This is a genomic window from Kitasatospora sp. NPDC101108 (assembly GCF_055584725.1).
Window position 1 is genome coordinate 566,647 of record NZ_JBVJLM010000003.1, and the last position, 98,126, is coordinate 664,772.

General features: G+C 73.0%; 94 protein-coding genes, 1 pseudogene and 1 riboswitch. Of the genes and pseudogenes, 45 read left to right on the forward strand and 50 right to left on the reverse strand.

Annotation, left to right across the window (positions count from 1 at the left end; all coding sequences use genetic code 11):
- Positions 1-80: 80 nt before the first annotated feature.
- Together ACZ6Z8_RS10840 and ACZ6Z8_RS10845 are read left to right on the forward strand one after the other, a co-directional pair.
- Entirely contained in the window at positions 81-986 is a 906-nt protein-coding gene (locus ACZ6Z8_RS10840; RefSeq protein ID WP_465608260.1) for a DUF4231 domain-containing protein, read from the forward strand.
- Between the two features lie 22 nt (positions 987-1,008).
- Positions 1,009-1,863, forward strand: a complete 855-nt coding sequence (locus ACZ6Z8_RS10845; RefSeq protein WP_465608449.1) for an alpha/beta fold hydrolase — start codon at positions 1,009-1,011, stop codon at positions 1,861-1,863.
- 8 nt (positions 1,864-1,871) lie between these two features.
- Here ACZ6Z8_RS10845 and ACZ6Z8_RS10850 read toward each other — a convergent pair whose 3' ends face one another.
- From ACZ6Z8_RS10850 to ACZ6Z8_RS10860, 3 genes are read right to left on the reverse strand one after another with little or no spacing between them, the layout of a single operon-like run.
- Positions 1,872-2,834, reverse strand: coding sequence for a 2-hydroxyacid dehydrogenase (locus ACZ6Z8_RS10850; RefSeq protein WP_465608262.1), 963 nt, complete (start codon positions 2,832-2,834; stop codon positions 1,872-1,874).
- A gap of 30 nt (positions 2,835-2,864) precedes the next feature.
- Positions 2,865-6,863 (reverse strand): FxSxx-COOH system tetratricopeptide repeat protein, encoded by a 3,999-nt coding sequence (fxsT, locus tag ACZ6Z8_RS10855; protein WP_465608264.1) that lies wholly within the window; start codon positions 6,861-6,863, stop codon positions 2,865-2,867.
- Positions 6,860-8,440: a TIR-like protein FxsC gene (locus ACZ6Z8_RS10860; RefSeq protein WP_465608266.1), complete on the reverse strand. Its 1,581-nt coding sequence runs from the start codon at positions 8,438-8,440 to the stop codon at positions 6,860-6,862. Before ACZ6Z8_RS10860 ends, fxsT (ACZ6Z8_RS10855) begins: the two co-directional genes overlap by 4 nt.
- Before the next feature lie 198 nt (positions 8,441-8,638).
- On the opposite strand from ACZ6Z8_RS10860, the gene ACZ6Z8_RS10865 reads away from it, so the two are divergent.
- Positions 8,639-8,836 (forward strand): DUF397 domain-containing protein, encoded by a 198-nt coding sequence (locus ACZ6Z8_RS10865; RefSeq protein ID WP_465608268.1) that lies wholly within the window; start codon positions 8,639-8,641, stop codon positions 8,834-8,836.
- A 2-nt stretch (positions 8,837-8,838) separates the two neighbouring features.
- Here ACZ6Z8_RS10865 and ACZ6Z8_RS10870 read toward each other — a convergent pair whose 3' ends face one another.
- A complete protein-coding gene (locus ACZ6Z8_RS10870) occupies positions 8,839-9,768 on the reverse strand; it encodes a helix-turn-helix transcriptional regulator (protein WP_465608270.1) in 930 nt (309 codons plus the stop codon).
- Positions 9,769-9,823: 55 nt separating this feature from the next.
- On the opposite strand from ACZ6Z8_RS10870, the gene ACZ6Z8_RS10875 reads away from it, so the two are divergent.
- The 4 genes from ACZ6Z8_RS10875 (at position 9,824) to ACZ6Z8_RS10890 (ending at position 12,015) form a co-directional block, all read left to right on the forward strand.
- Positions 9,824-10,300, forward strand: a complete 477-nt coding sequence (locus ACZ6Z8_RS10875; protein WP_465608272.1) for a hypothetical protein — start codon at positions 9,824-9,826, stop codon at positions 10,298-10,300.
- Entirely contained in the window at positions 10,297-10,851 is a 555-nt protein-coding gene (locus ACZ6Z8_RS10880; protein WP_465608273.1) for an NIPSNAP family protein, read from the forward strand. Before ACZ6Z8_RS10875 ends, ACZ6Z8_RS10880 begins: the two co-directional genes overlap by 4 nt.
- 529 nt (positions 10,852-11,380) lie before the next feature.
- Positions 11,381-11,635: a hypothetical protein gene (locus tag ACZ6Z8_RS10885; RefSeq protein WP_465608274.1), complete on the forward strand. Its 255-nt coding sequence runs from the start codon at positions 11,381-11,383 to the stop codon at positions 11,633-11,635.
- A gap of 194 nt (positions 11,636-11,829) precedes the next feature.
- Positions 11,830-12,015 (forward strand): hypothetical protein, encoded by a 186-nt coding sequence (locus ACZ6Z8_RS10890; protein ID WP_465608276.1) that lies wholly within the window; start codon positions 11,830-11,832, stop codon positions 12,013-12,015.
- A 13-nt stretch (positions 12,016-12,028) separates the two neighbouring features.
- Here the strand turns inward: ACZ6Z8_RS10890 and ACZ6Z8_RS10895 are convergent, their stop codons facing one another.
- From ACZ6Z8_RS10895 to ACZ6Z8_RS10905, 3 genes are all read right to left on the reverse strand, one after another.
- Complete coding sequence (locus ACZ6Z8_RS10895; protein ID WP_465608278.1) at positions 12,029-12,556, reverse strand: hypothetical protein; 528 nt, start codon at positions 12,554-12,556, stop codon at positions 12,029-12,031.
- A gap of 161 nt (positions 12,557-12,717) precedes the next feature.
- Complete coding sequence (locus tag ACZ6Z8_RS10900; RefSeq protein WP_465608280.1) at positions 12,718-12,969, reverse strand: hypothetical protein; 252 nt, start codon at positions 12,967-12,969, stop codon at positions 12,718-12,720.
- Positions 12,966-13,337, reverse strand: coding sequence for an ATP-binding protein (locus ACZ6Z8_RS10905; protein WP_465608282.1), 372 nt, complete (start codon positions 13,335-13,337; stop codon positions 12,966-12,968). Before ACZ6Z8_RS10905 ends, ACZ6Z8_RS10900 begins: the two co-directional genes overlap by 4 nt.
- A gap of 165 nt (positions 13,338-13,502) precedes the next feature.
- Here ACZ6Z8_RS10905 and ACZ6Z8_RS10910 point away from each other — a divergent pair, with 165 nt between their 5' ends.
- The 5 genes and pseudogenes from ACZ6Z8_RS10910 to ACZ6Z8_RS10930 all read left to right on the forward strand — a co-directional run bounded on the left by ACZ6Z8_RS10910 (position 13,503) and on the right by ACZ6Z8_RS10930 (position 16,189).
- Positions 13,503-14,372 carry a helix-turn-helix domain-containing protein gene (locus ACZ6Z8_RS10910; protein WP_465608284.1) on the forward strand — a complete coding sequence of 290 codons (870 nt, stop codon included), beginning with the start codon at positions 13,503-13,505 and terminating at the stop codon, positions 14,370-14,372.
- A 2-nt stretch (positions 14,373-14,374) separates the two neighbouring features.
- A complete protein-coding gene (locus tag ACZ6Z8_RS10915; protein ID WP_465608285.1) occupies positions 14,375-14,569 on the forward strand; it encodes a DUF397 domain-containing protein in 195 nt (64 codons plus the stop codon).
- An 87-nt stretch (positions 14,570-14,656) separates the two neighbouring features.
- Positions 14,657-15,216, forward strand: a pseudogene (locus ACZ6Z8_RS10920) (GNAT family N-acetyltransferase).
- A gap of 59 nt (positions 15,217-15,275) precedes the next feature.
- Complete coding sequence (locus ACZ6Z8_RS10925) at positions 15,276-15,713, forward strand: DUF3574 domain-containing protein (protein ID WP_402811622.1); 438 nt, start codon at positions 15,276-15,278, stop codon at positions 15,711-15,713.
- Between the two features lie 62 nt (positions 15,714-15,775).
- The gene (locus tag ACZ6Z8_RS10930) at positions 15,776-16,189 is read left to right on the forward strand and encodes a hypothetical protein (protein WP_465608287.1); all 414 of its coding nucleotides are present in this window, start codon (positions 15,776-15,778) and stop codon (positions 16,187-16,189) included.
- Positions 16,190-16,350: 161 nt separating this feature from the next.
- Here the strand turns inward: ACZ6Z8_RS10930 and ACZ6Z8_RS10935 are convergent, their stop codons facing one another.
- The 11 genes from ACZ6Z8_RS10935 to pdxH form a co-directional block, all read right to left on the reverse strand.
- Complete coding sequence (locus ACZ6Z8_RS10935) at positions 16,351-17,448, reverse strand: serine hydrolase domain-containing protein (RefSeq protein ID WP_465608289.1); 1,098 nt, start codon at positions 17,446-17,448, stop codon at positions 16,351-16,353.
- An 87-nt stretch (positions 17,449-17,535) separates the two neighbouring features.
- Positions 17,536-18,204: a DUF4097 family beta strand repeat-containing protein gene (locus ACZ6Z8_RS10940; protein WP_465608451.1), complete on the reverse strand. Its 669-nt coding sequence runs from the start codon at positions 18,202-18,204 to the stop codon at positions 17,536-17,538.
- A 241-nt stretch (positions 18,205-18,445) separates the two neighbouring features.
- Entirely contained in the window at positions 18,446-19,219 is a 774-nt protein-coding gene (locus tag ACZ6Z8_RS10945; protein WP_465608291.1) for an AAC(3) family N-acetyltransferase, read from the reverse strand.
- A gap of 125 nt (positions 19,220-19,344) precedes the next feature.
- On the reverse strand, positions 19,345-21,753 hold the full coding sequence (locus tag ACZ6Z8_RS10950) for an FxsB family cyclophane-forming radical SAM/SPASM peptide maturase (RefSeq protein ID WP_465608453.1): 2,409 nt from the start codon (positions 21,751-21,753) through the stop codon (positions 19,345-19,347).
- A gap of 56 nt (positions 21,754-21,809) precedes the next feature.
- Positions 21,810-21,995 carry an FxSxx-COOH cyclophane-containing RiPP peptide gene (gene fxsA / locus ACZ6Z8_RS10955; protein WP_033347760.1) on the reverse strand — a complete coding sequence of 62 codons (186 nt, stop codon included), beginning with the start codon at positions 21,993-21,995 and terminating at the stop codon, positions 21,810-21,812.
- A gap of 339 nt (positions 21,996-22,334) precedes the next feature.
- The gene (locus tag ACZ6Z8_RS10960; protein WP_465608293.1) at positions 22,335-23,417 is read right to left on the reverse strand and encodes an aKG-HExxH-type peptide beta-hydroxylase; all 1,083 of its coding nucleotides are present in this window, start codon (positions 23,415-23,417) and stop codon (positions 22,335-22,337) included.
- 239 nt (positions 23,418-23,656) lie between these two features.
- Complete coding sequence (locus ACZ6Z8_RS10965; protein WP_465608295.1) at positions 23,657-24,835, reverse strand: FxsB family cyclophane-forming radical SAM/SPASM peptide maturase; 1,179 nt, start codon at positions 24,833-24,835, stop codon at positions 23,657-23,659.
- A gap of 43 nt (positions 24,836-24,878) precedes the next feature.
- Positions 24,879-28,892, reverse strand: coding sequence for an FxSxx-COOH system tetratricopeptide repeat protein (gene fxsT, locus ACZ6Z8_RS10970; protein WP_465608297.1), 4,014 nt, complete (start codon positions 28,890-28,892; stop codon positions 24,879-24,881).
- Positions 28,889-30,283 (reverse strand): TIR-like protein FxsC, encoded by a 1,395-nt coding sequence (locus tag ACZ6Z8_RS10975; protein ID WP_465608299.1) that lies wholly within the window; start codon positions 30,281-30,283, stop codon positions 28,889-28,891. The genes fxsT (ACZ6Z8_RS10970) and ACZ6Z8_RS10975 overlap by 4 nt, the downstream gene beginning before the upstream one ends.
- A gap of 145 nt (positions 30,284-30,428) precedes the next feature.
- A complete protein-coding gene (fxsA, locus tag ACZ6Z8_RS10980; protein WP_465608300.1) occupies positions 30,429-30,623 on the reverse strand; it encodes an FxSxx-COOH cyclophane-containing RiPP peptide in 195 nt (64 codons plus the stop codon).
- 169 nt (positions 30,624-30,792) lie between these two features.
- Positions 30,793-31,425: a pyridoxamine 5'-phosphate oxidase gene (pdxH, locus tag ACZ6Z8_RS10985; RefSeq protein ID WP_465608455.1), complete on the reverse strand. Its 633-nt coding sequence runs from the start codon at positions 31,423-31,425 to the stop codon at positions 30,793-30,795.
- A gap of 418 nt (positions 31,426-31,843) precedes the next feature.
- Here pdxH and ACZ6Z8_RS10990 point away from each other — a divergent pair, with 418 nt between their 5' ends.
- Positions 31,844-32,944, forward strand: a complete 1,101-nt coding sequence (locus ACZ6Z8_RS10990) for a citrate synthase 2 (RefSeq protein WP_030287104.1) — start codon at positions 31,844-31,846, stop codon at positions 32,942-32,944.
- 160 nt (positions 32,945-33,104) lie between these two features.
- Positions 33,105-34,223, forward strand: coding sequence for a phosphoserine transaminase (gene serC / locus ACZ6Z8_RS10995; protein ID WP_465608302.1), 1,119 nt, complete (start codon positions 33,105-33,107; stop codon positions 34,221-34,223).
- A gap of 261 nt (positions 34,224-34,484) precedes the next feature.
- On the opposite strand, the gene thpR is transcribed toward serC, so the two are convergent.
- Complete coding sequence (gene thpR / locus ACZ6Z8_RS11000) at positions 34,485-35,072, reverse strand: RNA 2',3'-cyclic phosphodiesterase (protein WP_465608304.1); 588 nt, start codon at positions 35,070-35,072, stop codon at positions 34,485-34,487.
- Between the two features lie 46 nt (positions 35,073-35,118).
- On the opposite strand from thpR, the gene ACZ6Z8_RS11005 reads away from it, so the two are divergent.
- Positions 35,119-35,637: a GNAT family N-acetyltransferase gene (locus ACZ6Z8_RS11005; protein WP_465608306.1), complete on the forward strand. Its 519-nt coding sequence runs from the start codon at positions 35,119-35,121 to the stop codon at positions 35,635-35,637.
- A 122-nt stretch (positions 35,638-35,759) separates the two neighbouring features.
- Here the strand turns inward: ACZ6Z8_RS11005 and ACZ6Z8_RS11010 are convergent, their stop codons facing one another.
- Positions 35,760-37,049 (reverse strand): MFS transporter, encoded by a 1,290-nt coding sequence (locus ACZ6Z8_RS11010; protein ID WP_465608457.1) that lies wholly within the window; start codon positions 37,047-37,049, stop codon positions 35,760-35,762.
- A gap of 350 nt (positions 37,050-37,399) precedes the next feature.
- Positions 37,400-37,834, reverse strand: coding sequence for a MarR family winged helix-turn-helix transcriptional regulator (locus tag ACZ6Z8_RS11015; protein WP_465608308.1), 435 nt, complete (start codon positions 37,832-37,834; stop codon positions 37,400-37,402).
- A 140-nt stretch (positions 37,835-37,974) separates the two neighbouring features.
- On the opposite strand from ACZ6Z8_RS11015, the gene ACZ6Z8_RS11020 reads away from it, so the two are divergent.
- Together ACZ6Z8_RS11020 and ACZ6Z8_RS11025 are read left to right on the forward strand one after the other, a co-directional pair.
- Complete coding sequence (locus ACZ6Z8_RS11020; RefSeq protein WP_465608310.1) at positions 37,975-38,388, forward strand: VOC family protein; 414 nt, start codon at positions 37,975-37,977, stop codon at positions 38,386-38,388.
- Positions 38,389-38,674: 286 nt separating this feature from the next.
- Positions 38,675-39,505 carry an MHYT domain-containing protein gene (locus ACZ6Z8_RS11025; protein WP_465608311.1) on the forward strand — a complete coding sequence of 277 codons (831 nt, stop codon included), beginning with the start codon at positions 38,675-38,677 and terminating at the stop codon, positions 39,503-39,505.
- A gap of 148 nt (positions 39,506-39,653) precedes the next feature.
- Here ACZ6Z8_RS11025 and ACZ6Z8_RS11030 read toward each other — a convergent pair whose 3' ends face one another.
- Both ACZ6Z8_RS11030 and ACZ6Z8_RS11035 read right to left on the reverse strand, forming a co-directional pair.
- Entirely contained in the window at positions 39,654-41,366 is a 1,713-nt protein-coding gene (locus tag ACZ6Z8_RS11030) for a hydrogenase maturation protein (RefSeq protein ID WP_465608313.1), read from the reverse strand.
- 190 nt (positions 41,367-41,556) lie between these two features.
- Positions 41,557-42,480: a DUF4231 domain-containing protein gene (locus ACZ6Z8_RS11035; RefSeq protein ID WP_465608314.1), complete on the reverse strand. Its 924-nt coding sequence runs from the start codon at positions 42,478-42,480 to the stop codon at positions 41,557-41,559.
- Positions 42,481-42,610: 130 nt separating this feature from the next.
- Between ACZ6Z8_RS11035 and ACZ6Z8_RS11040 the strand changes: the two genes are divergently transcribed.
- The gene (locus tag ACZ6Z8_RS11040; protein ID WP_465608316.1) at positions 42,611-43,063 is read left to right on the forward strand and encodes a VOC family protein; all 453 of its coding nucleotides are present in this window, start codon (positions 42,611-42,613) and stop codon (positions 43,061-43,063) included.
- 206 nt (positions 43,064-43,269) lie between these two features.
- On the opposite strand, the gene ACZ6Z8_RS11045 is transcribed toward ACZ6Z8_RS11040, so the two are convergent.
- Entirely contained in the window at positions 43,270-44,730 is a 1,461-nt protein-coding gene (locus ACZ6Z8_RS11045; RefSeq protein ID WP_465608318.1) for an NCS2 family permease, read from the reverse strand.
- 183 nt (positions 44,731-44,913) lie between these two features.
- Here ACZ6Z8_RS11045 and ACZ6Z8_RS11050 point away from each other — a divergent pair, with 183 nt between their 5' ends.
- Genes ACZ6Z8_RS11050 through ACZ6Z8_RS11060 form a run of 3 tightly spaced genes read left to right on the forward strand, consistent with a single transcriptional unit; the run spans position 44,914 to position 47,963 of the window.
- Complete coding sequence (locus ACZ6Z8_RS11050; RefSeq protein WP_465608320.1) at positions 44,914-45,216, forward strand: DUF2530 domain-containing protein; 303 nt, start codon at positions 44,914-44,916, stop codon at positions 45,214-45,216.
- Positions 45,217-45,268: 52 nt separating this feature from the next.
- The gene (locus ACZ6Z8_RS11055; RefSeq protein ID WP_465608322.1) at positions 45,269-47,719 is read left to right on the forward strand and encodes an HAD-IC family P-type ATPase; all 2,451 of its coding nucleotides are present in this window, start codon (positions 45,269-45,271) and stop codon (positions 47,717-47,719) included.
- Between the two features lie 34 nt (positions 47,720-47,753).
- Complete coding sequence (locus tag ACZ6Z8_RS11060; RefSeq protein ID WP_465608324.1) at positions 47,754-47,963, forward strand: hypothetical protein; 210 nt, start codon at positions 47,754-47,756, stop codon at positions 47,961-47,963.
- A gap of 6 nt (positions 47,964-47,969) precedes the next feature.
- On the opposite strand, the gene ACZ6Z8_RS11065 is transcribed toward ACZ6Z8_RS11060, so the two are convergent.
- Positions 47,970-51,266, reverse strand: a complete 3,297-nt coding sequence (locus ACZ6Z8_RS11065; protein WP_465608325.1) for a sacsin N-terminal ATP-binding-like domain-containing protein — start codon at positions 51,264-51,266, stop codon at positions 47,970-47,972.
- 332 nt (positions 51,267-51,598) lie between these two features.
- Positions 51,599-52,480, reverse strand: coding sequence for a DUF3027 domain-containing protein (locus ACZ6Z8_RS11070; RefSeq protein WP_465608459.1), 882 nt, complete (start codon positions 52,478-52,480; stop codon positions 51,599-51,601).
- Positions 52,481-53,044: 564 nt separating this feature from the next.
- Here ACZ6Z8_RS11070 and ACZ6Z8_RS11075 point away from each other — a divergent pair.
- The 4 genes from ACZ6Z8_RS11075 (at position 53,045) to ACZ6Z8_RS11090 (ending at position 56,704) form a co-directional block, all read left to right on the forward strand.
- Positions 53,045-54,439, forward strand: coding sequence for an MFS transporter (locus tag ACZ6Z8_RS11075; protein WP_465608461.1), 1,395 nt, complete (start codon positions 53,045-53,047; stop codon positions 54,437-54,439).
- 94 nt (positions 54,440-54,533) lie between these two features.
- Entirely contained in the window at positions 54,534-55,082 is a 549-nt protein-coding gene (locus ACZ6Z8_RS11080) for a hypothetical protein (protein WP_465608327.1), read from the forward strand.
- Between the two features lie 10 nt (positions 55,083-55,092).
- Positions 55,093-55,854 (forward strand): futalosine hydrolase, encoded by a 762-nt coding sequence (locus tag ACZ6Z8_RS11085; RefSeq protein ID WP_465608328.1) that lies wholly within the window; start codon positions 55,093-55,095, stop codon positions 55,852-55,854.
- The gene (locus ACZ6Z8_RS11090; protein ID WP_465608330.1) at positions 55,847-56,704 is read left to right on the forward strand and encodes a 1,4-dihydroxy-6-naphthoate synthase; all 858 of its coding nucleotides are present in this window, start codon (positions 55,847-55,849) and stop codon (positions 56,702-56,704) included. Before ACZ6Z8_RS11085 ends, ACZ6Z8_RS11090 begins: the two co-directional genes overlap by 8 nt.
- A 16-nt stretch (positions 56,705-56,720) precedes the next feature.
- Here ACZ6Z8_RS11090 and ACZ6Z8_RS11095 read toward each other — a convergent pair whose 3' ends face one another.
- On the reverse strand, positions 56,721-57,104 hold the full coding sequence (locus ACZ6Z8_RS11095; RefSeq protein ID WP_030289703.1) for a cold-shock protein: 384 nt from the start codon (positions 57,102-57,104) through the stop codon (positions 56,721-56,723).
- Between the two features lie 499 nt (positions 57,105-57,603).
- On the opposite strand from ACZ6Z8_RS11095, the gene ACZ6Z8_RS11100 reads away from it, so the two are divergent.
- On the forward strand, positions 57,604-57,843 hold the full coding sequence (locus ACZ6Z8_RS11100) for a hypothetical protein (RefSeq protein ID WP_402811552.1): 240 nt from the start codon (positions 57,604-57,606) through the stop codon (positions 57,841-57,843).
- An 18-nt stretch (positions 57,844-57,861) separates the two neighbouring features.
- Here the strand turns inward: ACZ6Z8_RS11100 and ACZ6Z8_RS11105 are convergent, their stop codons facing one another.
- Positions 57,862-58,494, reverse strand: coding sequence for an HAD family hydrolase (locus ACZ6Z8_RS11105; RefSeq protein WP_465608332.1), 633 nt, complete (start codon positions 58,492-58,494; stop codon positions 57,862-57,864).
- Between the two features lie 90 nt (positions 58,495-58,584).
- On the opposite strand from ACZ6Z8_RS11105, the gene ACZ6Z8_RS11110 reads away from it, so the two are divergent.
- The 5 genes from ACZ6Z8_RS11110 (at position 58,585) to ACZ6Z8_RS11130 (ending at position 63,361) form a co-directional block, all read left to right on the forward strand.
- The gene (locus ACZ6Z8_RS11110; RefSeq protein WP_465608334.1) at positions 58,585-59,616 is read left to right on the forward strand and encodes a FecCD family ABC transporter permease; all 1,032 of its coding nucleotides are present in this window, start codon (positions 58,585-58,587) and stop codon (positions 59,614-59,616) included.
- On the forward strand, positions 59,613-60,659 hold the full coding sequence (locus tag ACZ6Z8_RS11115; protein ID WP_465608336.1) for a FecCD family ABC transporter permease: 1,047 nt from the start codon (positions 59,613-59,615) through the stop codon (positions 60,657-60,659). Before ACZ6Z8_RS11110 ends, ACZ6Z8_RS11115 begins: the two co-directional genes overlap by 4 nt.
- Positions 60,659-61,510, forward strand: a complete 852-nt coding sequence (locus ACZ6Z8_RS11120) for an ABC transporter ATP-binding protein (protein ID WP_465608338.1) — start codon at positions 60,659-60,661, stop codon at positions 61,508-61,510. Before ACZ6Z8_RS11115 ends, ACZ6Z8_RS11120 begins: the two co-directional genes overlap by 1 nt.
- A 68-nt stretch (positions 61,511-61,578) precedes the next feature.
- Positions 61,579-62,562 carry an ABC transporter substrate-binding protein gene (locus ACZ6Z8_RS11125; protein WP_465608340.1) on the forward strand — a complete coding sequence of 328 codons (984 nt, stop codon included), beginning with the start codon at positions 61,579-61,581 and terminating at the stop codon, positions 62,560-62,562.
- Positions 62,563-62,668: 106 nt separating this feature from the next.
- A complete protein-coding gene (locus tag ACZ6Z8_RS11130; protein WP_465608341.1) occupies positions 62,669-63,361 on the forward strand; it encodes a VC0807 family protein in 693 nt (230 codons plus the stop codon).
- Position 63,362: 1 nt separating this feature from the next.
- Here the strand turns inward: ACZ6Z8_RS11130 and ACZ6Z8_RS11135 are convergent, their stop codons facing one another.
- The gene (locus tag ACZ6Z8_RS11135; protein ID WP_465608343.1) at positions 63,363-64,151 is read right to left on the reverse strand and encodes an AraC family transcriptional regulator; all 789 of its coding nucleotides are present in this window, start codon (positions 64,149-64,151) and stop codon (positions 63,363-63,365) included.
- 108 nt (positions 64,152-64,259) lie between these two features.
- On the opposite strand from ACZ6Z8_RS11135, the gene ACZ6Z8_RS11140 reads away from it, so the two are divergent.
- Both ACZ6Z8_RS11140 and ACZ6Z8_RS11145 read left to right on the forward strand, forming a co-directional pair.
- Positions 64,260-64,847: a TIGR03086 family metal-binding protein gene (locus ACZ6Z8_RS11140; RefSeq protein ID WP_465608345.1), complete on the forward strand. Its 588-nt coding sequence runs from the start codon at positions 64,260-64,262 to the stop codon at positions 64,845-64,847.
- Positions 64,848-64,943: 96 nt separating this feature from the next.
- A complete protein-coding gene (locus ACZ6Z8_RS11145) occupies positions 64,944-65,954 on the forward strand; it encodes an aldo/keto reductase (protein WP_465608347.1) in 1,011 nt (336 codons plus the stop codon).
- Between the two features lie 71 nt (positions 65,955-66,025).
- Here ACZ6Z8_RS11145 and ACZ6Z8_RS11150 read toward each other — a convergent pair whose 3' ends face one another.
- The 3 genes from ACZ6Z8_RS11150 to ACZ6Z8_RS11160 are packed head-to-tail and all read right to left on the reverse strand — an operon-like array spanning position 66,026 to position 67,977.
- Complete coding sequence (locus ACZ6Z8_RS11150; protein WP_465608349.1) at positions 66,026-66,907, reverse strand: LysR family transcriptional regulator; 882 nt, start codon at positions 66,905-66,907, stop codon at positions 66,026-66,028.
- A 30-nt stretch (positions 66,908-66,937) separates the two neighbouring features.
- Entirely contained in the window at positions 66,938-67,066 is a 129-nt protein-coding gene (locus tag ACZ6Z8_RS11155) for a hypothetical protein (protein WP_465608350.1), read from the reverse strand.
- On the reverse strand, positions 67,063-67,977 hold the full coding sequence (locus tag ACZ6Z8_RS11160) for a PRC and DUF2382 domain-containing protein (RefSeq protein ID WP_465608463.1): 915 nt from the start codon (positions 67,975-67,977) through the stop codon (positions 67,063-67,065). The genes ACZ6Z8_RS11155 and ACZ6Z8_RS11160 overlap by 4 nt, the downstream gene beginning before the upstream one ends.
- 222 nt (positions 67,978-68,199) lie before the next feature.
- On the opposite strand from ACZ6Z8_RS11160, the gene ACZ6Z8_RS11165 reads away from it, so the two are divergent.
- Positions 68,200-68,565 carry a nuclear transport factor 2 family protein gene (locus ACZ6Z8_RS11165; RefSeq protein WP_465608352.1) on the forward strand — a complete coding sequence of 122 codons (366 nt, stop codon included), beginning with the start codon at positions 68,200-68,202 and terminating at the stop codon, positions 68,563-68,565.
- Between the two features lie 177 nt (positions 68,566-68,742).
- Here ACZ6Z8_RS11165 and ACZ6Z8_RS11170 read toward each other — a convergent pair whose 3' ends face one another.
- Complete coding sequence (locus ACZ6Z8_RS11170) at positions 68,743-69,000, reverse strand: SAM domain-containing protein (RefSeq protein WP_465608353.1); 258 nt, start codon at positions 68,998-69,000, stop codon at positions 68,743-68,745.
- The gene (locus ACZ6Z8_RS11175) at positions 68,997-69,362 is read right to left on the reverse strand and encodes an ATP-binding protein (protein ID WP_465608355.1); all 366 of its coding nucleotides are present in this window, start codon (positions 69,360-69,362) and stop codon (positions 68,997-68,999) included. The genes ACZ6Z8_RS11170 and ACZ6Z8_RS11175 overlap by 4 nt, the downstream gene beginning before the upstream one ends.
- A gap of 233 nt (positions 69,363-69,595) precedes the next feature.
- On the opposite strand from ACZ6Z8_RS11175, the gene ACZ6Z8_RS11180 reads away from it, so the two are divergent.
- The 3 genes from ACZ6Z8_RS11180 (at position 69,596) to ACZ6Z8_RS11190 (ending at position 71,416) form a co-directional block, all read left to right on the forward strand.
- Entirely contained in the window at positions 69,596-70,459 is an 864-nt protein-coding gene (locus ACZ6Z8_RS11180; protein ID WP_465608357.1) for a helix-turn-helix domain-containing protein, read from the forward strand.
- The gene (locus ACZ6Z8_RS11185; RefSeq protein WP_465608359.1) at positions 70,452-70,643 is read left to right on the forward strand and encodes a DUF397 domain-containing protein; all 192 of its coding nucleotides are present in this window, start codon (positions 70,452-70,454) and stop codon (positions 70,641-70,643) included. The genes ACZ6Z8_RS11180 and ACZ6Z8_RS11185 overlap by 8 nt, the downstream gene beginning before the upstream one ends.
- 65 nt (positions 70,644-70,708) lie before the next feature.
- Entirely contained in the window at positions 70,709-71,416 is a 708-nt protein-coding gene (locus ACZ6Z8_RS11190; RefSeq protein WP_465608361.1) for a carbon-nitrogen hydrolase family protein, read from the forward strand.
- A 263-nt stretch (positions 71,417-71,679) separates the two neighbouring features.
- Here the strand turns inward: ACZ6Z8_RS11190 and ACZ6Z8_RS11195 are convergent, their stop codons facing one another.
- From ACZ6Z8_RS11195 to ACZ6Z8_RS11205, 3 genes are all read right to left on the reverse strand, one after another.
- Complete coding sequence (locus tag ACZ6Z8_RS11195) at positions 71,680-72,186, reverse strand: SRPBCC family protein (protein WP_465608363.1); 507 nt, start codon at positions 72,184-72,186, stop codon at positions 71,680-71,682.
- Between the two features lie 276 nt (positions 72,187-72,462).
- Positions 72,463-73,512 (reverse strand): fatty acid desaturase family protein, encoded by a 1,050-nt coding sequence (locus tag ACZ6Z8_RS11200; RefSeq protein ID WP_465608365.1) that lies wholly within the window; start codon positions 73,510-73,512, stop codon positions 72,463-72,465.
- Positions 73,513-73,645: 133 nt separating this feature from the next.
- A complete protein-coding gene (locus tag ACZ6Z8_RS11205; protein ID WP_465608366.1) occupies positions 73,646-74,239 on the reverse strand; it encodes a TetR/AcrR family transcriptional regulator in 594 nt (197 codons plus the stop codon).
- Between the two features lie 66 nt (positions 74,240-74,305).
- Between ACZ6Z8_RS11205 and ACZ6Z8_RS11210 the strand changes: the two genes are divergently transcribed.
- Positions 74,306-75,178 (forward strand): alpha/beta fold hydrolase, encoded by an 873-nt coding sequence (locus tag ACZ6Z8_RS11210; protein ID WP_465608369.1) that lies wholly within the window; start codon positions 74,306-74,308, stop codon positions 75,176-75,178.
- A 19-nt stretch (positions 75,179-75,197) separates the two neighbouring features.
- Here the strand turns inward: ACZ6Z8_RS11210 and ACZ6Z8_RS11215 are convergent, their stop codons facing one another.
- Positions 75,198-75,728: a hypothetical protein gene (locus ACZ6Z8_RS11215; protein ID WP_465608370.1), complete on the reverse strand. Its 531-nt coding sequence runs from the start codon at positions 75,726-75,728 to the stop codon at positions 75,198-75,200.
- 212 nt (positions 75,729-75,940) lie between these two features.
- On the opposite strand from ACZ6Z8_RS11215, the gene ACZ6Z8_RS11220 reads away from it, so the two are divergent.
- Positions 75,941-78,400, forward strand: a complete 2,460-nt coding sequence (locus ACZ6Z8_RS11220; RefSeq protein WP_465608372.1) for an LPXTG cell wall anchor domain-containing protein — start codon at positions 75,941-75,943, stop codon at positions 78,398-78,400.
- Between the two features lie 84 nt (positions 78,401-78,484).
- Here the strand turns inward: ACZ6Z8_RS11220 and ACZ6Z8_RS11225 are convergent, their stop codons facing one another.
- Positions 78,485-79,342 (reverse strand): hypothetical protein, encoded by an 858-nt coding sequence (locus ACZ6Z8_RS11225; RefSeq protein ID WP_465608374.1) that lies wholly within the window; start codon positions 79,340-79,342, stop codon positions 78,485-78,487.
- A gap of 184 nt (positions 79,343-79,526) precedes the next feature.
- On the opposite strand from ACZ6Z8_RS11225, the gene ACZ6Z8_RS11230 reads away from it, so the two are divergent.
- Positions 79,527-82,028: a helicase-associated domain-containing protein gene (locus tag ACZ6Z8_RS11230; protein ID WP_465608376.1), complete on the forward strand. Its 2,502-nt coding sequence runs from the start codon at positions 79,527-79,529 to the stop codon at positions 82,026-82,028.
- Between the two features lie 17 nt (positions 82,029-82,045).
- On the opposite strand, the gene ACZ6Z8_RS11235 is transcribed toward ACZ6Z8_RS11230, so the two are convergent.
- Complete coding sequence (locus tag ACZ6Z8_RS11235; RefSeq protein WP_465608378.1) at positions 82,046-82,297, reverse strand: hypothetical protein; 252 nt, start codon at positions 82,295-82,297, stop codon at positions 82,046-82,048.
- Positions 82,298-82,448: 151 nt separating this feature from the next.
- On the opposite strand from ACZ6Z8_RS11235, the gene ACZ6Z8_RS11240 reads away from it, so the two are divergent.
- On the forward strand, positions 82,449-84,086 hold the full coding sequence (locus ACZ6Z8_RS11240) for a DNA repair helicase XPB (RefSeq protein WP_465608380.1): 1,638 nt from the start codon (positions 82,449-82,451) through the stop codon (positions 84,084-84,086).
- Between the two features lie 6 nt (positions 84,087-84,092).
- Here ACZ6Z8_RS11240 and ACZ6Z8_RS11245 read toward each other — a convergent pair whose 3' ends face one another.
- The gene (locus ACZ6Z8_RS11245) at positions 84,093-84,251 is read right to left on the reverse strand and encodes a hypothetical protein (RefSeq protein WP_465608382.1); all 159 of its coding nucleotides are present in this window, start codon (positions 84,249-84,251) and stop codon (positions 84,093-84,095) included.
- A 291-nt stretch (positions 84,252-84,542) separates the two neighbouring features.
- Here ACZ6Z8_RS11245 and ACZ6Z8_RS11250 point away from each other — a divergent pair, with 291 nt between their 5' ends.
- Positions 84,543-86,588: a HelD family protein gene (locus tag ACZ6Z8_RS11250; protein WP_465608383.1), complete on the forward strand. Its 2,046-nt coding sequence runs from the start codon at positions 84,543-84,545 to the stop codon at positions 86,586-86,588.
- Positions 86,589-86,630: 42 nt separating this feature from the next.
- On the opposite strand, the gene ACZ6Z8_RS11255 is transcribed toward ACZ6Z8_RS11250, so the two are convergent.
- Genes ACZ6Z8_RS11255 through ACZ6Z8_RS11265 form a run of 3 tightly spaced genes read right to left on the reverse strand, consistent with a single transcriptional unit; the run spans position 86,631 to position 88,662 of the window.
- Positions 86,631-87,317, reverse strand: coding sequence for a copper homeostasis protein CutC (locus tag ACZ6Z8_RS11255; protein ID WP_465608385.1), 687 nt, complete (start codon positions 87,315-87,317; stop codon positions 86,631-86,633).
- Between the two features lie 56 nt (positions 87,318-87,373).
- A complete protein-coding gene (locus ACZ6Z8_RS11260; protein WP_465608387.1) occupies positions 87,374-88,312 on the reverse strand; it encodes a hypothetical protein in 939 nt (312 codons plus the stop codon).
- Positions 88,309-88,662 (reverse strand): PadR family transcriptional regulator, encoded by a 354-nt coding sequence (locus ACZ6Z8_RS11265; protein ID WP_465608389.1) that lies wholly within the window; start codon positions 88,660-88,662, stop codon positions 88,309-88,311. The genes ACZ6Z8_RS11260 and ACZ6Z8_RS11265 overlap by 4 nt, the downstream gene beginning before the upstream one ends.
- A 63-nt stretch (positions 88,663-88,725) precedes the next feature.
- Here ACZ6Z8_RS11265 and ACZ6Z8_RS11270 point away from each other — a divergent pair, with 63 nt between their 5' ends.
- Positions 88,726-89,352, forward strand: coding sequence for an HD domain-containing protein (locus ACZ6Z8_RS11270; RefSeq protein WP_465608391.1), 627 nt, complete (start codon positions 88,726-88,728; stop codon positions 89,350-89,352).
- Positions 89,353-89,382: 30 nt separating this feature from the next.
- Here the strand turns inward: ACZ6Z8_RS11270 and ACZ6Z8_RS11275 are convergent, their stop codons facing one another.
- From ACZ6Z8_RS11275 to thrC, 5 genes are all read right to left on the reverse strand, one after another.
- Entirely contained in the window at positions 89,383-89,739 is a 357-nt protein-coding gene (locus ACZ6Z8_RS11275) for a hypothetical protein (RefSeq protein WP_402811454.1), read from the reverse strand.
- Positions 89,740-89,852: 113 nt separating this feature from the next.
- The gene (gene groL / locus ACZ6Z8_RS11280) at positions 89,853-91,475 is read right to left on the reverse strand and encodes a chaperonin GroEL (RefSeq protein ID WP_270144962.1); all 1,623 of its coding nucleotides are present in this window, start codon (positions 91,473-91,475) and stop codon (positions 89,853-89,855) included.
- Between the two features lie 343 nt (positions 91,476-91,818).
- The gene (locus ACZ6Z8_RS11285) at positions 91,819-92,022 is read right to left on the reverse strand and encodes a cold-shock protein (protein WP_030289665.1); all 204 of its coding nucleotides are present in this window, start codon (positions 92,020-92,022) and stop codon (positions 91,819-91,821) included.
- A 550-nt stretch (positions 92,023-92,572) separates the two neighbouring features.
- Complete coding sequence (locus tag ACZ6Z8_RS11290) at positions 92,573-92,851, reverse strand: ubiquitin-like small modifier protein 1 (protein ID WP_465608393.1); 279 nt, start codon at positions 92,849-92,851, stop codon at positions 92,573-92,575.
- A 26-nt stretch (positions 92,852-92,877) separates the two neighbouring features.
- Complete coding sequence (gene thrC / locus ACZ6Z8_RS11295; protein ID WP_465608395.1) at positions 92,878-94,158, reverse strand: threonine synthase; 1,281 nt, start codon at positions 94,156-94,158, stop codon at positions 92,878-92,880.
- 17 nt (positions 94,159-94,175) lie between these two features.
- Positions 94,176-94,311, reverse strand: a riboswitch (SAM riboswitch).
- 143 nt (positions 94,312-94,454) lie between these two features.
- Between thrC and ACZ6Z8_RS11300 the strand changes: the two genes are divergently transcribed.
- On the forward strand, positions 94,455-95,483 hold the full coding sequence (locus ACZ6Z8_RS11300) for a glucosyl-3-phosphoglycerate synthase (RefSeq protein WP_465608397.1): 1,029 nt from the start codon (positions 94,455-94,457) through the stop codon (positions 95,481-95,483).
- A 38-nt stretch (positions 95,484-95,521) separates the two neighbouring features.
- The gene (locus ACZ6Z8_RS11305; protein WP_465608399.1) at positions 95,522-97,015 is read left to right on the forward strand and encodes an alpha,alpha-trehalose-phosphate synthase (UDP-forming); all 1,494 of its coding nucleotides are present in this window, start codon (positions 95,522-95,524) and stop codon (positions 97,013-97,015) included.
- Here the strand turns inward: ACZ6Z8_RS11305 and otsB are convergent.
- Positions 97,002-97,826 (reverse strand): trehalose-phosphatase, encoded by an 825-nt coding sequence (gene otsB / locus ACZ6Z8_RS11310; RefSeq protein WP_465608465.1) that lies wholly within the window; start codon positions 97,824-97,826, stop codon positions 97,002-97,004. The two genes, ACZ6Z8_RS11305 and otsB, sit on opposite strands and share 14 nt — an antisense overlap.
- Positions 97,827-98,126 lie beyond the last annotated feature (300 nt).

Here is a 98,126-nt window from a genome sequence, read left to right on the forward strand (position 1 = left end):
CGCCCGGGGCAGGAGAGCGGAGGGACCGGAGCGACGGGTGGGGGCCGAGCATGGCGTCTGGTGCGGCACGGACCGGGTGGGTGCGCGAGCGGGAACTGCTGCCCGAGTTCTTCTGGGCCGCCGACGCGGCCTCGCTGCGCGGCCAGCGCCGCGCGGTGCTGCTCTCGGCCTGGGAACTGGCACTGCTGCTGGTCGCCGCGGCGGCCGGCTCGGCCGACGGCGAGCCGTGGGCCTGGCCGGCCGCCGCCGGCTACCTGGGCGCGATGGCGCTGGCGGTGGTGATCAGCCGGCAGAACCCGCAGGGCCTGTGGTACGAGGGCCGGGCGGCCGCCGAGTCGGTGAAGACGCTGGCCTGGAAGTTCGCCGTCCGGGCGGACGCCTACCAGCCGCCGCCGCACAGCCTGCCGGACGCCGAGGGGTTGTACCGCTTCCAACTCACCCGGGTGCTGAGCGCCTTCCGCGACAGCCCGGTGGGGGTGGCCGTCCCGGCGGACGGGGTCGAGATCACCGAGGCCATGCGCGACCTGCGCGGGCAGCCGCTCGCGGTGCGCCGCGAGGTGTACCTGAACGAGCGGATCCGGGTGCAGCACGACTGGTACCGCAGCAAGGCCCGCTACTGCGCCCGCGCCGGGTACTGGACCGGCGTGCTGGGCGTGCTGTTGCCGGCGCTGGGCCTGGCGCTGGCGGTGCTGCGGGCGCTCGGCGCGTTCACCTACGACGCGCTGGGCACGGTCTCGGCGGTGGCCGCCTCGGTGACGGCCTGGGCGCAGCTGCGCCAGTACCGCCCGCTGGCCGCCGCGTACGGCCTGGCGGCCGAGGAGCTGGAGCTGATCCGCCTCCAACTCGCCCGGCTGGACCTGGAGTCGACGGACGCCGAGGAGATCTGGGCCCGGCTGGCCCGGGACGCCGAGGACGCGGTGTCCCGCGAGCACACCACCTGGCAGGCCCGCCGGGAGGTGCGCACCACCACCGACCGGGAGCACTGAGGAGGAACGCGTGGCGTTACGGATGGTCAAGACGTCGGACGGCCGGGCCCTGGCCGTCGAGTCCCTCGGCGACCCGCGCGGCCGTCCGGTGTTCCTGCTGCACGGCATGCCCGGCAGCCGGGTCGGCCCGCACCCGCGCAGCACCGTGCTGTACCGGCTGGGGGTGCGGCTGATCTCCTACGACCGGCCCGGCTACGGCGACTCGACCCGGCTGTTCGGCCGCCGGGTGTCGCACGCGGCGGCCGACGTGCGCACCATCGCGGACGAGTTGGGCCTGGAGGGCTTCGCGGTGCTGGGCCGTTCCGGTGGCGGCCCGCACGCGCTGGCCTGCGCCGCGCTGCTGCCGGAGCGGGTCAGCCGGGTGGCGGTGCTGGTGGGGCTGGCGCCGCGGAACGCGACCGGTCTGGACTGGTACGCGGGGATGACCCCGTCCAACGTCCGCGCCTACCGGGAGGCCGAGCGCGGGCACGGCCGGATCGCCGACGCGATGGAGTTCCGCTCCCGGCAGATCAAGGACGACCCGGTCCGGCTGCTGAACGGGCTGCGCACCGAACTCACCGGTACCGACCGGGAGGTGGTGGCGGACAGCGGGCTGCGGCGGATGCTGCAGAGCAACTACCGGGAGGCCTTCCGGCACGGCGCCGACGGCTGGATCGACGACGTGCTGGCCTTCACCGCCGACTGGGGTTTCGAGCTCGGGTCGATCAGGGTGCCGACCTGGCTGTGGCACGGCGCCGACGACCAGTTCTCGCCGGTCGACCACTCCCGCTGGCTGGCCGACCACATCCCGGGCGCCGAACTCTTCGTGGAGCCCGGCGCCGCGCACTTCGGGGCGTTCCGGGTGATGACCACGGCCCTGGCCTGGGCGGCCGGTTAGGGCGGCCCCTACGGCCTCACCGGCGTCAGGGGCTCGGAACCGTCCAGCACCGCGAGGATGTTGTCCACCGCCAGGCCGCCCATCGCCTGCCGGGTGCGGACGGTGGCGCTGCCCAGGTGCGGGACCAGCACCGCGCGCTCCTGGGCGAGCAGCGCGGACGGGACGTCGGGCTCGTGCTCGAAGTTGTCCACGGCGGCGGCGAACAGCGCCCCGGACTCCAGCGCGGCGGCCAGCGCCTCCTCGTCCACCACGCCGGCGGTCATGCTGACCACCACCGCCCCGGGCGGCAGCATGGCCAGCCGGCGGGCGTCCAGCAGGTGCCGGGTCTCCTCGGTGCACGGGCAGGTGACGACCAGCACGGTGGAGGTGGCGAGCAGTTCCTCCAGCGGCTTCCACTCGGCGCCGTGGGCCTGCTCGGGCGGCAGTTCGCGGCGGTTGTGGTAGCTGACCGGCATGTCGAAGGCCTCGGCCCGGCGGGCGACCGACCGGCCGATCCGGCCCATGCCGAGCACGCCGAGCGGGGTACCGGCCAGTTCCAGGCCGAGCAGGAAGTTGGGGCCCCAGGTCCAGGGCGTGCCGGAGCGCAGCAGCCGCTCGCCCTCGCCGAGCCGGCGGGTGGCGGCCAGCAGCAGCGCCCAGGCGGTCTCGGCGGTGGCGTTGGTGAGCACGCCGGGGGTGTTGGTGACCACCACGCCGCGTTCGGCGCAGGCCGCGAGGTCGATGTTGTGGTAGCCGACCGCGTGGTTGGCGACGATCTCCAGCTGCGGGCCGGCCGCGTCCAGGAACTCGGCGTCGACCCGGGTGTTCAGGGTGGTGAGCACGGCCCGGCGGCCGCGGACGGCGTCGAGCAGTTCGGCCCGCTCCAGCTCCCGGTCGCTCTCACGGCAGGTGGCGGCGTACCGGGCGGTGAGCCGTTCGAGGACGCCGGGAGCGGGGCGCCGGGTGACCAGGACGGGGGGCGGGGTATCCATGGTTGCGCAGGCTACCCCGCCCCTCCCCGGTCACACCGGCTGCGGCTCCAGGTCGCGGTTGATCCGCTTCCAGCCGCGCGCGGACACCGTGTTGGGGTGCTCCTCGCCGAACTGCCGGATCAGCTCGGAGATCGCCCGGGCGCGCAGTTCGGCGGCCTGGGTGTGCCGGCCCGCCGCCCGCAGGGTGATCGCCAGGTTGGCCTCGCAGGCCACCGCGTCCGGGTGCTGCGGGGAGTAGCGGGCGCACAGTCCCGCGTACGCGGCCCGACCGAGTTCCTCGGCGAGTTCGGTCTGCCCGTCGTCGCCGTAGGCGTTGGCCAGGTTGATCATCGCGTTGAGGGTGTACGGGTGGTCCGGCCCGGCCGAGCGGGTCAGGCCCTCGACGGTGGCCCGGCCGGTTTCGATGGCGCCCTGGACGTCGCCGCTGCCGCGCAGGTAGATGCCGAGGTTGTTGGCGCAGGCCAGGGTGAAGGGGTGGTCGTCGCCGAACAGCCGCCGGTGGCCGTCGTAGACGGTGGCGCACAGGTCGCGGGCGGCCTCCTTGTCGCCGAAGGCGCTGTGGTCGGCGGCCAGGTTGAGCGCGCAGGCCAGCGCGTCGGGGGCGTCGGCGCCGTAGCGCTCCAGGTAGCGCTCGTAGGTCTCCTTGGTGATCCGGCGGGCCTCGGCGAGCTGGCCCATCCGACGCAGCGAGACGGCCAGGGACTTGGCGTTGCGCAGGCTCTCGGGCAGGCCCGGGTCCAGTCCGTCGCCGAAGTCCGCGGTGACCTCCTGGAGCAGCTCGGCCGAGCCGCGGTAGTCGCCGAGTTCGCGCAGGTCCCGGGCGAGGGCGGACTTGGTGATGAGGGTGTACGGGTGCTTGGGCCCGAGCACGGCGGTGCGCCGGTCCAGGGTCTCCTGGTCGAGTTCGCGGGCGGCCTCGCTCTCGCCGACGAGGCGGTAGTCGATCGCCAGGTTGTTCGCCATGGAGAGCGTGCGCGGGTTGTCGTCCCCGAACAGCTCGCGGAACTGGTCGAGGATCTCCCGGTCGAGGTCGAGCGCGGCCTGGAAGCGGCCGAGCGCCCGGCGGTCGGCGCCGAGTGAGCCGGCCGTCATCAGCGTGTACGGGTGGTGCTCGCCGAGCAGCGCCCGCTGGCGCTCCAGGGTGGCTTCGTCCAACGCCAGCGCCTCGGCGTAACTCCCCTGGGAGCGCAGCACGTTGGCGAGCTGGAAGCGCAGCAGCAGGGTCTGCCGGTCGTCCTCGCCGAGCTTGCTGGTCCACTCGGCGTCCAGGGCGTGGCCGAGGTCCCGGGCGCGGTCGAGTTCGCCGCGCTTCCACAGGTAGCGGACGCGGTCGATGAGCAGCTGGCGGGTGTCGGCCTCGTCGCAGTTGTGGGCCTTGGAGGGCGACAGGTGGGGCCAGATCTCGTCGAAGGCGGGCCAGTTGGCCGGGTCGTCGGTGTCGCCGAGGACGGGCCGGGCGCCGGTGAGGATGCGGTGCACCTCGTGGACGGCGGTCTCCTGCTCCTCGTCGCTCATCCCGGCCCGGATCACCGCCTGGACGAGCCGGTGCACCTGGAAGCTGTTGCTGCCGGCGTCGACCTTGGCCAGGGCGTAGCGGCCGATCGCCTGGATGACCTTGCCGAGCATGAACTTGTCGCTGAGGTCGGCGTCGTACTTCACCAGCGCGCGGATCATCTGGTCGCTGTAGAAGAGGTTCATGGAGATCGGCTCGGGCGCGAAGAAGGCGCACAGCTGGAGCAGCCGCACGGCGGCCGGGGACTGCTGGCGCAGCCGTCCGATCGAGACGTTCCAGGTCGCGGCGACCGGGGTGGGGTAGTCGGTGGGGTGGTCGACGGCGAGGGCGCGGGCCGCCTCGGCGTGCAGCTGGTTGACGTAGGTGTCCACGGGGGTGCCGGTGGTGTCCAGCCAGGCGGCGGCCACCTCGACGGCCAGCGGCAGGTCGCCGACGGCCTCGGCGACCCGGTCGGCGTCCGCCCGGGAGAGGCTGCGGGCGCGCCGGCACAGGTGCTCGACGCTCTCGCCGCGGGTGAAGACGTCGACCTCCAGCGCCTCGGCGTGCCCGGTCCAGGCCTGGTTGCGGGAGGTGACCAGGATGTGGCCGGAGCCGCCGGGGAAGAAGCGGCGGATCTCGCTGGGCTCGTCGGCGTTGTCGAAGATCAGCAGCCAGCGGGAGGTGGGCACGCCGCGGCGCAGCGCCTCCCGGGCGGCCTCGGCGGCCTCGGTGACGGAGTCGCCGACCCGCAGGCCGAGGCGACGGGCGAGTTCGGCGAGCGCGGGGGCGACCAGCTCGGTCTGCTCGGCGTCGATCCACCAGACCAGGTCGTAGTCGGACATGAAGCGGTGGGCGTACTCCAGGGCGACCTGGGTCTTGCCGACGCCGCCGAGCCCGTACAGGGTCTGCGGGGTGGGCAGGACGGCCGCCATGCCGCCGCGCAGCTGGTTGCGCAGCTGCTCCAGGACGGCGGCGCGGCCGGTGAAGGAGGGGTTGCGCGGCGGCACGTCCCACACCGAGGGCTTGCTGCCGGGGAAGCGCGGGCCGCCGCTGGGGGCGTCGCCGAGCGGGGCGTCGCCGCGGCCCAGCGCCCGCAGCAGGCTCTGCACGGACTGCGCCTCGTCGCGGCCGACCAGGTCGACCGGGTTGCGGTTGCTGAACGGCGCGGTGAGCCGGACGTCGCCGACGCGCACCGGCAGCAGCTGGCGCCGGGTGCCGGAGGGGTCGGAGTTGACCACCGACTCCCACAGCGCCCGGGCCTGCGGGGAGCGCTGGTAGGCGGGCGAGAGCACGGCGACGGTGCGGTAGGCGGAGTCGATGCCGCGCTCGGTCTCCTCGCGCGGGTCGGTGCCGGCGCTGAGGTCGCGCGGCAGCACCCGGAAGCCGGCCCGGGTCAGCACCGACTCGATCCAGTCCGCCCACATCCGGTCCTCGGGCACGTAGGACAGGTAGAGGTCGGCGGGGACGGACGGGCGGCGGCGGGTGAAGGCGTCGACGTAGCGCAGCCGCACCTCCTCGTCGATCGGCGGCAGGCCGGTGACCCGCCCCTCGGTGATCACGGAGGTGAGCCGCTCGCAGGCGGCCAGCATCGAGGTGGGGGTGCCGGTCTGGTCGCCGAAGGTGGCGAGGATCTCCTCGTAGGCGTAGAACGGCCGGTACGGGATCTCCACCGAGCCCCAGTAGCCGGCGAGTTCCTCGCCGCTCAGGCCGGCGGGCAGGCCGTCGAAGCGCACCCGGGCGAGGGCGCGGCCGGCGTCGGCCTTCTCCTTCTCGCCCTCGTCGATGCGCATCGGGACGGGCAGGATGCGGATGCCGCGGTCGCGGTAGCGGTCGTGGATGTGCTGGGCGATCCGGGAGGCGCCGTCGATGGACTGGTCGCTGAGGGTGAAGCAGACGACCAGGTCGTCGGGCATCTGGACGGTGCAGATCTCGGCGATGTCGGACAGGCCGGTGCGGGAGTCGATCAGCACGTAGTCGTAGCGCTTGGACATGTCGGCCTTGAGCGCGTCGAAGAACTGCCCGCCGTCGAAGCGGTCGTAGAAGATGTCCCAGTCGAGGTGGGTGACGGCCTCGGAGTAGTCGCGGTTGAACTGGCCCGCGGAGAGGAAGTCCAGGCTGCCGCCGGACGGGAAGTGCGGCCAGGACAGCGACAGCGCGTGCGGGTGCACCCGGGCAAAGTCCAGATGCCAGCCCTCGGCGTGCTCGACCGGGCGCAGCGCCTCCTCGCGGTACTCGGCGATGAGGTCCATCATCCCGGTGGTGCCGGCCAGGGAGGCCGGGTCGAGGAAGGGGTGGAAGAACTTGGCGAGGCCGGGGGCCTCCAGGTCCCAGTCCACGGTGAGCACCCGGAAGCCGTTGGCGGCGAGGATCCAGGCGGTGTTGGCGAGGGCCATGGTGCGGCCGGTGCCGCCCTTGTAGGAGTAGAAGGTGATGATCCGGCCCTGGCGGTCCTGCTCCGCGGCCCGCCGGGCGGCGTCGCGCGCGGCGGCGAGTTCGGCGGCGCCGATGCGGAAGTTCCTGGTGGTGTTGTCACTCATCGGTACGGTCCTCCCAAGGGCGCCATCCCAGCATCGGGGTCATCGCCGTCGTCACGGTCGTCGCGGGTGTCGCGGTGGTCGTTGTTACGGGCGTTGCGGTGGCTGCGGTCGTCGCGGCTCCGGTCGTCGCGGCCCCGGTCCTCGCGGCCCCGGTCGTCGCGGCCCCGGTCGTCGCGGCCCCGGTCGTCGCGGCTCCGGTCCTCACGGGCCCGGTCGTCGCGGCTTCCTTCGTCGGGATCGGGATCGGGATCGGGGTCGCGGTCGAAGGGCTCCGGGCCGTACTGGTCCGGCCGGTGTCCGCCGAAGCCGTCCGGCCCGTAGGCCCCCGGTCCTCGTCGGAAGGCCTCCCGCAGGCTCGGCCGGGGCGTCGGCGGTTCCTCGGGTTCGGCTCTGGTGCGGCCCTCGAAGGCGTACTTGGCCTTCATCGCCGCCCGGGGCAGCGCGTCGTCGAAGTCGTCCAGGGTGTTCAGGCCGGTCGGGCCGGTCACCCCGAGGAAGCTCGGGCGGCCGGCCCGCCGGGTGATCCGCAGGGTCTGGTCGCTGAGCTCGACCAGTTCGCGGCCGCCGCCGTCGCACTCGGGGTCGTCGCTGTTCCACGGCTCCAGCACGCTCACCCAGGTGGCGTCGCAGCGGTCGAAGCGGCGGACCAGCTCGCGCCGGTGCGGGTCGCGCAGCGCCCACCGGTCCAGCAGCAGCAGCCCGGGGGCCTCGGCGTTGCCCTCGATGATCGACTCCACCTCGTCGTCGAACTCGTGCACGGTCGGCTGGAAACCCAACTGCCGCGCCAGGCGCACCGCGTGCTGGGCGATCGGCGACCCGGCCGGACGGTAGGGGTGCCAGTCGGTGCGCCGGACACCGTAGAAGTCGGGGTTGCGGTCGGGCGGCAACTCGCCCTGGTGGTAACTGAGTACGGAGATCCGCAGCTGCTTGGTCGGGGAGGTCACGTTGAAGGCGCTGGGCAGCGTGTTGAAGTCCAGCCGGCGCCCGACGGGGATCACCGTCTCCTCCGCCACCTGGACGATCCGTGCGGCCAGCCGGTGCACGGCCAGCTCGTAGGCGGCGCGGAAGTAGCTGAGCTTCATCAGGGCGTACAGGCCCTCGGTGGCGTAGTCGGGCCCGAACCCGGCGTGGTTGAACTGGAGTTCGCTGGCCACCTTGGGCAGCCGGTAGCGGCTCATCGGCGCCCACAGCACCGGGACGATGCCGCTGGTGCGCTCGGCGTCGATGGTCGCCGGGTACACCGGGCGGCGGGTGAAGGCGTGCCATTCCTGGCCGCACGGAACGCTGTTGAAGTAGCGGGGCGAGTACAGCGGCACGAACACCCGGCAGCTCGCCAGCTCCTCGGACAGCCGCTCGGCCCACAACTCGCCCTGGTGCATGGACTCGTCCATGAATCCGACCGGCACCCCGGCCGGGACGGTGGTGAGTTGCAGCACCGCCTCGCAGAGGTCCCGGTACAGCTGCCGGACCCAGTGGTTCGGATCACCGGCACCGCGCGCACCGGACTTGGGGGTGTGCGCGTAGGAGAGGAAGAAGTACGGCCGGGCCTCGTCCTCGTCCCAGCCACGGTCGTTCACACGCGCCTCCCCCGGGCCCGTCGGCAACCTGGTTCCCGCAGCCCCCGTGCGGCGGGGTCTCAGTGTAGGAACGACTGACGCCCCAATGGAATAGCACAACGACCCGCACGAATTGACATGACCGAAACGATGCCGCTGTGTTCTTTCGTGGAGCAGTACCCTCGTTGCGGCCGCCGTGAACGATCAGGAGGGGTACGCATGGAGCAGCTCAACTGGCAGAGGTCGAGTTTCAGCACCGACCAGAGCAACTGGCTGGAGATCGCCTCCAAGGGCGAGTTCGTCTACATCCGCGAGTCCGACAATCCCGAGCTGGTCGTCACCACCACCCGCACCAAGCTCAACGCCTGGATCCTGGGCGCCAAGGACGGCGAGTTCGACCACTTCGTCGGCCTCTGAGCTCACCCCCGGTAACGGGCGGCGAGCGCCCGGACCGTCTCCGCGATGCGGTCGCGGAGTTCGGCGGGCTCCAGGACCTCGACCTCGGCGCCGAGCCGCAGGAACTCCCCGTGGGCGTGGTCGACCGACTCGATCGGCACCCGGGCCCGCGTCCAGCCCTCCTCCACCAGCGTCACCCCGAGGCGGCGGGCGCCCTCGGCCGTCAGCCGCACCAGCGCCTCACCGGTGTGCAGCCGGGCGCGGAACTCCGCCAGGTAGCGCTGCCAGTAGGCGGCCAGATCGAAGCCGTCCGGCACGGCGAACTCCCCGTCCTGACCGCCCAGTCCGATGATCTGGTCGACCCGGTAGGTGCGCGTCCCGGACGGCCCGCCGGCGACCAGGTACCAGCGGCCCGCCTTGAGCACCAGCCCGTACGGCTCCACCCGCCGCTCGATCTCCTCCGGCACCCGCCAGCGCCGGTACCGCAGCACCACCGCCCGCCGCGCCCACACCGCGGCGGCGACGGCCGCCAGGTGCGGGGTCTCGTCCGCGTCGCCGTACCAGCCGGGGGCGTCCAGCAGGAAGCGCTCCTGGATCCGTCCGGCGTGCTCGCGCAGCTCGGCCGGGAGAGCAGCCCTCAGCTTGAGCTGGGCGGTGGCGAGCGCCTCGCCGAGGCCCAGTTCGGCGGCGGCGCCCGGGAGCGCGGCCAGGAAGGCGGCCTGCGCCTCGGCGGCCGTCAGCCCGGTGAGGCGGGTCCGGTAGCCGTCGACCAGCCGGTAACCGCCCGCGTGCCCGGCCTCGCCGTACAGCGGGATCCCGGCGGCGGCGAGCGCCTCGACGTCCCGGTACACCGTGCGGACCGAGACCTCCAGCTCCCCGGCCAGCTGCTGGGCGGTCATCCGGCCCCGGTTCTGGAGCAGCAGGAGCAGGTTGACCAGTCGGCTCGCGCGCATGCCGCCAGTATCCACTGACACCGGTTGTCAGTGGAGGGCCCCTAGCCTGCGGCGCATGAACGACTTCGACTTCCTTCACGGCTCGTGGGACGTGGCCAACCGCCGCCTCACCGCGCCGCTCAGCGGCGGTGGCACCTGGGAGGAGTTCCCCGGCCGGTCGGTGATCCGGCCGCTGTTCGGCGGCGGCGGCAACATCGACGAGATCGACTTCCCGACCCTCGGCCGCCGGGGCGTCACCCTGCGGCTGTTCGACCGCGCGACCGAGCAGTGGTCGATCCACTGGTCCGACAGCCGGACCGGCCGGCTGGACCCCCCGGTGATCGGCGGCTTCACCGGCGACCGCGGCGACTTCCACGGCGAGGACACCCTCGACGGCCGGCCGATCCGGGTGCACTTCACCTGGTACCGGCTCGGCCCGGACACCGCCCGCTGGGAGCAGGAGTTCTCCGCCGACGGCGGCCTCAGCTGGGAGCACAACTGGACCATGGACCTCACCCGCACCGGTCCGGCCCTGGGCGGGCTCGGCGCATGAACCTCGTCGTCGAACTGCGCCGGTACACCCTGCACCCCGGCGCCCGCGAGACCCTGATCGAATTGTTCGAGCGGGAGTTCGTGACCGGCCAGGAGGCGGTCGGCATCACCGTCGGCGGCCGCTTCCGTGACCTGGACGACCCGGACCGCTTCGTCTGGCTCCGCGCCTTCCCATCCATGGCCGAGCGCCGCCGCGCCCTGGAGGCGTTCTACTACGGCCCGGTCTGGCGGGAGCACCGCGACGCGGCCAACGCGACCATGGTCGACAGCGACGACGTCCTGCTGCTGCGCGGCCCCGGCTTCGCGCTGCCGACGGACGGCCGCGAACTGCGCGCCACCATCTGCCACCCCGCCGACCCGGCCGCCTTCGACACCTGGGCCGCCCGGCACCTGCGCCCCGAGCACGCCCTCCACCGCACCGAACACGCCGAGAACGACTTCCCCCAACTCCCTGTCCGCACCGGCGAAGACGCCCGCCTCTGGTTCGGCCCGACCGAGGAGCCCCCACCCTGGCCCCACCAGCACCTCCACCTGGAGCCCGTGAAGGGTTAGGGAGGCGTTGCGCAGGAAGTCAGCCCGGCCGACTTCCTACGCAGCCACCCCCACGCGCCCACCAACACCGCGCCGGCACCCACCCCCTGGGCGCCTTGCGTAGGAAGTCGACCAGTCCGACTTCCTACGCGATCAGCCCCACGCGCCCACCAACCCCGACACCCACCAACCCCGACACCCACCAACAACAACCCGACACCCCCGGCATCCACCCCCCGGGCGCCCACACAGGAAGTCGACCGGACCGACTTCTTACGCAAACCGGCCCTGTCATGCTGGACCGGTCTCGGAGGGGGGCGGGCTGGGGCCGAGCCCATCGGCGGCTGGGTCAACAACCGCAATCTGCGCGAGTGTCCGATCACCGGCGCCCACTTCCCCGAACTCCGGCTCCGGGTCGACGCCCTGCTCGCCGCCTGCGCGGTCCTCTGATCCCGCACACAGGAGAAGTCGGCCAGGCAGACTTCCTGTGCAGGGGGCGGCATACGCTCGGGCCTGTCCGTGGGAGGGGTCAGGCACCGGGGAGGTCGGGATGGGCGAGCTGGAGCGGGTTGATCTGGGCGAGGTGCCGTACACCGAGGCCGTCGAGCGGATGAGTGGCTGGGTCCGGCAGCGGCAGGAAGGGTCGATCAAGGATCGGCTGGTGCTGCTCACCCACCCTCCGGTGATCACATACAGCGCCCGAACGCCACCCGATGAGCTGCCCACGGACGGCCGGATACCCCTGGTCGGGGTGGACCGGGACGGTCAGGCGACGTACCACGGCCCCGGGCAGCCGATCGGCTAGCTGGTGATCAACCTCCGCGAGGTCGGCCCCGGCGACATCGTGCGCTGGCTGGAGAACGGCCTGATCAGCGCCCTGGTGTCGCTGGGCCTGAGACCGTTCGGCGCGCCACCCCGCCCAAGCCGCAGAGTCTGGTGGGCTTCTGGACGCCGGAGCACCGGAAGGTCGCCTCAATCGGCATGAGAATTCGCGGCGGCGTGACCAGCCACGGGTTCGCGCTGAACGTCGCACCGCACCTGGCGGAGTTCTCCGCCTTCACCGCCTGCGGGCTGCCCGAGGTCGCCATGACCTCGCTCGCGGAGATGGCCGCCGCCACGGGTCGCCCCGCCCTCACCGAAGCAGCGGTGCGAGCGGCCGTGGCCGAGGCGCTCGGTGCGACCTGACAGCCCGAGGGCTTCAGGCCCCGACGAGCTCCGCCAGCTCGTCGGCCGACTCCGGGGTCAGCCGGTAGAACCCCTGGAGGCTGACGAACCGTTCGAGGCGTCCGTCCACCACGTACTTCAGCCCCCGGGTCTGGTTGCGGCGGTTGCGCCAGGTCAGGCGCGGCAGGAGGTCGCCCGGTATCCGCTGGTCGAAGCGGATCGGCGTGGCGTCCACGTGGACGGCATCGGCTCCGCAGCCGCCGGCACCGAGCATCCACCAGTCGGTGTGCCCGGGGAACGCCGGGTGCTGCCAGGTCTTCGGCTCGGCGCCGCAGCAGTCGCCGCCTTCCCGGTCGACGATCCGCATCCGGCTCACCACGAACACCTCGCACTGCTTGACGTGCAGCGCGTACACCTCGTCCCCCGCGCGGGCGCCCGACCAGGCGGGCAGCGACTGGTGCACCCCGCTGAAGGCGACGGGCGGCCGCTGACCCACGCGGCCCTCCTTGCGCAGCGCGCGGCAGGTGTCCTGGGTCCACAACACGGTGTAGGCATCTGGCATGCCACTGAGCTTAGGAACGGGGACCGACATCGGTGCGGGCCCCGCTTGCGAACGGGGCCCGCGCGCCCATCACCCCGTGTGACACTCCCGGAACCGCTGGGACCAAACTTGGCACCATCCGCCGAGCACGGCTGCCACGAGGACGAGGAACAGCGGCCCGGTCACACTCGACGCCGAGTCCGCTTGAACTCGCGCAGCAACGCGAGGAGGTTGATCACGGTACTGGCCGGGACATTGCCGAGATTGACGAGCACCCGGCCGTTGATGATCTGCTCGCCCGGCTTCGCGGACGGCCAGAGGAGGCCGAACTCGCGTCCCTCGGTGCGGAGCTCCACGATCAGCTCGGTGAGCTGCGGGCCCGTGAGGTGGTGGATCGCCGGATCGGCCGGGTGGATGGGGTGGAGGGCGTTCACGCGAGCAGGCCGTCCACCTCGAACCAGACCCGCTTGCCGAGCTTCAGCGGTTCGGCACCCCAGCGATGGGTGAGCCCCTCAACCAGCTGCAACCCCCGTCCGGACTCCGAGAGTTCGGTGAACGCTCGGCGCCGGGGCAGCTCGGAGCTGCGGTCGGCGACGACCACGCGGACGGTGCCACCCTCGGCGCTGATGGCGACGGCGGGCGAGGGGGTGCGGCCGTGCCGCCAGGCGTTCGAGATCAGCTCGACGAGCGCGAGTTCGGCGTCGGCGATGGAGGAGCGGAGGTACCCGGCGCGCTCCATGACGTCGCGCAACAGCTCGCGCGAGACGGTGAGGGAGGGGGAGTTGAGGTTGGGGTCACACATGGGGAGTCTCCCATCAGCTCAAATGAGCTACGCGCAGACCGGCATGACGCCACGTCTGGCGAGCAGTGCACTAAGACTTTAGTGGACTAGCCATGAAAGCTGCAACACGCTCCGCACATGGCTCTACACTTTCCGTAGGCAAGGATCTGGAGGAGGGGTACATCCATGGGACTCAGGCCTGGGATCAGCGAACGCCAGCGACGTCTTGGTGAGGAGCTTCGTCGAGTGCGCGATGCCGCCGGACGCTCAGCGGTGGAGATCGGACAAGCGATCGGCGTGAAGGGCCCGGCCGTCAGCCATATCGAGTCGGGCAGGATGGGTCTAAACATTGAACGAATGACCACCTGGCTCGACCTGTGCGATGTCTCAGATCCCGCGTACCGGTCCGGCCTCGGCGCCCTGTGCGAGAGCTCGGGTAAAGGGTGGTGGACCGACTACAAGCACGATGTGATTCCTCACGCTCTCGATCTGGCCGAGGCGGAGGCCGGCGCAATCGCCCTGGACTGCTACGAAACTCTCCTCGTCCCTGGCCTGCTGCAGACCAAGGCCTACAGCGAGGTCATCCATGGATACAACGAGAGGAAGGTCGAGTTCCGTCACCAACGCCAGAAGCTACTGACCGGTGAAAGAGCGCCCCACGTCCGCGCGGTGATCCATGAGGCAGCCCTGCACATGATGTACGGCGGCCCGACCGTCATGCGGGACCAGCTGAATCACCTCATCGAGATGAGTCAGCTGCCGAACGTGACGATCCAGATCCTCCCGTTCGACTGCACGACCTATGCGGCAAGCGAGACACCGTTCATGCTCATCCGCGCGACGCACAGCCGACTTCACACGCTCTTTCTCGAACAGCCTCATGGCGTCGCATTCATTGGCGATCCTGAGTCCATCGCAACGTTCGACCAGAAGTTCGACCGACTCAGGGGCTTGTCTCTTCCGCCCCTGTCCGCTTCCACGCCGACGCCCTCCGCCACCTATCGTGACTCACTGGGCTTGATCCAACACGTCAGATACAAAATCCAAGGACGATGACCATGCGCCAGCTCACGTGGCAGAAGTCGAGTTTCAGTACCGACCAGGCCAACTGCGTCGAAATCGCCTCCGCCGGCGACCACGTCTACATCCGCGAGTCCGACGATCCCACCACCGTCGTCACCACCACCCGCGCCAAGCTCCACGCCTGGATCAACGGTGCCAAGGCCGGCGAGTTCGACCACTTCGTCGCCTGACCGCTCCCCCGCGCCCCGGCCCGTCGCCGGGGCGCGGATAGCGGATATCCGGTGGCACGCCCCTCACCGGGCAGCCAGGATCACCACATGCACGTCTTCCTTGAGACCGCACGGCTCACCCTGCGCCCGTTCACCGAAGCGGACACCGATCACCTCCACGCGCTGGACAACGATCCGGAGGTCATGCGCTTCATCAACGGCGGTGAGCCGACCAGCCGGGAGACCGTCGAGACCCGGGTGCTGCCGCGTCTCCTCCACGACACCCCTGCTTCGGCACCCGGGGCTTCTGGGCCGCCGAGGAGAGGGCCACCGGCCACTTCCTCGGCTGGTTCGAGTTCCGCCCCCTCGACGACGACACCCCCGCCGTCGTCGAACTCGGCTACCGGCTGAACCGGACGGCCTGGGGCAAGGGTTACGCCACCGAGGGCTCGCGCGCGCTGATCGACAAGGGCTTCACCGACCTCGGCGTCGAGCGGGTCACCGCCAACACCATGACCGTCAACTCCCGTTCCCGGCGGGTGATGGAGAAGTCCGGCCTGTCGTTCCTCCGGAACTTCACCGGCGACTGGCCGGACGCCATCCCCGGCTCCGAACACGGCGAGGTCGAGTACCAGCTCACCCGCGCCGACTGGCGGCGGCGCCGGTAGCCGTCACCCGTGCGGCCGAAGCAGTGCATCCCCCGGCCCGTCCGGCCGTTGATCCCGTCATGGAAACGAGAACCTGGGCCGGACTGCTCGCCGGCGCCGCCGTGCTGATGACGGGCGCGGCACTCGCCCCGGTCGCCGGTGCGGCGGGCACCCCGACCGCGCCGCACGACCCGTACACCCGGACCGAGTTGTTCTTCGGCACCGAGCGGCCCGACGGCGGCCCCGCCGTCACCGACCAGGAGTTCCAGGACTTCGTCGACTCGGTGATCACCCCGCGCTTCCCCGACGGCCTCACCGTCGAACAGGCGCGCGGCCAGTACCGGGACCGCTTCGGCGTCATCGAGCACGAACGCTCCTACCTGGTCACGTTGTTGTACCCGACCCCCCAGGCGAAGCCGGCGGGCGCAGCCGTCGAGGAGATCCGCCGCAGCTACGACCAGCGCTTCCAGCAGGAGGCCGTCGGCCGGGTGGACGAAGCGGTCAAGGCATCGTTCTAGCCAGGGCCTGCTTGGTGAGCGTCCCGAGGTGGAGTCGTGCGCGGCCCGGGGCGTCGGGAAGGATGCCGGACATGGAAGGAAGCTACAAGCTGCTCCGTCAGACCAGCCGATGGGCGAGCTTCGCCCACGTCACGATGCGCGGAGAGGCGTCGGCCGAGCCCGCTGTCCGGATGGGCGCGGACGTGTTCGGGTGGCGCGTCCGGTCGTACGGGCCCACCGTCGGTGCCGTCCAGGGCGACGATGAGCAGTTTCGGGCGGAGGCGCTGGAGGGCGCCCGGTATGCGCTGGCGCAGCTTCCCGAGGAGAGTCGCGGGCTGTCCGTGTCGGTCGTCGAGATCGTGACATCGCCGGTGGACACGGGCCCTGGCGACGTGAAGTTCGCGGCGGCGCACGCCGTATGGGCGATGGTCGGCCGGCAGCCGGACCGGGACCGGCAGCCGTGGATCGATGACAACGGCGCCCCCGTCTTCCCGTAGCAGGCCCGGGAGCCCGGCCGCCACGGCTCGGCCGCGCGGCCCATCCCTCCGGAGACTCTGCGCACCCGCCGCGGCTCCCGCCGCGCAGGAAGTCGGCCCCGTCGACTTCCTGCGCATTTCTCGCTCCGGTGATCCCCGGCGGCCGGGCGAGGCAGGGGGAGTCAGCGGCGGAAGACCGCGTTGATCAGCCCGTTGAGCGCCTTCGGGAACTCCTGCGCCGGGTCCGCGTCCGAATCGCCGGTGGTCAGCCCGGCGGTGAGGGTCCGGCTCCCGTCCGGGGAGCTGATCATCAGCGCACCGTAGCCACCGGGGGCGCCGCCGTTGTGGTGGACGATGGTGACGCCTCCGCTCTCCGGGCCCAGGTCCTGGACGAACAGCCCGAGTCCGTAGCCGAGCGGGCCGTGCGGCGTCCGCATCTCGTCCAGCAGTGCGGCCGGCAGGAGCCTGCCGCCGAGCAGCGCGGCGAAGAAGACGTGCAGGTCGCGGGTGGTGGAGATCATGTCGCCCGAGCCGGTCAGCAGCGAGGAGTTCTGCCGGGAGACGTCGACGACCTTCCACTCCTCGCCGTCCTGGTAGCGGTAGTAGCCGTGGGCGTGCGGGCCGGGGATGTCCGGCGAGTCGCCCGGCACCAGGGTGCCCCGCAGTCCGAGCGGCCGCAGGATCCGCCGCTGCATCTCCTCGGCGTGCGAGCGGCCGCTGAGCGCCTCGACCAGCAGCGCGGCCAGGGTGTAGTTGGTGTTGGAGTAGCTCTGGCCGGTGCCCGGTTCGAACCGTGCCGGCTTCGACAGCGCGAACCGCACCAGCTCGTCCGGCCGGTAGCTGTGGAACCGGTTCTCCACCCACGGCTTGCCGGTCGACGGCAGCCCGGGCACGAACGTGCCCTTCTCGTCGAGCTCGCCGGTGCAGTTGTAGAGGCCGCTGGTGTGCTGGAGCAGCATCCGCACGGTGATCCGTTCGTCCAGGCCGAACCGGGGCAGGTGTTCGGCCACTCGGGAGTCCAGCTCGATCATGCCGTCGGCGACCAGGTGCAGCACCAGGGCCGCCACGAAGGACTTGGTGCTGCTGCCGATCCAGAACTGCCCTTCGGTGGACGGCTTCGCGCTCTCGCCCAGCTTGCTCACCCCCGCGCTGCCGACCCACTCCCGGTGCTCGCCGCTCCCGTCGTGCACCCGCATCTGTATGCCGGCGAAGCCGACGTCCACGACGTCCTGGAGGGCCTTCTGGAGGTCGGGGCGGTCCTGGGCGGTGCTGTCACTCATGGTCGGTCCTTCTTCCTTACGCTGGGGATTCGGCTCGGAGACTTCGGGCGGTTCAGGGACGCGGACGGTTCAGGGACCGCGGACGGTTCAGAGGCTGCGGGCGGCGATGTCGCCGTAGCCGGTGGTGGCGTGGATGGTCAGGCCGGGGATGCCGTCGGCGTTCTTCAGGGCGTTGTGGATCCGGCCGTGGCCGGACCCGGCGTCGAGGGCGGCGGAGACCCCACGGGCGGCGCCGACCTCGATCTGCCCGTACTCGGTGCGCAGGGTGACGGTGCCGCCGACGGCCTCGGCGATCCGGAGGTCACCCTTCCCGGTGCGGATCTCGGCGGCTCCGCCGAGCCGGCCGACGGTGATGTCCCCGGCCTGGAGGACGAGATCGGTGCCGGCGGTCTCGTCGAGCTTGACGGTGCCCTGGGCGGCCCGGAGGGTGACGTCCCCGAGCCGGCCGACACCCCGGAACTCGCCGAGCGCGGCCTTGGCGTCGACCCGGGAGCCGGCGGGCAGCTGGACGGTCACCTCGGCGGTGCCGGAGTTGCCGAGGACCCGGTTCTCCGCCTCCGGGGCGTGGATCCGCAGCACGCCGTCGGCGTACGCGACCTCGATCCGCTCGGCGGCCTTCACGTCCCGGCTCCTGCCGGCGTCGGCGGGCCGGACCTCGACCACGGTGTCGGTGCGGTCCCCGGCGATGAACCGGATGTGGCCGGCGGGGATGTCCAGGACGGCCGAGACCGGGGCGGGGGTGGCGAACTTCTGCATCGTGCGCTCCTTCTCTTCCACGGCGTCGGCTCCTTCGGCCCCGCCGCTTTCTGATGAAGGAAACGCTACGTTGCGTTCGATGATCAGGCAACAGCCTCGTTGCGCAAAACAGCTATTACTGCAGGCAGACGGCATGAATTCATTGCAACGATCCTGCCAGGAATGCAACGAAGCCCAGTCCATTCATTGCAATGGACTGGGCGTGAACGCTATGACGGGGCGTCAGTGGGGCTATCGGCGGTCAGCCCCGGGCCCGACGCAGGAACCCGTCGGCGAGGTCGACGGCCTCCCGGACGGGCACGAGCCGGCAGTCGGCCGTCCCGATCCGCGCGCTGGAGATCCCGGTCGCCGCGCCGAGCACCCGCTCCCCCAGCTCGGCGAAGTGCAGGTCGTCCAGTTCGGGTGCCCGGAAGGCCGTCCAGCCGTCCGGGGCCACGCACCGGTACTCGCGCAGCCGGACCCCTGGCTGGCGCAGGTCGGCCAGGTGGAAGGCGGTGAACCGGGCCATCCCGACGCCGAGCATCAGCACCCGGGCGTCCAGCTCGTAGAGCCGCCCGAGCGGGGACTCCGGACCCAGGTGGGAGGTGAGCGGGTGACCGGCGGTGATCTCCTCCGCCCGGGGGCCCAGGGCCGCCCAGGAGGTCTGCGGATGGCCGCTGCGCAGGGCGCCGGGCCGGGTGCGGACGGCCTCCGACAGCACCCCCATGGTCGGGGACGCCGGAGTGACCGCCGGATCGAAGCGCGGCATCCGCGCCCGGTGGGCCTCGGCCTCGGCCGGGGTGAGCCCGGCGACGGCCTCCTGGTGGATCCGCGAGGTCGAGGAGTTCTCGGGCGTTGCGGTGTACGCCACCAACGTCCCTGCCGGTCCCAGGACTTCGCACAGGGCGTCGACCACGCCCCCCGCCCCGCCCTCGACCGGCCCGAGCGCCCGCAGCGAGGCCTGGACGTGCAGCACCATGCCCGGCCGGACGCCCAACCGGACGAACCCCTCGACGAGCGAGGCAGTGGAGATCACCGGCGACCCTCCCCATTCCCCGTCAGGCCGCGACACTTCGCGTCAGACGTCGAGACTTCCTGTCAGACCTCGGCACTTCCTCGTCAGACCTCGGCACTTCCTCGTCGGACCCCGGCACTTCCTCGTCAGACCCCGACCGACCGCGGTTGCCCGCCCTCGTCGCGTTCCCGCCGCAACCGCTCGGCGTCCCGCTCGGCCGCCGCCGGCAGCGGCACCGCGAGCCACGGGTCGACGCTCTCCCGCATTCCCTCCGCGAACCGCACCCCGAGCCCGGTCAGCGCGCCCGACTCGGCCAGCCGCTCGACCGCCTCCGCCGTGTACCGCCGCCAGAGCGCGAACTGCGCCCGCGCCCGACCGGCGGCCTCCCCCGCCAGGCCGTCGTACGCGGCCGTCCGGGTGCCCCAGTACTCGGTCACCGCGAGGTGCGCGTACGTGCCCTGCAACAGCCCCTCCAGCGGACGCGGATCGGGCCGCCAGGGAGCGAAGTACAGCCGGTCGTCGGCCCGGTCGTGGAGGTCGAACAGATCGAGCACCGCCCCCAGCTTCACGTGCTGGAACTCGTGCGCGAGCAGCAGCGCCAGGGTCGGCGCCGTGGCCGGCCGGGCGATGCCGACCGCCCCGTACGCCTGCCGCGCCGCCGAGCTGACGTCCCGGCCCGCCGGTCCCGGCCGCAGCGGGGTCACCGTCCCCAGCCCGGCCCGGATGCCCTCCGCGTAGCCGGGCAGGTCGCGTCCGAGCAGCTCCCAGGCCTCCCGCAACGCTCCCGTCCAGCCCAGCAGTTCGGCCTCCGGCAGCCGCTCGGCCACCGGGTGGTCGTGGCTGTCCCGCAGCGGGTCGAGGTCCTCCAGCGCGACCGTCCAGCCCCCGGCCAGCCGGACCCGCCGCAGCGGCTGGTCCAGGGCCGTGCGCACCGAGCCGTCGGCGGCCCGCACCTCCAAGCCGTCCGCCCGCCCGGTGACCACCGCCTCGCCGTCCGGCACCGCGACCCGCCCCAGCGTCGGCAGGTGCAGCCACCCGTCCCGCACCGGCACCGCGACCGCGTCCCCGCGCCCGGCCCGCACCGCCGCCGCGGCGGCCAGCGCGGCCAGCGGCCCGAGCCCGACCGCCAGGTCCCCGGCCAGCCGCCGCGCGGCCCAGGCCCGGGCGTACGGGTGCGCCAGCACCGCGTCCACGGCCGCGGGCGCCACCCCGTCGAGCTCCGACAGCAGCTCCCAGGCCTCCGCCCGGCCCTGCCCGGAGGCGTCCCAGGCGGCGGCCAGCATGGCGCGGGTCAGCGCGAGTTGGGAGCGCCCGAGGGCGGCGACGGTGTCAGCACTCCCGTACCCACGGGCGAGCTCGTCGAGCTGGGCGGGGGCGAGCGCCGCCGACAGCTGCGGCTCCCCGCCCTGGGCCGGAACGGTGGTCGACTCCGAGGGCGAACCACCGCTGCCCGCAATGCCGTTGATGAGCGTCATGAGGTCACCGCAGTAGACGGAGGGATTGTCGAAGCCAGTGTCCGCCCGGTAGCGGTGGGCGTACAACCCGCCCCCGCAGGAGCGCACCACCGCGCAGGCCCGGCAGGCCGCGCTCAGCCCGGCCAGACCGGACTGCCGGGCGGCGATCCCGGGGTGCCGGGCGAGGTCGTCGAGACTGTGTGCGAAAACGTTCATCCCGGTGGCGGGCGCCCCGTCGTACGCGGTCTTCAGGCTGTCCGCCTGCTCGAACGTCCCGTCCGTCTCCAGCACCGCCAGATCCGAGGGCTCCAGCCCCAGCGACTCGGTCAGGCTGGACAGCCCCCGCAGCGTCCGGTGCACGGATTCGAAGGTCCGCACGGCGAACGGCCGCCCGTCCGCCTCCCACAGCCGGTGGACGGCCAGCAGCCAGTCCGCGTACGGCGCCTCCCCGCCCCCCGGGAGCCGCTTCGGCGGCTCCTCCCAGGTCGCGTGCGGCAGCAGGAAGTCCACCGCCGGCGGCCGCAGTCCGGCCAGCGCCCGGTACACGGCCACCGGGTCGTTCTCGATGTCGACGGTGCACAGCAACCCGGCGAACAGGTGCCGGTACTCGGGCTCGTTCAGCAGCCCCACCGCCCGCAGCACCTGCGGATGGCTGCTCCGCCCGTCGGCGAACCGCCGGTGCCGGTCGTTGGCGGCCCTGTCGCCGTCCAGCGAGACGCCGACCTTGACGTCCAGCTCCGCGAACAACGCGCAGAAGGCGCGGCTGAGCAGCACGCCGTTGGTGTGGATGCGCAGGTCGAGGGCGCACTCGGGCGGCAGCGCGGCCCGCAGTGCCTCGGCGGCGCGGCGCAACCGGTCCGGGCCGGCGAGCAGGGGCTCTCCCCCGTGCAGGACGACCCGGACGGCGGACAGCCGGTGGGCGACCGCATGCTCGCCGATCCGCTCGGCGGCCTTGGCCAGGATCCCGTCCCCGATGACCTTGGGACGGGAGCGCCAGCTGCTGTCCGCGTGCTCGTAGACGTAGCAGTGGTCGCAGGCGAGGTCGCACCGGCTGTGCATCTTGACCACGAATTGCGTCAGTGGCACCGGAATTCGCGTCATCATGGGTGTGGCAGGTTCAGCTCGGCCTGGGGTCCGTTTCGGTGTTCCGGTCCGGTTCAGATCGAGGAGTTGAAGGCCGCCACCGGCACGCGGCCGGATTCCGCGCCGGGGAGGGCGCGCTGCAGCCGGGAGGCGAGTTCCTCCGCACCCAGGGCGGCGAGCTCGGCGAGGGACGGGCGTTCCGGCGTCTCCTGAGTGTCAGTGAGGTTGCCGGCCGGCCTGGTGCTGGTTACCGGAGTCATATTCGTTTCCTTAGGCGCGGTTAGGACCTGCCGAGTGCGGGTAGGCCACCCGGTTGCGACCAATGTAGTGCCCGCGAGGACTCCGCGCGGCACCTTGCCTCCCCAAGTTGGTCTGCCCAGCGGGCGGACGCCGTACCACGGCGCGTGGAGGGCCCAGAATTCACCCGTTCAGCGGTCGCGCACTTCGCCATGGCGCACGCCGAAGCGCGTTGACCGGAGCAGGCGTTCGAGCCCCTCGGCCGGTTCTCCCACGGGCTCCGCACCACGGGAGCAAAAGCGCTCCCGAAACCGCCGCGCCGATACCCGACCGACGGAACTCCCGGGCCCGGGCGAGCCGCCTCAACCGCCCAGCTCGCGGATCGAACGTGCCAGCTCTTCGGTGAACTCCCTCCCCGCCGCCGTGAGTTCACCGCATTCCAGCAGAGTCCCGGCCGCCGTCAGGGCGTGCGCCCGCCAGTGGGCGAACTCCCTTGCCGCACGTGCCGGTTCACTCACCCTCGCAGCCGCCTCGGCGCACCAGAAGGATGCCACGCCCAGGTGCGCGTACGTCCCCTGGAGCAGCGCACCGACCGGGCGGAGATCGGGCCGCCAGGGGGCGTGGTAGACCGCCGGACCGTTGGGCCGGTGCAGCGGCACGAGGTCCAGCAGAGCACCGAGTTGGACGTGCAGGAACTCGTGCACCAGCGCCAGCGCCAGCAGTGTCGGATCACCTGGCAGCGAGGTGGCCACCGCCCCGTACGCCCGGCGGGCGGCGGCACTGACGGCCTCACCGCCCGGGGCGGGGTGCAGCGGCACCACGACGGCGACGCAGGCCGCCACCGCCTCCGCATGCCGGCGGTGGCGTCGGACCAGGATCTCCCACGCGGCCGCCAACTGCGCCTCCCATCGCTGGAGTTCGTCCGCCGACAGCGGGCCGGCCGGCGGCCGGCCGAAGTCCACCCGGCGCGGGCCGAGGTGGTCGACCACCGGCGTCCATCGCAGGCCGTCGCACTCCAGATCGAGCACCGGCCCGACGCCTGGCCGCAGGAACCCGTCCAGCCCGCCCAGCCCATCCGACGACACCGCCGCGCCGAGCGACAGCGCCCGCAGACGGCCGGCCGCCCAGGCGTCCAACTCCGGCCGCAGCAGTACCTCTTCCCAGCGCGTCCGGTCGGTCCGCCGGAGCGCGCACAGCTCGTCGTACGCCTCCCGGTAGCCCCCGTCCTGCGGGGCCGCCCGGCGCAGCGCCAGCAGCAGCAGTGCGCGCTTGCTCAACTGTCCGGCGCGCAAAAGCCGGACGGCATCCGAACCGCCGCGCGCGCCCGCGACCGCCCGGAACGTGGCCCGGTCCATGACGTGTCGGGGCAGGCCGTCCCCGCCGCTCCCCCACGCCCCGCGCGCACCCGGCACCCCGGCCGCCACCGCCTCGCCCGTACCCGTCACCGGTCCGTCCTCTCCCGAAATCCCGAAATCCCGAACGCCCCAACGCCGTGGAGGCCCCCAACGCCGTGGAGGCCCCGAACGCCCTGGCGGCCCTGGAGGCCCTGAGCGGCCGGACGGACCACCCGTCCGGCCCGCCCGCAGTCTCCCCGCGCCGTGCCGACTCAGCCGGTCCGGGCCCACGCATGACCCGGACGGGCGAACGCCACCCGCGGGGCACGCGCCGGGCCCGCCCGGGCTCCCTACCGCCGCTGCCCCGCCCCGGCCAGCTCCGCCACCCCGGCCCGCAGCCGCCCCGCGATGTGCCGGATCAGCCGGTCCATGTCCGCGCAGTACACCGACGGGTGGCCGAAGCCGTCCCCCGCCCAGCGGTGGGCGTACAGCCCCCCGCCGCAAACCCGGACCAGCGGGCAGGCCGCGCACACCGGCCCGAGCCCGGCCAGGCCGCGTTGGCGGGCCCGGAACGCCGGGTGCGCGGCCGCCTCCGCGAAGCCGTGCCGCCACACGTCCAGGCCCGTCCCGGCGGCCCCCTCGTACGCCACCTTGAGGCTGTCGGCCTGCTCGATCGTGCCGTCCGCCTCGACCACCACCAGGTCCACCGGCGCCAGCCCCACCGCCTCGCTGGCCGCCCGTCCGCCGAGCAGCAGCACGGACAACTCCTCGAACAGCCGCACTCCGGTCTCCCGGTAGGGCGCGTCGTACCAGCGGTCGAAGGCGGCGATCAGCCACTCCCCGTACGGCGCGGGGTCGGCACCGGAGGGCACCGAGCACGGCACGGACCGCCGGACGCCCGCCGGCGGCTCCCGCCAGGTGGCGTGCGGCAGCAGGAGGTCCAGCCGGGGCGGCGCGAACTCCAGCAGCGCCTCGTAGGTGGCGACCGGGTCCGCGGCCAGGTCGACGACGCACAGCAGGCCGGCGAACAGCTCCCGGTGCCGGTCCGACCCGAGCAGCCGCACCGCCGCCGCGGTGCGCTCCCAGCTGCCCGCGCCGGAGGGCAGCCGCCGGTGCCGGTCGTGGTCGACCCGGGCGCCGTCCAGCGAGACCGCCACGCCGACCCGGTAGCGGTGCAGCACGTCGAGCAGCACGGGCTGGTCCAACAGCCGCAGCCCGTTGGTCTGCAGGCTGAACCGTACCCGCGGCCCGGCGTCGGCGATCCGGGCCAACTCGGCCAGCAGCGCTTCCAGATGGGCCGGCCCGACGAGCAGCGGCTCGCCGCCGTGCAGCACCACGGAGACCTCGTCCAGCCCCTGCTCTGCCGCGTGCTCCGCGATCCGCCGGGCGGTGCGGCGCACGGTCGCCGCCTCCATCCGCCGGGGCCGCTCGCGCCAGCTCTGGTCGGCGCCCTCGTACATGTAGCAGTAGTCGCAGGCCAGGTTGCAACGGCTGTGGATCTTCAGCAGGAACTGCCGGAACGGCACCATGCGCGTGAACCTAGCACCGCCCGGCGGGATCGCTGACCGCCCGTCACACGTGCGGGGGCTCCACGTCCGAGTCGAGCCGCGTCCCCGCCTTCACCGCGACCGTGGTCGGGTGCTCCTCCCCCAGCGTCACCCGGGCCCGCCGGATGCAGTCCGCCCGCAGGTCGGCGGCCCGCTCGCCCTCCCCGACCGCCGCCAGGCTCAGTGACAGGTTGGAGTTGATGCCGATGGAGTCGTAGTGGTCCGGGCCGAGCGCCTCGCTCATCAGCGGCGCCGCCTCCAGTTCCAGGGCGAGCGCGGCCCGGATCTCGCCGCCCACCGCCAGGTCGTTCGCGTGGTTCATCATCGCGATCGGGATGTAGAGGTGGTGGGCGCCGAGGACGGTCCGGAACTGCGTCAGCGTGCGCCCGGACAGCTCCCGGGCCTCCGCGAGCCGCCCTGCCAGCCGCAGGTACACCGAGAGGTTGTTGGCCCCGGCCAGCGTGACCGGGTGGTCCTCGCCCAGGTAGTCGCGGTAGCGGGCGAGCGCCCGTTCGGCCAGCGGGATGGCCCGGTCGGTGTCGCCGAGCGCGTTGAGGTCGCTGGCCAGGTTGGTGGCGGCGGCCAGGGTGTCCGGGTGCTCCGCGCCGTTGATGTCCAGGTAGCGCTGGTAGATGTCCTCGTCGATCTCCAGGGCCTCGTGGTAGCGCCCGGCCCGGCGCAGCGCCACGGCCAGGTTCTTGCGGGCGCGCAGGGTGTCGGTGTGGTTGTCACCGATCGTCTGCTGGTAGATCCGGACGGTCTCCTCCAGCAGGTCCAGCGCCTCCCGCAGCCGCCCGGTCTCGCGCAGGTCGCGGGCGTAGTTGGAGGCGGAGGACAGCGCGTACAGGCTGTGCGCGCCGAGTGCGTCGCGCTGCTGGAGGTAGTTGCTGCGGTGCCGTTCCAGGGCGGCGCGGCGATCCCCGGCCAGGTAGTCGGAGACGGCGAGGTTGTTGGTGATCATCAGGGTGCGCGGGTGGTCCGGGCCCAGGGTGCGCCGGGCCGCGTCCAAGGTCCTGCGGTCGAGCGCGCGGGCCTCGTCGTAGCGGCCGAGGAAGCGCAGGTCGGCGCCGAGGCTGTTGGCGACGGCGAGCGTGTGCGAGTGCTCCGGTCCCAGGGTGGCGGTGAACCGCTCCAGGATGTCCCGGTCCATCTCGTACGCCTCCTGGAGCGCGCCCTGGGAGCGGCGGATGTTGCTCAACTGGGTGCGCAGCATCAGCGTCTGGGCGTCGTTGTCGACGTCGAAGCCGGGACCGCCGTAGCCGTCCTCACGCCAGTGCTCCAGGGTCCGTTCGGCCAGTTCCCGGCCGGACTCGTGGAGGCTGCGCTTCCACTGGTAGCGGACCGAGTCGATGATCCACTGCCGGACGTCCTCGTCCGAGCTGTCGAGCGCACCGGACGGCCAGAGGTGGGGCAGGAGTTCGGCGTACTCGGCCCAGTTGGCGGGGATGTCCGGGTCGCCGGGGTTGGCGGTGGCCAGGGCCGCGTGCACGACACCGCTCAGCTCGGCCCGGCGCCCCTCCTCGACCTGGTCCCGGAGCACGGCCTGGACCAGCCGGTGCACGGTGATGGTCTCGCTGCCCTGGTCGGTGCGGGCGAGCCCGAACCGGTTGATGGCGCGCAGGAACTCGCCGATCGCGAGCTTGTCGCGGGGCGCGCGCGGGGGCAGCCGCAGGGCGCGGGTGACGGCCCGGCTGTAGAGCAGCCGCATCGGGATGGCGTCCGGGCCGAAGAAGGCGCAGATCTCCAGGATCTGGGCGGCGGGAGCGTTCATCCGGCGCAGTTCCTCGACCGAGATGCGCCAGGTGGCCGCAGCGGAGTGGGGGTACTCGGCCGGGCGCAGCCGGGTGCGCTCCAGCATCTCGGTGAGCTCGCCGTCGAGGAGTTCGAGGTAGGTGGCGATCGGCATCGACGTCTCCTGCAGCCAGACGGCGGCCTGGCCGACGGCGAGCGGGAGGTCGCCGAGGCGGTGGGCGACCTGGTCCGCGTCCTCCGCGGAGAGGCCGCCGTTGAAGCGGCGCAGCAGCCGGATGCTCTCCTCCCGCAGGAAGACGTCGACCTCGACCAGGCCCGCGTGCCGGGCCCAGCCCTGGTTGCGCGAGGTGATCAGCACGTGCCCGCCGGAGGAGCCGCCGGGCTGCCAGGGGGCGAGCTCCTCGGGGGTGCCGGCGTTGTCGAAGACCAGCAGCCAGCGGCGGTACGGGTGGCCGCGGCGCAGCGCGTCGAGGACGGCGGCGGCGGTGTGGGCGACGTCGTCGCTGGTGGGCACGCCGAGCCGGGGGGCGAGTTCGGCGAGCTTCTGGGGGATGTTGGCGGGCTCCTCCGCGGGCACCCACCAGATGACGTCGTAGGCGGACTTGAAGCGGTGCGCGTACTCGGCGGCGATCTGGGACTTACCGGCGCCGCCGAAGCCGTAGAGGACCTGGCTGAGGACGGCGGCCGGTCCGCCGGTGAAGCGGTTGCGGAGCAGTTCGAGCAGCTTGCCGCGGCCGATGAAGGCGGCGTTGCGCGAGGGCGCCTCCTGCACCTGCGGGGCGGTGCCGGGGAAGCGCGCCGGGGCGAGGAACTCGCCGCTGTCGGAGTCGAACTGGCGGCTGCTGCCGGGCGGCGGGCCGAGTTCGCCGTACAGCTGGGCCTCGGCGCCGGTCGCGGAGGAGCGGATCAGGTCGGGCACCGCCTGGCCGACGAACGTGCGGGGCACCGGTTCGTCCGAGTCCTGGAGCCGGAAGGCGACCAGCGCCGAGGCTCCGGAGGGGAGTTCGCGCCCCTGGAGGAGCTGCCAGACCTCGGCGGCGCGGGGCAGGGCGGTGTACTCGGGCGAGAGCAGCGCGAGCAGTCGGCCCTGGCCGTCGAGCGGCCCGGTGACCTCGGGCGGCCGCTGGCCGCCGTGCGGCTCGGCGGCGTTGTGCAGGGAGGTCTGGTAGCCGAAGCGGGTGAGGGTGCCGGCCGCCCACTCGGCCCACATCCGGTCCTCGGGCGCGTAGCTGACGAAGACCTGGCGGGGCACTGCCCGGGCGGAGCGCAGGTAGGCGCCGTAGAGCCGGCGGCGGGCCTCGGAACTGAGCGGGCGCAGCGAGCGGACCCGCCCGTCGGTGATCCATTCGGCGAGCCGCTCGAAGGCGTTGAGCAGGCTGCGCGCCTCCTGCGGCCGGTCGGCGACGGTGGCCGGCACCTCCTCGTACGCGTAGAACGGCTTGTACGGCACCTCGACGTCGGCCCAGTAGGCGGCCCGCCGGTCCCCGGGCAGCCAGCGGCCGAGGTAGGGGGCGAAGGCCTCCCGGGCGAAGTCCCGGCCGGCTTCGAGGCGTTCCTGCTCGGCGTCCTCGACCCGCATCGGCACCGGCAGGACGCGGATGACCCTTTCCTCGGCCTCGGCGATGGCCCGGGCCGCGTCGACGCCGCCGCGGATGTTCTGGGCGCTGAAGGTGAAGCAGTCGACCACGGTGTCGGGCATCAGCACGGTGCAGATGCCCGAGGTGTCGCTGACGCCGGTGCGGCTGTCGATGAGCACGTAGTCGTAGCTGCGGGCCCAGCGTTCGCGCAGTTCGCGCAGGAACTCGCCGCCGCGGATGTCCCGACCGTGGTAGAAGCTGCGCCAGTTGAAGCTGGTGACGGCGGCCGCGTAGGCGGCGTTCTGCCGCCCGGCGGGCAGGAAGTCGAGCCGGCCGCCGGCGGGCAGGTCGAGGGCGAGGCCGCAGAGGTAGCCGTCGAGGCGTCCCGGTTCGTCCAGCCAGGCGGCCGGGGGACGGCCGGTCGGCCCGGCGGCGGAGGGCAGCGCCTGCTTGACGTAGGAGCGCAGCAGGTCGATCAGCCCGTCGGTGGAGTGGAGTTCGGGGTCGACCAGGAGCGGGTGGTAGTAGCGGTGGAGGCCCGGCGCCTCCAGGTCCCAGTCGACCACCAGGACGCGCAGGCCCCGGCTGGCGAGGATCCAGCCGACGTTGGCGAGCGCCATGGTCCGGCCGGTGCCGCCCTTGAACGAGTAGAACGTGACGACCGAACCCGGTCCGCCGCGTCCCGGCTCCGCGCCGGGCTCAGTGTTCATCGTCCGTCTCCCCTCAACGGGACAGAGCCGTCGTGGCTGCCCGGGCGCTGGCCCGGCATGTCGTTCGGTGTCGGGCCCGGGCCGCGGCCCGCGGACGGGCTGCGCGGCGGACCGGAGGGACCGGGCGGGCCGGCCGGGATGGTCAGCCCGGGCATGTCAGGGCCGCCGCCGGGGCCGAAGCCGAAGGCGTCGCCGCCATCGTCCCCCCAATCCAAGTTGTCGTCCATGAGCTTGTTCTGAGCAACCGTCACCATGATGGCGAGGTCGTTGTCGAAGCTCTCCCGGCTCACTTTCACCCGGAACAACTGCTCCGGATCACGCCGGCGCAACCAGTTGCGGCGGAACACTCCGCGCACGCCCACCCACGGCGCTTCGCGCTCCCCGTCCGGGTCGCTGCCGCCGATCGGCACCACGACGCCGGTGACCGGGTGGTTCTGGTCGTCGTACTCGCGCAAGGCGGCCCGGTAGCGCTCGCTCCCGGCCGCCCAGGGGTCCACCAGCAACACGCTGACCTGACTGTCCTCGCGGGCCTGGTCGAGCTTCTCGCCGAGGCCGGCGCCGATCTCCTCCAGCGTGGTGGTGTGCCCGGCGTTGGTGATCACCTGCTGGGCCCGGGAGGCCAGCGACGGCTGGGCGGGCGGGAAGAACGGCGCCCAGTGCCAGGGCTTGGCCCCGTACCAGCCGCCCGCGTACGAGCCGCCCTCGGCGGCGGCCTCCGAGGCCCGGCCCGCGGCGATGAACAGCCGCACCATGCCGGGCTCGGTGGCGGGCACCGGCGCGGCCGGTCCGGGGAAGTAGCCGCGGACGGCGTCGAGGTCGAACTCGGGCAGTTCGGCGAGCCGCCGCACGGCCGCCTCCCGGATCCGCCCGGCGACCACCCGGACGACCTGCCGGTAGGCGTCCTGCTGGGCGGTGCGCAGCAGGGCGCGCAGGCCGTGCCGGGCGTAGGCGTCCCCCATGTCCGGCTGGGCCCACTGGATCTTGGTGACCTCGGTGACCAGTTCGCCGGGTGCGACCGGTTCCCAGAGCACCGGGATCAGCGCCGAGACCAGCTCCGCGGTCTCCTCGTGGTGGCGCCGGACCCTGCCGCGGAACGCCGTCCACTCCTTGCCGCAGTACAGGCTGGAGAAGTAGGCCGGGGAGTAGAGCGCGACCATGGTACGGCTGCGGCCGAGCATCAGCGCCAGCTTCTCGGCCCACTCGTCGCCCAGGCGCAGCCGTTCGGTGTCCCGGAAGGCGAGTTCGTCGGCGTGGACGGCCGGTCCGAGGATGCGCCCGAGTTCGTCCCTCAGGTCGTTGAAGAACTGGTCGACGAAGGCGTCCCCCGCCTCGAAGTCCCGACGCGCGTAGCTGAAGAAGAAGTACGGCCGCTGCTGTTCCCGTTCACTCACCTGTTTCCCCCCGACCCCGACGGTGCCGTGACGGCGCTGGTCTATTACCCAGCATGTCGCGAACTGCACCAGCAGTTAAGGGAGTTGGCGATTTTACCGGCCGTCGGTGGTTTAACCGGCGGTCAGCGGCCCCATCGGCGGCGGGTCAGCGGAGTTCGAGCGCCGACTGGAAGGCGGCGAGCGGCTCCGCCCCGGGGGTCAGGGCGTCCGCCACGACCCGGCGCAGCAGGTCGCCGAGGACGGTGTCGGGAAGGGCGTCGAGCTCGTCGATCGGCAGGGCGGCGACGTCGACCAGGTCGGAGCCGAGCCCCGCGGCGGTTTCCGCACCGGTGACGCTCATCAGTCCCTTAGTCCCTCGCTCGATCACGCCGACACGGCGGGCCGGTGGCCGAAATGGAATCGACCCCGGTCCACGACGCGCACATCCTACACAAATCGGTGACGGAGCGTCAGTTCCCGTGCGCCCGCCGCGTCCGGATGTGATACGAACGGCCGCCGACGCCCCGTGGTCACGGGCAGAGGCGCTCCACCCGCCAGCCCGTCGGGGCGGTCGGGTCGGCGAGGTAGCGGAGGCGGTCGTGCAGGCGGTTCTCGCGGCCCTGCCAGAACTCGACGCTCTCCGGGACGACCCGGTAGCCGCCCCAGAACGGCGGGACGGGCACGCCCTCGCCCTCGGGGTAGCGGCGCTCCAGGTCGGCGTAGCGCTGTTCGAGGACGTCGCGGCCGCTGACCGGGCTGGACTGCTCGCTGGCCCAGGCGCCGAGCTGGGAGCCGTGCGGGCGGGTGCGGAAGTAGGCGGCGGTCTCGTCGCGGCCGACCTTCTCGACCCGGCCCTGGACGATGACCTGGCGGGCCAGCGCGATCCAGGGGAAGAGCAGCCCGGCGTACGGGTTGGCGGCGAGCTCGGAGCCCTTGCGGGATCCGTAGTTGGTGAAGAACACGAAGCCACGCGCGTCGTAGCCCTTGAGCAGCACGGTCCGCGAGCTGGGCCGGCCCTGGGCGTCGGCGGTGGAGAGCACCATGGCGTTGGGCTCCACCACCCCGGCGCCGTCCGCCTCCAGGAACCAGCGGGTGAACTGGGCGATCGGCTCGGGCGCGAGCTGCCCCTCGGCCAGGCCCTCGTGGGTGTAGTGCTTGCGCATCACGGTGAGGTCCGGGCCGGGGCTGGCCACCTCGGCCAGGGTCCGGGTGGCGGGGCTCAGGGGCGTCGACTGGGCGCGTTCCGGGGTCTGCACGCCAACATCATCCCGTACGACAAGCAACCGGCACCGCTACCTCCGGACAAACCCCGGTCGGAGATATGGTGACTCGCCACCGCTTGGCCGCCCGCCATACGGGGAATTGTCCGGAACCGGGCGTTTGGTTCCGGGAATCCCCCGGGCACGACCGACCCCTCGGCGGAGAAGTCAAACGGTCCCGCGGGAAACATCACCGCGGTGGTGTATGGCGCAATGCACCCCGTGCCTGTCACTCTGGCACCGAGTGCCAACCACGATTCGGTCACTGGCGAGCCGCCCCACCACGGCGGACCGCCGATCGCAGAACTGAAGGAGCCGTCGCATGTCCGATTTCGTACCCGGGCTTGAGGGAGTCGTCGCGTTCGAGAGCGAGATCGCCGAACCCGACCGTGAAGGCGGCGCCCTGCGGTACCGCGGTGTCGACATCGACGACCTGGTCGGCCACGTCTCCTTCGGCCACGTCTGGGGCCTGCTCGTGGACGGCAAGTTCAACCCCGGCCTGCCGGCCGCCGAGCCGTTCCCGATCCCGGTCCACTCCGGCGACATCCGGGTCGACGTCCAGTCCGCGCTCGCCATGCTCGCCCCGGTCTGGGGCCTCAAGCCGCTGCTCGACATCTCCGCCGAGCAGGCCCGCGACGACCTCGCCCGCGCCGCCGTGATGGCGCTGTCGTACGTCGCCCAGTCCGCCCGCGGCCAGGGCCTGCCGATGGTCCCGCAGAGCGAGATCGACAAGGCCGAGACGGTCGTCGAGCGCTTCATGATCCGCTGGCGCGGCGAGCCGGACCCGAAGCACGTCAAGGCCGTCGACGCCTACTGGACCTCGGCCGCCGAGCACGGCATGAACGCCTCCACCTTCACCGCCCGGGTCATCGCCTCCACCGGCGCCGACGTCGCGGCCGCGCTCTCCGGCGCGGTCGGCGCGATGTCCGGCCCGCTGCACGGCGGCGCCCCCTCCCGTGTGCTCGGCATGATCGAGGAGATCGAGCGCACCGGCGACGCCGTCAAGTGGGTCAAGAACGCGCTGGACAAGGGCGAGCGCCTGATGGGCTTCGGCCACCGCGTCTACCGCGCCGAGGACCCGCGCGCCCGCGTGCTGCGCCGCACCGCCAAGGAGCTCGGCGCGCCGCGCTTCGAGGTCGCCGAGGCGCTGGAGAAGGCCGCGCTGGAGGAGCTGCACGCCCGCCGCCCCGACCGGGTGCTCGCCACCAACGTCGAGTTCTGGGCCGCGATCATGCTGGACTTCGCCGAGGTCCCGGCGCACATGTTCACCTCGATGTTCACCTGCGCGCGCACCGCGGGCTGGTCGGCGCACATCCTGGAGCAGAAGCGCACCGGTCGCCTCGTGCGCCCCTCCGCGCGCTACATCGGCCCCGGCCCGCGCCGCCCCGAGGAGATCGAGGGCTGGGACGCCATCGCCCACTGAAAGCGCTGAGCACGCCGGGCATCCGGCCGCGAAAGCACCCCTGACCAGCGGGTCCGGCTCCGGCCGGGCCCGCTGTCGCACCCCCGCGCGCTGTCAAGATCACAGTCTCAGCGGGCGGACGACCGTACCCCGCGGGGCCCCCGGCCGGTAGGCTGCGCGCGTGGCTCAGATCCAGATCCCCGCTGACATCAAGCCCGCAGACGGCCGTTTCGGCTGCGGACCGTCCAAGGTGCGCCCCGAGGCCCTGAGTGCCCTCGCCGCCACCCAGACCTCACTGCTCGGCACCTCGCACCGCCAGGCCCCGGTCAAGAACCTGGTCAAGCGCGTGCGCGAGGGCGTGAGCAGCCTCTTCTCGCTGCCGGAGGGCTACGAAGTCGTCCTCGGCAACGGCGGCTCCACCGCCTTCTGGGACATCGCCGCCTTCGGCCTGGTGCGGGAGAAGTCCCAGCACCTGGACTTCGGCGAGTTCTCCTCGAAGTTCGCCTCCTCGGTCAAGGCCGCCCCGTGGCTGGCCGAGCCGACGGTGATCAAGACCGCCCCGGGCACCCACCCGCTGCCGGTCGCCGAGGCGGGCGTGGACGTCTACGGCCTCACCCACAACGAGACCTCGACCGGCGTCGCGATGCCGATCCGGCGCCCGGCCGGCGCCGACGAGGGCTCGCTGGTGCTGGTGGACGCCACCTCGGGCGCCGGCGGCCTGCCGGTCGACATCACCGAGACCGACGTCTACTACTTCGCCCCGCAGAAGTCCTTCGCCTCCGAGGGCGGCCTGTGGCTGGCCACCTTCTCCCCGGCCGCCCTGGAGCGCGCCGCCGAGATCGCCGGCTCCGGCCGGTACGTCCCGCCGTTCTTCTCGCTGCCGACGGCCATCGACAACTCGTCGAAGGACCAGACGTACAACACCCCGTCGATCGCCACCCTGTTCCTGCTGGCCGACCAGCTGGAGTGGCTGAACGGCAACGGCGGGCTGGACTGGGCCGTCGCCCGTACGGCTGATTCCTCGTCCCGGCTGTACGCCTGGGCCGAGAAGTCCTCCTTCGCCAGCCCGTTCGTGGCGAACCCGGCCGAGCGCTCCCAGGTGGTCGGCACCATCGACTTCGACGAGTCGGTGGACGCCGCCGCGGTCGCCAAGGCACTGCGTGCCAACGGCATCGTGGACACCGAGCCGTACCGCAAGCTGGGCCGCAACCAGCTGCGCATCGCGATGTTCCCGGCGATCGACCCGGCGGACGTCGAGGCGCTCACCCACTGCATCGACTACGTGGTCGAGCAGCTCTGACCGCCCGCGAACACGGCTGAGGGCCACCGCCTGCGGGCGGTGGCCCTCAGCCGTTCCCGGCCTGCTCGCCGGCCCTCGGCCGTTGCCGGCCTACTTGCCGACCAGTGAGCTGATCAGCACGACGACCAGCAGCAGCACCAGGGTGCCGGAGACGATGCGCATACGAGTCTTGGGATCCACGGTCAACGAGCGTACCTCCGGCTCACACCCGCACGAATCCGAGCCCCTCGGCTCGCACCACGCCGGGCGGATCCGGGAGCCTCAGCTCCAGTCGGCCAGCGGCCAGGAGCGCAGCGACTCGTAGTGGGCGAAACCGCCGTCCAGGTCGCTCTTCACCAGGTGCAGCTCGGCGGCCTCCCACTCCGGCCCCCGGTAGTCCGCCAGCGCCGCCGCCAGGACGTCCAGCTCGGCCGCCGCGACCCGCTGGACGGCCCGCCGGTGGCCGCGCGAGGAGCCGGCCCGGGCCAGCGTGAGGTGCGGGTGGAAGGCGAAGGCGTCGGTCTCCCCGGTCAGCTCGGCGGTGGCCCCGGTGACGGCCTCGGCGAGCCTGCGCAGCGCCCAGGTCTGCCCCTCGACCCCGGCCCACAGCACCCGGTCGCCGAACCGCCCCGCGCCCGCGATCCGCAGCCGGTGCACCGGGTGCACCTCGGCGACGGCCGCCAGGCCGGCCTCCAGCTCGGGCAGCCGCTCGGCCTGCACCTGGCCGAGGAAGGCCAGGGTGAGGTGCCAGCCCTCGACGGTGGTCCAGCGCAGCCGGTCCGCCCCGGGCAGCCCGCGCACCGGCGCGACCGCGTCCGCGAGCCCCTGCAACGCCACGACCGGCGGGAGTACCGCCACGAACAGCCTCATGGACCAATCTTCCCGCGATCCGCCGGTTGGGGTAGAACGGTTGTCCATGAAGATCCGCACCGGGGGTCCCGAGGACGTCCCCGACATCCTGTCCCTGCTCGACGGCGCCGTCTCCTGGCTGGCCGCCCAGGACCGCACCGGGCAGTGGGGCGACCAGCCGTTCTCCACCAACCCGGCCCGGGTGGAGCACATCGAGCAGTACGCCGCCGAGCCGTTCCTGATCCGCCTCGCGGTGGACGACGAGGGCCGTACGGTCGGCTGCTGCGTGCTGTCCGAGGAGCGCGGCACATACATCCCCGCCGTGGACGAGCGCGAGCTCTACGTCCGCAACCTGGTCACCGACCGCAGCCGCAAGGGCTCCGGCATCGGCGCCGCGCTGATCGCCGACGCGATCGAGGAGGCGCGCCGGCGCGGCATCGGCCTGCTGCGGGTGGACTGCTACGCCGGCGCCGACCGCAAGCTGGTCGGCCAGTACCGGGCACTCGGCTTCACCGAGACCGTGGGCTTCGAGGTCGAGCAGCCCACCGGCACCTGGCCCGGCCAGGTGCTCGAAATCCGCCTCTGACCTCGCAGTCCGCCTCTGGCCTCGAAGTCCGGCTCCGAGATCGAAGTCCGGCTCCTGCACGGTATTTGACGGAACATCAGGAAACCCCGGAAGCGCACTTCCGGGGTTTCCGGGCGCAGTCGTCAGCAGGCGGGGACCAGCTCGCCCTTGCCCGCCGCGGCGGTGCGCGGCACGAAGGCGACCACCCGACCGCCGCGACCGGGGCGCAGCTCGAACCGCACCCGCAGGTCCGCGCTGCGGGCCAGCACCAGGCCGACCGCGCCGGCCGCCAGCGCGGACACCACGCCGCAGGCCAGCAGGCCGAGCCGGGGCCCGTACGAGGCGGTGACCCAGCCGACTATCGGGGCGCCGATCGGCGTGCCGCCGGTGAAGACGAGGACCAGCAGGCCCATCACCCGACCGCGCATCTCCGGGTCGGTGGCCAGCTGCAGGGTGGAGTTGACCGAGGTGTTGAAGCTCAGCCCGAACACCCCGGTCAGCGTCAGCAGCAGCGCGAAGGTCCAGTAGTCGGGCGCGAAGGCCGCGACGACCTCCAGGGTGCCGAAGGCCAGCGCCGCACCGACCAGCCGGCGCAGCCGGGGCGCGCCCCGGCGGGCGGCGAGCAGCGCGCCGGCCAGCGAGCCGACCGCCATCGCGGTGTTCAGCAGGCCGTACTGCCCGGCGCCCACCTTGAAGGTGTCGTACGCGAAGCCGGACAGCAGCGTCGGGAAGTTGAACCCGAAGGTGCCGATGAACCCGGCCAGCACCATCGGCCAGAGCAGCTCGGGCCGCTCCTTCACGTAGCGCAGGCCCTCGCGCAGCTGGCCCTTCTCGCGGGCGATCGGCTCGGTCGGGCGCAGTTCGCCCTCCCGCATCGCGAGCAGCCCGCCGATCACGGCGGCGAAGGACAGCGCGTTGACGGCGAACGCCCAGCCGCTGCCGACCGCGGCGATCAGCAGGCCCGCGACGGCGGGGCCGACCAGGCGGGCGGTCTGGAAGTTGGCGGCGTTCAGGCTGACGGCGTTGGCGAGGTCCTTGGGCCCGACCATCTCGGAGACGAAGGCCTGCCGGGTCGGGTTGTCGACCACGGTGACCAGGCCGAGCAGCAGTGCGAAGGCGTACACGTAGTACGGCGTCACGAGGTCGCCGATGGTCAGTACGGCCAGGCCCGCGGCGAGCAGGCCCATGGTGCCCTGGGTGTAGATCAGCAGCCGGCGCTTGGGCATCCGGTCGGCGAGCACGCCGCCGAACAGGCCGAGCAGCAGCATCGGCAGGAACTGCATGGCGGTGGTGATGCCGACCGCGAGCGGGCTGCCGGTCAGGCTCAGGACCAGCCAGTCCTGGGCGATCCGCTGCATCCAGGTGCCGGTGTTGGACACCACCTGGCCGGCGAAGTAGTAGCGGTAGTTGCGAACGCGCAGGGAGGAGAACATCCCCCTGGGCCGGGTGAACTCGGCTCCGGTGGGGGACGCGGCCGAATGGGCTCGGCGCTGAGCGGCGGGGTCCGCCGCGGTGCGTTCGTCGGGGTCGTCGTCGCCGTTGCCGGGCAGTCCGCTGGGGGCGGAGGCCTGGGCGTCGGCAGCCGCGGTGCTGTCCGCGGCGGGGTCGGTGGTCGGGTCGTCGGTACGGATGGCGGCGCTGGCTGCGGCCGGCGGTGTCACGGTGGTCTCCCCTCGCGGCGCGACGGCCCTGGCGGGGGCCGTCGCGCTCCTGGTCACGGTGGTCTGTCCTGCGGTGATGCGAACTCCTTCGTCTCCCGGCGGCTGGGCCGGGCTCGGTGTGCCTAGAGGTGTGCGAGCTTGTAGAGCACGGGAGCGGCTTCCCGGAGGACGGCCCACTCCTCATCGTCGAGCCCCTGGGCGAGCTCGGCGAGCCAGGCGTTCCTGCGCCGACGACTCTCCGTGAGGATCGCCTCGGCCTGCTCGGTGCTGCTGACGACCACCTGGCGGCGGTCCTCGGGGTGCGGTTCGCGCCGCACCAGCCCCTTCTCCTCCAGCATCGCGACGATCCTGGTCATCGAAGGAGGCTGCACGTGCTCCTTCCGGGCGAGCTCACCCGGCGTCGCCTTCCCGCACCGGGCGAGGGTGCCCAGCACTCCCATCTCGGTAGGGCTGAGCGACTCCTCCACCCGCTGGTGTTTGAGTCGTCGGGAGAGGCGCATCGTGGACGACCGCAGCTGTGAGATCGCTGCGAGGTCCTGCTCGGACATCTCGGGCATCTCTTTAGCTTACGTCATTACTCTCGCTAAGAAAAAACGGGTTCCACCGTGCCGGAAGATCGGCCCGGTGCCATATTGGTCATGGGGCCACCGCTCCCCTTGGGGCCACCGCTCCCAACTCCCGGAAGGGCCGACCAGCCATGTCCGACGTCGCCGCCGAACAACCGCCGCAGTCCCCGCAGGGCGACACCGGCTTCGCCCGGCTCGCCATGGTCACCATCGACTGCGCCGACCCGGTCGCGCTGGCCTCGTTCTACGGCGAGCTGCTCGGCTGGGAGACCCGGCACGTGGACGAGCACTTCGCGATCCTGGACAACCCGGAGGGCGGCAGCCCGCTGGGCTTCGGACGGGTGAACGGCTACCGGCCGGAGCCGTGGACCGAGCCGGACGGCAGCAAGCACTTCCACCTCGACTTCTACGTGGACGACCTGGAGGAGTCCACCGCGAAGGCCCTCGCGCTCGGCGCCACCGAGCCCGGCTACCAGCACGGCCGCACCCTCAAGGTGCTGATCGACCCGGCCGGCCACCCGTTCGGGCTCGCCCCGCTGGAGTAACCGACGAAGCGGTCCGGGGGCGGTGCGCAGGCGGTGTCAGGGCTTGGTGCCAAGATCATGCAGACCGCGTAAAGATCCGCCCTGACCTGGGGCTTTACCAAAACCGCGAACCTTGTGCGACTGGCGGGTAGTGGCTACTGTCCCCGCTGTCAGGTGCACCACACGCCAGGGCCTCTCTCGGCGGAACCCGTCCCGTGCCCGTTTCCCGCACGCTCTCCCCGGCCGTTCCGGCCTGCTGCTTCCGTCCCCGCCCTGGCGTCCGCAACCCCATGACCAGGGAGCTCAATTGGGTGAGATCCACCATGCCGACCACGGCTGGGTGACACCGGCGGCCTCGTACTTCGTCGCCTGCCTCGGTGCCTTCGTCGCCCTGCGCAGCGCCCGCTGGGCACTCGTCTCTCAGGGCCGCAGCCGGATCGCCTGGCTGCTCTTCGCCTCGACCTCGCTCGGGGCCGGCATCTGGTCCATGCACTTCATCGCGATGCTCGGCTTCTCGGTCAGCGGTGCCGACATCACCTACCAGCCCGGGCTGACCGTGGTCAGCCTGCTGGTCGCCGTCGCCGTCGTCGGCATCGGCCTGTTCACCGTCGGGTACTGGCGCCGCCACCCCCTGCTGGCCCTGCTGATCGGCGGCCTCACCACCGGGCTCGGCGTCGCGGCGATGCACTACCTGGGCATGGCCGCGATGGTCCTGCCCGGCTACCTCGGCTACGACCACGTCACGGTGGGACTGTCGGTCGCCATCGCGGTGTTCGCGGCGACGGCCGCGCTCTGGGCCGCGCTGAACATCCGGGGCACCCTCGCCGTACTGGCGGCGGCGCCGGTGATGGGCGTGGCCGTCTGCGCCATGCACTACACCGGGATGGCGGCGCTCTCCGTCCATCTGGACCACTCGCACTCCACCCAGGGCGGCGTGATGGCCCTGGAGTTCATCTTCCCGCTCGGGGTCGGCCTGGGCTGCTACGTCTTCTTCGGCTCCCTGGCCTTCGCCGTCTCGCCGAGCAAGGCGACCACGAAGCCGCTGCTGGCCGGTCCGGCGGCGCCGCTGCCGCCGCGCCCGCCCCGGGTCCCCCCGCAGCAGCGGCGGGCGATGACCGAGGCGCGCGCCCGGCGCTGAGCCCCGGCGCCGAACCCCGCCACTGGGACCCCGACGCCGGACCCAGACGCTGGACCCAGACGCCGAACCCCGAAGCGACGACGCCCGGCCGGGCCCCCCACCCCGGCCGGGCGTCGTCGCGTCGCGTCGCGTCGGGACGGACCCGGGGCTACTCCGGCTTCCCGAGCAGCCCCGTCAGGTGCTCCGGCGTGGCCACCGGGCAGACCTTGCGCACGAAGTCCCGTCGCAGCGCGTGGTACGGCTCGCCCGAGCGGTAGAAGTTGGCGTGCATCCGGCGCAGTTCCTCCGCCCGGTACTCGGCCAGCGGCTTGACCGCCTCGTCCTCGGCGCGGCGGCGCTTCTTGTCCACCAGCCGCCCGGTGAGGTCCGGCGAGTCGGCCAGCCGGGCGGCCTCCCGGGCCACCCAGCGGCGGAAGTCGGCCGCGTCCCCGCCGGCTGTACGGTCCACCAGGCCGATCCGGCGGGCGTGTTGGGCGCCGACCGGCAGCGCCTCGGTGGTCAGCCGCTCGGCCTGCTCGGCGCCGACCCGGGCCGGCAGGGTGTACGTCCAGTACTCGGAGCCGTACAGCCCCATCAGCCGGTAGTGCGGGTTGAGCACCGCCGAGTCCCGGCACCACACCTCGTCGGCGGCGAGCGCCAGCATCAGCCCGCCGGCCGCCGCGTTCCCGGCCAGCGCGGCGACGGTCAGTTTGTCGCTGGTGGTCAGGATCGCCTCGACCAGGTCGTCCATCGCGTTGATGTTCTCCCAGGACTCCAGCGCCGGGAAGGCCGCGCCCTCGATGACGTTGAGGTGGATCCCGTTGGAGTAGAAGTCCCGGGGCGCGCCCAGCACCAGCACCGAGGTCGGCCGGTCGGCGGCCTCGCGGTAGGCGGCCAGCAGCCGGCGGCACTGCTCGGTGCTCATCGCCCCGCCGGCGTAGGCGAATTCGAGGAAGCCGACGTCGCCCTCCTCGCGGTAGCGCAGCTCCGACCAGGTGTCGCGGCGGGCGGCCTGCGCCGGGGTCACCGGCACCTCGCGGACCCGGTGCAGCTCGTCGGCCAGCACCGTGGCGGCCGGCAGCTTGAAGGTGACCGGCCCGCCGGGGGTGCGGCGCGGGCGCAGCTGCGGGATCCAGACCGCGCCGTCCACGGTGGCCCGGCAGATCGCGCCGTCCCGGGTGGCCAGGACGGCGCCGGGCTCCGGGCCGCGCAGCACGTCCTCGGGGTGGCCGCCGTGGAGGAAGAACTCGCGCCCGTACAGCTCGTCCAGCACGCCGGGCTGGGAGTCGGCGGCGCGCAGCTTGCGCAGCACGGTGGCGGTGTCGTCCCGCTGCCAGTCGATCCGGCGCACCTCCTGCCGCAGGAACGGCCGCAGTTCGCCGCGCACGTCGGGGCGGGTGTAGTCGAGCGGTTCGGGGGTGAACAGCCCGCCCTCGTAGCGCTGGACGGCCAGCAGGACGGCCTCGACGGCGGCGTCGGCGACCTCGCCCCGGTACAGCTCGCTCTTGCCGCAGTCCGGGACGGCGAACTCGACGGACGCCCAGATGTCACCGGCGTCCATCTCCTCGACGGCCTGCAGCACGGTGACGCCCCAGCGCCGGGCGTCCTCGGTGATCGCCCAGTCGAGCGAGGAGGGGCCGCGGTCGCCCTTGGGGCCCGGGTGCACGATCAGGACCGTGCGGCTGGACCAGATGTCCGCCGGGACGGCCCTGGTGAGCATCGGGCAGATGATCAGCTCCGGGTCGACGCGGGCCACCGCCTCCCTCATCTGCTCGTCGCCGAGAGCGAGCTGGACGGCGACCTGGTGGCCGCGCTCGCGCAGCTCGGTGTGGACGCGCTGGGTCAGGCTGTTGAACGCGGTGGCGATCAGGAGAATGCGCACAGGGGGCCTCCGGGCAGGGACTGCGGGTCGCGCGGAGGCGATGAAACCAGGGCATGGACACGTAATGGTCACGTTCCGTGCCTCGGCGCCCTACTCTCACGCACCCCGCACACCTGTGCCCTCTGCTTCGCGGTATCTCCCCAAGCCCCTCCCCCGAGTGTCTCCCGCGGGTGTCCGGGAGGACCCGGACCTAGCGCGGGAACGCCCGGCGGGCCCGCCAGGTGGTGTGCTCCCGGGAGACCGCGTCCTCCGCCTCGGCGGCCAGCCGGGCCCAGCGCAGTTCGGCGTCCGGCGCCTTGAGGTCGAGGTCGGAGAGCTGGTTGCCGACGTTCTCCAGCTCTCGCGCGGCCAGCTGGTAGGCGGCGGCCAGCGGGCGCAGCTGCTTGAGCTGGGTCCAGGCGATGATCGCGGCGGCCGCGGCCGAGCTGGCGCCGAAGATGTGCACCTCCAGGGCGCCGGTGGCCTGGGCGATCGCCGCCGCGGCACCGATGATGATCAGCGTCGCTATGCCGAGCCCCCAGGAGACCGCCTGGGACTCGCAGGACTCGGCCCGGGAGCGGTACCAGGTGCGCTGGCCCTCGACCCGGGTGCGCAGGTAGAGGGTGCGCCGGGCGGTCAGGCTGTCGGCCCGGGCCCGCCGCATCTCCTCGGTGATCTCCGGGACGCTGCCGGGCGGCACGATCTCCGGGTCCTCGAAGGCCCGCAGCACGTCCTCGACCTGGAGCAGGTAGCCGCGGTCGGCGTCCGCCGACTCGGCCTCGCCGTCGAAGGGCCGGGCCCGGACGCTGTACTTCCAGGCCAGCGTCTTGACCGACTCGGCCGCCGCCCGCGCCTCGTACCACCGGCCCTGCGGGTTGCTGCGGCGCAGCCGGGACCAGAAGTAGCCGGCGACCAGGAAGGCCGCCACCGAGAACAGTGGCTTGATATCGCTGTCGCCCTTGTGGTCCGGGCCCGGGAGCGAGCCGATCAGCGCGGCGACCACCAGCATGGCGATCAGCCCGCGGTGCCAGCGGAGCGTCTCGCGCTGTCCGTCCTGCGAGGCCTTGTCCGCCCGCCAGAACAACTCCGGCAGCAGTCGCGCCTCCACTCCCCCGGGCGGATCCTGTTGCACCATCGGTCGAGTCCCCTCCCCGTCTCCGTCCAGGCAGTATGCCCTCCGCCAACTGCCCTACACAGTCGCCTTTTTGACACCTTCCGCCGGTCGCCGATTGCCCCGCCCATTGGTAACCGATATAAACGGTTACATGCCGCTGCACTGGAAGCTCGTCATCGACTGCGCCGACCCGCACCGCCAGGCCGCCTTCTGGGGCGCCGCCCTCGACTACGCCGTCGAGGACCACAGCGCCCTGATCACCCGCCTGCTGGCCGCCGGCGCGGTCACCGACGACGCCGTCACCGAGGTCGCCGGCCACCCCGCCTGGCGCACCCTCGCCGCCGTCCGCCACCCCGAGGACGCGTACGACCCGGCCTCGGACACCGGCCTGGGCCGCCGCATCCTCTTCCAGGCCGTCCCCGAGGCCAAGCAGCAGCCCAAGAACCGCCTCCACCTGGACGTCCACCCCGGCCCGGGCGAGCGCGCGGCCACCGTCGCCCGCCTCGAAGCGCTCGGCGCCACCACCCTGCACGACGTCAGGGAACCCGGCGGCGAGTGGACCGTCATGCAGGACCCCGAGGGCAACGAGTTCTGCGTCCACTGACCCTGCCGGCGCCGCCGGCCCCGGCACCACGCCTTCGGGCCCCGACGAGGCGAAACGGAACGGCCGTACCCCGATGACCTGTGGCGAATTCCGTGGTTTGAACGTGCTCATCACGTGAGCACCTGCTCGCAGCCCGACCCGGAACGCATCGCGCCCTCTCCCGAGTCCGGGAGAGGGCGCGATGCGTCGAGGCGCGGGCGATCCGCTCAGAGCAGGCCGAGGGCCGGCATCAGGTAGTAGAAGGCGAACACCGCCGCCACCGCGTACATCGCCACCGGCACGCCGCGGCCGCGGCCGGCGGCCAGGCGCAGCAGGCAGAAGGCGATGAAGCCGAAGCCGATGCCGTTGGTGATCGAGTAGGTGAACGGCATCAGCACGATGGTCAGGAAGGCCGGGATCGCGATGGTGTAGTCCGCCCAGTCGATCTCCTTGATCGAGTTGGCCAGGATCAGGAAGCCGACCGTGACCAGGGCCGGGGTGGCGGCCTGGGCGGGGACCATGGTGGCGAGCGGGGTGAGGAAGAGCGCCACCACGAAGAGCAGGCCGGTGACGATCGAGGCGAAGCCGGTGCGGGCACCCTCGCCGACGCCGGCGGTGGACTCGACGAAGCAGGTGTTGGCGGAGGCGGAGGTGGCGCCGCCGGCCGCGGTGGCGATGCCGTCGACCATCAGGATCCGGTTGATGCCCGGCAGGTCGCCCTTCGCGTCGAGCAGGTGGGCCTCGTCGGCGACGCCGAGGATGGTGCCCATCGCGTCGAAGAAGCAGGACATCAGCACGGTGAAGACGAACAGCACGCCGGTCAGCACGCCGACCTTGCCGAAGCCGCCGAACAGGCTGACCTTGCCGACCAGCCCGAAGTCCGGGGCGGCCACCGGGTTGCCGGGCCAGGTGGGGACGGTGAGGCCCCACTTGAGCGCCGGGACGTCGGCGACCTTGTCGATCACCAGGGCGAGCAGGGTGGAGGCCGCGATGCTGATCAGGATCGCGCCGGGCACCTTGCGGATCACCAGGACCAGGGTCAGCACCAGGCCGAACACGAAGACCAGCACCGGGAAGCCGAGCAGGTGCCCGTTGCCGCCGAGCTGCAGCGGGACGGTGGTGTGGGCGGCGTCCGGGACGCGGCTGACGAAGCCGGAGTCGACCAGGCCGACCAGGCTGATGAACAGACCGATACCGATCGCGATGGCCTTGCGCAGGCCCAGCGGCACGGCGTTCATGACCCGTTCGCGCAGGCCGGTGGCGACCAGCAGCATGATCGCGAAGCCGGCCAGCACCACCATGCCCATGGCGTCCGGCCAGGTCATCCTGGGCGCGAGCTGCAGCGCCACGATGGTGTTGACGCCGAGGCCGGCCGCCAGGCCGATCGGCACGTTGCCGATCACGCCCATCAGCAGGGTGGTGAGCCCCGCGGTGAGGGCGGTGGCGGTGACCAGCTGGGCGTCGTTCAGGTGGGCCCCGGTGACGTCCGTGCCGCTGGCCAGGATGATCGGGTTCAGCACCAGGATGTACGCCATGGTGAAGAAGGTGGCGACACCGCCGCGGATCTCGCGCGGCAGGGTGGAGCCCCGCTCGCTGATCCTGAAGTAGCGGTCCAGGGCGCCGTTGGGGGGCGTCGGCGCGGGGGCCGCGGGTTCGGGCGACTCGGTGGTCGGCTGGACCACAGGCATTCGTGCGTCCTCTGTGGGGGAGCTGAGGAGGGGGGAACGCCCGTGGCGACGGTGGCAGGGCGTGGACCTTCCAGTATGGTTTCCCGCTCGCACACGCGCTATCTTCGCGCGTAGACTCCGCGCGGCGCCGAACCGGCCCCCGCCGCACTCGCGCGGCCCTCCGGGCACCGTACGCTAGGCCCCATGCCCAAGACGCCGCTGCACCCCTCGCCCCCTCCGCTGGAGGCCAATGACGTCGCCATCGTCGGCGGCGGCACGGTGCTGTGGTTCGTCGCCTTCCTCGCCCTGCTCCCCTTCCAGGGCACCCTCTCCGACCACGGTCACGGCACCTGGCCCTGGATCTGCCTCTCCGGCGGACTGCTCGGCCTGATCGGCCTCTGGTACTGCCGCGCCCGGCGGGACGCGATCGCCCGCAGCCGCGCCGCCGAGGCGGCCGCCCGTACGGCGGAGAACGACGACCAGGGCCCGGCCACCCGGTCGGACTGAATGGTCCTTTAGCAACACGCACCGGACATAAGGCGCCCGTAGAGTCGGTGCCATGACGCAGCAGCCCGCGGAAGAGCAGCCGAGCGCCGCATCGCGCCCCGACGGAGCGCACCCGCTCGGCCTGCTGCCCGGCCGGCGCGGCGGTCTCACCGCCGCCGAGGTGGCCGAACGCGTCGCGAAAGGGCAGGTCAACGACGTCCCGGTACGGTCCAGCCGGTCCGCCAAGGAGATCGTCCGGGCCAACGTCTTCACCCGGTTCAACGCCATCATCGGCGTCATGTTCGGGATCATCCTGATCGTCGGCCCCCTCCAGGACGGCCTCTTCGGCCTGGTCATCGTGGCCAACACGGCGATCGGCATCTTCCAGGAACTGCGCGCCAAGAAGACCCTGGACAGCCTGGCGCTGATCGGCGAGGCCCGCCCGCAGGTCCGCCGGGACGGCAGCGTCCAGCAGATCGCCGTCTCCGGGATCGTCCTCGACGACACCGTGCTGCTCGGCACCGGCGACAAGGTGATCGTGGACGGCGAGGTCACCGAGGCGGACGGCCTGGAGATCGACGAGTCGCTGCTCACCGGCGAGCCCGACCCCGTCCTCAAACAGCCCGGCGACCAGGTGATGTCCGGCAGCTTCGTGGTGGCCGGCGCGGGCGCCTTCACCGCCACCAGGGTCGGCCGCGAGGCCTACGCGGCCCAGCTGGCCGAGGAGGCCAGCAAGTTCACCCTGGTGAAGTCGGAGCTGCGCAGCGGCATCAACAGCATCCTGCGGTTCATCACCTACCTGCTGATCCCCACCGCCCTGGGCCTGATCATCAGCCAGCTGGCCGTCGAGGGCCGCGACTGGCGCGAGGCGGTGCGCCGGATGGTGGCCGGCATCGTGCCGATGGTCCCCGAGGGCCTGGTGCTGCTGACCTCGGTCGCCTTCGCGATCGGCGTGATCCGGCTGGGCCGCAAGCAGTGCCTGGTCCAGGAGCTCCCGGCGATCGAGGGCCTGGCCCGGGTCGACACCGTCTGCCTGGACAAGACCGGCACCCTCACCGAGGGCGGCATGGACGTGATCGACCTGCGGGTGCTCTCCGACGGCGAGCCGGCCCCGGTCGACAAGGACACCGTCCGGCACGCGCTCGCCGTGATGGCCGGCGCCGACGCCCGCCCCAACCCGTCCATGCAGGCCGTGATCGACGCCTACGGGCGCGGCGACGGCCCGGGCCCGGACGGCGCGAGCTGGCGGGTGATCGAGGCGATGCCCTTCTCCTCCGCCCGCAAGTGGAGCGGCGTCCAGCTGCTGGAGCCCCAGGGCGGCGAGGCCAGCTGGCTGCTCGGCGCCCCGGACGTCCTGCTGCCCGCCGGGCACCCGGCGCTCGCCGAGGTGGACGAGCTGGGCGCCCAGGGCCTGCGGGTGCTGCTGCTCGGCCGCACGCCCGTCCCGCTGGACTCCCCCGACCCGGCCTCCGGCCTCACCCCGCTCGCCCTGGTGGTGCTCCAGCAGCGGCTGCGCGCCGACGCCGCCGACACCCTGCGCTACTTCGAGGGGCAGAACGTCCGGGCCAAGGTGATCTCCGGCGACGCGGCCGTCTCGGTCGGCGCCGTCGCCGACCACCTCGGGCTGCCCGGCGCGGACCGGCCGCTGGACGCCCGCACCCTGCCCGAGGATCCGGCGCAGCTCGCCGAGACCGCCGACCGGACCAGCGTCTTCGGCCGGGTCACCCCCCAGCAGAAGCGCCTGCTGGTCGGGGCCCTGCAGTCGCGCGGCCACACCGTGGCGATGACCGGCGACGGCGTCAACGACGTGCTCGCGCTCAAGGACGCCGACATCGGCGTGGCGATGGGCACCGGCTCGGACGCCACCAAGGCCGTCGCCCAGATCGTGCTGCTCGACGACTCCTTCGCGACCCTGCCCTCGGTGGTCGCCGAGGGCCGCCGGGTGATCGGCAACATCGAACGGGTGGCCGGGCTGTTCCTGGTCAAGACGGTCTACTCCGTCCTGCTGGCGCTGCTGGTGATCTTCACCCACTCGCCGTACCCGTTCCTGCCCCGGCACTCCACCGTGCTGTCCACCCTCACCATCGGCGTGCCGGCCTTCTTCCTCGCCCTCGCCCCCAACAACGAGCGGGCCCGCACCGGCTTCGTGAAGCGCGTGCTGCGACTGGCCGTCCCCGGCGGCGTCATCGCCGGCACCGGCACCTTCGTCGCCTACGCGCTCGCCCGGGCCAACCACTCCACCGACCTCAAGGCCGACACCAGCGTGGCCACCCTGACGCTCTTCCTGATCGCCATCTGGGTGCTCGCCATCGTCGCCCGCCCGTACAACTGGTGGCGCCTGCTGCTGATCGCCACCATGGGCTTCGCCTTCGCGCTGGTGCTGGTGGTGCCGTGGCTGTCGGACTTCTTCGAGCTCTCCCTGGTCGGCGGCCGCGACCCGTGGACGGGCGTCGCCATCGCGCTGGTCTGCGGCGTGGTCCTGGAGATCGCCTGGGCCTGGATGAAGCGCCGCGGGATGGAGTGACGAGGCCTGGCATCTCCCCGAAAGGGGGTGCCGAATGGCGCGCAGGGGTGGGGAGCTGGAGGCGTTCGTCGCCTTCCTGGGCGGGCTGCCGGCGGCCGGGCCGGCGGCGCTGACGATGGCGGGCGTCGGCCTGGCGGTCAGGCCGACGCCCGCGCTGAGGACGGCGGCGATGGTGACGCTCGGCGCGGTCCGGCTGACCGCCACCACCACCGTCCACCTGCGGCTCAGGCCGCGCAGCGGCTGACCCGGGTCAGCCCTCGAAGTCCCGGGCCGCGGACAGCTCGTACGCCCGGTCCGGCTCGCTGAGCGCCGCCAGCACCTCGAAGCGCCGGTGCCACTGGCCGACCGACCAGGCGAGCCCGGCCGCCAGGCCCTCCGGAGTGGCGGCGTGCAGCAGTCCGGGCACCGGCGGGACCTCGAACTCGTCGTCCTCGTCGGCGGCTTCGGCCAGCTCCGGGTCGTACGGCGGCTCCGGCGCGTCCGCCTCGTGGTCCCAGCGCCAGTCGACCGCGGCCTCGCCGCCGTCCGGGCCGACCACCAGCAGCTCCTCGTGCTCCTCGTAGGCGACCGGGCAGCCGGGCAGCAGCTCCCGCACCACGGCCGGGACGCGGTGCAGCGTGCCCTCGGAGAGCACCCGCCCGCCGGCCACCTCGCTGGCCAGCGACACGTGCAGCCGCTCGGCGAGGTCCGCGGCGAGCGCCGGGGCGACCGGCAACAGCGGGTACGGGTGGAGGAGTTGGACCAGGTCGGGGGCGTCCGCGACGACCGCCTCGGCGGCGTCCACCACCACCGTGCGGTCCGGGCGGCGCCCGGTGGCCGGGTCCAGCGGCGGCAACGCCCGTACCACGTCCAGCGGTTCGATCCGCTCCCGGTCGACCCGGGCCAACGCGCTGTGGATGCCGTGCAGTTGGCGGTGCCCGACCTCGGCGGCCGGGTCGGTGAGCCGGTCCAGCACCTCGTCCGGGCCGTGCACCTCGGCGAGCAGCGCGGCCAGCGTGGTGCGCACCCCCAGCGCGTGCAGGAACTGCTCGTCCAGCGTGGTGCGGGCCTCCTCGTACAGGCCGCGCAGCAGCGGGTCGGCCCCGGCGGCGCGCAGCCCGGCGGGCTCGCGGCCGCCCAGGACCGGGTGGTCGCGCAGCCACCAGGCGGTGTACGGCGGCAGGTCGGCGTAGGAGCCGTCCGGCAGCAGGGTGCGCACCGGGTTGACCACGGCGTCCCGGTACGGCGGGCGGGCGAGCGCGGCGAGGGCCTCCGGCCAGGCGTCGTCGTCCACCAGGTCGAGGTCCCGGACGGCCAGCAGCTCGGCGGCCACCGGCGGCACCCCGACCGCCTCGTCGGCGTGCAGCGCCTCCAAGGCGTCCTCGGCCCACTCGGCGAGCCCGTCGGGCGCCTCGTCCAGCAGCCCGGTGGGGTGGCCGCCGGCCGCCCGGTCGGCGGGCACGGTCGGGTCGAGCCGCTCCAGGTCGTCCGGGTCGAGCACCACGTCCTCGGCGCGCACCAGCACGAAGTCGGCCAGCACGCCGACGGCCGTGAGCACCTCGGGGCCCCAGCGCTCCAGCAGCTCGTCGTCCACCCAGCCGGCGTCCTCCTCCCGGGCGAGCGCGGCGAACGGGCTTCCGGGCAGCACGAGTTCACCCGCCCGGGCGGGCTCGCCCTCGTCGTCCAGCAGCGCCAGCCGGGCCAGCCACGGGTGCTCGCCGGGAGCCGGGGCGGCGGCCTTCACCAGGGCCAGTACGGCGTCGGCCAGTTCGAGCGCGGCGTCCAGGTCGTCGTCGGCCAGCTCGTAGGAGCGGGCGACGGCGGCGCGCACCTCGGGGGTGTCCAGCACCCCGGCCGGGGTGGCGGTGCCGGCGCCCAGCTTGGCCAGCAGCGGGTGGGCGGCCTCGGGGTGGGCCAGCCGCAGGTCGAGCGCGGCGAGCGCCGGGGCCAGCGACTCGGGGTAGCCGGGGAAGGCCGCCCAGTCGGCGTCCTCGGAGGGCAGCAGCACCCGCCGGGGCCCGGTGACGGTCCGCCCGTCGGCGAGCGGTACGGGCAGCGCGCCGAGCGCCTCCGGGTCGGCCGCGCCGAGCGCCGCGTACAGGTTGCGCCACCAGGCGGGGTCGCGGTCCAGCCCGCCGAGCTGGTCCACCACCTCGGCCAGCGGCACCCGGCGCACGTTCAGCACCCGCAGCTCGGTGCGGCGCTCCAGACCGGCCGGCAGCAGCCCGGGGAAGATCGGCGCGAGCGCCTCCACCACCGAGCCGTCCGCGCCCTCCAGCAGCGTCGCGTCCCGGGGCCGCAGCGCGGGCGTGCCCTCCTCCACGCCGCCGGGGTGCGGCAGGAACGGCGTGCCGGGCAGCCGGGAGAGCACCGCCCCGCGCAGCGCGTTGTCCAGCGCGCCCTGCCCGAGCGGCCCGGGCACCAGCCCGAGCGAGCCGAGGTCGGCGCCGCGGGCGCGCAGCAGGTCGGCGTAGCTGTCGGCGGCGCGCTCGGTGAGGAAGTCGGCGAGCGGGCCGGGGGCGATGTGCCGGCGGGTGGAGTCCAGCGGGTAGGAGGCGATCAGCAGCGCGGGCAGGCCGATCGGCTCGTCGCTGGGGGTGGGCGCGTGCAGCACCGGCGCGATCGCGGGCCGCTGCGGGCGGCCGTCCTCCTCCACCGGGACGGCCCAGGTCACCGTCCAGTACGGGCGGGCGCGCTCCTCGGTGGGCCGGTCGGCGAGCAGTTCGGCGTCCAGCCGGCCGGAGGCGCCGGCGGTCTGCCAGACCGTCCGCCGCAGCCGGCCCTCCGCGTCGTCGGTGACGGTGACCTCGGTGACGCCGTCCGGGCGCGGCTCGGCGGCGCTGCGGGTGAGCGTCCGGGTGCCCTCCGGGGTCTCCACCACGACCTCGGCGAGGCCGGGCAGGGTGAGCAGCAGGGCGTCGTCGATCCCGGCCAGCAGACGGCGGGTCAGGTCCTCGGCGGCGGCGTCCCGCAGCGGGAGCACCACCACGGTGTCGTAGCCCTCGGGCGCCGGGCCCTCGGCCGCGAACGGCAGCCGCAGCAGCGGCACGTGGCCGTCCCGGGCCCGCAGTTCGTCGGCCAGCGCGGGCTGTGCCGCGGCGAGCGCCCGGGCCTCGCCCAGCGACCAGCGCACCCCGCCCGCGGCGCCGAGCACGGCCGGCTCGTCGGTGACGGCGAGGACGGCGGCGAAGCCGACGCCGAACCGGCCGACGGCGGGCTCCTCGCCGCGCTTGGAGGAGGCGCGCAGGGTGGACAGCGACTCGACGGCCGCCGCGTCCAGCGGGGCGCCGGTGTTGGCGGCGGCCAGCACGCCGTCGGCGAGGGTCAGCCGCAGCCGCCCGGGGCCGTGCCCGGCCCGTACCGCCGCGTCGGCCGCGTTCTGCGCCAACTCGACCACCAGGCGGTCCCGGTAGCCGCCGAGCGCCAGCTCCTCCTCGGCGTTGGCGTCCTCCCGGAACCGGGCCGGCGAGGCGGCCCAGGCGTCCAGCACCCGCCGGCGCAGCACGGCGCTCCCGAACGCGTCCGCGAGGTGCTCGTCCGCGCCGCTGCCGATGATCCGAGGTTCCACGGGACCTGCCGCCTTCCGCCGCCCTGTACGTCGTAGGGCATTCTTCCCTGCCCCACTGACTGCTCCCGACCACGCCCCGCTCCGACGGGGGCCGTGGTGAGGATTCCGCGGGCGCGGTACGGCGAACGGGAAGGGCGGCGGGGCAGCGGCGGCGGCCGTCGGCCGGCACCCCACCGGCCGGTCCGACGGCCCGCCCTTGCCGCCGGCCGTGGGCTGGGGGGTCCCCAGGGACGGGCGGGAGGGCCGGGGGCCCCGCGGCGGGCGGGCGCCCCTACCCGGAGGAACGCCGCGGCCCGCCCCACCGGTTCAGTGGGACGGGCCGCGAGGAGTGATCAGGAGTGGCCGAGCTCCTCCGCCGGGGCGTCCGGCTCGACCGAGCCGGAGGCGCGGTCCGGGTGGAGCTGCAGCGGCTCGACCACCAGCTCGTCCAGGATCAGCTCGGACGGCGCCGGCGGGGCCGGGATGACGGCCGCCTCGGAGTGGCCACCGCACCCGTACGCGAAGGAGACGATCTGCCCGTCGGCCGGACCGAACTCGTTTCCGCACACGCCGAAGGCCTGCCCGAGCGAGCCCCCGATCGGGATCAGGAAGCCGCAGCTGCTGCACGCGGCCGGGGCGGCCTGCGCCATCGGGGTCTGGGGGCCGTGCGCCTTCTCCCAGCGGTCGGCGGCCAGGTGGAGGCCGAGCCGGGAGAGCACCCGGCTGCGGCCCATGCCGAGCTCCTCGGCGACCGCGTTGATCTGGGCGCGGGCCGGGGCGGGCTGGACGTGCGGGTCGGTGACGACCACGTCCTCCTCGGCCGCGAGGGCGACCGCGGAGTTCGGCGCGGGCTCGTCGTCGCCGTTCCAGCCGGGCTCCAGCCGCAGGTCGTCGGCACCGGTGGGCAGCAGGTCGCCGGGGCCCATGTCGCCCGGGCGCAGCCGCTCGCTCCACGGCACCCACTCCGGCGCCAGCACGGCGTCCGGGCCGGGCAGCAGCACGACCTCGTCCAGCGTCACGTTCTTGGCGCGCGGCGCGCGGGCAACGGTGACCGCCCAGTGCCAGCCGCGGTAGGCCGCGTCCAGGCACTCGAAGCTGTGGGTGACGACGCGGTCGGCGTCGGCCTGCACACCCAGGTGCGGCCCGACCGCCTCCGGTCCGACGGCCTCCTCGGCAGCCTGGCGGGCGAGTTCGACGGCCTCGGCACAGAGCCGGTCGGGGGTACGGCTTCGCATCGCAGCACTCACGGCGTCGATTCTCTCCCAGTTCTTCTGTCGCCCACGGCGTGTTGCCTTCTCCGTCGCGGCTCGGTAGTCCCTCGTCCATTCTGCGCGACCCGGGGCCGCCGCGGGTACCGGCCGCGCCGCTCGTCCGGCCTGCCGGCGCCCCTGCGCCCCGGCGGGCGGGACCCTGGGGCAGGCTACCCGCCGGTCGGTGCCCCGGCACAGTCCGGGGCGGAGCCGACCGCTCCGGAGGCCGCGCCGAGCGGATCCGAATCCCGCGTTACCGCGGCGAATCTGGGGCAGGATGGGCTTGTGGCGGACGACGACCCGTCGCAGCACGCAGTGCGCGCCTCGCAGGCCGGCGGCCCCGACGAGGCGGACGCCGCGCCGCGACAGCAGCCTCATGTCCCCGCTGCGGGCGAACCGCAGTCGGCGGACGGTGACGGGGCGTCCACCGCCCGGGTCAGCCTGGAGAAGTCCGCCCGGCCGGAGACACCGGTGGTCCTGGAGACCCCGTCGGCGGCCTCCGCTCCGCCGGGTTCGCCGGGTCCGCCGGGTCCGCCGGAGGAGGAGGGCCTGTCCGAGGAGTCCCCCGAGCCGCGCCGGCACTTCCTGGTCCGCACCGCCTCCGCCGTCGGCCTGCGCACCGGCAAGCTGGTGCACGGCACCGGCCGCCGGATCCGCCGGGCCACCTCCGCCGAGGGCGCCGGCGAGTCGGGCCTGGCGAAGCTGATCGAGCTGCACGCGCTGAACTCCTTCGGCGACATGCTGATCACCATCGCGCTGGCCTCCACCATCTTCTTCTCCGTGCCGACCGGCGAGGCCCGCGGCCGGGTCGCCCTGTACCTGCTGATCACGATGGCCCCGTTCGCCCTGCTCGCGCCGGTGATCGGCCCGCTGCTGGACCGGCTGCCGCACGGCCGCCGGGCCGCCATGGCGACGTCGATGCTGGCCCGGGCCGTCCTCGCCTGGACGATGGCCGGGGTGATCTCCGGCGGCGGCATCGCGCTCTACCCGGAGGCGCTGGGTGTCCTGGTGGCGTCCAAGGCGTACGGGGTGGTGCGCAGCGTCGTGGTGCCCCGGCTGCTGCCGAGACGGCTCTCCCTGGTGAAGGCGAACTCCCGGGTCACCCTGGCCGGGCTGCTGGCCACCGGCGTGGCGGCCGGGGTGGGCGGGGGCCTGCACCTGATCGGGCCGGGCTGGCCGCTGCGCGGCGCCTTCCTGGTGTTCGTGATCGGCACCCTGATGGCCTTCCACCTGCCGCACACCGTCGACTCGGCCAAGGGCGAGCAGCGGGCCGTGCTGCACGCCGACCTGCCCGGCGAGGGCGAGGGCTCCCACCTGATCCACCACAAGCCCCCGAAGGTGAAGGCCTCGCTGCGCACCGTCGGCCCGTCGGTGGTGCTGGCGCTGCGGGCGATGTCCGGGATGCGCTGGCTGGTCGGCTTCCTGGTGTTCTTCCTGGCCTTCCTGCTGCGCACCGACCCGATCGGCGGCCTGCGGCCCACCCTGGCGCTGGGCCTGGTGGCGCTGTCGGCCGGGACGGGCAACGCGCTGGGCTCGGTGCTCGGCTCCTGGCTGCGCACCCGCGGCCCGGAGGCGACGGTCACCGCGATGCTGCTGCTGGCGACCTGTGCGACGGCGGCGGCCGCGCTCTGGTACGGCGTGGTGACGGTGGTCCTGGTCGCCGGGGTGTCCGGGATGGCGGCCTCGCTGGGCAAGCTGGCGCTGGACGCGCTGATCCAGCGGGACGTCCCGGAGGCGGTGCGGACCTCGGCGTTCGCCCGTTCGGAGACGCTGATGCAGCTGTCCTGGGTGGCGGGCGGCGGGGTCGGCATCGTGCTGCCGCTGAACGGCGTGCTGGGGCTGTCGATCGCCGCCGCGGTGGTCGGCCTGGTGCTGGTGTGGACGGGCCACTCGCTGCTGCGGCTGGGTCTGCGGCGGCACCCGACCGCGCCCCGGGTGGCCTGAACCCGCGTGGACCCGGCTGGAACGGGGTGACGGGCAACACGCGGTGGCCGACCCCCGCGTAGCGTGATCGGCCGGGCCCGGTAGATTCTGACGCATGAGCCTCAATACCCGTGTCATCGCCGCCCTCGGCGCCGTCGTCGTGGTCGGTGCCGCCACGGTGGGCACCTCCGTCGCGATCGCCGCCGGCCAGACCGAGCACAACAGCCACCGGGCCACCCTGACGGTCGGCACCACGTCGATGGCCGCGGACCCGTTCTGCTGGAACGGCGGCAGCCCGCTGACCGACGACCAGCAGGACCAGTGCAAGGCCAACGCCACGAAGGCCCTGAAGGACGGCTCGCTGCCGTCCTCCGACGTGGTGCCGAGCGACCGGATCGGTGTCGGCGTGAGCCCGAACGTGGCGAAGACCGGCTGGTGGGCCTCCACCAACGGCGGCTCGTCCTCCCAGGGCGGGCAGACCAGCCTGTTCTCGTACGCCCAGGGCCCGACCTTCTCCGGTCTCCAGACGGCCGGCTCGGTGCTGAACGCCAGCGGCCACACCCTGGTCACGGTGGTCGAGATCGACAAGAAGGCCGAGGCCCCGATCGCGGTCTGGTACTTCCAGCTGAACGGCAAGAACGCCACGGACGCCGGCAACAGCTGACGCTCCCGCGATGACCGCGCACGTCGCCGACGCGCACCCCGGGCAGCCGGGCCCCGGACGGGCCCGGCTGCTCGTCGTCGTCGCGGTCCCGGCGGAGGCCGAGGCGGTGCTGCGCGGTCTGCCCGGCGGGGCCGAGGCCGTGCCGCTGCCCGGCGGGGTGCTGCACCGCTCCACCGGCGCGCCGGTGGACGTCCTGGCCGCCGGCGTCGGACCGGCCGCCGCCGCGGCCGCCGCCTCCGCCGCCCTGGCGGTCCGCCCGTACGGCCTGGTCGCCTCGGCCGGGATCGCCGGCGGCTTCGCCCCGCACGCGCCGGTCGGCGCCACCGTGCTGGCCGACGCGATCGTCGCCGCCGACCTCGGCGCCGAGACCCCGGAGGGCTTCGCCGACGTCACCGAGCTGGGCTTCGGCACCGTCCGGCACACCCCGCCCCCGGCCGCCGTCGCGCTGGCCGTGAAGGCCCTCGGCACCCGGGACGTCGACGCCGTCACCGGACCGGTCCTGACCGTCTCCACCGTCACCGGCAGCGCCGAGCGGGCCGCCGCGCTGGCCGCCCGTCACCCGGGCGCCGCGGCCGAGGCGATGGAGGGCTTCGGCGTGGCCGAGGCCGCCGCCCGGTACGGCGTGCCGGTCGTCGAGCTGCGCACCGTGTCCAACCCGGTGGGCCCGCGCGACCGGGCCGCCTGGCGGATCGGCGAGGCGCTGGCCGCTCTGGAGCGGGCCTTCGCGGCCCTGCCCGTCCGAGAACTGATCGAGGAGGCCGGCCGTGGCTGAACGGCTGAGCATCGCGTACTCGCCCTGCCCGAACGACACCTTCGTGTTCCACGCCTGGGCGCACGGCGAGGTCCCCGGGGCGGACGCCCCCGAGGTGACCTTCGCCGACATCGACGTCACCAACGGCCTGGCCGAGCGCGGCGAGCTGGACGTGCTGAAGATCAGCTACGGCGCACTGCCCTGGGTCCTGGAGGAGTACGCCCTGCTGCCCTGCGGCGGCGCGCTCGGGCGCGGCTGCGGCCCGCTGGTGCTCACCCTGCCGGGCGTCGGCTCCCCCGCGGAGCTCGCCGGGAGGACGGTCGCGGTGCCGTCCGAGCGCTCCACCGCCTACCTGCTGTTCCGGCTCTGGGCGGCGCGGGCGGTGCCGGGCGGCTTCGGCGAGATCGTGGTCCTGCCGTTCCACGAGATCATGCCCGCCGTCCGGGACGGCCGGGTGGACGCGGGCCTGGTCATCCACGAGGCCCGCTTCACGTACCAGCAGTACGGGCTGCACAGCCTGGCCGACATGGGCGAGGCCTGGGAGGCGGAGACCGGCCTGCCGATCCCGCTCGGCGCGATCGTCGCCCGGCGCTCACTGGGCACCGAGCGGCTGCGCGAGCTGGCCGCGACGATCCGCGCCTCGGTCCGGCAGGCCTGGGCGGACCCCTCGGCCAGCCGGGAGTACGTGCTGGCGCACGCCCAGGAGATGGACCCGGCCGTGGCCGACCAGCACATCGGGCTGTACGTCAACGAGTTCACCGCCGACCTCGGCGAGGAGGGCTACGGAGCCGTCCGCGCGCTGCTCACCCGGGCCGCCGCCGAGGGTCTGGTCCCCCCGCTCGACCCGGGTGCGCTCGCGTTCCCGTCCTAGGACGTCCCGGGGCCGGTCAGACGTCGAACTGGTCGGCCACCGCGCGCAGCAGGCCGGCCAGCTTCTGGCCGGTCGGCTTGGCCGGGTAGCGCCCGCGCTGGAGGCCGGGGAGCACCGCGTCCAGGGTGGTGATCAGGTCCTGGACGATCGGCGCCATGTCGTCGGCGCTCCGGCGCTGGGCGGCGGCCACCGAGGGCAGTGCGTCCAGCAGCTGCACGGCCATCGCCTGGTCCCCGCGGTGCCCGGCGACCACGCCGAACTCGACCCGCTGGCCCGGCTTCAGCACGGTGACACCGGCGGGCAGCGCCTTGGTGTGGACGAAGACGTCGCCACCGTCGTCGCGCGACAGGAAGCCGAAGCCCTTCGTCTCGTTGAACCACTTGACCTGGCCGGTGGGCATCTCGAACAGTCCTCGAATGGGTGTGAGGGATCCCGGACCTGCCCGGGGATCACTGGGTGGGGTGGAAAAACACGGCCGACCTCGACTCGGCGCCCGCGGGCGCTCACGGCCGGTGCGTTGTCGGGAGCAGACTAACGGCCCGTCACTGCCTCATCCGCGTTCCGCGACGGATCGGCGTTCCGAGGCCCACCAGGGGCGACGGTGGCGCGGGGATCTCGCGGTCACGGGCGACCCGGTACTGGCACGGCCGGGGCGCGGTTCCGCGCTGTCCATCGGCTCACACCCCCGGGTCTGAGGACACGGGACGCACCTGTAGCGCCCCTCGGCACCCCGTGCATACCCCCGCCCAGCAGGGATCAAAACGCATCGCTGCCGGGAAACTGCGCAACGTGACCGAGCCGCTCCGGTGGGCCGCCGCCCCGGGCCTTCTGCCAGACTGGACGGCGCAGACTGGGGCCCGCACCGGGCGGCCCGGCGCAGCCCCGAGGAGTGAGCGGACGTGAGCAGCCAGAGCGCCGATCCCGGCGACGTGTACGTCAAGGCGGGGACGGTCGTCTTCGCCCTGGGCGCGCTCGCCACCCTGGTCACCTTCGTCCCGCTGTTCCTGCACCTCACGCCGCTGCCGACGGCCATGTACTGGCTGAGCATGCTGATGCCGGCCGGGTTCCTGGCCGCGCTGACCGGGCTGTTCCTGAACGCCCGGGCGCAGCGCCGCCGGCTGGAGCCCCAGCAGCCGTAGGGCAGCCCTGGACCACGCCTAGACCTGACCGACGAGATGCCGGTCGAGCCACTCCGGGAAGCCGGTGAGGTCGGCCAGCACCACGTCCGCGCCGGCGGCGCGCAGCTCCTCCTCGCCGTACGGGCCGGTGGCCACGGCGACCGCGACCGCCTCGGCGTGCCGGGCGCCCACGATGTCGCCGAGGTGGTCGCCGACGTAGATGCCCGCGCCGTTCGCCCGCAGCGCCTCGCCCTTGGTCTCCGCCCACAGGTCGCCGATCACGGTGTCGGCCTCCAGCCCGGCGTGCTCCAGGTGGAGGCGGGCGTTCGGCTCGTACTTGCCGGTGATCACCGCGACCCGGCCGCCGTGGGCGCGGACCGCCTCGACGGCGGCGAGGGCGCCGGGCAGCGGCACGGTCGGGGCGAAGGCGTGGTCGCGGTAGAGCTCGCGGTAGCGCTTCGCGGCCCGCTCCACCTCGGCCTCGGGGAACCAGTTGCGGATCTCCTCCAGCAGCGGCGGGCCGAGCCGGGTGACCACCAGGTCCGCGTCGATGTGGACGCCGGTCTCGGCGGACAGCGCCCGGTAGGTGGCGTGGATGCCCGGCCGGGTGTCCAGCAGCGTCATGTCGAGGTCGAAGCCGACGGTGAGCGGGGCGGCTGAGGTCGCAGGCATGCCGTCAGGCTACCGAAGGGGCGACGAGGCGATTTGCCCCGCCTCCGAGAGGGAACTCAGGTGTACCGGAGTTGTCTGCGGAGAGGCCCCATGACCGACACCACCGCACCACCGGGCGAGCGGCGGACACCCCGTCACCGGATCCTGTGGCTCGCCGCCGCACTGGCCGTTCTGGCCGTCGCGGTGCTGCTGAGCCTGGCGGTGGGCAGCCGCGACGTGCCGCTCTCCGGGACGATCAGCGCGCTGCTGCACGGCGGCGACTCCGCCGACGCCGTGGTGGTCCGCGAGCTGCGGGTGCCGCGGACGGTCGTCGGGCTGGCCGTCGGCGCGGCGCTCGGCCTGGCCGGGGCCGTGATGCAGGGCCTGACCCGCAACCCGATCGCCGACCCGGGCATCCTCGGCGTCTCGCAGGGTGCGGCGGCGGGCGTGGTGGTCGCCATCTCCGGCTTCGGGGTCGCCACGCTGACCGGGTACGTCTGGTTCGGCTTCGCGGGCGCCGTGCTCGCCACCGTGCTGGTGTACGGCCTGGCCGGGCGCGGCCGGGGCGGGGCCACGCCGATCAAGCTGGCGCTGGCCGGCTCGGCGATGTCCGCCTTCATCGCCTCGCTCAACACCCTGGTGCTCACCACCGACGCGGCCACCATGGACCAGTTCCGGTTCTGGCACGTCGGCTCGCTCTCCGGCCGGACGGCGGACGTGGCCTGGCAGCTGCTGCCCTTCCTGGCCGTCGGCACCCTGCTGGTGGTGGCGGTGGCCCGCGGACTGGACGCGCTGGCGCTCGGCGAGGACACCGCGAAGGGCCTGGGCGCGAGGACCGGCGTCGTCCGGGCGGTCGGCGCGCTCGGCGCCACCGTGCTGACCGGCTCGGCGGTCGCGGCGGCCGGCCCGATCGCCTTCATCGGCCTCGCCGTCCCGCACGCCGCCCGCGCCGTGGCCGGCGCCGACCACCGCTGGATCCTGGCCTTCTCCGCCGTCCTCGGCCCGGCCCTGCTGCTGCTCGCCGACACGCTCGGACGGGTGCTGTTCCCGCCCTCGGAGGTCCCGGCGGGCGTGATGACGGCCCTGGTGGGGGTGCCGGTCCTGGTCGCCCTGGTCCGCCGCCGCAAGGTGGTGGCCGCGTGACCACCGTCGCCCTGCGCGGGTACTCCGTCGTCCGGGCGGGGCGCGCCTCCTTCCTGCTGCACCGGCGCTCGGCGCTCGCCGCCGGAGGGCTGCTCCTCGCGCTGGCGGTGACCGTGGTGGCCTCGCTGTGCCTGGGCGAGTCGACCGTCTCGCCCGGCGAGGTGGTCAGGGTGGTGCTGGGGCAGCCGAGTCCGGACGAGCTGGTGGTCGGGGAGTTCCGGCTGCCGCGCGTGGTGGTCGGGCTGATGGTCGGCGCGGCGCTGGGGCTGGCCGGGGCGCTGTTCCAGACCGTCGCCCGCAATCCGCTGGCCAGCCCCGACGTGGTGGGCGTGACCTGGGGCGCGACCGCGACCGTGGTCGGGCTGTTGGCGTACGGGGTGGTCGGCTCCACCGGGCAGGCGCCGTACGCGGCGGTCGGCGGCGGGCTGGCGGCCGGGCTGCTGGTGTACGCGCTGGCCTGGCGGCGCGGGCTGCACGCCCAGCGCTTCGTGCTGATCGGGATCGGGATCAGCGTGGCGCTGTCCTCGCTGACCTCGGTGTTCCTCACCAAGGGCGACGGCTTCCAGGCGCAGGCCGCGAAGGTCTGGATGACCGGCAGCCTGAACGGCGCCGGCTACGACCGGGCCGGTTGGCTGGCCTGGGTCCTGCTGGCGGCCCTGCCGCTGGCGCTGTGGGCGGCGCGCGCCCAGCGGTCGATCTCCTTCGACGACGCGACCGCCGTCGGCCTCGGCCTGCGGCTGGACCGGATCCGCCTGGGCATGGCGCTGCTGGGCATCGTGCTGGCCTCCTGCGGGGCGGGCGCCGCCGGGCCGGTGGACTTCGTGGCGCTGATGGCCCCGCAGATCGCCCTGCGGCTGGCCCGGTCGGCGCAGATCCCGCTGCTGTGCTCGGCGCTGACCGGCGCCCTGGTCGTGGTGCTCGCCGACCTGATCGCCCGGCGTCTGCTCGCCCCGACCGAGCTGCCGGTGGGCGTGGTGACCGGCATGGTCGGCGCGCCGTACCTGATGTGGCTGTTGATCCGATCCCGCCGTGGAGGCTCCTGATGACCGCACACCGCCTGGAGGCCCGGGGCCTCACCCTGGCCTACGAGGCGCGCACGGTCGTCGAGGGGCTGGACGTCAGCATCCCGGACGGCCGGGTGACGGTGATCGTCGGCCCGAACGCCTGCGGCAAGTCGACGCTGCTGCGGGCCCTCGGGCGGCTGCTGAAGCCCGTGCGCGGCGCGGTGCTGCTGGACGGCGAGGAGCTGGCGCGGATCCCGACCAAGCGGATCGCCCAGCGGCTGGGCCTGCTGCCGCAGTCGCCGACCGCACCGGAGGGCATCTCGGTGGCGGACCTGGTCTCGCGCGGCCGCCAGCCGCACCAGAGCTGGTGGCAGCAGTGGTCGCCGGAGGACGAGGCGGCCGTCGCCGAGGCGCTGGAGCGCACCTCCACGGCGGAGCTGGCCGAGCGCAGCATGGACGAGCTGTCCGGCGGCCAGCGCCAGCGCGCCTGGATCGCAATGGCGCTCGCCCAGGGCACCGACATCCTGCTGCTGGACGAGCCGACCACCTACCTGGACATCGCCCACCAGGTGGAGGTGCTGGACCTGGTGCGCCGGCTGAACGTGGAGCGCGGCCGGACGGTCGTCGCCGTGCTGCACGACCTCAACCAGGCCGCCCGGTACGCCGACCACCTGGTGGCGATGCGGGACGGCCGGGTGGTCGCCGAGGGCGCGCCCGGGGAGGTGGTGACGGCGGAGCTGGTGCGGGAGGTGTTCGGGATGGACTCGGTGGTGGTGCCGGACCCGGTGACGGGCACCCCGCTGGTCGTCCCGGGCGCTCCGTGGACGGCGGGGGAGCGAGCCGCGCAAGCAGCGGGCACCGTGGACACCGTGGACACCGCCGGGGCTTGACGGAACTTCACGTCCGATCTCGGACATAATCGACGCGCCCCCGCACCCTCACGCCCGAGGACCCGCCGATGCCCCGGATCGCCCGCCGTACGTTCCTCGCCGGCCTCGGCGGGGCCGCGCTCACGGCGTGCACGTCCTCCTCCGGAGGGCCGCAGCCGCCCACCCCGGACGGCTTCGAGACGAGCGGGACGCCCTCCCCCACCCCGCCACCACCGGTGACGGTGAACGCCGCGAACGGCCCGGTGCTGGTGCCCGGCGAGCCGCAGCGGGTGGTCGTCCTGGACACCGACGTGCTGGACTCCGCGCTGACCCTGGGCGTCACCCCGGTGGGCGCCGCGCTCCCGGCCGCCGACACCCGCTTCCCCGACTACTGGCCGGCCTCCCGCACCGCGGGCATCCGGCGGGTCGGCCCGGCCGGCGCGCCCGACCTCGACGCCGTACGGGCGCTGCGGCCGGACCTCATCCTCTCCAACCAGGCCCGCGACGGGGACCGGTACGAGCAGCTGCGCGGGATCGCCCCGACCGTGCTCACCCAGACCACCGGGGCGCCCTGGAAGGCGAACTTCCAGCTGCACGCCCAGGCGTTGAGCCGGGTGGCGGCCGCGGGGGCCTTCGTCGCCGCGTACCAGAAGCACGCGGGTCAGGTGGTGCAGGCGCTGTCGGCGGCGAAGCTGTCGGGGCGCCGGGTGAGTCTGGTGCGGTTCGTCGAGGGCGGCGGGATCCGGCTGTTCGGGCGGCAGAGCTTCCCCGGGATCGTGCTCACGGACGCCGAGGTGGGGCGGCCGGACGCGCAGAACGTCGACCAGTCGGACTTCGAGATCCCGCTCGACCAGCTCGCCAAGGCGGACGGCGACCTGCTGCTGTACGCGACGTACGGCGACCCGGCGAAGGCGGGCACCGACGCGGCGCTGGCGAGCCCGGGGTGGCAGGCGCTCGGCGCGGTCAAGGCGCACCGGGCGTTCCCGGTGGACGACCAGCTCTGGTTCCAGGGCATCGGGTACACCGGCGCCAACTTCATGCTGGACGAGCTGCAGCGCTTCCTCGGGGCCTAGGCGGTCCACCGACGACAAGTCGACATACCCGGGTTGTGCGGCCGGCCGGCACTTCCGCAACAATGGCGCCGCCCGTCACACAACTTTCACCCGGGGGACCAACACCATGTCAACTTCGGTAGCTCCGACCGCTCCCGACCGCAAGGGGAAGGCCGCCGCGCTCGGCTGGCTGATCAGCATCGCGTTCAACGTGGTCGCCCCGATCATGATCTACAACCAGCTGCACGACCACGGCTACAGCGAGTCGACCGCCATCCTGCTCTCCGGCCTCGGCCCGGTGGTCGACACCGTCATCTACCTGGCCTGGCACCGCCGGATCGACGAGTTCGCCGTCGTCTCGCTGGCCTTCGTCGGCCTGACCCTGGTCGTCGCGCTGGTCGGCCCGACCGACCCGAAGATGCTGCTGGCCAAGGACTCCTTCGTCTCCGGCCTGCTCGGCGTGCTCTACCTGGTCTCGCTGGCCGCGCCGAAGCCGATCATGTTCTACTTCGGCCGCAAGTTCGCCACCGACGGCACCCCGGAGATGATCTCCTGGTGGAACTCGATGTGGCAGTACGAGGGCTTCCGCAAGGTCCAGCGCAACCTGACCCTCGTGTGGGGCGTCGCGTTCGTGCTGGAGGCCGTGCTGCGGATCGCGTTCGTCTACACCCTGTCGCACGGCACCGTGGTGACGATCAACAACATCCTTCCGTACGCGGTGATCGGCGGGCTGGTGTACTGGACGATGACCTACGCCAAGCGGGCCAGTGCCCGCGGCCGGGCCGCCGCCGAAGCGGCAGCTGCGGCGGCGACGGCCTGATTCACGTCGAACCCGCGTAGCGGGCCGGGGACACGCCGACCGCTGCGGTGAAGTCCCGGGTGAGATGGGCCTGGTCGGCGTAGCCGAGTTCCACGGCGAGCGCGGCCAGGTCCAACTTTCCCTCTTTCGCGGCGCGTTCGGCGGCCTCGTGCAGCCGGGCGCGCCGCAGCACCCACTTGGGTGAGGCGCCGACGTACTCGGCGAACAGCCGCTGGAGGCCGCGGACGGACACGCCCAGCTCGCGGGCCAGCTCGTCCACCCGGCAGAGGTCCGGGGAGCCGGTGATCCGCTCCACCATGGCGGCGACCTCCTCGGCCACCGGGTCGGGCGCGGGAAGACGGGCGCGGAGGAATTCGTCGACCGGTTCGGCCGTCGGCTCGTCGAGGATCCGAGCGTTGATCCGGTCCGCCCCGGGCCCGAAGTAGTCGGCGGCGGGGACCGTGCGGTCGGCGAGGTCGCCCACCGGGTGCCCGGCGAAGGGCCGGAAGGCGCCGGGGCGGAACTTCACCCCGAGCACGTGCCCGGCGCCCTCCAGGCGTCGGACGAACAGCGAACGGTCAACCCCGTAGACGCGCGCCCGAGGGGCCTCGAAGACGAGGTGGACGTTCGGGTGGGCCAACACCTTCTGCTCGTACGGCGGGTGGCCGGTCAGGTCCCAGCGCACCAGCCAGTAGAACTCCACGAACCGCGCCACGGCGGGTTCCGGCACGAGCCGTTCGACATCGATCAGCTCGGCCGCCCGGGCGGGATGCAGCACGCCTCGGCCGAGATCGGATTCGGAGGAGCCCATGGCGGCCAGGCTAGTGCGCCGGGCCAGTGGTGCCACTCAGCCGACGCCTCTGCGGTGGTGTCGCGTTTGTTCAAGACCCCACGGCACGGCCTCAAGGACGATCCGAGCATGAACGTTCACCCGATGCACCCGTTCCTCGCCCGTGCCGCCGCCGTGGCGTCCGCCGTCGCCGCCGCCGTTCCGGCCGGGGCCCGGCTGGACGCTCCGACGCCCTGCGGGGAGTTCGACACCCGGGCGCTGATCAACCACTGGGTGCTCTACACCTCCCACGGCCTGGAGCACCGGGCCCGTCGCACCGAGCTGCCCGAGGCGCTGAGCTCCCGCGACTTCACGGCCGACGCCGACTGGCGCTCCGCGTACGCGGCCCAGCTGGAGCGCGCGGTGGCGGCCTGGGGCGAGCCGGCCGCCTGGGAGGGGGACGTCGACCTGGGCGGGTCGCCCGTTCCGGCGGTGGGCATCGCCCGGATGCTGATCATCGAACTGGTGCTGCACGGCTGGGACGTGGCCCGGGCGGTCGGCGCGGAGATCGAGGTCGACGACGAACTCGCGCTGGTGGTCGGCGAGATCGTCGAGGAGAACGCCGAACTGTACCGCCGGTACGCGGGGTTCGCGGAGACGGTTTCCGTGCCGGACGACGCCCCGGCGTGGGAGAGGGCGCTGGCCGCCTCCGGGCGCGACCCGCGGTGGAAGGCCTGAGACGCGCCGCGCGAGGGCGGTTCGCCGTCGCGGGACCACGAGCTCCGCGCCTCCGAGCTTGCGCTAGAACGCACTTGAACTCCTAGGTTCGGAGGCATGCGATACGTCAAACTCGGAACAACCGGGCTGGAAGTCTCCGCCATCGCCCTCGGCTGCATGAGCTTCGGCGAGCCGGACCGGGGCGGCGAGCCCTGGTCGCTGGGCGCGGACGCCAGCCGGGACATCATCAAGCAGGCCATCGAGGGCGGCGTCAACTTCCTCGACACGGCCAACGGGTACAGCGCCGGAAGCAGCGAGGAGATCGTCGGCCAGGCGGTCAAGGACTTCACCCGGCGCGAGGAGGTCGTTCTCTCCACCAAGGTCTGGATGCGGATGCGTCCCGGCCCGAACGGCGCCGGGTTGTCCCGCAAGGCGATCTTCGCCGAGCTCGACGCCTCCCTGAAGCGACTGGGGACCGACTACATCGACCTCTACCAGATCCACCGCTGGGACTACGACACCCCGATCGAGGAAACCCTCGAAGCACTGCACGACGCGGTCAGGTCCGGGAAGGTCCGCTACCTCGGGGCCTCTTCCATGCACGCCTGGCAGTTCACCAAGGCCCTGTACCTGGCTGACCTGAACGGCTGGACCCGGTTCGTGTCGATGCAGGACCACTACAACCTCATCCACCGAGAAGCGGAGCGGGAGATGCTCCCGCTCTGCGCCGACCAGGGCATCGGCGTGATCCCGTGGAGCCCGCTGGCGCGGGGCAGGCTGACGCGGGCCCGGGACGCCGCCACGGCCCGTGCCGAGACCGACGAGGGCGGCAGGATCCTGTACAGCGACGAGGACCAGGCAGTGGCCGATCGCGTCCACGAGATCGCGGGCAAGCGGGGTCTGTCCCCGGCCCAGGTCGCCCTGGCCTGGGTCATGCGCAACCCGACGGTGACCTCGCCCATCGTGGGGGTCACCAAGCCGGCCCAGCTGGCCGACGCGGTCGCCGCGGTGGACGTCGAACTCGACAAGGACGAGACCGCCTACCTGGAGGAGCCCTACCGGCCGCACGAGGCCGCCTACCTGGAGGAGTCCTTCTACAAGTCGCGCCCCGTGGCGGGCTCCCGGTAGTCCGGGCTACCCCGGGGCCTTCGGCGGATCCTCGGCCTTCGCTGACGTCCACCGACTGCTCCTGAGTCCGGTCAGTCGGGAGAACCACTCAGCGCCGCGAGGAGCTTGGCCCTGAGCAGCCGGACGGCCGGGGAGTGCTGGTCGCGCCGGGCGACCAGGCCGAGTTTGGCGTACGTCGCCGCGTCGGTGATCGGGACGGCCCGCAGGCCGGCGCCGCCGACGGAGGATGCGCTGAGCACGGCGACCCCGGCGCCGCGCTCGGCGAGGCGGAGCAGCGCGAGGGGGGAACTGGCGTCGATGTCCACGCGCGGTTCGAGGCCGAGCCGGCGGCAGGAGTCCTCGTAGGCGGCGCGGAGGCCGGTGCCCGGGGAGAGGCAGAGGACCTTCTCGGGCCGGAGGTCGGCGAGCTTCAGCTCCGTGCGGTCGAGCGGGTGCCCGACCGGGACGGCCGCGACGATCCGTTCGTCGACGACGACGTCGACGTCCAGGCCCGGGTCCGCCTCGCCCGCGAAGCCGATCAGGGCGAGGTCGAGGGAACCGGACAGGACCTGGGACCGGAGGAGGTCGGAGTGCCCCTCGTGCAGGCTCAGGTCGATGCCCGGGTGAGTACGGCCGAGGTCGGCGACGGTGTCCAGGAAGGGCGGGATCGAGCAGCCCATGATCATGCCGAGCCGGACGCGCCCGCGCACGGCGTCGGCGAACTCGGCGGCGGTGTGCTGGATGGCGTCCAGCGTGGCCAGGGCGCTCTTCGCCAGCGGGAGGACGGCCTCACCGGCCGGGGTGAGCCGGACCCGCCGGCCGGACCGCTCCAGCAGCTGCTGGCCCAACTCGCGCTCCAGCTTGGCCACCTGGGTGCTGATGCCCGACTGGCTGACGTGCAGGCGGTTGGCGGCCGCCGTGAAGGACCCTTCGTCGACCACGGCGGCGAAGTAGCGCAGCTGGTGCATCTCCATGACCCGTGACGATATGCGACGGCCGGTGGATCAGCCCGGCAGATGCGGCGGACGGCGCGGACGGGTTGGGCCGTCGCCGCGCGGGGCGGCGACGGCCAGGGCCGCGACGGCCAGAGTGGCGACGGCCAGGGTGGCGGCAGCCGAGCGGGGTGCGGTCACCGGCGACGGTCCTCGCCCCGAATCCCCTCACCCCGGATCCTCTCGTCCCGGACCTCCTTGCCGCGCATCTTCCGTTCGGCATCGGCGGGCAGGTCGGCCTCGATGCGCTCCTTGCGGATCCGGCCGGTGACGGTCTTCTCCTCGACGTGCTCCTCGGTCACCAACCGCACCCGTTCCACCGGGACGGCTTCGGTGTGCACGACCGGCCGCTCCGCGTGCAGCGTGACCTCGTGCTCGGCCTCCGAGATCGGCTCGCCGGACATCGCGGCGCGCCGGTTGGCCTCGGTGATGGGCTCGCGTTCGATACGGGCCTCCTCGTGCCGCACCGGCACGGTCTGCTGCTCCTCCTCCGTGACGACGTACTTGTGCAGCTTGGCGCGGCCCGTCTCGTACCGCTCGACGCCGACGTGCATCTGCTCCTCGGAGCGGGTCATCGCGTCGTCCCGACCGGAGCGGTCGCCCGGCCTGGCGGTGCTGGCGGGGGTGCCGGGGGTGGTCCGGGCGGCAGCGGCAGTACCGGTACCGGTGGTCCCGGCGTCGCTGCGTGCCCAGCCGCCCTTGCCGGGCTGGTTGGCGGCTCTCCAGGCCTCGTCCCAGGCCAGGCCGTAGTGCCGGCAGAGCCGGCGCTCCTCCCGTTCGGGGAGGTGGCCGCCGTCCTCCACGGTCACCAGCGGCGCGTCCTTGACCTTGTCCTTCAGGTACGGGACCTGGATGTGGTCGTCCACGACCCGGGCATCGCGGATCGGCACGAACGACTCGCTGGTCCCGAACCACCCGGTCTTGATGCTGACCCACTCCGGCTTGCCGGTGACGTCGGAGAGGAACACGTGGTCCGCCTTGCCTATCTTGCTGTCCTCCGCGTCGTGGACGGGGTGGTGCAGCAGCGAGCGGGCCTGCTGTTCGGTGATCATCGACTTCACGCCTCCTTCACACTTCGGCTGCCGAGCGCCTTACCGACCTGGCGTGACCGAAACGGCCTCACCTGACATTCACTCAGCGTGAGGAAGCTCGGCATCGCCTGGAGGGAGCTCAGCGTCGGCCGCCACACTGCGTCACTCCCATCATTGGTACTGATAGCAGGGATCGGATCTATATGTTGGACCGATGGACTGGCCCGGGCGGAGGATGGAGGCATGACGACGAAGACTGCGCGTGAGCTTGCCGAGACCTACTTCTCCGCCTGGGAGGCGGGCGACTTCGACACCCTCCGGGGCCTGCTGGCCGAGGACGTCGACTTCGTCGGGGCCCTGGGCACGGCGTCCGGGATCGAGGAGGCGCTCGGCGGACTGAAGGGGCTCGGCCAGGTGCTGGAGAAGATCGACGTGAAGGTGCGGGTCGCGGAGGGGGACGAGGTGATCACCTGGTTCGAGCTGTGCACCACGGTCGCGCCGCCGGCGCCGACGGCGAACTGGATGCACGTGGAGAACGGGAAGATCGCCCGGATCCGGGTGACCTTCGACCCGCGCGGACTGCTGGCGGGCTTCGAGAAGAAGAACTGAGCGGGGCGGGCAGAACAGCCGCGGAGCAGGGCCGTGACCGCCGGGGGCGGTGACGGTCCTCTTCGGCTGCTCGCGCTCAGGCGTCCTCGTCGGGCGGGGCGACCCTGAGGGCGGTGACGACGCCCAGGGCGACCGTGGCGAACGCGAGGGCGAGGAGGAAGGCGAAGGCCGCCCCGATCAGGAATCGCACGGGCGCTCGCGGTCGGCGTCGAGGAGAAGGACGAGGAGGTTGAGGAGGGTCGAGGCCGGGGCCGTGTTGAAGCGGACGAGGACGCGGCCGTCGAGGGTGTGGTCGATGTCGGCGGAAGGGAAGAGGAGGCCGAACTTACGTCCGCGCTCCTGGAGTTCGGCGAGGAGCGTGCGGATGTGGTCGTCGGTGTAGGCGCGGATGCGGGGGTCGGTGGGCTGCATCGGCCGGCGGCGGCGGGTGGTCATCGGGCGGCGTCCAGCTCGAACCAGATGGTCTTGCCGCGCTTCTGCGGGTCGACACCCCAGCGGTGGGTGAGGGCGGCGACGAGCTGGAGGCCCCGGCCGGACTCGGCGAGGAGGTCGAGGGGCCGCATCTCGGGCAGCACCGGGCTCTCGTCGGAGACACCGACCCGGAGGGTGTTGGTGGTGACGGAGAGGATCTGGACGACCGGCGCGGGGGTGTTGGCGTGCCGCCAGGCGTTCACGATCAGCTCGCCGAGCGCGAGTTCGGCGTCGAAGGTGCCCGAGGGGGGCCACCCGAGGCGGGTCATGGCGTCCTGGAGGGACTGCTTGGCGAGGGTGAGCGAGGGCGTGTTGCACTGACGCATGGGAGTTCTCCCGGCGTGGTTGAGAGGGAAGATCCGGCGGACACACGTCGCCGTGAGCCAGGCCATGCAGATGGGCATGGCTGCTCTGCGGTGCGGACAGCGCGCGTTACTGACGATCCGTCGGATCGCTGTGAGAACGACCATAGCGCACCGCAACCTGAAATTTGAGACTCTCGCGAAGAGCTTCCCCCTAACGTGGGGCACACTGATCTCAGACCCGCAGAGAGGACGTCATGGCCCTTCGACCGAACCCCACCCTGCGCCAGCGACGACTGGGAGCCGAGTTGCGGAGGATGCGGGAACAAGCAGGCCTTGGCGGCAGCCAGCTGGCCCGCGAACTCGGCATCCAACCAGCTCAGATCACGCAGATGGAGAGCGGCAAGAGCGGGATCAGTGCCGAACGGCTGCGGACCATCGCTTCCGTGTGCATGTGTACCAACGAGCCACTGATCGAAGCGCTGGCGAACATGGCGTCCGAGCGAGGAAAAGGCTGGTGGGAGGAGTACCGCAGTACCCTGACAATCGACTTCCTTGAGGTGGCAGAGCTTGAGGGCCACGCCAAGAGGATCACCTTCTGCAACACCGTCTACATGCCCGGCCTACTCCAGACCAGAGCTTACGCATCAGCGGTGTTCGCGCGGATCGTGCCTCCCCTGCCCTCACAAGAGATCGAGACGCGGACAGCTTTCCGCCTCAAGCGACAGGAACTCGTCCGATCTGGAACCACCCCGCTTCGGGCCTTCGTCCACGAGGCCGCGCTACGGATGCAGTTCGGGGGGCCGATGGTGCTCATCGAGCAGCTCGCGGCCCTGCTGGATGACTCCGAACGGCCTGGGATCTCCGTTCGAGTGGTGCCATTCGCCGTTGACACCTTTCCGGGCGCCGGGGAGAACCTGACTTACGTTGAAGGACCCGTACCCGAGCTGGACACCGTCGAGATGGACGTCTCCCAAGGGGCCTTGTTCTTTGACTCACCAGCCAATCTGGCCAAGCATCGCACCATCTTCTCCAGCTTGGATGCCACTGCACTCTCCGAAGATCGATCGCGGGAGTTCATCCGATCCGTCATGAAGGAAATGAAGTCCACCCATGCCTAACTCAGACTGGCAAAAGTCCAGCTACAGCGCCTCAAGCAATGAATGCGTTGAGCTTCGCAGCATCGGCGAGCTGGTCGAACTCCGCGAGTCCGACGAAGGCCACCTCGCCCTCCGCACCACCCCCGCATCGCTCGCCGCCCTCCTCCACGGCATCAAGGCCGGCGAATTCGACCACCACGCCTGACCCGCCCGGAATGGGAAGTCGGCCCCGCCGACTTCCCATTCCACCCCCATGCCATCCTGGCCGCCATGAAGATCGCTGCCGCCCAGCTCTCCTGCGTCCCCGCCGACATCCCCGCCAACGTCCGGCAACTCGTGGCCCTCGCCGAACAGGCCCGTGCGCAGGGCGCCGAGCTGATCGTCTTCCCCGAACTCGCCCTCACCGGCTACGAACTCGACGCCCTGGCCGCCGACCCCACCCTCCACACCGCTCCGGACGACCCCCGCCTGGAAGCCCTCCGCTCCACCGGAATCGCCACCGTCGTCAACTGCGCCGTCCCCACCGACGGCCCCCTGCCCGCCATCGGCACGTACGTCTTCAACGCCGACGGCGACCTCCTCACCACCTACCTCAAGCAGCACCTCTACGAGAACGAACAGGGCATCTTCACCCCCGGTGACCAGGACGGCCGCTTCACCCTCAACGGCCACCGCTTCGCCCTCGCCACCTGCTTCGACAACCACTTCCCGGACCTCACCGCGCGCGGCGCCGCCGACGGCTGCGAGATCCACCTCGCCAGCTCCCTCTACGGCACCGGCAACGGCATCCACGAGCGCGCCACGCTCTACCCGGCCATCGCCGAGGACACGAACCTGCACGTTGTCCTCGCCAACCACGTCGGTCCCTCCGGCCCCTGGACCGGCTGCGGCGGCGCCGCCCTCTGGGCCCCGGGCGGCGCCCTCCTCGCCGAGGCCGACGACCGCTCCACCACCGTCGCCGTCGCCGACATCCCGTAGCGGTCCCCGGAGTAGGAAGTCGGCCCGGCCGACCAGCTCCGGAGCCGTGATCCACATCGCCTCGATCATGGTGGACGTGTGCGCCCGGCCGGCGGACGCCCGGCTGTACCGGTACACCGATGCCCGTGTGAGCACCTGGAGATCTCCGCCGACGCCGCCCGGCGGCACCCGGGAGCGGCGGCGGCGTTCGCCGCGCGGCCGCGCGGCTGAGGGGCTGAGCGACAAGCGGGGCGCGCGGGATCACCTCGCGCCCCGCTCGCGTGTCAGGACTCCGCGAGCTCGCGGATGCCGTCCAGGGTGGCCTTCATGGCCTTCTCCAGCATGGCGAGCCGCAGGTCCACGATCTCCTCCTCGCGGTCGGGGTGGGACGCGATGAGATCGTGCAGGTACGAGGAGCCCGACCCGAGGGCGAACGACTGGCGCAGCCGGGTGCCGTCCTCGGCGGGCTCCAGGTCGAACCGCCAGAGGGCCACGGGCCGGCTGAAGTCGCCGTCGCGTCCCCGGACCTCCCAGCCGAACGCCTGGCCCGGCCGACAGTCCGAGATCCGCGAGACGGTCTCCCAGCTCCCCAGCTGCTCAGCCCGGTTGCGCCCCACGAAGGTCGCGCCGACCTCCGGCCCGGTGGCGCCGTCCAGCCACTCCGCCTCGTACAGCTCGCCGCCGAACCTGGTCGGCGTGGTGATGTTGCTGACCAGGTCCCAGACCCGCGCCGGCGGCGCGGCCACCTGTACGTCCACCACGACCGTCGGATTGTCCGCCAACCGAACCATCTCGTCCTCCCCAGAGCGCTGTTCTATTCGTTGGTACCAAAGTAGCCGTGCGGGGCAAGAGTTACTACTGATGCGTACTCAGTACCTGTGATACGCAGCGGCTTTGGCGATGTCCGACAGCATCTCGCGGGCCGACCCGTCGGCCGGCGAAGGGGCGTCGGTAGCGGGCTTCGGCGGCAGCAGAGTGCGCTTGCCCTCCCGGAGGTCGTCGCCGGCCGGCCCCCGGCAGCGCTCCCCCGCCCACCCCCTCGGCACCCGGACGGCCGAGGAACGCCTTCAGCCGCCGGAGCGGATCGGCTCGCCCGTCCGGTGGAGGTGGGTGAGGATCTCGCGGTACGAGCGGAGCAGGCCGGTCTCGTAGTACGGGATGTCCTTCTCGGCGCAGAACTCCCGGGTGATCCGGGCGGCGCGCCCGAGCGCGGGGGTCGGCATGCTGGGGAAGAGGTGGTGCTCCACCTGGTAGTTGAGGCCGCCCATCACCGAGTCCAGCACCGCGTTGCCGCGCACGTTGCGCGAGGTGAGCACCTGGCGGCGCAGGAAGTCCAGCCGCATCTCCGGCGTCACCATCAGCATGCCCTTGTGGTTCGGGGCGAAGACGCAGCCCAGGTAGACCCCGAGCAGCGCCTGGTGCACGGCGAGGAAGGCGACCGCCTTGCCCAGCGGCAGCGCGGCGAAGACCAGTCCGAGGTAGGCCGCGAAGTGGAATACCAGCAGGGCGCCCTCCAGCAGCGGGCGCTTCACCGCCGGGCCGCTCAGCGCGCGGAAGCTGTTGAAGCTGAGGTTGAGGCCCTCCAGCAGGAGCAGCGGGAAGAACAGGTACGCCTGGCGGCGGCCGATGAACCGGGCCAGGCCGCTCACCTGCCGGGCCTGCCGCTGCGACCAGACGACGAGGTCGGGCGCGACGTCCGGGTCGCGCTCCTCGTGGTTGGGGTTGGCGTGGTGGCGGGTGTGCTTGTTCATCCACCAGCCGTAGCTCATGCCCATCATCAGGTTGGCGGCGATCCGGCCGCCGATCTCGCTCGGCAGCCGTCTGCTGAACACCTGCCGGTGGGCCAGGTCGTGCGAGAGCAGGCCCACCTGGGCGAAGACGACGGACATCGCGGCTGCCAGGCCGAGCTGCCACCAGGTGTCGCCCAGCGCGAACAGGGCGTAGAAGCCGCCGAGGAACGCGGCGAGCACCAGGCCCGCGCGGACGGTGTAGTAGCCGGGGCGCCGGTCGAGCAGGCCCTCGGCGGCTATCCGGCGGCTCAACTGGGCGAAGTCGCTGCCGAGTTGCTGGGCGGTGGCCTCGGGAGCCTTGGTCATCGTCACGGACTGTGTGGGCATGCCCCGAGTCTGATCCGCCGGACGGCCCCGAAGAACGGGGAAAGCACCCGTCCGGTACGGGTGTTAGCCCCCTGGTGCCGACCGGGGGCCCCTCCCCCCGCCACCGCGCGTGACAGCCGTCGGGGAGAGAGCATCACGGCCGGAACAGCTCGTCCAGGTGGTGGTCGAGGATCGCCAGTGCCTGCTCGCCGTCCCGCTGCCCGCCGAGGACGCTGGAGCCGAGGCCGTTGACCATCGCCAGCAGCCCGGCGGCCGCCATCTCGACGTCCCGGTCCGGGGCGATCCCGCCTGCCTCCTGGGCGGCGCGCAACTGCTTGACCAGGAAGCCCTCCAGCACCACCGGCGGCTGCGCGGCCTGCCGCGCCAGCACCTCGGGGTCGCTGAGCACCAGCGCGTAGTACGCGGCGTACGTCCGGGTGATCCGGCGGCTCTCGGCATCGGTCGGCAGGATGCAGGACAGGACCGCCGTCACCACCTCCCGGGGAGCGCGGGCCTCGCCGATCCAGCGTTCCATCCGGGCCTGGAGCTGGGTGCCGAGCCTGGCGAGGGCGTCCAGCAGCAGGCCCTGCTTGGTCGAGAAGTAGTACTGCACGAGGCGCAGCGAGACGCCCGCCTCGGTCGCGACCGCCCGCATGCTGGCCGACTGCAGGCCTTCGGTGTCGGCGATGCGCAGCAGGGCCTCGGCGATCTGCCGTCGGCGCTCCTCGTGGTCGACCTTCTCGGCCACGGCCCGTCCCTCCTTCTTCCGGGGTCTCTTGGTACACACGTATCATGCATGTGATACACCTGTACCATGCGAATCAGCGAGTTCAGGAACGGCAAGGCCGAAGCCCGCTTCCGCACCGCCTACGAGCGCGCCTTCACCGAACTCTGGCCAGGGCCGCGCACCGCGCTCGACGTCCCCACCCGCTTCGGCACCACCCGCGTCCACCGGGCCGGACCCGCCCACGGGCAGCCGATCGTGCTGCTCCCCGGCTCCGGCGGGAACGCCCTGATGTGGCACGCGTACGTCGAGCGCCTCGCCGAGCGCCACCCCGTCCTCGCCGTGGACACCGTCGGCGAACCCGGCGCCAGCGTGCAGAGCGCCCCGATCGCGGACGGCCACGACGCCGCCGACTGGCTGGAGGACCTGCTCGCCGCCCTCGACGTCCCCGCCGCCCACCTGGTCGGCTGCTCCTACGGCGGCTGGATCGCCCTCCACCACCAAATCCGCCACCCCGGGCGGACCGCCACCCTCACCCTGGTCGACCCGGCCGGCCTCGCCGACGCCGGACGGCGCTTCTACACCTGGCTCGTCCTCGGCGGTCTCGCCGCCCTCGCCCCGCGGCCGCTCCGGCCCCGACTGGCCAGGGCGGTCGGCAACAGCGCCGTCCTGGAGACCGAGCTGATGGCCCTCATGCGCGCCTCGACGGGCTTCCGCCGCCGCCTGCCCCTGGCCGACACCCTCGGCGACGGGCAACTGCGCCGCCTGAGCGCGCCCACGCTCTTCCTGCTCGGCGAGCGCAGCGCCCTGAACGACCCCCGGGCCGTCTCCGAGCGGCTGCACCGGCTCGTCCCGGCCGCCCGGGTCGAGGTCGTCCCCGGCGCCGGACACGCCCTGCCCACCGACGACCCGGCCGCCGTCCTCGCCGGAATCCTCAGCACGGCGACTCCGCAGACGGGTTGACCGGCGGCGACCGGGGGGATCAGCGGACGTCGCCCGGGAGGCTGCGGCGCCACTCCTGGAACCGGTCGAACCGGTCGACGGTGTTCGCCAAGCGGTAGTCCGGGACCGCGAACAACGACCGGATCGCGTCGGCCGGGTCGAGGTGCGGGATGGACTGCTCGTCCAGTTCCTCCAGTTCCTCCAGCACGTCCTGCTCGTACTCCGTCAGGCCGTCCCGGGCGTACGTCACCAGTGGGTGGCCGCCGACCAGCCGGTTCGGCTCCGGCTCAACCGGGGTGCACCGCCACATCACCCCGCAGCGGCGGACGAGGGTCTCACCCAGGTACCAGGCCGCGACTTCCAGCAGCGGGGTGTCCCGGGCGGCGCGAACCTCCTCCCAGCTGTCGAACCGGCCGCGGATGAAGCCCTCCAGCCGGTCGAACGTGGCGGGCGTGAAGTCCCAGCCGCCGCCGGCCTCGGCCGCCCACGCGGGAAACGCCCGGCGCTGCTCGGCCAGCCATCCGGTCAGCCGGGGATTGTCGGCCCACTCCGGGCGATCGATCTCGTCCATGCCGCCAGCCTACGGGCCGACGGCCGCGCCCCGGCGTAACGGTCCTGTCTGCAAACCGAATTGACGTCCGCCGGGGAGTCGAATCAGCGAGACGCGGCCACCGTCCACCGTCTACTGTTCGAACCCTGGCGGCGCACACGTCAATTGGGGGCCCGACCGTACGCCGTCCGAACAACTGTCTTTTTCAGCGGGCTCCTTGGGGGAGTAGCCACGTGACAGACCTGATACCCCGCCGCGCCCGCATCTGGGTGCGCGGCGGCCTCGCACTCACCTGCACCGCCGTCCTGGCGGTCACCGGCCTGCCCGCCCTGCAGGGCACCGCGTACGCGGCCAAGGGCAAGCGCTGCGACGAGATCTACCCGCGCGCGAAGGGCGGCACCCAGGGGACGTCCTTCCCCTGGGACAAGTCGCCGGACAGCGTCCGGGACAGGAACGACTGGGACTCGTACGACTTCGACGCCCCGCGCCAGGCCTTCGACGGGCTCACGCTCCCGTCCGACCCCGCCGCCCGGGACGAGTTCCTCAAGCAGTTCGACTCGGACTACAAGAAGTATCCCGAGAACACCAAGGAGCGGGTCTACGCGCGCTACAAGAACTACCTGGAACGCAACCCTGACAAGCCGAAGTTCGACACCTTCGACAAGTGGCTCTCCGACGCCTACATCCTGCCGCATAACAACAACCGGCGCGGCGCCTCCTACGAGGAGAAGGTGGTCAAGGACCTCGGGCTGATCGGCCCCGACTGGCTCTGCCAGGAGGAGATCCCGATCCTCGACAAGGAGGGCAAGCCGGTCCTCGACCCGAAGACGAACAAGCCGCTGGTCCGCAAGTGGGACGCGGTCAACTACAGGACCAACGACTTCCTGGAGTTCAAGGCCGGCGGCGACCGTGACACCGGGCAGGACCTCTCGAACAAGGCCTTCCTGCAGGACCCCCAGCGCAAGGACGCACGCGTCACGTACGTCTTCGGCGAGCAGAAGAAGAGCGCGACCACGAAGTACATCGCCAAGGTCAACCAGGACTTCTCGGACCCGCAGGACCCGAACAAGCCACCGCGCGTGCGCAGCTACGAGCACCGCTCCACGGGCGTACCCCGGTACACGTTCGACCCGAACACCTCCAAGCCCGACCCGTACATGAACACCGGGGCCAAACAGCCCTCCGGCGGCGCCGCCCGGAACATCGAGGGGTCCATGCCCACCCCGAAGGACATGGCCGAGCGGATGGCCCGGATCCGCGCCGGCGACCCGGCCGGCCTGCGGGTGCGCGGCCCGGGCGGCGTGGACTTCTCCACCCTCCAGCTCTCCTACGTCGGCAAGCCGGTCAAGGGCCAGGCGCTGAACTACGCGTTCGCCGCCAAGAAGGCCGACGAGGACGAGGAGAACCTCGGCTGGGGCGGCCAGGAGAAGGCCCAGCTCATCTCCGACGCCTTCTTCACCTGGCTGGCGCTCAGCCCGGACACCTTCTGGGTCAACCTCAACCCCACCCAGCCCGACAAGATCATGGACCCCGCCTTCGGGAAGACCGACGCCGGGCGCGTGCTGCTCCAGGCCGACCTGGAGATGAAGCACGACTGGTCCAAGGACGTGGACCCGCGTCAGGGCCTCGGCGCCAAGCTCATGGAGGCCATGCGGGCCGAGGGCCTCCCCTGCGGGGTGGTCGTCCGCAACTGGATCGTGCCCCAGCCCGCGAAGGTCCGCGCCGACGAGAACGGCGTCTACATCATCGACGCGCCGCTGAAGGTCAACTCCGAGGCCGCGAGTCCCACCATCCACAACCCGAACGGCGACTGCAACCTCACCGAGGCCCAGGTCCACACCTACGAGCGGCTGGTCCACGAGATCGTCCTCCCGGACGTCGAGCACAAGGTCAACACCGCACCGGCGTACGCGGACCTGCGCCGCGTCTACAGCGCCCGGGTCGCCGCCGAGTACGTGCGGCAGCAGGACCAGCTGGCGCCCACCGACTACCGGTCGGTCATCAACAGCAACGACGTCTCCCAGTGGCCGCTCCGGGGCGAGAACCGGACCTGGACCCCGCGCCAGACCTACGACGAGTTCCTCAAGTCCTGGACCCAGGGGGACATCCAGTACCCCTGCGGAGAGAACGGCAAGATCTGCGTCCTGGGTGGCGTCGACCTCTCCCAGGCACCCAAGCAGGACATCGGAGCGACCGAGTTCACGGCCAAGCACAAGGACCTGCCGCGCTCCACCCAGACCTCCGTGAAGGCCATGACCGACAAGGCGGACACCGAGGACCAGCTGCTCCTCGGCGGTGGTGGACCGGTCGACAACGGCCCGACGCCCACGCCCACGCCCACACCGACGGACACCGCGACGCCCACGCCGACCGGCACTCCCACCGGCACTCCCACCGGCACCCCGACCGGCACGCCGACCGGCGGCCCGACGGACACCCCGACCGCCACGCCCACGACCGCAACGCCCACACCCGCGCCGAGCACTCCGGCGGACGACGGCGGCACCAGTCCCAGCCCCTCCCCGGCCCCGGGCGGCAGGAGCGGCAGCGGCAGTGACAGCGGCAACAGCAGCACCGGTGGCGGCGGAAGCCTCGCCAGCACCGGCTCCAACGCCCTGACCCTGGCGGGCACCGCCGCCGTGCTCCTCGCGAGCGGCGCGGCCCTGGTCCGGTGGCGCCGACGCCGGGCCTGACCCGACCGCACGACCGCTCAACCGCTCAACCGCCCAACCCCACGACCGGCCCCGCACCCGCCCGGTGCGGGGCCGGTCCCGGTCTCAGCCGTGCTGCGGCGGGCGGCGGCGCAGCCCCAGCAGCAGCAGGACCACCGCCGTCGCCACGGCGGCCGCACGCAGCACACCCGGCGCCATCGACCAGCTGAACTGGCCGAGCGGGGAACCGGGTTGGACCGCGCCCCCGGCGCCACCCGCCTGCTTGGCGTGGTTCATCGCGAACAGGGTGGTCGCGCTCATCGTGATCAGCGGGATCCCCAGGATCACGAACTTGCGCATCAGATCGGAGAGTTGACGGGTCAGGTAGCCGAGGCCCCAGCCCGCCAGCATGGCCGGGAGGAACCCGGACACCGCGCCGCCGACCAGCAGCCCGCAGGACAGCAGGATCAGCGGGGACGGCTTGCGGGCGCCCTTTCCCGCCCCCTTGCCCGCTGCCTTGCCCGCTGCCGCCGCCCCGGCAGCGGGCGCGGCCCCGCCCCTCGCCTTCGCCTTCCGCTGCCGCTTCGGGTTCGACGGCTTCGCCCCGGCCTGCTCGGCCGCCTGCTGCTGCGCCGCCTCCTCGGCTGCGCGCTGCTCGGGAACCGGCTTGGGCGCAGGCTGCGGCGTGTCCGAGAAGTCGAGCATCGTCATCGTCCACGGGCTCGAACTCTGCACGACCGGCGCCGGGATCGCCTCCGAGCCGCCGTCGGGAGCGGAGACGCCCGGCAGGTCCAGCGACACGTTCGGGATGCCGCCCGTCGCACCGGAAGCAGCCGGGGAGCCGTACACGCTGTCCTCGGCCGGTCCGCCGCCCGCCGCACCCTCAGCCGACGAAGGGGCCGAAGGGGACGGACCGGGCGCACCCGACGCCCCCGCCCGCTCGCTCCACGGCCCGCTCTTGCGCCACCACTCGCCGTCCGTCATCACCGACACCCCGCCTCGCCCGGCCCGCCCATGCAGAGCGCGGCCGCCCACCGAACCGCCCTCGGCCGTGACGGTACCCACCGTGCCCCGCCCGCGCGAGTCCATCGCGGCCGCCGCCGTCCGCCGGTACCGACCCGTGCACGAGCGCACCCCCTCGTCCGCACTCCCGACTAACCTAGGTCGAATGACCACACAGCAGGGCCCTCAACGCCAGGGCAGGACGCCCGCCGGCCCGCGCACCCTCGCCGAGGAGCTGCGCGCCCGCCCCGACGACGCGATCGCCGCCCTGCTCCGGTCACGCCCCGACCTGCTGAACCCCGTCCCCGGCGACCTCACCCAGCTGTCCGCCCGGCTCTCCTCGCGCGCCTCCGCGCTGCGCGCCCTGGAACGGCTCGACCGCTTCACCCTCCAGGTCGCCGAGGCGCTGGCGACCTGCCCGGACGGCACCGGCCTGGCCACCGTACGGACGCTGCTGACCGGCCCGTCCAAGGTCAAGCCGCACCCCGGCGCCACCCCGCTCACCCCGGCCGACCGGTCCGCCGTCGCCGCCGCCCTCCCCCGCGCCGTCGCCACCCTGCGCGACCGGGCGCTGCTCTGGGGCCCGGACAACGGCCTGCGGCTGGTCCTCGCCGTCCGCGAGGCGCTCGCCCCGACCGCCGCCAACCCCGGCCGCACCGGCCTCGGCCCCACCCTCGCCGAGGCGACCACCGGCATGTCCCCGGCCCGGCTGCAGCAACTGCTCGCCTCCGCCGGACAGCCCGCCACCCCCGACCCGGTCAGCGCCGTCGCCGCCCTGACCGCCCTGCTCACCGACCGCACCCGCTGCGCCGCGCTGCTCGACACCGCCCCCGAGCCCGCGCTGCGGCTGCTGGAGCGGCTGGTCTGGGGCCCGCCCACCGGCACCGTCCCGGACGCCACCCGCCCGGTCACCGCCGAGGACGCCCAGAGCCCGGTCGAATGGCTGCTCGCCCGCGGCCTGCTGCTGCCGACCAGCCCGGGCAGCGTCGTGCTGCCGCGAGAACTGGCCCTCCACCTGCGCGGCGGCCGCACCCACCGCACCGTCGAACCGCTCCAGCCCGAACCCTCTCCCGCCGCCGCCCCGCGCGATCCACAGGCCGTGGACAGCGCCGCGGCCGGGCAGGCGCACACCGCCGTCAGGACCGTCGAGGAACTGCTGGAGGCCTGGGGCCTCAACCCCCCGCCCACCCTGCGGGCCGGCGGCCTCGGCGTACGGGACCTCAAGCGCGCCGCCCAGACCCTGGAGACCACCGAGCAGCAGGCCGCCTTCTGGCTCGAACTCGCCTACACCGCAGGCCTGCTGGCCCCCGACGGCGAGGCCGACGAGTGCTGGGCGCCCACCCCCGGCTACGACAGCTGGCTGCAACTGGACACCGCCGAGCGCTGGGCCGTCCTGGCCGGCGCCTGGCTCGCCGCCACCCGCGTCCCCGCGCTCACCGGCACCCCGGACGGCAAGGGCAAGCCGCGCGCCGCCCTCGGCCCCGAACTCGACCGCACCCTCGCCCCGTCCGTCCGCCGCGCCGCGCTCGCGCTGCTCGCCGAACTGCCGCCCGGCACCCCGGCCACCGCCGAGGAACTGCTGCCCACCCTGCGCTGGCAGCGCCCGCTGCGCGGCGGCCCGACCGGCCCCGACGGCCGCGAACTGCGCGACGACCTCACCACCTGGACCCTCGCCGAGGCCGAACTCCTCGGCATCACCGGCCGCGGCGCCCTCGCCGCCCCCGCCCGCGCCCTGCTCACCGCCGAGTCCGACCCGGCCGAAGTCCTCGCCCCGCTGCTGCCGCAGCCGCTGGACCACGTGATCCTCCAGCCGGACCTCACCGCGATCGCCCCCGGCCCGCTGCTCACCCCGCTCGCCCAGGCGCTCGCCCTGTGCGCCGACATCGAGTCCAAGGGCGGCGCCACCGTCTACCGGTTCACCCCGGCCTCCGTCCGCCGCGCCCTGGACGCCGGACGCACCGCCGCCGACCTGCAGACCTTCCTGGGCCGGCACAGCCGCACGCCCGTCCCCCAGCCGCTCGCCTACCTGATCGACGACGTCGCCCGCCGGCACGGCATCCTGCGGGTCGGCGCCGCCTCCTCCTACCTGCGCTGCGACGACCCCTCCCTGCTCAACGAGGTGCTCGCCGACCGCCGCGCCGCCGACCTGCGGCTGCGGCTGCTCGCCCCGACCGTCCTCGCCTCCCAGGCCGCCCCGGACGTCCTGCTCGCCGCGCTGCGCACCATGGGCTACGCCCCGGCCGCCGAATCCGCCGAGGGCGACGTCCTGATCACCCGGCCGGACAGCCACCGCACCCCGCCGCGCACCGCCCCCACGCCCGTCCCCGACGGGCCGCCCACCCCCGACGACACCCTCCTCGCCGCCGCCATCAAGGCCATCCGGGCCGGCGACCGCGCCGCCACCGCCACCCGCCGCGAGCCCACCCCGGACCCGCGCCAACTCCCCCGCACCGCCGCCGCCGAGACCCTCGCCGCCCTCCAGACGGCCGTCCTGCTCGGCGAACGGATGTGGATCGGCTACCTCAACGCCGAGGGCATCGCCAGCCAGCGGATCATCGACCCGGTCAAGGTCGAAGGCGGCTTCGTCACCGCCTTCGACCACCACGCCGACGAACTGCGCACCTTCGCCCTCCACCGCATCACCGGCGTCGCGGAGCTCGACGAGTAAGCGCGGATGACCGGGCGTCAGTGCCCCCTGGCCTCCTTCATCTTGTCCTTGACCGCCTGGTCCGCCAGGCTGCCGATCTGGCTCTGCCCGACCGGCATCGAACCGCCGGTGACGGTGTCCGCGAGCAGGAATCCGGGCGCCGCCAGCAGACCGCCCGGCCCCTCCCCGATGCCCGCGAGGGCATGGGCGGAACCGGCCGACGAGGCCGTGGCGGCGAGGGCCGTGCCCATCAGGGCGAGGGCGGTGAGAACACGCTTGGAGGTCTTCATGACCAGCTCAACGAGCGAGCCCGGACCGGGGTCACTCGCAGCGGCCTCCCGCGCACCGCGCCGAATGAGCGACACTGGAGGGTCTGCGCCAATCCGGACCGCCGGACCAGCCGGCCGATCCAGCCTGTCAGCCAGTGGAGGGCTCCCCCGCGTGAACGACGGACCGCTCATCGTCCAGAGCGACAAAACTCTTCTCCTGGAGATCGACCACCCCAAGGCCGGCGACTGCCGCCGCGCCATCGCGCCGTTCGCCGAACTGGAGCGGGCCCCCGAGCACGTCCACACGTACCGGGTGACGCCGCTCGGACTGTGGAACGCGCGGGCCGCCGGGCACGACGCCGAGCAGGTGGTGGACGCCCTGGTGACGTACTCGCGCTACCCGGTGCCGCACGCGCTGCTGGTGGACGTGGCGGACACCATGGGCCGGTACGGGCGGCTCCAGCTGTCCAAGCACCCCACCCACGGGCTGGTGCTGACCACCACCGACCGCCCGGTGCTGGAGGAGGTGCTGCGCTCCAAGAAGATCGTCCCGCTGGTCGGCGCCCGGGTGGACCCGGACACCGTGGTGGTGCACCCCTCCGAGCGCGGGCAGATCAAGCAGGTGCTGCTCAAACTCGGCTGGCCCGCCGAGGACTTCGCCGGGTACGTGGACGGCGAGGCGCACCCGATCGACCTGGACGAGAACGGCTGGCAGCTGCGCCCGTACCAGGCGCAGGCCGTCGAGGGCTTCTGGCACGGCGGCTCCGGCGTGGTCGTGCTGCCCTGCGGCGCCGGCAAGACGCTGGTCGGCGCCGCCGCGATGGCGCACGCCAAGTCGACCACGCTGATCCTGGTCACCAACACCGTCTCGGCCCGCCAGTGGAAGCACGAGCTGGTCAAGCGCACCTCGCTCACCGAGGACGAGATCGGCGAGTACAGCGGGACGAAGAAGGAGATCCGCCCGGTCACCATCGCCACCTACCAGGTGATGACCACCAAGCGGAAGGGCGTGTACGCGCACCTGGAGCTGTTCGACGCCCGCAACTGGGGCCTGGTGGTCTACGACGAGGTGCACCTGCTGCCCGCGCCGGTGTTCAAGTTCACCGCCGACCTCCAGGCCCGCCGCCGGCTCGGCCTGACCGCCACGCTGGTGCGCGAGGACGGCCGTGAGGGCGACGTGTTCAGCCTGATCGGCCCCAAGCGCTTCGACGCCCCGTGGAAGGAGATCGAGGCACAGGGCTACATCGCGCCCGCCGACTGCTGCGAGGTGCGGGTCACCCTGACCGACTCCGAGCGGCTCGCCTACGCCACCGCCGAGCCCGAGGAGCGCTACCGCTTCTGCGCCACCACGGCGACCAAGCGGCGGGTGGTGGAAGCGCTGGTCAGGAAGCACGAGAAGGACCAGACGCTGATCATCGGCCAGTACATCGACCAGCTCGACGAGCTCGGCGAGGTCCTGGACGCCCCGGTGATCAAGGGCGAGACCAGCAACGCCCAGCGCGAGAAGCTCTTCGACGCGTTCCGGAACAAGGAGATCAGCGTCCTGGTGGTCTCCAAGGTCGCGAACTTCTCCATCGACCTGCCCGAGGCGACGGTGGCCATCCAGGTCTCCGGGACCTTCGGCTCCCGCCAGGAGGAGGCCCAGCGCCTCGGCCGCGTCCTGCGCCCCAAGGCGGACGGGCACGCGGCGCACTTCTACTCGGTCGTCGCCCGGGACACCGTGGACCAGGACTTCGCCGCCCACCGCCAGCGCTTCCTGGCCGAGCAGGGCTACGCGTACCGGATCATCGACGCGGACGACGTGCTGTAACGGGACTCAGAACCGGACACCGTCGCGCCCGAGGAAGATCACGCGCGCGGCGGTGTCCAGGGCGATGCCGAGGTTGCGGACGGCGGTGCTCAGCGGGTTGCGGTGACGGCCCTGGACGGCGGTCGCGCCGGCCGGGGTGGTGCGGGATTCGTTTCGACTGCTCATGTCTTCAACGGTAGGCACCCGGCCGGCCCACGGCATCACTCCAAAGGCCGCATCCGGCGTGCCGGCCGTCCTCCTCCCGGTGTACGGGAGCCCCGAGACCTGCGGGGCTGGAACCCTGAGACGGACGGGTCTAAGATCGTCCGCCTGCCCCCTCCCGAACCGTGGTACCTGGCGGTGTCCCGCAGGCAGCCGGGGGAGGCGCCGACCGCACGGCAACCGGTCGGCCCGTACACCACCGTGAGCTCCATCGATCCGCTGCGCCCGCGACCGGGGCAGCCGGGAAGGTTCGCTGTGCCCGCCACCCCCACCACCGACCCCCTCCAGCGCGAACGCGACCACCTGGCCGCGTCCCGGTCCGCGCTGCGAGCGATGCGCGAGGACGTCGAGTCGCTCGACCTGCGCAACGTGACCGGCACCTGGGTGTCCGCCGTCATCCTCCAGAACCAGATCGAGGCCAGGATCGCCGCCCTGGCCGACCTCTCCGACACCCCGCTGTTCTTCGGCCGCCTCGACTACCTTCACGCGGTCAGCGAAGAGCTGAGCGAGGGCGGCGGCGGGGAGAGCTTCTACATCGGCCGCCGCCACGTCCACGACGCCGACGGCGACCCGATGGTGATCGACTGGCGCGCGCCGGTCTCCCAGCCGTTCTACCGGGCCAGCCGCGCCGAGCCGATGGACGTCGAACGACGCCGCCGCTTCGGCTACACCGGCGGCGAGCTCACCGCCTACGAGGACGAGCACCTCACCGACCCGGCCGAGACCGACACCGCCTCCGCCCTGCTCGCCGCCGAGATCGAGAAGCCCCGTGTCGGCCCGATGCGCGACATCGTCGCCACCATCCAGCCCGAGCAGGACGAGATCGTCCGCTCCGACATCACGGGCACCATCTGCGTCCAGGGGGCGCCCGGCACCGGGAAGACCGCCGTCGGCCTGCACCGCGTCGCCTACCTGCTGTACGCGCACCGCGAGCGCCTGGCCCGCACCGGCACCCTGGTGATCGGCCCGAACAACGCCTTCCTCTCGTACATCGAGCAGGTGCTGCCCGCCCTCGGCGAGCTGGAGGTCGCCCAGGCCACCGTGCAGCAGCTGGTCGCCCACGTCGAGGTGCGGGGCGAAGACGACCCGGAGGCGGCCCGGCTGAAGGGCGACGCCCGGATGGCCGAGGTGCTGCGCCGCGCGGTGCGGGCCGGCATCACGCTGCCCACCGAGCCCTGCGTGGTGGTCCGCGGCTCCCGCCGCTGGCGCGTGCCGGTGTACGAACTGGTCGAGATCATCGAGGAGTTGAAGGGCCGCGACATCCGCTACGGCGCAGCCCGGGACGCCCTGCCGCAGCGCATCGCGCACGCCGTGCTGCTGAAAATGGAGCAGGGCGGCGAGGCCCCGGACGACCGGGTGCAGGACGCGGTGGCCCGCAACAGCGCGGTCAAGGCCGTGGTCAAGGAGTGCTGGCCGGCCGTCGACCCGGCCAAGCTGGTGCTGCGGCTGCTCTCCGAGCCGGAGTTCCTGGCCGAGTGCGCCGAGGGCGTGCTGACCGCCGAGGAGCAGCGGGCCGTGCTGTGGCCCAAGCCCGGCCGCTCGGTGAAGACCGCCCGCTGGACGCCGGCCGACGCCGTCCTGGTGGACGAGGCGACGGACCTGGTGCAGCGCACCCCCTCGCTCGGGCACGTGGTGCTGGACGAGGCCCAGGACCTCTCCCCGATGCAGTACCGCGCGGTCGGCCGCCGCTGCACCACCGGCTCGGCGACCGTCCTCGGCGACCTCGCCCAGGGCACCACCCCCTGGGCGACGGCGAGTTGGCCGGACGCCCTGCACCACCTGGGCAAGCCGGACGCCCACGTGGAGGAGCTGACCAAGGGCTTCCGGGTGCCCGAGGAGGTCATCGCCTACGCCTCCCGGCTGCTGCCCGCGATCGCCCCCGGCCTGGCCCCGGCGACCTCGGTCCGCGACGCCCCCGGCTCGCTGGTGATCCGCCCGGTCACCGCCTGGGAGGACGCCGTCCTGGACGCCTGCCGGGAGGCGCTGAAGAACGAGGGCTCGACCGGCCTGATCGCCGCCGACGCCCGGATCCCGCGGCTCGCCGAGCTGCTCACCGGGGCCGGGCTGCCGTTCCTCTCCCCCGGCACCGAGACCAGCAGCGAGACCCGGCTGACCCTCGTCCCGGCCTCGCTGGCCAAGGGTCTGGAGTACGACTACGTGGTGCTGGACGAGCCGGCCGCGGTGATCGCCGGCGAGCCGGACGAGCGGACCGGCCTGCGCCGGCTGTACGTCGCGCTCACCCGCGCCGTCTCCGGCCTGACGGTGCTGCACGGCGAGCCGCTGCCCGAGCAGCTCCGGTAGCGCGGAAAGGGGCCGGCAGGAACCGGCCCCTCTTCCGTGGCTTCAGGCGTCGATCAGCGCCCGCCACTCGGCGACCCTGGCCGCGTCGACCGGCGTGTGCCAGCCGTCGACCCGCACCGCGCCGCCGACGTGGAAGGCGTCGAAGCCGTCCGCCCGCAGTTCCTTGAGGTGCTCGGCCCGCAGACCGCCGCCGATCAGGATGCGCTGGGTGTAGCCGGGCTCGCCCGTACGGGCCAGTTCGGCGGCCAGCACCTCGCGCCCGGCGTCCACCCCGGCGGCCGCACCGGAGGTGAGGAAGGTGTCCAGTCCGGGCAGCGCGCCGACGGCGGCGCGCAGGGCGGCGCGGTCGGCGCCGTGGTCGATCGCCCGGTGGAAGGTCCAGCGGCAACCGGCGATCGCCTCGGCCACGGTCGTGGTCGCGGCCAGGTCGACGGCGCCCTCGGCGTCGAGGAAGCCGAGGACGAACTCCTCGGCCCCCTCGGCCCGCAGCGCGGCGGCCCGGGCGCACAGCTCGTCCAGGTCGCCGGGGGCGAAGCCGTCCCGGATCCGGAGCATGACGCGCAGCGGGATGCCGACGGCGGCCCGGATCCGGGCGAAGTCCTCGACGGACGGGGTGAGCCCGTCGGCGGCCATGTCGGTGACCAGTTCGAGCCGGTCGGCGCCGCCCGACTCGGCAGCCTGGGCGTCCTGGGGCGTCAGCGCGATGACTTCCAAAATTGGTCTAGACATATGAGACAGCCTGCCACATGCGACCGCCCCCGGCGAGACCGCACCCCGCTCCGGCCTCAGGCCGGCTGCCGCCCACCCGGCCCGGCCGGACCCCGGCGGCGACCGACCAGCACCAGCGCCACCGCCGCCACGACCGTGAGCCCGGCCATCGGCAGCAGCTTCCAGGCCCCGCCCTCCTGCTGCCAGAGCGCGTGCAGGTTGACGCTGAACGTCCACGGCAGCGCCGCGAGCCCCGGAACCGCCACCAGGTACCAGCCGCGCACCACCGCCAAGGCCATCAGCAGCGGGACGACGATCATCAGCGCCCGCCACTGCGGGTCCAGGTGGTACCAGCTCGTGTAGACGTTGTCCGCGAACGCCACCACCGGGGTCAGCGCCGCCGCAGCCAGCAGCAGGCCGCGCTCCCGCCAGCTCGGCACCGGCAGCGCCTCCTTGGGCGCGGCCAGCAGCACCAGGGCCCAGAGCACGAACGGCCCGTCCCACTGGAAGGATTCCAGGAACACCCACAGCGGCTGGGTGACCTCCGGACGGGTCGCCACCCAAACGAGTTCCACCACCGCGGCCAGCGCCGACACCCCGGCCAGCACCTTCGCCACCGTCCACCGTCCGAGCAGCGCCGCGACGGCGGAGAGCATCGCCGCACCCAGCAGCGCCCAGTGGGGCAGGAAGAGCAGCAGCCCCCACCCCCCGTGCGGCACGCCGGACGCCAGGTAGCTCAGCAGCGCCCCGCCCGCCGCCAGACCTCCGGCGGCCCCGGCCACCAGCGGAGCGGCCAGCGCCGTCAGCCGCCCGCCGGCGGAGGTGGAGGTCAGCCCGGTCCGCATCCGCAGGCCGTACGCGCCCAGGTCGAGCAGCTCCCGGAACTTGGCCATCGGCCCGGCCCCGGCGGTCGTGTCAGCGAAGACCAAGGCCAGCTCGTCCCCACGTTCGCGGCGGTAGCGCCCCGGGTACAGCGCCAGCGCCGTCCGTACGGCGAAAACGGTCGCATCACTCATGCGAAGGCCCCCCTGACCCTCGGGTTGGCAACGGCGACGGACAGCCGCCGCTCGGCCTCCGCGGCCACGGCCCGCAGCCGCTCGGCCTCGGTGGCCAGGGCGCCCCGACCGGCGTCGGTCAGCGCGTAGGTGCGCCGGGCGCGGCCGTCCACCACCTCCTCGGCGGCGACCTCGATCAGGCCCTGGCCCAGCAGCCGGTCGAGCGCCCCGTAGAGCGTGCCGGTGCGCATCTTGACCCGGCCGTCGGAGATCGCGGCGATCTCCTGGATGAGCGCGTAGCCGTGTCTCGGGGCATCGGCCAGCGCGGTGAGCAGAAGCAGCGTGGGCTCCTGCATGGAGCGTTCTGTCATGTGACTACATATATCGCCGACCGGCACATCCCGTCCACCGGAACGACCCGACAGAATGTGCCCATGCCGACCGAGGACCTGCTCACCGCCTGGACCGCCCTGCTCAACCGCTGCGGCGCCACCGACGACCCCGAACCGTACGGACAGGAGCTGCTGCGCCGCTGGTCCGAGCCCCAGCGGCGCTACCACACCGCCGAGCACCTGCGAGCGGTACTCCGGCACATCGACGACCTCGCCGACCAGGCCGTGGACCCGGACGCCGTCCGGCTCGCCGCCTGGTTCCACGACGCCGTCTACCGCCCCGACCGCACCGAGAACGAGGAGCGCAGCGCCGCCCTGGCCGTCCGCGCGCTGACCGCCGCCGGACTGCCCGCCGAACGCGTCGCCGAGGTCGAGCGGCTCGTACTGCTCACCGTCACCCACGACCCGGCCCCCGGCGACCGCGACGGCGAGGTGCTCTGCGACGCGGACCTCGCCGTCCTCGGCGGCACCCCCGAGGCGTACGCGGCCTACGCGGCCGCCGTCCGCGAGGAGTACGCCTTCGTCCCGGAGCCGGACTTCCGTGCGGGCCGGGGCGCCGTCCTGCGCCGGCTCCTGGCCCTGCCCGCGCTCTACCGCACCCCCGCCGCCCGCGAGCGCTTCACTGCGGCCGCCCGCACCAACCTGACGGCCGAACTCGGAACCCTCTAGGTCCGGCAGGACCCGCCGGACAGGCCCTGGCTAGCGGAGCTCCCCCACCGGCGCCACCACCACGCCCTGCTTGCCGCACACCCAGTGCGGCTCCGGCCCCAACTCGGGCTCCACGCCCAGCGCGTGCGGGTCCCCGTCGGCCGCGCAGGCGGTGCACAGCGGCCAGCGGCCGTACGCCTCCAGCAGCGCGTCCTGGACGTCCTGGGCGACCAGCCCGAGCACGTACTCGGTGCCGTCCGGCCACTGCTCCAGCCACCAGCGGCGGTGGGTGACGGCCTGCTCGACCAGCGAGACGACGGCGGCGTCCGCCACGTCCCGCGCGGTGAGGTCGGCCAGGATCAGTGCCCGCGCGTTGTGCAGGGCGGTCTCGATGTCGTCGGAAGCCATCCGCCCATCCTCTCGTGAAACCCCCGCGGCCCGGAAACGCCGCGTGGGCGGCCCCCCGAAGGGAGCCGCCCACGCGGACGAGGAGTCAACCGACCCGATCGGAACGATCAGGATCAGAAGTCCATGTCACCGCCCGGCATGCCGCCGCCGGCGGCCGCGGCGGCCTTCTCCGGCTTGTCGGCGATGACGGCCTCGGTGGTGAGGAACAGCGCCGCGATGGAGGCGGCGTTCTGCAGCGCGGAGCGGGTGACCTTGGCCGGGTCGATGATGCCCTCGGCGACCAGGTCGACGTACTCGTTGGTGGCGGCGTTCAGGCCGTGACCGGCGGGGAGGTTGCGAACCTTCTCCACCACGACGCCACCCTCCAGGCCGGCGTTGGTCGCGATCTGCTTGATCGGGGCCTCCAGCGCGACCTTGACGATGTTGGCACCGGTGGCCTCGTCGCCGTCCAGCTCCAGCTTGTCGAAGGCGACACCGGCCTGCAGCAGGGCGACGCCACCACCGGCGACGATGCCCTCCTCGACGGCGGCCTTGGCGTTGCGGACGGCGTCCTCGATGCGGTGCTTGCGCTCCTTGAGCTCCACCTCGGTGGCCGCGCCGGCCTTGATGACGGCCACGCCGCCGGCCAGCTTGGCGAGGCGCTCCTGGAGCTTCTCGCGGTCGTAGTCCGAGTCGCTGTTCTCGATCTCGGCGCGGATCTGGTTCACGCGGCCCGCGACCTGCTCGCTGTCGCCGCCACCGTCGACGATGGTGGTCTCGTCCTTGGTGATGACCACCTTGCGGGCGGTGCCCAGCAGGTCGATGCCGGCGTTCTCCAGCTTGAGGCCGACCTCCTCGGAGATGACCGTGCCACCGGTGAGGATGGCGATGTCGCCGAGCATGGCCTTGCGGCGGTCGCCGAAGCCCGGGGCCTTGACGGCGACGGACTTGAAGGTGCCGCGGATCTTGTTGACGACCAGGGTCGACAGGGCCTCGCCCTCGACGTCCTCGGCGATGATGACGAGCGGCTTGCCGCTCTGCATGACCTTCTCCAGCAGCGGGAGCAGGTCCTTGACCGAGCCGATCTTGGAGTTGGCGATGAGGATGTACGGGTCCTCGAAGGTCGCCTCCATGCGCTCCAGGTCGGTGGCGAAGTAGGCGGAGATGTAGCCCTTGTCGAAGCGCATGCCCTCGGTGAGCTCAAGCTCCAGGCCGAAGGTGTTGCTCTCCTCGACGGTGATGACGCCTTCCTTGCCGACCTTGTCCATGGCCTCGGCGATCAGCTCGCCGATCTGGGTGTCGGCGGCGGAGATGGAGGCGGTGGAGGCGATCTGCTCCTTGGTCTCCACGTCCTTGGCCTGGGCCAGCAGCTGGTCGGAGACGGCGGCGACGGCCTTCTCGATGCCGCGCTTCAGGGCCATCGGGTTGGCGCCGGCGGCGACGTTGCGCAGACCCTCGCGAACCAGGGCCTGGGCGAGCACGGTGGCGGTGGTGGTGCCGTCACCCGCGACGTCGTCCGTCTTCTTGGCGACCTCCTTGACGAGCTCCGCGCCGATCTTCTCGTACGGGTCCTCGAGCTCGATCTCCTTGGCGATGGAGACACCGTCGTTGGTGATCGTGGGGGCGCCCCACTTCTTCTCCAGCACGACGTTGCGACCCTTGGGGCCGAGCGTGACCTTCACTGCGTCGGCGAGCTGGTTCATGCCACGCTCAAGGCCGCGGCGAGCTTCCTCATCAAAGGCGATGATCTTGGCCATCAGAAGTGGTCCTCCGGGACACGGTCGACTGCTCGGACCAAGGGGTGCCCGCGACGGACGGCCCTGGTGCGCGGAGGTCCATTCCCTGCCGCTCCCGGGGGCCTCACCGACCCGGTCCGCTGTCACTCTCACACTGTGAGTGCTAACGCCAATGATTAGCACTCCGGGTGGTCGAGTGCAAGCCCAATCGCCAACCCGCGAGCCGTCCTCCGGACCCGCACCGACTCCGGCGCGAACTCCCGCGGGAACGCGAACGGGCCCGTACGACGCGTGTCGTACGGGCCCGTCGAGAAGCGAGTGGTCACCAGCCGAGGGCCGCGCCGAGCTCCTGATTCGGAAGGGGTCAGACCGCCGCGCGGACCATGTCCGCCTGCGGGCCCTTCTGTCCCTGGGAGATCTCGAACTCGACCCGCTGGCCCTCCTCGAGGGTGCGGTAGCCGTCCATCTGGATCGCGCTGTAGTGGACGAAGACGTCCGCACCACCGTCGACCGCGATGAAGCCGTAGCCCTTCTCCGCGTTGAACCACTTGACGGTGCCCTGAGCCATTCCGAACTCCCCTAGTGCTGTGCTGGCCCTTCACGGTCCCGCAGGTCGCGGGCCCGGGTCTGGTTTGGAGGCCGGCCCGGGGAACCCCCCCTGGGCGCAGCCGTGCACGCCGCAATCCTCCGCACGGGAACACCGGACGGCTTCCGTGAGCGGGTGATTACGTCGACCGCCGCTGAATGTATCCGGATCGACGCCCTCTGCAACAGGGTCAACCGCCGGGAATTCCGCAGCCCCGTCAAGAGACAACACCGAACAAATCGGGAGGAACTCGGCATTCCGCGCCGGACATAGCGGACGAATTACCCAAATGCCTGCAGGAATTCTGACATCTGCCTGACATGTTTGACGGGCCGGTCCCAGCGTCCGGACGCCCTCGGGCGAAGTGCCCCGCGAACCGGGAAGGGACGCCCTGTTCCCAGTCGAGCCACACTCTACTCCGACTGGACCCGGAATATTCCCGCCGAAATGCAAGCGGCCGCCCGCGCGTACGGAGAGGGGAATTCCGTACGCGCGGGCGGCCGCGGAGCGGGCCGGAAGGGGCGGGAACGGCTCAGCAGCCGCCGGCCACCGCCGGAATGATCGAGACGCTCGCGCCGTCCTTGATCTCGGTCGCCAGGCCCTCGGCGAACCGCACGTCGTCGTCGTTCACGTACACGTTCACGAAGCGGCGCAGCTTGCCGGTGTCGTCCAGGATGCGGGCGGAGATTCCCGCGTGGTTCTGCTCCAGGTCGGCGATGACCTCGGCCAGGGTGGCACCCTCGGCGGTCACCTCGGCGGCGCCGCCGGTGTAGGTGCGCAGGATGGTGGGGATGCGGACGTTGGCGCTCATGGCTCTCCTAGCGGGGGTGGGGTGGTTCAGGCGGACGCGAGGCCGGCGGCGCGGAAGGAGTCCAGCGTCGGGCGGATGACGGTGGTCATCCCGGCCTCGGAGACGGCGTCCAGCGTCTTCAGGCCGTCGCCGGTGTTGATCGCGACGGTCTCCTTGGCCGGGTCCAGCCGGCCGGTCTCGACCAGCTTCTTCAGCACGCCGACGGTCACCCCGCCCGCGGTCTCGGCGAAGATGCCCTCGGTCCGGGCCAGCAGCCGGATCGCCGCCACGACCTCCGCGTCCGTGACGTCCTCGACCGCCCCGCCGGTCCGCCGGGCGATGTCCAGCACGTACGGGCCGTCCGCCGGGTTGCCGATCGCCAGCGACTTGGCGATGGTGTCCGGCTTCACCGGCTTGATCACGTCCCGGCCGGCCTTGAACGCGGCCGACACCGGCGAGCAGCCCTCCGCCTGGGCGCCGAAGATCCGGTACGGCCGGTCCTCCACCAGGCCCAGCCTGATCAGCTCCTGCAGCCCCTTGTCGATCTTCGTCAGCTGCGAGCCCGAGGCGATCGGGATGACGATCTGCTCCGGCAGCCGCCAGCCCAGCTGCTCGCAGATCTCGTACGCCAGCGTCTTGGAGCCCTCGCCGTAGTACGGCCGCAGGTTGACGTTGACGAAGCCCCAGCCCTCGCCGGCCGGGTCCCCGATCAGCTCCGAGCAGAAGCGGTTCACGTCGTCGTAGTTGCCCTCGATGCCGACCAGCTCGCCGCCGTACACCCCCGCCATCACGACCTTGCCCTGCTCCAGGTCGTGCGGGATGAAAACGCACGAGCGGAACCCGGCCCGGGCCGCCGCCGCACCCACCGCACCGGCCAGGTTGCCGGTCGAGGAGCAGGACAGCGTGGTGTACCCGAACGCCCGGGCCGCCTCGATCGCGCAGGCCACCACCCGGTCCTTGAACGAGTGGGTCGGGTTGCCGGAGTCGTCCTTCACGTGCAGCTGCGCGGTGAACCCGAGCTCCCGCCCCAGGTTGTCCGCCTTCACCAGCGGGGTCCAGCCGGGGTTCAGATTGGGCTTCGACGCCACGTCGGCCGGAACCGGCAGCAGCGGCGCGTAGCGCCAGATGGACGCGGGGCCGGACTCGATCCGCTTGCGCAGCTCCTCGGCGCCCTCGCTGCCGAACTCGTACGCGATCTCCAGCGGCCCGAAGCACTCCAGGCAGGCGAAGCTGGGGCCGAGCGGGAAGCGGGTGCCGCACTCCCGACAGGACAGCGCGGCGGCGGGGCCGAGGTCGACGGAAACAGGTGCGGCGGTGTCGATAGCCATGATGGCGGAGGCCTCTCTCCTCATCTTCCCCGTGGCACGGTCGCGCCACGGGCCGGAATTGGCACCTGTCCCGCCGGGGCCTGTCGACGACAGCCGAGCGAGAAGGTTGCCGGGACGTCAACGGGCCGTTCCCTCAGTCCCTCTGGATGAGCATGTGAAGTTATGGTTCAGCGGCGACCCCGGCGTGCAGAGGTCCGACCGCTGTACGAAGACTGTATCCGAAGGCATCCGCCCCGAAAGGGTCCGTCCGCCAAGCGAGATGGCCCGTTCCACCCAGTCCGCCGAGGAGAGTCACCGTGCCCGCCGAACCGTCCCCCGCACTCCTCCCGCAGGCGGCGTCCTGGCTCCGCCGCCGCTCGTGGAGCGCGGCCGACCGGCCGGTGCACACCCTGCTGGAGGCCAAGCGGCGCACCGGCCGCACCGTCAGCGTCGTCCTCCCCGCGCTCGACGAGGAGGCCACCGTCGGCGACATCGTCCGCACCGTCCGCCGCGAGCTGATCGAGCGGATCCCGCTCGTCGACGAACTCGTCGTGGTCGACTCCGGTTCCACCGACGACACCGCCGCCGTCGCCGCCGCGGCCGGCGCCCGGGTGGAGCACCGCGACGCGATCCTCCCCCGGCTGCCCGCCGCCCCCGGCAAGGGCGAGGTGCTCTGGCGCTCCCTCCTGGTCACCCACGGCGACATCGTCTGCTTCATCGACGCCGACCTGCGCGAGTTCGACCCGGCCTTCGTCTCCGGCATCATCGGCCCGCTGCTGACCGACGAGGGGCTCCAGCTGGTCAAGGCCATGTACGACCGCCCCCTGGAAGTGACGATGAGCGGCTCCGCCACCGGGGAATCCGCCGCGATCGTCCCCACCGGCGGCGGCCGGGTCACCGAACTCGTCGCCCGCCCCCTGCTCAACCTCCACTGGCCGGAACTCGCCGGTTTCGTCCAGCCCCTCGGCGGCGAGTACGCCGCCCGCCGCTCACTGCTCGAACGCCTGCCCTTCCCCACCGGCTACGGCGTCGAACTCGGCCTGCTGGTCGACGCACTGGAACTGGCCGGACTGGACGCCCTGGCCCAGGTCGACGTCGGCGTCCGGCACCACCGCCACCAGGACGGCCAGGCCCTCGGCCGGATGGCCGCCACCATCTACCGCACCGCCCTGGAACGCCTCGACCGCACCCACCGCCTCAAGGCCTCCGCCGACCTCGTCCACCCCCACCTCACCCAGTTCACCCGCGACCCGGAGACCCGCTCCTTCACCGCCCACACCCACCCCGTGACGGCCCTGGAGCGCCCCCCGATGCACACCGTCCCCGAATACGCCACCCGGCACTGAAACGTTTGCCACCCCGGACCCCCGGCAACATCCCAACCATGGGCGATCTCACGACCGAACGTTCGAGTGCGACCGGCACCGCCCCCGTCCTGGTGGCCTCCAACCGGGGACCGGTGTCCTTCAGCACCGCCGACGACGGCACGCTGACCCTGCGCCGAGGCGGCGGAGGGCTGGTCTCAGGCCTCTCCGCGATCGACGACCCCGACGCCGTCTGGGTCTGCGCGGCTCTCAGTGAAGCCGACCGCCGAGCCGCGGGAGAGGCCCCCGACGGCCGCCTCGACCTCGCCGGGCACGACGTCGGGGGCCAGGCCGTACGCATGCTGGACATCGACCCGCAGACCTTCGCCCACGCCTACAACGGCGTCGCCAACTCCACCCTGTGGTTCGTCCACCACCTGCTCTACGCGACCCCCACCGCGCCCTCCTTCGGCGCCGACTTCCGCACCGAATGGGCCGCCTACGAGGCGTACAACACCGCCTTCGCGGACGCCCTGGCCGCCGAAGCCGCCCCGAACGCCGCGGTCCTGGTCCAGGACTACCACCTCTCCCTGGCCCCGTCCCTGCTCCGCGCAGCCCGCCCCGACCTGCGGATCGGCCACTTCTCCCACACCCCGTGGGCCCCGCCCGAGTACTACCGGCTGCTCCCCGACGACGTCGCCCGGGCCGTCCTCACCGGCATCCTCGGCGCCGACCGGGCCGGCTTCCTCACCGAACGCTGGGCCCGCGCCTTCGCCGCCTGCTGCGAGGACCTCCTCGGGGCGACCGTCGACCACGAGCGGCTCACCGTCACCCTCCCCCAGCCTTCGGCCGGGGGGACCCCCATCGGCCGCACCACCCAGCTGGGCGTCCACGCCCTCGGCGCCGACGCCGACTTCCTCCGCGAACGCGCCCGCCGCCCCGACGTCGACGAACGCCTCGCGGCCCTCCGCACCGCCGTCGGCGACCGCCGCACCATCGTCCGGGTCGACCGCACCGAGCTGAGCAAGAACATCGTCCGCGGCCTCCAGGCCTACCGGCACCTGCTCCGCACCCACCCCGAATGGCGGGACCGGGTGGTCCACATCGCCTTCGCCTACCCCTCCCGCACCGACCTCGCCGAGTACCGCGACTACACCGCCGCGGTCCGGCGCCTCGCCGACGAGATCAACGCCGAGTTCGCCACCCCCACCTGGCAGCCCCTGATGCTGCACGTCAACGACGACTTCCCGCGCTCCCTGGCCGCCTACCGCATGGCCGACGTGGCACTCGTCAACCCGATCCGGGACGGCATGAACCTGGTCGCCAAGGAGGTCCCCGTGGTCTCCGACCACGGCTGCGCCCTGGTGCTCTCCCGCGAGGCCGGCGCCCATGCCGAACTGGGGGAGGACGCCCTCACCGTCAACCCCTACGACGTCGTCGCCACCGCCGAGGCCCTGCACACCGGACTCGCCATGAGCCCGGAGGAACGCGCCGACCGCACCAAGCGCCTCGCCGCGGCGGCCACCGCGCTCCCCCCGCAGCAGTGGTTCCTCGACCAGCTCAACGCCCTCTGACCGCCTCCCCCAGGGCACCCAGCAGCTCCACCACACCCTCGGGCCCGTCGACCACCAGATCCGCCCGGTCGGCCAGCTCGCGCACCGGCGCGTCCCCCACCGCCCCGGCACACACCAGCAACCCGGCCAGCCCCTGCCCGCGCAGCTTCTCCACCGCCGCGAAGGCCGCCACGTCCCCCAGGTCGTCCCCCGCGTACAGCACCGACCGCGCCCCGCGCTCCCGCAGGAACCCGGTCAGCGCCGCCCCCTTGTCCACCCCCGGCGGCCGCAGCTCCAGCACCAGCCGCCCGGGCTCCACCACCAACCCGTACTCGGCGGCCAGCTCCCCCACCGGAGCCCGCAACAGCTCCAACGCCTCCTCCGGCGCCGCCGTCCGCCGGGTGTGCACCGCCACCGAGCGCCCCTTGTCCTCCACCCACGTCCCCTCGGGCGCCCCCACCCGCTCCAACACCCCCGGCAACGCCACCCGCACCCCCGCCACCCCCGGATGCACCTCCGGCGCCGTCACCACACCCCCCTCCCACCGCTCGGCCCCGTAGTGCCCCAACACCACCAGCCCCGGCACCCCCGCGAACCCCCCGAACTCCGCCGCGACCCCCGCCGGCCGCCCGGTCACCACCACCACGGCCCCCACCACCGCCGACAACCCCCGCAACACCCCCACCACCCCGGGATGCGCCCGCGCCGCCCCCGGATCCCCCACGATCGGCGCCAACGTCCCATCGAAGTCCAGCGCGACCACCGCCTCCCCCGGCCCCGCCAGAATCGCCCTCAACCCATCCCGCCCGGCATCAGTGGCCGGCACGAACATCTCCTCAAAACCCATACCAACCCCCATACCCCCATCCCCCGCCCCTCCCACGTCCCCAACGCCCCACACCCCTCCCCCACTGTGGGCAACGCGGGCAAGACCCCGCGCCCCACGCCCCTTCCCCCCATCCCTGGGCGCGTCCCCCTCCCTGGGCGCGCGGGCAACACCCCGCGCGCCCACTCCCACCCCTCACCCCCCACCCACCCCAGGCGAGAGGGACGCGCTGCGGGAGGGGGCGGTGGAGGGGGTGGGTGCGGAAGGGGGCGTAACGGGTGATTTTCAGACTGCCAACGGCGACCA

What these genes read in the sequence shown, in the direction of transcription:
- ACZ6Z8_RS10845 (WP_465608449.1), top strand. Translation starts at nt 1,009, where the DNA reads ATGGTCAAGACGTCGGACGGCCGGGCCCTGGCCGTCGAGTCCCTCGGC.
- ACZ6Z8_RS10850 (WP_465608262.1), bottom strand. Translation starts at nt 2,834, where the DNA reads ATGGATACCCCGCCCCCCGTCCTGGTCACCCGGCGCCCCGCTCCCGGC.
- fxsT (WP_465608264.1), bottom strand. Translation starts at nt 6,863, where the DNA reads ATGAGTGACAACACCACCAGGAACTTCCGCATCGGCGCCGCCGAACTC.
- ACZ6Z8_RS10865 (WP_465608268.1), top strand. Translation starts at nt 8,639, where the DNA reads ATGGAGCAGCTCAACTGGCAGAGGTCGAGTTTCAGCACCGACCAGAGC.
- ACZ6Z8_RS10870 (WP_465608270.1), bottom strand. Translation starts at nt 9,768, where the DNA reads ATGCGCGCGAGCCGACTGGTCAACCTGCTCCTGCTGCTCCAGAACCGG.
- ACZ6Z8_RS10875 (WP_465608272.1), top strand. Translation starts at nt 9,824, where the DNA reads ATGAACGACTTCGACTTCCTTCACGGCTCGTGGGACGTGGCCAACCGC.
- ACZ6Z8_RS10880 (WP_465608273.1), top strand. Translation starts at nt 10,297, where the DNA reads ATGAACCTCGTCGTCGAACTGCGCCGGTACACCCTGCACCCCGGCGCC.
- ACZ6Z8_RS10885 (WP_465608274.1), top strand. Translation starts at nt 11,381, where the DNA reads ATGGGCGAGCTGGAGCGGGTTGATCTGGGCGAGGTGCCGTACACCGAG.
- ACZ6Z8_RS10895 (WP_465608278.1), bottom strand. Translation starts at nt 12,556, where the DNA reads ATGCCAGATGCCTACACCGTGTTGTGGACCCAGGACACCTGCCGCGCG.
- ACZ6Z8_RS10905 (WP_465608282.1), bottom strand. Translation starts at nt 13,337, where the DNA reads ATGTGTGACCCCAACCTCAACTCCCCCTCCCTCACCGTCTCGCGCGAG.
- ACZ6Z8_RS10910 (WP_465608284.1), top strand. Translation starts at nt 13,503, where the DNA reads ATGGGACTCAGGCCTGGGATCAGCGAACGCCAGCGACGTCTTGGTGAG.
- ACZ6Z8_RS10915 (WP_465608285.1), top strand. Translation starts at nt 14,375, where the DNA reads ATGCGCCAGCTCACGTGGCAGAAGTCGAGTTTCAGTACCGACCAGGCC.
- ACZ6Z8_RS10925 (WP_402811622.1), top strand. Translation starts at nt 15,276, where the DNA reads ATGGAAACGAGAACCTGGGCCGGACTGCTCGCCGGCGCCGCCGTGCTG.
- ACZ6Z8_RS10930 (WP_465608287.1), top strand. Translation starts at nt 15,776, where the DNA reads ATGCCGGACATGGAAGGAAGCTACAAGCTGCTCCGTCAGACCAGCCGA.
- ACZ6Z8_RS10935 (WP_465608289.1), bottom strand. Translation starts at nt 17,448, where the DNA reads ATGAGTGACAGCACCGCCCAGGACCGCCCCGACCTCCAGAAGGCCCTC.
- ACZ6Z8_RS10940 (WP_465608451.1), bottom strand. Translation starts at nt 18,204, where the DNA reads ATGCAGAAGTTCGCCACCCCCGCCCCGGTCTCGGCCGTCCTGGACATC.
- ACZ6Z8_RS10950 (WP_465608453.1), bottom strand. Translation starts at nt 21,753, where the DNA reads ATGACGCGAATTCCGGTGCCACTGACGCAATTCGTGGTCAAGATGCAC.
- fxsA (WP_033347760.1), bottom strand. Translation starts at nt 21,995, where the DNA reads ATGACTCCGGTAACCAGCACCAGGCCGGCCGGCAACCTCACTGACACT.
- ACZ6Z8_RS10965 (WP_465608295.1), bottom strand. Translation starts at nt 24,835, where the DNA reads ATGGTGCCGTTCCGGCAGTTCCTGCTGAAGATCCACAGCCGTTGCAAC.
- fxsT (WP_465608297.1), bottom strand. Translation starts at nt 28,892, where the DNA reads ATGAACACTGAGCCCGGCGCGGAGCCGGGACGCGGCGGACCGGGTTCG.
- fxsA (WP_465608300.1), bottom strand. Translation starts at nt 30,623, where the DNA reads ATGAGCGTCACCGGTGCGGAAACCGCCGCGGGGCTCGGCTCCGACCTG.
- pdxH (WP_465608455.1), bottom strand. Translation starts at nt 31,425, where the DNA reads ATGCGCAAGCACTACACCCACGAGGGCCTGGCCGAGGGGCAGCTCGCG.
- ACZ6Z8_RS10990 (WP_030287104.1), top strand. Translation starts at nt 31,844, where the DNA reads ATGTCCGATTTCGTACCCGGGCTTGAGGGAGTCGTCGCGTTCGAGAGC.
- thpR (WP_465608304.1), bottom strand. Translation starts at nt 35,072, where the DNA reads ATGAGGCTGTTCGTGGCGGTACTCCCGCCGGTCGTGGCGTTGCAGGGG.
- ACZ6Z8_RS11005 (WP_465608306.1), top strand. Translation starts at nt 35,119, where the DNA reads ATGAAGATCCGCACCGGGGGTCCCGAGGACGTCCCCGACATCCTGTCC.
- ACZ6Z8_RS11010 (WP_465608457.1), bottom strand. Translation starts at nt 37,049, where the DNA reads ATGTTCTCCTCCCTGCGCGTTCGCAACTACCGCTACTACTTCGCCGGC.
- ACZ6Z8_RS11015 (WP_465608308.1), bottom strand. Translation starts at nt 37,834, where the DNA reads ATGCCCGAGATGTCCGAGCAGGACCTCGCAGCGATCTCACAGCTGCGG.
- ACZ6Z8_RS11020 (WP_465608310.1), top strand. Translation starts at nt 37,975, where the DNA reads ATGTCCGACGTCGCCGCCGAACAACCGCCGCAGTCCCCGCAGGGCGAC.
- ACZ6Z8_RS11035 (WP_465608314.1), bottom strand. Translation starts at nt 42,480, where the DNA reads ATGGTGCAACAGGATCCGCCCGGGGGAGTGGAGGCGCGACTGCTGCCG.
- ACZ6Z8_RS11040 (WP_465608316.1), top strand. Translation starts at nt 42,611, where the DNA reads ATGCCGCTGCACTGGAAGCTCGTCATCGACTGCGCCGACCCGCACCGC.
- ACZ6Z8_RS11045 (WP_465608318.1), bottom strand. Translation starts at nt 44,730, where the DNA reads ATGCCTGTGGTCCAGCCGACCACCGAGTCGCCCGAACCCGCGGCCCCC.
- ACZ6Z8_RS11050 (WP_465608320.1), top strand. Translation starts at nt 44,914, where the DNA reads ATGCCCAAGACGCCGCTGCACCCCTCGCCCCCTCCGCTGGAGGCCAAT.
- ACZ6Z8_RS11055 (WP_465608322.1), top strand. Translation starts at nt 45,269, where the DNA reads ATGACGCAGCAGCCCGCGGAAGAGCAGCCGAGCGCCGCATCGCGCCCC.
- ACZ6Z8_RS11060 (WP_465608324.1), top strand. Translation starts at nt 47,754, where the DNA reads ATGGCGCGCAGGGGTGGGGAGCTGGAGGCGTTCGTCGCCTTCCTGGGC.
- ACZ6Z8_RS11070 (WP_465608459.1), bottom strand. Translation starts at nt 52,480, where the DNA reads ATGCGAAGCCGTACCCCCGACCGGCTCTGTGCCGAGGCCGTCGAACTC.
- ACZ6Z8_RS11080 (WP_465608327.1), top strand. Translation starts at nt 54,534, where the DNA reads ATGAGCCTCAATACCCGTGTCATCGCCGCCCTCGGCGCCGTCGTCGTG.
- ACZ6Z8_RS11085 (WP_465608328.1), top strand. Translation starts at nt 55,093, where the DNA reads ATGACCGCGCACGTCGCCGACGCGCACCCCGGGCAGCCGGGCCCCGGA.
- ACZ6Z8_RS11095 (WP_030289703.1), bottom strand. Translation starts at nt 57,104, where the DNA reads ATGCCCACCGGCCAGGTCAAGTGGTTCAACGAGACGAAGGGCTTCGGC.
- ACZ6Z8_RS11105 (WP_465608332.1), bottom strand. Translation starts at nt 58,494, where the DNA reads ATGCCTGCGACCTCAGCCGCCCCGCTCACCGTCGGCTTCGACCTCGAC.
- ACZ6Z8_RS11110 (WP_465608334.1), top strand. Translation starts at nt 58,585, where the DNA reads ATGACCGACACCACCGCACCACCGGGCGAGCGGCGGACACCCCGTCAC.
- ACZ6Z8_RS11120 (WP_465608338.1), top strand. Translation starts at nt 60,659, where the DNA reads ATGACCGCACACCGCCTGGAGGCCCGGGGCCTCACCCTGGCCTACGAG.
- ACZ6Z8_RS11125 (WP_465608340.1), top strand. Translation starts at nt 61,579, where the DNA reads ATGCCCCGGATCGCCCGCCGTACGTTCCTCGCCGGCCTCGGCGGGGCC.
- ACZ6Z8_RS11130 (WP_465608341.1), top strand. Translation starts at nt 62,669, where the DNA reads ATGTCAACTTCGGTAGCTCCGACCGCTCCCGACCGCAAGGGGAAGGCC.
- ACZ6Z8_RS11135 (WP_465608343.1), bottom strand. Translation starts at nt 64,151, where the DNA reads ATGGGCTCCTCCGAATCCGATCTCGGCCGAGGCGTGCTGCATCCCGCC.
- ACZ6Z8_RS11140 (WP_465608345.1), top strand. Translation starts at nt 64,260, where the DNA reads ATGAACGTTCACCCGATGCACCCGTTCCTCGCCCGTGCCGCCGCCGTG.
- ACZ6Z8_RS11145 (WP_465608347.1), top strand. Translation starts at nt 64,944, where the DNA reads ATGCGATACGTCAAACTCGGAACAACCGGGCTGGAAGTCTCCGCCATC.
- ACZ6Z8_RS11150 (WP_465608349.1), bottom strand. Translation starts at nt 66,907, where the DNA reads ATGGAGATGCACCAGCTGCGCTACTTCGCCGCCGTGGTCGACGAAGGG.
- ACZ6Z8_RS11160 (WP_465608463.1), bottom strand. Translation starts at nt 67,977, where the DNA reads ATGATCACCGAACAGCAGGCCCGCTCGCTGCTGCACCACCCCGTCCAC.
- ACZ6Z8_RS11165 (WP_465608352.1), top strand. Translation starts at nt 68,200, where the DNA reads ATGACGACGAAGACTGCGCGTGAGCTTGCCGAGACCTACTTCTCCGCC.
- ACZ6Z8_RS11170 (WP_465608353.1), bottom strand. Translation starts at nt 69,000, where the DNA reads ATGACCACCCGCCGCCGCCGGCCGATGCAGCCCACCGACCCCCGCATC.
- ACZ6Z8_RS11175 (WP_465608355.1), bottom strand. Translation starts at nt 69,362, where the DNA reads ATGCGTCAGTGCAACACGCCCTCGCTCACCCTCGCCAAGCAGTCCCTC.
- ACZ6Z8_RS11180 (WP_465608357.1), top strand. Translation starts at nt 69,596, where the DNA reads ATGGCCCTTCGACCGAACCCCACCCTGCGCCAGCGACGACTGGGAGCC.
- ACZ6Z8_RS11185 (WP_465608359.1), top strand. Translation starts at nt 70,452, where the DNA reads ATGCCTAACTCAGACTGGCAAAAGTCCAGCTACAGCGCCTCAAGCAAT.
- ACZ6Z8_RS11190 (WP_465608361.1), top strand. Translation starts at nt 70,709, where the DNA reads ATGAAGATCGCTGCCGCCCAGCTCTCCTGCGTCCCCGCCGACATCCCC.
- ACZ6Z8_RS11195 (WP_465608363.1), bottom strand. Translation starts at nt 72,186, where the DNA reads ATGGTTCGGTTGGCGGACAATCCGACGGTCGTGGTGGACGTACAGGTG.
- ACZ6Z8_RS11200 (WP_465608365.1), bottom strand. Translation starts at nt 73,512, where the DNA reads ATGCCCACACAGTCCGTGACGATGACCAAGGCTCCCGAGGCCACCGCC.
- ACZ6Z8_RS11210 (WP_465608369.1), top strand. Translation starts at nt 74,306, where the DNA reads ATGCGAATCAGCGAGTTCAGGAACGGCAAGGCCGAAGCCCGCTTCCGC.
- ACZ6Z8_RS11215 (WP_465608370.1), bottom strand. Translation starts at nt 75,728, where the DNA reads ATGGACGAGATCGATCGCCCGGAGTGGGCCGACAATCCCCGGCTGACC.
- ACZ6Z8_RS11225 (WP_465608374.1), bottom strand. Translation starts at nt 79,342, where the DNA reads ATGACGGACGGCGAGTGGTGGCGCAAGAGCGGGCCGTGGAGCGAGCGG.
- ACZ6Z8_RS11230 (WP_465608376.1), top strand. Translation starts at nt 79,527, where the DNA reads ATGACCACACAGCAGGGCCCTCAACGCCAGGGCAGGACGCCCGCCGGC.
- ACZ6Z8_RS11235 (WP_465608378.1), bottom strand. Translation starts at nt 82,297, where the DNA reads ATGAAGACCTCCAAGCGTGTTCTCACCGCCCTCGCCCTGATGGGCACG.
- ACZ6Z8_RS11245 (WP_465608382.1), bottom strand. Translation starts at nt 84,251, where the DNA reads ATGAGCAGTCGAAACGAATCCCGCACCACCCCGGCCGGCGCGACCGCC.
- ACZ6Z8_RS11255 (WP_465608385.1), bottom strand. Translation starts at nt 87,317, where the DNA reads ATGTCTAGACCAATTTTGGAAGTCATCGCGCTGACGCCCCAGGACGCC.
- ACZ6Z8_RS11260 (WP_465608387.1), bottom strand. Translation starts at nt 88,312, where the DNA reads ATGAGTGATGCGACCGTTTTCGCCGTACGGACGGCGCTGGCGCTGTAC.
- ACZ6Z8_RS11265 (WP_465608389.1), bottom strand. Translation starts at nt 88,662, where the DNA reads ATGACAGAACGCTCCATGCAGGAGCCCACGCTGCTTCTGCTCACCGCG.
- ACZ6Z8_RS11270 (WP_465608391.1), top strand. Translation starts at nt 88,726, where the DNA reads ATGCCGACCGAGGACCTGCTCACCGCCTGGACCGCCCTGCTCAACCGC.
- ACZ6Z8_RS11275 (WP_402811454.1), bottom strand. Translation starts at nt 89,739, where the DNA reads ATGGCTTCCGACGACATCGAGACCGCCCTGCACAACGCGCGGGCACTG.
- groL (WP_270144962.1), bottom strand. Translation starts at nt 91,475, where the DNA reads ATGGCCAAGATCATCGCCTTTGATGAGGAAGCTCGCCGCGGCCTTGAG.
- ACZ6Z8_RS11285 (WP_030289665.1), bottom strand. Translation starts at nt 92,022, where the DNA reads ATGGCTCAGGGCACCGTCAAGTGGTTCAACGCGGAGAAGGGCTACGGC.
- ACZ6Z8_RS11290 (WP_465608393.1), bottom strand. Translation starts at nt 92,851, where the DNA reads ATGAGCGCCAACGTCCGCATCCCCACCATCCTGCGCACCTACACCGGC.
- thrC (WP_465608395.1), bottom strand. Translation starts at nt 94,158, where the DNA reads ATGGCTATCGACACCGCCGCACCTGTTTCCGTCGACCTCGGCCCCGCC.
- ACZ6Z8_RS11305 (WP_465608399.1), top strand. Translation starts at nt 95,522, where the DNA reads ATGGGCGATCTCACGACCGAACGTTCGAGTGCGACCGGCACCGCCCCC.
- otsB (WP_465608465.1), bottom strand. Translation starts at nt 97,826, where the DNA reads ATGTTCGTGCCGGCCACTGATGCCGGGCGGGATGGGTTGAGGGCGATT.